Annotated in this window: 97 protein-coding genes and 4 pseudogenes (2 of these 101 only partly in view); 60 read left to right on the forward strand and 41 right to left on the reverse strand. The window is 73.4% G+C overall.

Annotated features, from left to right (window positions below):
- Positions 1-1,247 carry the 5' portion of a nucleobase:cation symporter-2 family protein gene (locus HCC30_RS13690; protein ID WP_206323792.1) on the reverse strand. Its footprint begins 142 nt before the window's first position, so only the first 1,247 of its 1,389 coding nucleotides appear in the window; the start codon lies at positions 1,245-1,247; its stop codon lies off the left edge, out of view.
- A 116-nt stretch (positions 1,248-1,363) separates the two neighbouring features.
- A pseudogene (locus HCC30_RS28600) lies at positions 1,364-1,564 on the reverse strand (hypothetical protein); the annotation flags it as partial.
- 244 nt (positions 1,565-1,808) lie between these two features.
- Here HCC30_RS28600 and HCC30_RS13700 point away from each other — a divergent pair.
- Positions 1,809-2,489, forward strand: a complete 681-nt coding sequence (locus tag HCC30_RS13700; RefSeq protein WP_169442771.1) for a DUF899 family protein — start codon at positions 1,809-1,811, stop codon at positions 2,487-2,489.
- Here HCC30_RS13700 and HCC30_RS29000 read toward each other — a convergent pair.
- Positions 2,483-3,352, reverse strand: a complete 870-nt coding sequence (locus HCC30_RS29000) for a hypothetical protein (protein ID WP_169442772.1) — start codon at positions 3,350-3,352, stop codon at positions 2,483-2,485. The two genes, HCC30_RS13700 and HCC30_RS29000, sit on opposite strands and share 7 nt — an antisense overlap.
- 198 nt (positions 3,353-3,550) lie before the next feature.
- Between HCC30_RS29000 and HCC30_RS13710 the strand changes: the two genes are divergently transcribed.
- The 3 genes from HCC30_RS13710 to HCC30_RS13720 all read left to right on the forward strand — a co-directional run bounded on the left by HCC30_RS13710 (position 3,551) and on the right by HCC30_RS13720 (position 6,079).
- A complete protein-coding gene (locus tag HCC30_RS13710; RefSeq protein ID WP_169442773.1) occupies positions 3,551-4,321 on the forward strand; it encodes an acyl-CoA thioesterase domain-containing protein in 771 nt (256 codons plus the stop codon).
- A gap of 80 nt (positions 4,322-4,401) precedes the next feature.
- Entirely contained in the window at positions 4,402-5,256 is an 855-nt protein-coding gene (gene aac(3) / locus HCC30_RS13715) for an aminoglycoside 3-N-acetyltransferase (protein WP_169442774.1), read from the forward strand.
- 154 nt (positions 5,257-5,410) lie between these two features.
- A complete protein-coding gene (locus HCC30_RS13720; RefSeq protein ID WP_169442775.1) occupies positions 5,411-6,079 on the forward strand; it encodes a GntR family transcriptional regulator in 669 nt (222 codons plus the stop codon).
- A 22-nt stretch (positions 6,080-6,101) separates the two neighbouring features.
- Here the strand turns inward: HCC30_RS13720 and HCC30_RS13725 are convergent, their stop codons facing one another.
- Positions 6,102-6,554, reverse strand: coding sequence for an NAD(P)H-dependent oxidoreductase (locus HCC30_RS13725; protein WP_169442776.1), 453 nt, complete (start codon positions 6,552-6,554; stop codon positions 6,102-6,104).
- A 140-nt stretch (positions 6,555-6,694) separates the two neighbouring features.
- On the opposite strand from HCC30_RS13725, the gene HCC30_RS13730 reads away from it, so the two are divergent.
- Complete coding sequence (locus HCC30_RS13730) at positions 6,695-7,822, forward strand: alpha/beta hydrolase (RefSeq protein ID WP_169442777.1); 1,128 nt, start codon at positions 6,695-6,697, stop codon at positions 7,820-7,822.
- Positions 7,823-7,920: 98 nt separating this feature from the next.
- On the opposite strand, the gene HCC30_RS13735 is transcribed toward HCC30_RS13730, so the two are convergent.
- From HCC30_RS13735 to aceA, 3 genes are all read right to left on the reverse strand, one after another.
- Positions 7,921-8,781, reverse strand: coding sequence for a 3-hydroxybutyryl-CoA dehydrogenase (locus HCC30_RS13735; RefSeq protein ID WP_346776620.1), 861 nt, complete (start codon positions 8,779-8,781; stop codon positions 7,921-7,923).
- A 38-nt stretch (positions 8,782-8,819) separates the two neighbouring features.
- A complete protein-coding gene (locus tag HCC30_RS13740) occupies positions 8,820-10,379 on the reverse strand; it encodes a malate synthase (RefSeq protein ID WP_169442779.1) in 1,560 nt (519 codons plus the stop codon).
- 89 nt (positions 10,380-10,468) lie between these two features.
- On the reverse strand, positions 10,469-11,749 hold the full coding sequence (aceA, locus tag HCC30_RS13745; protein ID WP_169442780.1) for an isocitrate lyase: 1,281 nt from the start codon (positions 11,747-11,749) through the stop codon (positions 10,469-10,471).
- Between the two features lie 441 nt (positions 11,750-12,190).
- Here aceA and HCC30_RS13750 point away from each other — a divergent pair, with 441 nt between their 5' ends.
- The 7 genes and pseudogenes from HCC30_RS13750 (at position 12,191) to kdpC (ending at position 19,613) form a co-directional block, all read left to right on the forward strand.
- Positions 12,191-13,669 (forward strand): helix-turn-helix domain-containing protein, encoded by a 1,479-nt coding sequence (locus tag HCC30_RS13750; RefSeq protein WP_169442781.1) that lies wholly within the window; start codon positions 12,191-12,193, stop codon positions 13,667-13,669.
- 78 nt (positions 13,670-13,747) lie between these two features.
- Positions 13,748-14,530, forward strand: coding sequence for a class I SAM-dependent methyltransferase (locus HCC30_RS13755; RefSeq protein ID WP_169442782.1), 783 nt, complete (start codon positions 13,748-13,750; stop codon positions 14,528-14,530).
- A gap of 180 nt (positions 14,531-14,710) precedes the next feature.
- Positions 14,711-14,800, forward strand: a complete 90-nt coding sequence (locus HCC30_RS13760; RefSeq protein ID WP_169442783.1) for a K(+)-transporting ATPase subunit F — start codon at positions 14,711-14,713, stop codon at positions 14,798-14,800.
- A gap of 267 nt (positions 14,801-15,067) precedes the next feature.
- On the forward strand, positions 15,068-15,175 hold the full coding sequence (gene kdpF, locus HCC30_RS13765) for a K(+)-transporting ATPase subunit F (RefSeq protein WP_169442784.1): 108 nt from the start codon (positions 15,068-15,070) through the stop codon (positions 15,173-15,175).
- 8 nt (positions 15,176-15,183) lie between these two features.
- On the forward strand, positions 15,184-16,848 hold the full coding sequence (gene kdpA / locus HCC30_RS13770; protein WP_169442785.1) for a potassium-transporting ATPase subunit KdpA: 1,665 nt from the start codon (positions 15,184-15,186) through the stop codon (positions 16,846-16,848).
- Positions 16,849-16,955: 107 nt separating this feature from the next.
- Positions 16,956-18,992, forward strand: a pseudogene (gene kdpB / locus HCC30_RS13775) (potassium-transporting ATPase subunit KdpB); the annotation flags it as partial.
- A 3-nt stretch (positions 18,993-18,995) separates the two neighbouring features.
- The gene (kdpC, locus tag HCC30_RS13780; RefSeq protein ID WP_169442787.1) at positions 18,996-19,613 is read left to right on the forward strand and encodes a potassium-transporting ATPase subunit KdpC; all 618 of its coding nucleotides are present in this window, start codon (positions 18,996-18,998) and stop codon (positions 19,611-19,613) included.
- 777 nt (positions 19,614-20,390) lie between these two features.
- Here the strand turns inward: kdpC and HCC30_RS13785 are convergent.
- Positions 20,391-21,041, reverse strand: a complete 651-nt coding sequence (locus HCC30_RS13785; protein ID WP_169442788.1) for a GntR family transcriptional regulator — start codon at positions 21,039-21,041, stop codon at positions 20,391-20,393.
- A 128-nt stretch (positions 21,042-21,169) separates the two neighbouring features.
- Here HCC30_RS13785 and lhgO point away from each other — a divergent pair, with 128 nt between their 5' ends.
- The 3 genes from lhgO (at position 21,170) to HCC30_RS13800 (ending at position 25,214) form a co-directional block, all read left to right on the forward strand.
- Positions 21,170-22,408 carry an L-2-hydroxyglutarate oxidase gene (gene lhgO / locus HCC30_RS13790; protein ID WP_169442789.1) on the forward strand — a complete coding sequence of 413 codons (1,239 nt, stop codon included), beginning with the start codon at positions 21,170-21,172 and terminating at the stop codon, positions 22,406-22,408.
- Between the two features lie 421 nt (positions 22,409-22,829).
- Positions 22,830-24,251 (forward strand): MFS transporter, encoded by a 1,422-nt coding sequence (locus tag HCC30_RS13795; protein WP_169442790.1) that lies wholly within the window; start codon positions 22,830-22,832, stop codon positions 24,249-24,251.
- Positions 24,252-24,689: 438 nt separating this feature from the next.
- Entirely contained in the window at positions 24,690-25,214 is a 525-nt protein-coding gene (locus tag HCC30_RS13800) for a hypothetical protein (protein WP_169442791.1), read from the forward strand.
- A gap of 128 nt (positions 25,215-25,342) precedes the next feature.
- On the opposite strand, the gene HCC30_RS13805 is transcribed toward HCC30_RS13800, so the two are convergent.
- The gene (locus HCC30_RS13805; RefSeq protein WP_169442792.1) at positions 25,343-26,287 is read right to left on the reverse strand and encodes an MBL fold metallo-hydrolase; all 945 of its coding nucleotides are present in this window, start codon (positions 26,285-26,287) and stop codon (positions 25,343-25,345) included.
- A gap of 305 nt (positions 26,288-26,592) precedes the next feature.
- Between HCC30_RS13805 and HCC30_RS13810 the strand changes: the two genes are divergently transcribed.
- The 3 genes from HCC30_RS13810 (at position 26,593) to HCC30_RS13820 (ending at position 28,937) form a co-directional block, all read left to right on the forward strand.
- On the forward strand, positions 26,593-26,829 hold the full coding sequence (locus tag HCC30_RS13810; protein WP_169442793.1) for a hypothetical protein: 237 nt from the start codon (positions 26,593-26,595) through the stop codon (positions 26,827-26,829).
- Positions 26,816-28,243, forward strand: coding sequence for an amidase (locus HCC30_RS13815; protein WP_169442794.1), 1,428 nt, complete (start codon positions 26,816-26,818; stop codon positions 28,241-28,243). Before HCC30_RS13810 ends, HCC30_RS13815 begins: the two co-directional genes overlap by 14 nt.
- Positions 28,244-28,370: 127 nt before the next feature.
- The gene (locus HCC30_RS13820; RefSeq protein ID WP_169442795.1) at positions 28,371-28,937 is read left to right on the forward strand and encodes a TetR/AcrR family transcriptional regulator; all 567 of its coding nucleotides are present in this window, start codon (positions 28,371-28,373) and stop codon (positions 28,935-28,937) included.
- A 542-nt stretch (positions 28,938-29,479) separates the two neighbouring features.
- Here HCC30_RS13820 and HCC30_RS29165 read toward each other — a convergent pair.
- Positions 29,480-29,821: a DUF4232 domain-containing protein gene (locus tag HCC30_RS29165; RefSeq protein WP_346776621.1), complete on the reverse strand. Its 342-nt coding sequence runs from the start codon at positions 29,819-29,821 to the stop codon at positions 29,480-29,482.
- 654 nt (positions 29,822-30,475) lie between these two features.
- Here HCC30_RS29165 and HCC30_RS13830 point away from each other — a divergent pair.
- The 6 genes from HCC30_RS13830 to HCC30_RS13855 all read left to right on the forward strand — a co-directional run bounded on the left by HCC30_RS13830 (position 30,476) and on the right by HCC30_RS13855 (position 39,374).
- Entirely contained in the window at positions 30,476-30,634 is a 159-nt protein-coding gene (locus tag HCC30_RS13830) for a hypothetical protein (RefSeq protein ID WP_169442797.1), read from the forward strand.
- A gap of 1,053 nt (positions 30,635-31,687) precedes the next feature.
- Positions 31,688-32,206, forward strand: a complete 519-nt coding sequence (locus tag HCC30_RS13835) for a GNAT family N-acetyltransferase (RefSeq protein ID WP_169442798.1) — start codon at positions 31,688-31,690, stop codon at positions 32,204-32,206.
- A gap of 771 nt (positions 32,207-32,977) precedes the next feature.
- Positions 32,978-34,192: a cytochrome P450 gene (locus HCC30_RS13840; protein WP_169442799.1), complete on the forward strand. Its 1,215-nt coding sequence runs from the start codon at positions 32,978-32,980 to the stop codon at positions 34,190-34,192.
- Positions 34,193-34,282: 90 nt separating this feature from the next.
- Positions 34,283-34,591 (forward strand): trypco2 family protein, encoded by a 309-nt coding sequence (locus tag HCC30_RS13845; protein ID WP_169442800.1) that lies wholly within the window; start codon positions 34,283-34,285, stop codon positions 34,589-34,591.
- A gap of 7 nt (positions 34,592-34,598) precedes the next feature.
- Positions 34,599-38,819 (forward strand): trypsin-like peptidase domain-containing protein, encoded by a 4,221-nt coding sequence (locus HCC30_RS13850; protein ID WP_169442801.1) that lies wholly within the window; start codon positions 34,599-34,601, stop codon positions 38,817-38,819.
- A gap of 108 nt (positions 38,820-38,927) precedes the next feature.
- Complete coding sequence (locus HCC30_RS13855; protein WP_206323795.1) at positions 38,928-39,374, forward strand: hypothetical protein; 447 nt, start codon at positions 38,928-38,930, stop codon at positions 39,372-39,374.
- A gap of 73 nt (positions 39,375-39,447) precedes the next feature.
- On the opposite strand, the gene HCC30_RS13860 is transcribed toward HCC30_RS13855, so the two are convergent.
- Entirely contained in the window at positions 39,448-40,785 is a 1,338-nt protein-coding gene (locus tag HCC30_RS13860) for an amidohydrolase (protein WP_169442802.1), read from the reverse strand.
- Positions 40,786-41,008: 223 nt separating this feature from the next.
- Between HCC30_RS13860 and HCC30_RS13865 the strand changes: the two are divergent.
- A pseudogene (locus HCC30_RS13865) lies at positions 41,009-42,490 on the forward strand (acyl-CoA synthetase); the annotation flags it as partial.
- 92 nt (positions 42,491-42,582) lie between these two features.
- Here HCC30_RS13865 and dhaM read toward each other — a convergent pair.
- From dhaM to dhaK, 3 genes are read right to left on the reverse strand one after another with little or no spacing between them, the layout of a single operon-like run.
- Positions 42,583-43,002 (reverse strand): dihydroxyacetone kinase phosphoryl donor subunit DhaM, encoded by a 420-nt coding sequence (dhaM, locus tag HCC30_RS13870; protein ID WP_169442888.1) that lies wholly within the window; start codon positions 43,000-43,002, stop codon positions 42,583-42,585.
- On the reverse strand, positions 42,999-43,661 hold the full coding sequence (gene dhaL / locus HCC30_RS13875) for a dihydroxyacetone kinase subunit DhaL (protein WP_346776622.1): 663 nt from the start codon (positions 43,659-43,661) through the stop codon (positions 42,999-43,001). Before dhaL ends, dhaM begins: the two co-directional genes overlap by 4 nt.
- A gap of 59 nt (positions 43,662-43,720) precedes the next feature.
- On the reverse strand, positions 43,721-44,713 hold the full coding sequence (gene dhaK / locus HCC30_RS13880; RefSeq protein WP_169442803.1) for a dihydroxyacetone kinase subunit DhaK: 993 nt from the start codon (positions 44,711-44,713) through the stop codon (positions 43,721-43,723).
- 466 nt (positions 44,714-45,179) lie between these two features.
- Here dhaK and HCC30_RS13885 point away from each other — a divergent pair, with 466 nt between their 5' ends.
- Positions 45,180-45,431 carry a hypothetical protein gene (locus HCC30_RS13885; RefSeq protein ID WP_169442804.1) on the forward strand — a complete coding sequence of 84 codons (252 nt, stop codon included), beginning with the start codon at positions 45,180-45,182 and terminating at the stop codon, positions 45,429-45,431.
- A gap of 3 nt (positions 45,432-45,434) precedes the next feature.
- Here HCC30_RS13885 and HCC30_RS13890 read toward each other — a convergent pair whose 3' ends face one another.
- On the reverse strand, positions 45,435-46,640 hold the full coding sequence (locus HCC30_RS13890; RefSeq protein WP_169442805.1) for an acyltransferase family protein: 1,206 nt from the start codon (positions 46,638-46,640) through the stop codon (positions 45,435-45,437).
- A gap of 116 nt (positions 46,641-46,756) precedes the next feature.
- On the reverse strand, positions 46,757-47,578 hold the full coding sequence (locus tag HCC30_RS13895) for an NmrA family NAD(P)-binding protein (RefSeq protein ID WP_169442806.1): 822 nt from the start codon (positions 47,576-47,578) through the stop codon (positions 46,757-46,759).
- A gap of 82 nt (positions 47,579-47,660) precedes the next feature.
- On the opposite strand from HCC30_RS13895, the gene HCC30_RS13900 reads away from it, so the two are divergent.
- From HCC30_RS13900 to HCC30_RS13915, 4 genes are all read left to right on the forward strand, one after another.
- Complete coding sequence (locus HCC30_RS13900; RefSeq protein ID WP_169442807.1) at positions 47,661-48,638, forward strand: WYL domain-containing protein; 978 nt, start codon at positions 47,661-47,663, stop codon at positions 48,636-48,638.
- A 193-nt stretch (positions 48,639-48,831) separates the two neighbouring features.
- Positions 48,832-50,055, forward strand: coding sequence for a Clp protease N-terminal domain-containing protein (locus HCC30_RS13905; protein WP_169442808.1), 1,224 nt, complete (start codon positions 48,832-48,834; stop codon positions 50,053-50,055).
- 93 nt (positions 50,056-50,148) lie between these two features.
- Positions 50,149-51,534, forward strand: coding sequence for a histidine kinase (locus HCC30_RS13910; protein ID WP_206323796.1), 1,386 nt, complete (start codon positions 50,149-50,151; stop codon positions 51,532-51,534).
- A gap of 4 nt (positions 51,535-51,538) precedes the next feature.
- Positions 51,539-52,183: a response regulator transcription factor gene (locus tag HCC30_RS13915; RefSeq protein ID WP_169442809.1), complete on the forward strand. Its 645-nt coding sequence runs from the start codon at positions 51,539-51,541 to the stop codon at positions 52,181-52,183.
- 21 nt (positions 52,184-52,204) lie between these two features.
- Here the strand turns inward: HCC30_RS13915 and HCC30_RS13920 are convergent, their stop codons facing one another.
- Both HCC30_RS13920 and HCC30_RS28610 read right to left on the reverse strand, forming a co-directional pair.
- The gene (locus HCC30_RS13920) at positions 52,205-52,762 is read right to left on the reverse strand and encodes a DUF3291 domain-containing protein (protein ID WP_169442810.1); all 558 of its coding nucleotides are present in this window, start codon (positions 52,760-52,762) and stop codon (positions 52,205-52,207) included.
- 193 nt (positions 52,763-52,955) lie between these two features.
- Positions 52,956-53,471, reverse strand: coding sequence for a hypothetical protein (locus HCC30_RS28610; RefSeq protein WP_346776623.1), 516 nt, complete (start codon positions 53,469-53,471; stop codon positions 52,956-52,958).
- Between the two features lie 106 nt (positions 53,472-53,577).
- On the opposite strand from HCC30_RS28610, the pseudogene HCC30_RS28615 reads away from it, so the two are divergent.
- The 3 genes and pseudogenes from HCC30_RS28615 to HCC30_RS13940 form a co-directional block, all read left to right on the forward strand.
- Positions 53,578-53,751, forward strand: a pseudogene (locus HCC30_RS28615) (CGNR zinc finger domain-containing protein); the annotation flags it as partial.
- A gap of 145 nt (positions 53,752-53,896) precedes the next feature.
- Positions 53,897-54,694: a class I SAM-dependent methyltransferase gene (locus HCC30_RS13935; RefSeq protein WP_169442813.1), complete on the forward strand. Its 798-nt coding sequence runs from the start codon at positions 53,897-53,899 to the stop codon at positions 54,692-54,694.
- Between the two features lie 589 nt (positions 54,695-55,283).
- Positions 55,284-55,706: a hypothetical protein gene (locus HCC30_RS13940; RefSeq protein WP_169442814.1), complete on the forward strand. Its 423-nt coding sequence runs from the start codon at positions 55,284-55,286 to the stop codon at positions 55,704-55,706.
- Between the two features lie 7 nt (positions 55,707-55,713).
- Here the strand turns inward: HCC30_RS13940 and HCC30_RS13945 are convergent, their stop codons facing one another.
- Both HCC30_RS13945 and HCC30_RS13950 read right to left on the reverse strand, forming a co-directional pair.
- Entirely contained in the window at positions 55,714-56,709 is a 996-nt protein-coding gene (locus tag HCC30_RS13945) for an acyl-CoA dehydrogenase (RefSeq protein WP_169442815.1), read from the reverse strand.
- Positions 56,709-57,878: an acyl-CoA dehydrogenase family protein gene (locus tag HCC30_RS13950; RefSeq protein ID WP_169442816.1), complete on the reverse strand. Its 1,170-nt coding sequence runs from the start codon at positions 57,876-57,878 to the stop codon at positions 56,709-56,711. The genes HCC30_RS13945 and HCC30_RS13950 overlap by 1 nt, the downstream gene beginning before the upstream one ends.
- 133 nt (positions 57,879-58,011) lie before the next feature.
- On the opposite strand from HCC30_RS13950, the gene HCC30_RS13955 reads away from it, so the two are divergent.
- On the forward strand, positions 58,012-59,169 hold the full coding sequence (locus HCC30_RS13955) for an acetyl-CoA C-acetyltransferase (RefSeq protein WP_169442817.1): 1,158 nt from the start codon (positions 58,012-58,014) through the stop codon (positions 59,167-59,169).
- Positions 59,170-59,190: 21 nt separating this feature from the next.
- On the opposite strand, the gene HCC30_RS13960 is transcribed toward HCC30_RS13955, so the two are convergent.
- From HCC30_RS13960 to HCC30_RS13980, 5 genes are read right to left on the reverse strand one after another with little or no spacing between them, the layout of a single operon-like run.
- On the reverse strand, positions 59,191-60,108 hold the full coding sequence (locus HCC30_RS13960) for a tyrosine-protein phosphatase (protein WP_169442818.1): 918 nt from the start codon (positions 60,106-60,108) through the stop codon (positions 59,191-59,193).
- A 4-nt stretch (positions 60,109-60,112) separates the two neighbouring features.
- On the reverse strand, positions 60,113-61,216 hold the full coding sequence (locus HCC30_RS13965; RefSeq protein WP_169442819.1) for a nitronate monooxygenase: 1,104 nt from the start codon (positions 61,214-61,216) through the stop codon (positions 60,113-60,115).
- Entirely contained in the window at positions 61,213-61,980 is a 768-nt protein-coding gene (locus HCC30_RS13970; RefSeq protein WP_169442820.1) for a CoA-transferase, read from the reverse strand. The genes HCC30_RS13965 and HCC30_RS13970 overlap by 4 nt, the downstream gene beginning before the upstream one ends.
- Positions 61,977-62,873 carry a CoA transferase subunit A gene (locus tag HCC30_RS13975; RefSeq protein WP_169442821.1) on the reverse strand — a complete coding sequence of 299 codons (897 nt, stop codon included), beginning with the start codon at positions 62,871-62,873 and terminating at the stop codon, positions 61,977-61,979. Before HCC30_RS13975 ends, HCC30_RS13970 begins: the two co-directional genes overlap by 4 nt.
- On the reverse strand, positions 62,870-63,640 hold the full coding sequence (locus HCC30_RS13980; RefSeq protein WP_169442822.1) for an enoyl-CoA hydratase family protein: 771 nt from the start codon (positions 63,638-63,640) through the stop codon (positions 62,870-62,872). Before HCC30_RS13980 ends, HCC30_RS13975 begins: the two co-directional genes overlap by 4 nt.
- A 147-nt stretch (positions 63,641-63,787) precedes the next feature.
- Between HCC30_RS13980 and HCC30_RS13985 the strand changes: the two genes are divergently transcribed.
- The gene (locus tag HCC30_RS13985) at positions 63,788-64,699 is read left to right on the forward strand and encodes an SDR family oxidoreductase (RefSeq protein WP_169442823.1); all 912 of its coding nucleotides are present in this window, start codon (positions 63,788-63,790) and stop codon (positions 64,697-64,699) included.
- A 9-nt stretch (positions 64,700-64,708) separates the two neighbouring features.
- Here HCC30_RS13985 and HCC30_RS13990 read toward each other — a convergent pair whose 3' ends face one another.
- The 3 genes from HCC30_RS13990 to HCC30_RS14000 all read right to left on the reverse strand — a co-directional run bounded on the left by HCC30_RS13990 (position 64,709) and on the right by HCC30_RS14000 (position 69,072).
- The gene (locus HCC30_RS13990; protein ID WP_169442824.1) at positions 64,709-65,413 is read right to left on the reverse strand and encodes an aspartate/glutamate racemase family protein; all 705 of its coding nucleotides are present in this window, start codon (positions 65,411-65,413) and stop codon (positions 64,709-64,711) included.
- Between the two features lie 122 nt (positions 65,414-65,535).
- On the reverse strand, positions 65,536-67,854 hold the full coding sequence (locus tag HCC30_RS13995) for an FdhF/YdeP family oxidoreductase (protein ID WP_169442825.1): 2,319 nt from the start codon (positions 67,852-67,854) through the stop codon (positions 65,536-65,538).
- A gap of 81 nt (positions 67,855-67,935) precedes the next feature.
- Positions 67,936-69,072, reverse strand: coding sequence for an aromatic ring-hydroxylating dioxygenase subunit alpha (locus tag HCC30_RS14000; RefSeq protein ID WP_169442826.1), 1,137 nt, complete (start codon positions 69,070-69,072; stop codon positions 67,936-67,938).
- Between the two features lie 630 nt (positions 69,073-69,702).
- On the opposite strand from HCC30_RS14000, the gene HCC30_RS14005 reads away from it, so the two are divergent.
- Genes HCC30_RS14005 through HCC30_RS14010 form a run of 3 tightly spaced genes read left to right on the forward strand, consistent with a single transcriptional unit; the run spans position 69,703 to position 70,919 of the window.
- Positions 69,703-70,023 (forward strand): bifunctional 3-phenylpropionate/cinnamic acid dioxygenase ferredoxin subunit, encoded by a 321-nt coding sequence (locus HCC30_RS14005; RefSeq protein WP_169442827.1) that lies wholly within the window; start codon positions 69,703-69,705, stop codon positions 70,021-70,023.
- Positions 70,020-70,166: a hypothetical protein gene (locus tag HCC30_RS28620; RefSeq protein WP_240979554.1), complete on the forward strand. Its 147-nt coding sequence runs from the start codon at positions 70,020-70,022 to the stop codon at positions 70,164-70,166. The genes HCC30_RS14005 and HCC30_RS28620 overlap by 4 nt, the downstream gene beginning before the upstream one ends.
- 3 nt (positions 70,167-70,169) lie before the next feature.
- Complete coding sequence (locus HCC30_RS14010) at positions 70,170-70,919, forward strand: NAD(P)/FAD-dependent oxidoreductase (protein ID WP_240979555.1); 750 nt, start codon at positions 70,170-70,172, stop codon at positions 70,917-70,919.
- Between the two features lie 216 nt (positions 70,920-71,135).
- Here HCC30_RS14010 and purU read toward each other — a convergent pair whose 3' ends face one another.
- Both purU and HCC30_RS14020 read right to left on the reverse strand, forming a co-directional pair.
- Positions 71,136-71,984 carry a formyltetrahydrofolate deformylase gene (gene purU, locus HCC30_RS14015; protein ID WP_169442828.1) on the reverse strand — a complete coding sequence of 283 codons (849 nt, stop codon included), beginning with the start codon at positions 71,982-71,984 and terminating at the stop codon, positions 71,136-71,138.
- A gap of 22 nt (positions 71,985-72,006) precedes the next feature.
- Complete coding sequence (locus HCC30_RS14020) at positions 72,007-73,377, reverse strand: L-serine ammonia-lyase (protein ID WP_169442829.1); 1,371 nt, start codon at positions 73,375-73,377, stop codon at positions 72,007-72,009.
- Between the two features lie 155 nt (positions 73,378-73,532).
- Between HCC30_RS14020 and HCC30_RS14025 the strand changes: the two genes are divergently transcribed.
- Positions 73,533-74,216, forward strand: a complete 684-nt coding sequence (locus HCC30_RS14025; RefSeq protein ID WP_346776624.1) for a GntR family transcriptional regulator — start codon at positions 73,533-73,535, stop codon at positions 74,214-74,216.
- A 57-nt stretch (positions 74,217-74,273) separates the two neighbouring features.
- Here HCC30_RS14025 and HCC30_RS14030 read toward each other — a convergent pair whose 3' ends face one another.
- The 5 genes from HCC30_RS14030 to HCC30_RS14050 all read right to left on the reverse strand — a co-directional run bounded on the left by HCC30_RS14030 (position 74,274) and on the right by HCC30_RS14050 (position 80,114).
- Positions 74,274-75,188: a bifunctional 5,10-methylenetetrahydrofolate dehydrogenase/5,10-methenyltetrahydrofolate cyclohydrolase gene (locus HCC30_RS14030; RefSeq protein WP_169442831.1), complete on the reverse strand. Its 915-nt coding sequence runs from the start codon at positions 75,186-75,188 to the stop codon at positions 74,274-74,276.
- The gene (locus HCC30_RS14035) at positions 75,185-75,805 is read right to left on the reverse strand and encodes a cyclodeaminase/cyclohydrolase family protein (RefSeq protein ID WP_169442832.1); all 621 of its coding nucleotides are present in this window, start codon (positions 75,803-75,805) and stop codon (positions 75,185-75,187) included. The genes HCC30_RS14030 and HCC30_RS14035 overlap by 4 nt, the downstream gene beginning before the upstream one ends.
- Positions 75,806-75,872: 67 nt before the next feature.
- Complete coding sequence (locus HCC30_RS14040; RefSeq protein ID WP_169442833.1) at positions 75,873-78,341, reverse strand: FAD-dependent oxidoreductase; 2,469 nt, start codon at positions 78,339-78,341, stop codon at positions 75,873-75,875.
- A gap of 70 nt (positions 78,342-78,411) precedes the next feature.
- A complete protein-coding gene (locus tag HCC30_RS14045) occupies positions 78,412-79,032 on the reverse strand; it encodes an MBL fold metallo-hydrolase (protein WP_169442834.1) in 621 nt (206 codons plus the stop codon).
- Entirely contained in the window at positions 79,029-80,114 is a 1,086-nt protein-coding gene (locus HCC30_RS14050; protein WP_169442835.1) for an S-(hydroxymethyl)mycothiol dehydrogenase, read from the reverse strand. Before HCC30_RS14050 ends, HCC30_RS14045 begins: the two co-directional genes overlap by 4 nt.
- Positions 80,115-80,589: 475 nt before the next feature.
- Between HCC30_RS14050 and glyA the strand changes: the two genes are divergently transcribed.
- From glyA to HCC30_RS14100, 10 genes are all read left to right on the forward strand, one after another.
- Entirely contained in the window at positions 80,590-81,939 is a 1,350-nt protein-coding gene (gene glyA / locus HCC30_RS14055; protein WP_169442836.1) for a serine hydroxymethyltransferase, read from the forward strand.
- Positions 81,936-83,156 (forward strand): sarcosine oxidase subunit beta family protein, encoded by a 1,221-nt coding sequence (locus tag HCC30_RS14060; protein WP_169442837.1) that lies wholly within the window; start codon positions 81,936-81,938, stop codon positions 83,154-83,156. Before glyA ends, HCC30_RS14060 begins: the two co-directional genes overlap by 4 nt.
- Before the next feature lie 19 nt (positions 83,157-83,175).
- Entirely contained in the window at positions 83,176-83,484 is a 309-nt protein-coding gene (locus HCC30_RS14065) for a sarcosine oxidase subunit delta (protein ID WP_169442838.1), read from the forward strand.
- The gene (locus HCC30_RS14070) at positions 83,481-86,426 is read left to right on the forward strand and encodes a sarcosine oxidase subunit alpha family protein (RefSeq protein ID WP_169442839.1); all 2,946 of its coding nucleotides are present in this window, start codon (positions 83,481-83,483) and stop codon (positions 86,424-86,426) included. The genes HCC30_RS14065 and HCC30_RS14070 overlap by 4 nt, the downstream gene beginning before the upstream one ends.
- Positions 86,419-87,072: a sarcosine oxidase subunit gamma family protein gene (locus tag HCC30_RS14075; protein ID WP_169442840.1), complete on the forward strand. Its 654-nt coding sequence runs from the start codon at positions 86,419-86,421 to the stop codon at positions 87,070-87,072. The genes HCC30_RS14070 and HCC30_RS14075 overlap by 8 nt, the downstream gene beginning before the upstream one ends.
- Positions 87,073-88,173: 1,101 nt before the next feature.
- Positions 88,174-88,461: a hypothetical protein gene (locus tag HCC30_RS14080; RefSeq protein WP_169442841.1), complete on the forward strand. Its 288-nt coding sequence runs from the start codon at positions 88,174-88,176 to the stop codon at positions 88,459-88,461.
- Between the two features lie 560 nt (positions 88,462-89,021).
- Positions 89,022-90,059, forward strand: coding sequence for a methyltransferase domain-containing protein (locus tag HCC30_RS14085; protein ID WP_169442842.1), 1,038 nt, complete (start codon positions 89,022-89,024; stop codon positions 90,057-90,059).
- A gap of 21 nt (positions 90,060-90,080) precedes the next feature.
- Positions 90,081-90,836, forward strand: coding sequence for a hypothetical protein (locus HCC30_RS14090; RefSeq protein WP_169442843.1), 756 nt, complete (start codon positions 90,081-90,083; stop codon positions 90,834-90,836).
- A gap of 34 nt (positions 90,837-90,870) precedes the next feature.
- Positions 90,871-91,824, forward strand: coding sequence for a DMT family transporter (locus tag HCC30_RS14095; RefSeq protein ID WP_169442844.1), 954 nt, complete (start codon positions 90,871-90,873; stop codon positions 91,822-91,824).
- Between the two features lie 4 nt (positions 91,825-91,828).
- Positions 91,829-92,518 carry an HAD family phosphatase gene (locus tag HCC30_RS14100; protein WP_169442845.1) on the forward strand — a complete coding sequence of 230 codons (690 nt, stop codon included), beginning with the start codon at positions 91,829-91,831 and terminating at the stop codon, positions 92,516-92,518.
- Between the two features lie 78 nt (positions 92,519-92,596).
- On the opposite strand, the gene HCC30_RS14105 is transcribed toward HCC30_RS14100, so the two are convergent.
- The gene (locus HCC30_RS14105; protein WP_169442846.1) at positions 92,597-93,241 is read right to left on the reverse strand and encodes an adenylate cyclase; all 645 of its coding nucleotides are present in this window, start codon (positions 93,239-93,241) and stop codon (positions 92,597-92,599) included.
- A gap of 124 nt (positions 93,242-93,365) precedes the next feature.
- On the reverse strand, positions 93,366-93,932 hold the full coding sequence (locus HCC30_RS14110; protein WP_169442847.1) for a TetR/AcrR family transcriptional regulator: 567 nt from the start codon (positions 93,930-93,932) through the stop codon (positions 93,366-93,368).
- A 76-nt stretch (positions 93,933-94,008) separates the two neighbouring features.
- On the opposite strand from HCC30_RS14110, the gene HCC30_RS14115 reads away from it, so the two are divergent.
- Both HCC30_RS14115 and HCC30_RS14120 read left to right on the forward strand, forming a co-directional pair.
- A complete protein-coding gene (locus HCC30_RS14115) occupies positions 94,009-94,212 on the forward strand; it encodes a hypothetical protein (RefSeq protein WP_169442848.1) in 204 nt (67 codons plus the stop codon).
- 125 nt (positions 94,213-94,337) lie between these two features.
- A complete protein-coding gene (locus HCC30_RS14120; protein ID WP_346776625.1) occupies positions 94,338-96,173 on the forward strand; it encodes a BCCT family transporter in 1,836 nt (611 codons plus the stop codon).
- A gap of 66 nt (positions 96,174-96,239) precedes the next feature.
- Here HCC30_RS14120 and HCC30_RS14125 read toward each other — a convergent pair whose 3' ends face one another.
- From HCC30_RS14125 to HCC30_RS14140, 4 genes are all read right to left on the reverse strand, one after another.
- A complete protein-coding gene (locus HCC30_RS14125) occupies positions 96,240-97,133 on the reverse strand; it encodes a geranyl diphosphate 2-C-methyltransferase (protein WP_169442849.1) in 894 nt (297 codons plus the stop codon).
- Between the two features lie 15 nt (positions 97,134-97,148).
- On the reverse strand, positions 97,149-98,348 hold the full coding sequence (locus HCC30_RS14130) for a family 2 encapsulin nanocompartment cargo protein terpene cyclase (protein WP_169442850.1): 1,200 nt from the start codon (positions 98,346-98,348) through the stop codon (positions 97,149-97,151).
- Positions 98,349-98,544: 196 nt separating this feature from the next.
- On the reverse strand, positions 98,545-99,957 hold the full coding sequence (locus tag HCC30_RS14135) for a family 2B encapsulin nanocompartment shell protein (protein ID WP_169442851.1): 1,413 nt from the start codon (positions 99,955-99,957) through the stop codon (positions 98,545-98,547).
- A gap of 474 nt (positions 99,958-100,431) precedes the next feature.
- Positions 100,432-101,961 (reverse strand): fatty acyl-CoA synthetase, encoded by a 1,530-nt coding sequence (locus HCC30_RS14140; protein ID WP_169442852.1) that lies wholly within the window; start codon positions 101,959-101,961, stop codon positions 100,432-100,434.
- A gap of 184 nt (positions 101,962-102,145) precedes the next feature.
- On the opposite strand from HCC30_RS14140, the gene HCC30_RS14145 reads away from it, so the two are divergent.
- From HCC30_RS14145 to HCC30_RS14185, 9 genes are all read left to right on the forward strand, one after another.
- Positions 102,146-102,952 (forward strand): class II aldolase/adducin family protein, encoded by an 807-nt coding sequence (locus tag HCC30_RS14145; RefSeq protein WP_169442853.1) that lies wholly within the window; start codon positions 102,146-102,148, stop codon positions 102,950-102,952.
- Positions 102,953-103,047: 95 nt separating this feature from the next.
- On the forward strand, positions 103,048-103,446 hold the full coding sequence (locus tag HCC30_RS14150; protein ID WP_169442854.1) for a CU044_2847 family protein: 399 nt from the start codon (positions 103,048-103,050) through the stop codon (positions 103,444-103,446).
- A 17-nt stretch (positions 103,447-103,463) separates the two neighbouring features.
- A complete protein-coding gene (locus HCC30_RS14155; protein ID WP_169442855.1) occupies positions 103,464-105,650 on the forward strand; it encodes a trypsin-like peptidase domain-containing protein in 2,187 nt (728 codons plus the stop codon).
- A gap of 131 nt (positions 105,651-105,781) precedes the next feature.
- Positions 105,782-106,678, forward strand: a complete 897-nt coding sequence (locus tag HCC30_RS14160; protein WP_169442891.1) for a MoxR family ATPase — start codon at positions 105,782-105,784, stop codon at positions 106,676-106,678.
- Between the two features lie 3 nt (positions 106,679-106,681).
- Complete coding sequence (locus tag HCC30_RS28265; protein ID WP_206323797.1) at positions 106,682-110,692, forward strand: SAV_2336 N-terminal domain-related protein; 4,011 nt, start codon at positions 106,682-106,684, stop codon at positions 110,690-110,692.
- 147 nt (positions 110,693-110,839) lie between these two features.
- Positions 110,840-111,364: a hypothetical protein gene (locus HCC30_RS14170; protein WP_169442856.1), complete on the forward strand. Its 525-nt coding sequence runs from the start codon at positions 110,840-110,842 to the stop codon at positions 111,362-111,364.
- 273 nt (positions 111,365-111,637) lie between these two features.
- On the forward strand, positions 111,638-112,117 hold the full coding sequence (locus HCC30_RS14175) for a hypothetical protein (RefSeq protein ID WP_169442857.1): 480 nt from the start codon (positions 111,638-111,640) through the stop codon (positions 112,115-112,117).
- Positions 112,118-112,291: 174 nt separating this feature from the next.
- The gene (locus tag HCC30_RS14180; protein WP_169442858.1) at positions 112,292-113,404 is read left to right on the forward strand and encodes a PLP-dependent cysteine synthase family protein; all 1,113 of its coding nucleotides are present in this window, start codon (positions 112,292-112,294) and stop codon (positions 113,402-113,404) included.
- Positions 113,401-114,505, forward strand: partial view of an MFS transporter gene (locus tag HCC30_RS14185; RefSeq protein WP_169442859.1) — the 5' portion only. 203 nt of this gene lie beyond the right edge of the window; only the first 1,105 of its 1,308 coding nucleotides appear in the window; its start codon is at positions 113,401-113,403; the stop codon falls past the right edge of the window. The genes HCC30_RS14180 and HCC30_RS14185 overlap by 4 nt, the downstream gene beginning before the upstream one ends.

Genomic DNA, 114,505 nt, shown 5'->3' on the forward strand with positions numbered 1-114,505 from the left:
AACCACCGGGGGAACGGGTCCCAGAAGTGCGGGGCGGCGACGGGGACGAGGCCGATGCCCAGCACGGTGGCCACCAGCACCAGGTTGGCGTTGCGGTGGAAGCTCACCGTGGACAGCGTGCGGATGCCGCTGGCGGCGACCGAGCCGAACAGGACGAGTCCGGCGCCGCCGAGCACCGGGAGCGGCACCGCCGCGATCACCCTCCCCATGACCGGCAGCAGGCCGAGCACGACCATGAGGACGCCGCCGGCCGCTACCGCGTAGCGGCTCTTGATCCTGGTGAGGGCAACCACGCCGACGTTCTGCGCGAACGCGCTGGAGGCGAAGCCGCCGAACAGGGGCGAGAGGGTGGTGGCGAGCATGTCGGCGCGGAGGCCGTCGCCGATCCGGCGCGCGTCCACGCGGGAGTCGACGATCTCGCCCACGGCGAGGATGTCCGCGGTCGTCTCGGTGAGCACCACGAAGATCACCACCGTCATGGAGACGATCGCCGAGATCTCGAACACCGGCGGCCCGAAGGGCAGCAGCTGGGGCACGGCGAAGAACGAACCCTGGCCCACCGTGGAGAAGTCGGTCATGCCGAAGGCGGCGGCGCAGGCCGTGCCGAGGGCGATGCCCAGCAGGATCGACAGCCGGGAGACGGCGCCCGTGCCCAGGGCCGAGAGCGCCAGGATGATCAGCACCGTCAGCCCGGCCAGTCCGATGTCGGCCATGGAGCCGCCCCGCGCGGTGACGTTCCCCGTGCCGGAGGCCCAGCCGAAGGCCACGGGCAGCAGCGTCAGGCCGATGACGGTGATGACGGAACCCGTCACCACCGGCGGGAAGCAGCGGACGACCTTCCCGAAGAAGAAGCTGGCGACGAGCCCCGCCAGGCCCGCCACCACGGTGGCGCCGAAGACGGCGGGGAGCCCCTGGCCCTGCGCGGCGATGGCCGTCATCGTCGAGACGGCCGCGAAGGTGGTGCCCTGCACGAGGGGCAGCCGGGCTCCGAACTTCGGGAGCCCCAGCGTCTGCAGGAGCGTCGCCAGCCCGCTGACGAAGAGGGTGGCGGTCACCAGCAGCCCCACCTCGGGGCCCGACAGTCCGGCGGCGGGTCCGACGATCAGTGGCGGGGCGACGATGCCGCCGTACATGGTCAGGACGTGCTGGAGCCCGTAGGCCCCCAACTGCCCTGCGGACAGTGGCTGGTCCTCCGGCCGGGCCGGAGGAGTCCGCTTGTCGCCCCCGCGCGACAGAGACCCGAACACGTCTACGCCCTTCCGTAATCCGGAATGGAAATTTCAATGAGCGAAGACGTTAGCCACGCACCACCGGCGCGTCAACGCATGCGGCACAACACAACTCCTGCCGGTACACGCTCCGTTCACCTGTACGACCGCGCCGCGCGGAGGCGCGCCGGCACGGGCCGGCGGTGCGGCTGGGAGACGCCCGGCGGCGCGGTCTCCGTGGTGGCCCAGGAAGCGAGGATGCGCAAGCCGTCGTGGGAGGGGGCGCCGGGCTCGGCGGTCCAGACCACGAACTGCCGGTCGGGGTCGTGCGCGCAGGTGAGCGCGGACCAGTTGACCGCCTTCTTCGGCACGCACCTCTGACCGGTCCGTGTGCCCCGCCGGATTCCGCACGGCGGGCCGTCACGGCAAGTCGCGCTTCCGGCCCGGCCGTTCGGCGGCCTCTCCGGCGAATTCCCGCTCCCGCCCGGCCACCTGCGCATTCCCCGGCCCCGTCGTTTCGTTGCCCGTCGCCTTCCGGGTCCGGGAATACCGTGGTGAGCCGAATCGAGGGGGCACGTACAGGAAAGGCTGGAATCAGGGATGCGGTACACGAATCTCACCGGCGAATCCGCCGAATACACCGAGGCGCGCGAGGAACTGGGCCAGGCCGAGACGGAACTGATGCGGCACCGCGAACGCGTCGCCGCGATGCGCCGCGCCCTGCCGCAGGGACCGGTCCTGGACGACTACGTCCTGGAGGAGGGCCCCGCCGACCTGGCCGACGGGGACGCGCCGGTACGGAACGTACGGCTGAGTGAACTGTTCACCGGGCCGGGGCGCGAACTGGTCGTCTACCAGTTCATGTACGGCAAGCGGCAGACCGAACCGTGCCCCATGTGCACGATGTGGCTCGACGGCTTCAACGGAGTGGCCCGCCACATCGGCCGGACCGTCGACCTCGCGGTCGTCGCCGCGGCCTCCCTGCCCGCCCTCCGCGCGCACGCCAGGAACCGGCAGTGGACCAACCTGCGCCTGCTGAGCGCCGGTTCGAGCACCTTCAAGTACGACCTGGGCGGCGAGGACGCCGAGGGCAACCAGGACTCCACCGTCACCGTCCTCACCCGCGACGCCGACGGCGCGGTACGGCACTTCTACTCCACGCACCCGCGCCTGTCCGACGACATCGACGAGCGCGGCATCGACCTGCTCACCCCCGTCTGGCACCTCCTCGACCTCACCCGGGCAGGCCGCGGCGACTGGTACGCGGGCCTCGACTACTGACCGCCCCGCCGGTGCAGGAGCGCGAGGCACGTCTGGGCGAAGGGGAGGGCCAGGGCACCGGTGAGGAGGGCGGCGAGGGCGACGGGGACGAGCCGGGCAGCGGCGTGGGCGGCGTACGGGTTGTCCGGGCCGAGGGCCGTGAACGCGGTGGCGACGGCGGGGCGGAGGGGCAGGGCGGCGGCCGGCGTCAGGAGGAACGTGCCCAGGGTGCACGCGCCCAGCGGCAGGGCGACCGCCGCCGTGCGCCGCCACCCGAGCCCGCTCCGGACCAGCAGCCATGAGCGCCACAGTGCCGCGACCGGCGCGAACCCCTCGGCGGCGGCCGCCGGCGCCAGCGCCAGCCCGAGCCGCACCCCTCCCGCCGCGAGCAGGGCGAGACAGCCGGGCACGGCCCGTACGGGGTCCGGGGCCGCCGGGGCGGCGAGGGCGATCGCCTCGTACGCCAGGAACCCGGCGGTCGGCGGAACTCCGGTGCACAGGGCGCGCAGTACGTAGACCGCCGCGACGGTGCGTGCCCGTGCGGCGGCCGTGCCGGTGGGCGCGGCCGCGCGGGAGTGCAGCAGCTGGAGCCGCGCGCTGCCGAGCAGCGCGAGCAGCAGCAGGAAGGGGAGCCCGCAGAGCGCCACGAGCCACGGAACGCCGAGGTCGGGGGCGTACGAGTCCTGGGCGCGCCGGGCCTCGGCGGCCCCGTTCTCCATCTCCGTGAACGCGGGCCAGGACACCAGGAAGCAGACGGCCGTGAGCGCCAGCCCGCCCAGCGCCGCCGCCCCGACGACGCGCAGCGTCCGCCCCCGCAGCGCCCGTCCGCCGTCCCGCAGGACACCGGACGCCTCCCGGAACACGCACGGTCGTCCGTCCGTCATGCGCTCTCTCTCCACGGTCCGCCGGCTCTCGGAGAGAGCGACGTGCGCGCGGGGCCCGGTGGTTCTCCCCGTGCGGCGTCCAACAGGGCATGCACACACAGGTGTTCGGCCGGGGCCGGAATGTCCACGCTCCGGAAGGGAAGGGTCCAGGGGCTGTCCGGAAAGCGGAACGGCAGGCAGCGGGAGAACGGAGTGAGCGTGGCGTACTTCGAGCGGGTGGGCGCGTCGGTGTTCCGGCCGACCCGTCACGTCGGCGGGGCCTGGGACCCCGAGGAGCAGCACATCGGCCCGGCCCTGGGACTGCTGGCCCACCTGGTCGAGCAGGACCGGGACGCCCGCCGCGACGACGGGCTGCACATCGGGCGGCTCTCCTACGACATCCACGGCCGGGTGCCGCTGGAGGACGTCGAGTCCGGGGTACGGGTGGCCCGCGCGGGGCGCACCGTCGAACTCGTCGAGGCCGAACTCGCGCACGCCGGACGCACCGTGGTCGCCGTCCGCGCCTGGCTGATGCGGCCGGGCGACAGCGGCGCCGTCGAGGGCACCGGCCTGCCCGGCATCCCGGGACCGGAGAGTATGAAGCCGTGGGACCCGTCCACGGTCTGGCCCGGCGGCTTCGTCGCCTCCGCCGAGGTGCGCCGGGACCGTACCGGGCCCGGCCGCGCGGCCTTCTGGATCCGCACCGAGCACCAGCTCGTCGCGGGCGAGCCCGTCGGCCCGCTCGCCGGTGCCGCGACGCTCTTCGACCTCGCCAACGGCATGGCGGTGCGCGCCGATCCGCAGGACCTGGCCTTCCCGAACCTCGACCTCACGGCCCACCTGTTCCGGCAGCCGCGGGGCGCGTGGACGGGCTTCGACACCACGGTCTCCTTCGGACCGACGGGCCTCGGCCTGACCAGCAGCACCCTGCACGACCAGCACGGCCCTCTCGGCACCCTGGCCCAGAGCCTGACCCTGCGCACCCACTAGAGCCCCGCCCCGAACCCGCCGCGCACCACCGGCAGTTATTCGCTTGCCGCAGGCGCCCGTCCGCCCGCTACCGTCCGTTCATGGACGAAACGGCCCTGCTGAAGCGCTCCGACGGCCCGGTCACCCGCTCCCGGCTCGCCCGCGATCTGTCCGCGCTCGGCCTGACCACGGGCGACACGGTCATGTTCCACACCGAGATGTCCGCCCTCGGCTACGTGGCGGGCGGCTCCCGGACGGTGATCGACGCGCTCCTCGACGTCGTCGGCGCACCGGGCACCCTGATGGTGACCTGCGGCTGGAACGACGCCCCGCCCTACGGGTTCACCGACTGGCCGCGCGCCTGGCAGGAGGCGCTGCGCGCCGAACACCCCGCGTACGACCCGGACCTGAGCGAGGCCGACCACCACAACGGGCGGCTCCCCGAAGCCCTGCGCCGCCGCCCGGGCGCCGTACGCAGCAGGCACCCCGACGTCAGCTTCGCCGCGCTCGGCGCGGCGGCCCACGCCCTGATGGCCGACCACCCCTGGGACGACCCGCACGGCCCCGGCAGCCCGCTGGCCCGGCTGGCCGCCCTGGGCGGCCGCGTACTGCTGCTGGGCGCACCGCTGGACGCGCTCACGCTCCTGCACCACGCCGAGGCCCTGGCCGACGTGCCCGGCAAGCGGTTCGTGGAGTACGAGCAGCCGATCCTCGTCGACGGGCGGCGGGTGTGGCGGCGCTTCCACGACATCGACTCGGAGGACGGCGCCTTCGACTACTCCGCCGTGGTCCCCGACGGCACCTGGCCCTTCGAGACCATCGCCCGGGCCATGCTCACCGCCGGATTCGGCCGCAGGGGACGGGTGGGCGCCGCGGAATGCCATCTCTTCGAGGCGGCGGAGACCGTGGACTTCGGCGTCGCCTGGCTGGAGGAAAACCTGCGCACGGCCCCCTAGCGCGGCTTCTTAACCCCTTCCTCGCAGCGGACGACAATCCCTCAACGGCCTTTCCCACCACCGGTTTTCCGGATGTGGAAAAGCTGTGCGTGGACTGGTATATCAGCTTGTGCGGTAAGGTATGAGAGACCGTTCGACGAGTCAAGGGGGCTCCATGCAGAACGTGTTGACGATCTCGGGCGCCGAGGAACTGTCGTACGCCGAGCGCGCGTACCGCGCCATACGCGACAGCCTGGTGATGCTGGAGATCCGTCCCGGTGCGCCGGTCAACGAGGATCAGCTCTCCCAGGAACTGGGCGTCGGGCGGACGCCGGTCCGGGAGGCGCTCAAGCGGCTGCAGTACGAGCGGCTCATCGTCACCTACCCCCGGCGCGGCACCTTCGCCACCGAGGTCAACATCACCGACCTCGCCCACATCTCCGAGGTGCGCCAGCAGTTGGAGCCGATGGCCGCGGCCCAGGCCGCGCGGCGCGCGACCGAGCAGGACCGCACGGAGCTGGAGGAACTGCTGCACGAACTGGAGCACACGGACACCAGCAGACGGGATTCCGGCGAGCTGATGCGCATGGATCTCCGGGTGCACCGGGCGATCTACGGCGCCACCCACAACCCGTACCTGGAGGACACCCTCGTCCGGCACGACAACCTGGCCACCCGCATCTGGTGCCTCTTCCTGGACCGGTTGCCCGGCGGGGTCAGCGGCCACGTCGAGGAGCACCGCCCGCTGCTGGTGGCGATCGCCGAGGGCGACGCGGACAAGGCGGCCGAACTCGCCCGCAGCCACGTCGAAGGCTTCGAGGCGGCCGTACGCGCGGCCATCTGAGCCGCCCGGCCGGCGGCCCCGGTCAGGGCATGAGCCCCGCCGCCACCGTCGCGCCCAGGTTCCAGCAGGCCTCCACGTCCGCCTTCGAGGGCTCGCCGGTGACGAGGACGTTCTCCGCCGCCTTGGGCCAGCCGAGGCCGGTGGTGACGGACTCGATGCCGCGCACCGCGCCGGTCGTGTCGTTGTTCCCGTGCACGTACAGCCCGTACGGGCGGCCCCGGGCCGTGTCCAGCACCGGGTAGTAGACGGTGTCGAAGAAGACCTTCAGGGCGCCGCTCATCATGCCCAGATTGGCGGGCGTCCCGAGGATGTAGCCGTCGGCGTCCAGCGCGTCCTGCACGGTGGCGGACAGCGCGGGCCTGCGGACGACCTCGACGTCCTCGATGCCGTCCGTCGTCGCCCCGGCGACGACGGCCTCGAACATGGCCTGCAGGTTGGGCGACGGGGTGTGGTGAACGATCAGCAGTTTCGGCACGTCACGAGGGTGCCGCCCGGACGCCGGCGGATCAAGCCCGGACCCGTGTGACGTGCGGCGGCACCTGCTCGTCGCTTTCCGATCATTTCCGTCCTCTATGCTTCGCCGCCCTGCCGGTGCGTGAATCAAGGAGTCGGGCCGTGCGCCTCCCTCGCAACAACCGGGTGTCCTCGGGCGGTTCCGCCCGCCCGAGGCGCCTCCTCGCCGTCACCCTGCTCGCGGGCCTGCCCCTGATCGGGGCCACCGCCTGCGGCGGGCTGCCCGGCGCCGACACGACCCAGGACGTGAGCCGCCCCGCGCACGGCCGGCCCGCCGAACGCCCCGCCACCTGCGTCGACGAGCGGAAGGACGAGCGGAAGAAGGACGGGAAGGGGGAGGGGAAGCGGATCAGCGCCCCCTCCCCGAACGGGAAGCCGGCACTCCCCGTGCCCACGCACGAGGACGTCCCGTACGCCGGTACCTCGGACGCGCAGAAACTCGACCTCTACCTCCCCGAGAACGCGGGCAAGGACGCCCCGCTGATCATCAACGTGCACGGCGGCTCCTTCCGGCAGGGCGACAAGGACATGGAGAAGCCGAACATCGCCCACCAGCTCCGCCGGGGCTACGCCGCCGCGAGCGTCAACTACCGCCTCACCGGAGAGGCGTTGTTCCCCGCCGGGGTGCAGGACGTGAAGGCCGCCGTGCGCTGGCTGCGCGCACACGCCGGCGCCTGCGGCTTCGACCCGGGACGCCTGGTCATCTGGGGCGAGTCCGCCGGCGGCTACATGGCACAGATGGTCGCCGTCACCGGTGGCCGGAAAACGATGTTCGACGATCCGGCGCTCGGCCACGCGGACGTCTCCTCCGCCGTCCAGGCCGCCGTCGTCTGGTACGCGCCGAACAACTTCGGCGCCATGGACGACCAGTTCAGGGAGGACACCCCGAAGGTCTGCGAAGGACGCCTGCACCCCCGGGACTCCGCCGCCTCCTCCGAGTCGCAGTGGCTGGGCGCCGCACTGCCCACGATCCCCGGGAAGGTGCGGCGGGCCGACCCGCTCACCTACCTGGACACGGCACGCGACCTGCCGCCGTTCAGCATCGCCACCGGCGACGCCGACTGCCTCGTCCCGCACCAGCAGTCCCGCGAACTCCACAAGGCCGTCCGCAGGACCGGCACCCGCGCCGAACTCAGCATCGTGCCGGGCGTGGGCCACGGCCCCGTCGTCGACCGCGCCGAGGTCGGCAACGCCCTCCACTTCCTCGACCGCACCTTCGACCGGGGGTGAGCGGTGCACGCGCCGCGGCGCCCGGCACGGGCCTCTGAACCGTGCCGGGCGCCGTCCCGCGCCCGCCCCTCAACGGGCGCGGGAGGTACCAGGACCCCTCATCGGCCCTGGTCGTACACGTGGAACCCGTGACCGGACTTGCGGCCCAGCAGCCCGGCCTCGACCATGCGCCGCAGGAGCGGCGGCGCGGCGTACAGCGGTTCCTTGAACTCCTCGTACAGCGAGTCCGCGATGGAGGCGACGGTGTCGAGGCCGATCAGGTCCGCGAGCCTGAGCGGCCCCATGGGGTGGGCGCAGCCCAGCTCCATTCCGGCGTCGACGTCCTCGGCCGTGGCGAAGCCGGACTCGGCCATGCGGACCGCCGAGAGCAGGTAGGGGACGAGCAGCGCGTTGACGACGAAGCCGGCCCGGTCCCGGGAGCGCACCACCGTCTTGCCGAGGACGTGCGCGGCGAACTCCTCGGCGTCCCGGGCCGTTTCGGCCGAGGTGTGCAGCGAGGTGACGAGTTCGACGAGGGGCAGTACGGGGACCGGGTTGAAGAAGTGCAGGCCCACCACCCGGTCCGCGCGCCCGGTCGCCATGCCGAGCCGCATCACCGGAACCGAGGAGGTGTTGGTGGCCAGCACGGCCCCGGGATCCTCGACGATCTTGTCGAGCGCCGCGAAGACCTCTGCCTTGGCCTCCGCGTTCTCCACGACGGCCTCGACGACGAGCTGCCGGTCGGCCAGGTCCTCCAGCTCTCCGGTGAACACGAGCCGGGAGAGGGCGTCTTCAGCCTCGGGCCGTGCCAGCTTGCCGCGCCCGACGGCGCGTTCCAGCGAGCCCGCCACCCGCTCCCGGGCCGCCCTGGCGGCCGTCCCGTCCGCCTCGCGGACGACGGTGTCGAGCCCGGCGCGTGCGCACACCTCCGCGATTCCGGCGCCCATCTGCCCGCCGCCGACGACACCGACCCGCCGCACGGCACGGACCGGAGCGGGAGGCGACGCCTCCACGGGGCTCACGCCCGGACCTCACGGGTACGGACGAGGTGCGCGGCGTAGGCCTCCGTGGTGAAGAAGGCGGGCAACTCCCGTGCCAGCGCCGTGCGTTCGAGGACGGAACGGGCCTGGACGACCAGCGCGTCCGGGTCCTCGCGGGCCAGCGCGGCGCACTCCTCGTCGAGCAGCGCGAGCACGGTGGCGCGGTCGTCCGCGCCGTGCCGCAGCCACTGCCAGAGGTGACAGCGGGCGATCTCGGCGGTGGAGGCGTCCTCCACCAGACCGTCCAGCGTGACCGCGCCCCGGCCCCGCAGCCAGGAGTCGATGTACCGCAGCGCGACGGCGACGTCCGCCCGGATGCCCTCCGACGTCGGGGGTCCCGCGGTCCGGCGGACCGCCAGCAGGTCGCGCGCGGTGACGTGCACGTCCTCCCTGGTGTGCTCGATCTGGTGCGGACGCCCCGCGAGGCGGCCGTCGAACACCCGGCGGCAGACCGGCACCAGCGCCGGGTCGACCACGGCGGAGCCGTCGAAGCCCTCCTCGGCCTCCCGCTCCTTGTCCAGCCGCACCGCCGCCGGCTCCTCGGCCGCCGGTCCCGTGCCGGTCAGCTGCTGGGCCAGGCCGCCGATGGCGTGGGCGCCGCGCCGGTGGCAGGTGCGCACGAGCAGGTCGGTGTACGCGCGCAGGAACGGTGCGGTCATGGTGAGCTTGCCGCGGTCGGGCAGCAGGTAGTCGGGACGGTGCGCGAAGTTCCGCACGAGGCTGAAGAGGTAGTCCCAGCGTCCCGCGTTCAACCCGGCGCTGTGCTCGCGCAGTTCGTGGAGGATCTCCTCCATCTCGAAGGCGGCGGTGACGGTCTCGACGAGGACGGCGGCCCGGACGGTGCCGCGTGGAATGCCGAGCAGCTCCTGGGCGAGGACGAACACGTCGTTCCACAGCCGGGCCTCGTAGTGGTTCTCCAGCTTGGGCAGGTAGAAGTACGGGCCGCGGCCGGCGTCGAGCTGCCGCCTGGCGCAGTGGAAGAAGTACAGCCCGAAGTCCACGAGGGAGGCGGACACCGGCTCCCCGCCGACGCGCAGGTGCTCCTCCGTGAGGTGCCAGCCGCGCGGCCGGACGACGACGGTGGCGAGGCGTCCGGGAGCGGCGCGGACGAGGCGGCCCTCGGACGCGTCCCGCAGCACGAGCTGGCCGTCGACGATGTTCTGCCAGGTGGGGGAGGTGGCGTCCTCGAGGTCCGCCATCCACACCTGGGCGCCGGAGGTGAGGGCGCGGGCGGCCGCGTCACGGGCGGGCGGGCCGGTGATCTCCACCCGCCGGTCGGTGAGGCCGGGAGCGGGCGCGGCAACCCGCCAGCCGGGGTCGTCCCGGACGGGGGCCGTGGCCACCGAGAAGTCCAGGGGCTCGCCGGACGCGAGCCGGAGGGCGCGGCGCCGGCGCTCGGTGAGCAACGCCAGGCGCCGCTCGCCGAAGGCGGTGTGGAGCCGGCCGACGAAGTCGAGCGCCTCCGGCGTGAGGATCTCGTCGTGCCGGTGCCCGGGCGGGCCGGTCACCTCGACACGGTGGGCGAGAGCGGGGGACATGCGGGACTCCCTGAGGGAAGAGACCGTCGTGGAGCGTCGGACGGGGGAGAGGCACCCGCCGGTGGCCGGCCACCGGCGGGTGCGGCTCTCTAGTGGAACTGCTCCTCCTCGGTGGAGCCGGTGAGCGCTGTGGTGGCCGAGGCGGGGTTGAGGGCGGTGGAGACCTGGTCGAAGTAGCCGGTGCCCACCTCCCGTTGGTGCTTGACGGCGGTGAACCCGTCCTGCTGCGCGGCGAACTCCTTCTCCTGGAGGTCGACGTAGGCCGTCATGCCGCTCTCCGCGTAGCCCTTGGCGAGGTCGAACATGCCGTGGTTGAGGGAGTGGAAACCGGCCAGGGTGATGAACTGGAACCGGTAGCCCATGGCGGCCAGTTCGCGCTGGAACTTGGCGATCTGGTCGTCGTCCAGCGCGGCCCGCCAGTTGAACGAGGGCGAGCAGTTGTACGCCAGCATCTGGTCCGGGTACCGGGCGTGGATCGCCTCGGCGAACTCGCGGGCCTGCGCCAGGTCCGGGGTGCCGGTCTCCATCCACAGCAGGTCGGCGTGCGGGGCGTAGGCCAGGCCACGGGCGATGACCGGCTCCATCCCGTTCCGCACCCGGTGGAAGCCCTCTCCGGTGCGCTCGCCGGTGCAGAACCGCGCGTCGCGCTCGTCGACGTCGCTGGTCAGCAGGTTCGCGGCGAGAGCGTCGGTGCGGGCCACGATGACGGTGGGCACGTCGGCGATGTCGGCCGCCAATCGGGCCGCGTTCAGGGTCCGGATGTGCTGGGAGGTGGGCACGAGGACCTTGCCGCCCAGGTGGCCGCACTTCTTCTCGGAGGCGAGCTGGTCCTCGTAGTGGATTCCCGCGGCGCCCGCCTCGATCATCGCCTTCGTCAGCTCGAAGGCGTTGAGCGGGCCGCCGAAGCCCGCCTCGGCGTCCGCGACGACCGGTGCGAGCCAGTCGGTGTCGTCGCCCGCGTCTTCGGCGGTGGCGATCTGGTCGGCGCGCAGCAGCGCGTTGTTGATCCGGCGCACCGTCTGCGGAACGGAGTTGGCGGGGTAGAGGCTCTGGTCGGGGTAGGTCTGCCCGGCCAGGTTGGCGTCGGCGGCGACCTGCCAGCCCGACAGGTAGATCGCCTGGAGCCCGGCCCTGACCTGCTGCACGGCCTGGCCGCCGGTGAGCGCCCCGAGCGCGTGGATGTAGTCGCGTTCGTGGAGCTGCCGCCACAGCCGCTCGGCGCCGCGCCGCGCGAGGGTGTGCTCCTCGTGGACGCTCCCGGACAGCCGGACGACGTCGCCCGCGCCGTAGCTGCGCTCGATGCCCTGCCAGCGGGGGTCGGTCGCCCAGCGCCGGGCGAGCTGTTCGGCTGTGGTCTGCGTGTCCGCCATGACTGTCTCCCGAGGGTGGCGGCCCGGGGGCCGCGGAGTGATGGGTGAGGTGTGCGAAGTTCTGCGAAGGTCCAGGCAGTTCGGCGCCGGAGGCCGCACCTGCATGGCATCGGGTGCCACATGGGTTGGTTGTCCTGACGTCTGCCGGGGCGGCCCGCCGGTGAACCGGTGGAGACGATGGACGCGTACCGCCGCACGAGGGCCGGGATCTCCGACGTCAGGGCGTGAATCGCGCCCCGGTTCGTGTGGTGGTCGCCGGTGTCCCGGCGGGCCGTGTCACTGAATCTGTCATCGGCACGGAGTGCCAACAAGGGGGGAATGCTGCTAAGTTCTGCTCATCTTGAACCCCGCCTTTGCCAAGTCTGCGAAGCGCACGGGACCTTGTGGGCGGGGCCCGCTTCCGCCGCGGCCCGCGGCGCAGCGCCAGGAAGGAGTGCCGCCGTGAGCAGGACCTACGCGGGAGCCCGGCTGCGCCGGCTGCGCGAGGACCGGGGCCTCAAACAGGCCGAACTCGCCCGCCTGCTCGGCATCTCGCCCAGCTACCTGAACCAGATGGAGCACGAATCCCGGCCGCTCACGGTGCCCGTACTGCTCCGCCTGACCGAGACGTTCGGCATCGACGCCGGCTTCTTCTCGGAACGGGACACCAGCCGCCTCGTGGCGGACCTGCGCGAGGCGCTGGCCGGCGCGGTGGACGCGGCCCGCGTCTCGCCCTCGGACCTGTCCGAACTGGCCGCGCGGATGCCGGACGTGGCGACGGCCCTGATCGACCTCGCACGGCGCAACCGGGGCCTGGCCGAGCAGGTGTCCGAGGTCGCCGAGGGGCGCGGCCCGGGCGCCGGCGCGGTGTCCGCACGGCCGCCGCGCTCCGCGCACGAGGAGATCCGCGAGTTCTTCTACCGCCGCCGGAACTACCTGCACGAGACGGACCTCGCCGCCGAGTCCCTCGCCGCACGCATCGGCATCCGCCCCGGCGAGGTGCGGCGCGCGCTCACCACGCGCCTCGCCGAGCACGGCGTACGGCTCGCCGACGACCCCTCCGGGCAGCGCCACGGGCACCGGGACGACCAGCACCACCAGCACCACTACGACCCCGAAACCCGCGTCCTGCACCTCTCCGCCCGACTGCGGCCCGGTCAGCGGGCGTTCCGGATGGCCACCCAGCTCGCGCTGCTGGAGCACGGCGACGCGATATCGGCGCTCGCCGCCGAGGACTTCCCCACCGGCTCGCAGGCGTGGACGCTGGCCCGGATCGGCATCGCCAACTACTACGCCGCCGCGCTGATCCTGCCCTACCGCGCCTTCCACGCCGCCGCCGAGGAGGTCCGTTACGACATCGAGCGGCTGACCGACCGCTTCGGCCTCGGCCACGAGACGGTCTGCCACCGGCTCAGCACCCTCCAGCGGCCGAAACTGCGCGGTGTCCCCTTCTCCTTCGTCCGGGTCGACCGCGCGGGCAACCTCTCCAAACGCCAGTCCGCGACCGACTTCCACTTCTCCAGAACCGGCGGTACGTGCCCGCTGTGGGGCGTGTACGACGCGTTCGCCGCGCCGGGACGCATCCACGTACAGGTCGCCGCGATGCCCGACGGGCAGCGCCACCTGTGGACCTCGCGGACCGTCACCCGGAACCGGGGCGGCTGGGGCGAGCCGGGCAAGACCTTCGTCATCGCGCTGGGCTGCGAGATCCGGCACGCCTCCCGGGTCGTCTACTCCGACGGCCTCGACCTCGACAACGCCGCGGCCGCCACACCCATCGGCATGGGCTGCCGCGTCTGCGAGCGCACCGACTGCCCGCAGCGCGCGGTACCGCCGCTGGACCGCGCACTGTCCGTCGACGAACACAGCAGCACCTTCGTCCCGTACCCGGTGCGGGAGGGCGGGCCGCCGTCCGGGAACCGAACACCGCACGGCGGCTGAACGCTCCGGCGCGGAACGGGGCGTGGCCGACCGGAATCCGATGTCCCGGGGCAGCCCGTCCCGCTACAGTGCGGCCCCATGGACGACGCCGCCGCCACCGCACCCCCGCGCCTGACCCGGCTCACCTTCCACGGGCCCCTGTCCGAGCACCGGGCGGCCCGGATGATCCACCGGCTCACCCGCCAGGTCCCGTCCCCGCCGGCGACCGTGCTCGACATCGGCTGCGGCTGGGGCGAGTTCACCCTCCGCGTCCTGGAGGCCGTACCCACGGCCACCGGACTCGGCCTCGACCTGGACGAGGACGACCTGGCACGCGGACGGGCCGAGGCGCGGACGCGCGGGCTGGCCGAACGCGTCCGCTTCGTACGGGAGTCGGCCGTCGGCACCCGGCGCGGGCCCGCCGACCTCGTGCTGTGCCTCGGCGCCGGCCAGGCGCTCAGCGACGCGACGCCGCCCGGGCACACCGCACCGGCGCTGCGCGCGCTGCGCCGGCTGGTCGCCCCGGGCGGCCGCGTGCTGCTCGGCGAGGGCATCTGGCAACGCCCGCCGGAGCAGGCCGAGTTGGCGCAGATGTGGCCCGGCGCCCGCGCGGCCGAGCACCACGGGCTCGCGGAACTCGTCGACCTGGCCGTCGCCGCGGGCTTCCGCCCCGCGTGGATCGAGACCGCGAGCCGTGACGAATGGGAGGAGTTCGAGTCGGGCTACCGCGCCGACGTCGAGGCATGGCTCGCCGCCCACCCCGGCCACCCGCAGGCCGAGGAGACCCGCGCCCGCGCCGACCGGCACCGCGCCGCCTGGCTCCGCGGCTACCGCGACGTCCTGGGCCTCGCCTACCTGACCCTCGTCCCCGTCGAGGCGTGAAGCCCCGGGCGAACGGCCGGCGTCAAGGATCTCCCCACGGGCGTCAGAGCGCTGTCAACGGGCGCCGGCCCGGCCCTCCGACGGCCGCAGACTGGCCCCGTCCGGCCCGGTGACGAGGGCCGCCGCGGCCGGACGTCCGAACCCGTGACGGCCCTCCGCGGTGAGCGAAGGAGCGCAGTCGTGAGCGTGGAGAACATCGTGGGGCTGGTCATCGCGGGCAGCCTCGTCGGATACCTGATCCTCGCCCGCAAGTACCCCGACCGGTTCTGACCCGAAGACGGGGGCCGGTTCCGGCCCGAGGGGCGGGTTCCGGCCGCCGGTGGTGACGGCCGACGTCAGAGCGGTGTCAAGACCGGGCCGGGCGGCGTATGAGGGGCGTCAGAGGGCGTCGTGGCCGCCCGGTCCGGGGCTTGTAATCGGACCGTCCGATCACGTCGTACCTCATCAGGAGTGCTCGATGGCCGATGCGGCCTTCGTCGTCACCACGGTCGCGCTGTTCGCGCTGGTGGCGCTCATCGCCAAGGGGGTGGCGAAGCTGTGACCGCCCTTCTCGACGGACGTGCCGAGATCCTCGTCGGCCTCGTCGTCGCCGTCCCCTTGCTGGGCTATCTCGTTCTCGCCCTCGTACGCCCGGAGAGGTTCTGACCCCGCACATGAGCCCCGTACTCGCTGACGTGCTCCAGGTGTCCGCGCTCGTGGCGGCGCTGGCCCTCGTGCACCGTCCACTCGGCGACTGGATGGCCGCCGTCTACTCGTCCACCCGGCACCTGCGCGCCGAGCGGTGGATCTACCGCTGCATCGGCGCCGACCCGGACGCCGGCATGCGCTGGCCCGCCTACCTGCGCGGCGTCCTGGCGTTCTCGCTGGCCGGAGTCGTGTTCCTGTACCTGCTCCAGCGCGTCCAGGACAGGCTGCCGCTGTCCCTCGGCTTCGCGCCGATCTCACCGGACCAGGCGTTCAACACCGCCGTCTCGTTCGTGTCGAACACCAACTGGCAGTCCTACGCGGGGGAGACGGCGATGAGCCACGTCACCCAGACCGCCGGACTCGCCGTGCAGAACTTCGTCTCGGCCGCCGTCGGCATGGCCGTCGCGGTGGCACTCGTACGGGGCTTCGCCCGCTCCCGCACCGGCGAACTCGGCAACTTCTGGGCCGACCTGGTACGCGGCGTCGTCCGCGTACTGCTGCCGCTGTCCCTGGTCGCGGCCGTGCTGCTGGTCGCCTGCGGCGCGGTGCAGAACTTCGGCGACGTGCACACCGTCACGACGCTGACCGGGGAGCAGCAGTCGATCAGCCCAGGGGCCGTCGCCTCCCAGGAGGTCATCAAGGATCTGGGCACCAACGGCGGCGGCTACTACAACGCCAACTCGGCGCACCCCTTCGCCAATCCCGGCGGGCTGTCGAACCTGCTGGAGATCTTCCTGCTCCTGGTGATCCCCTTCTCGCTGCCGCGCACCTTCGGCCGGATGACCGGCTCGCCCCGGCAGGGCTACGCGATCGTCTCCGCGATGGCCGTCATCTGGGGAGCGGGCGTACTGGCCGTCACCTGGCTGGAGTTCGCCCACCCCGGCGCCGCGGCGCAGCTCGCGGGCGGCGCCATGGAGGGCAAGGAGCAGCGGTTCGGCGAGGGCGCCTCGTCCCTGTTCGCGGTGTCGACGACGATGACGTCCACCGGCTCCGTCAACTCCTTCCACGACTCCTTCGGCGGCCTCTCCGGCGGGGTGCTGATGCTGGGCATGATGCTCGGCGAGATCGCACCCGGAGGCGTCGGCTCCGGTCTGTACGGGATGCTCGTCATGTCGGTGATCGCGGTGTTCATCGCGGGACTGATGGTCGGCCGCACCCCCGAGTTCCTGGGCAAGCGGATCGGCCCCCGGGAGATCAAGGCCGCCGCGCTGTACATCCTCGTCACCCCGGCGCTCGTCCTCGTCGGCACCGCCGTCGCGATGGCCCTGCCGGACGGCGAGAAGGCCATGACGAACCTCGGCGCCCACGGCTTCTCCGAGGTGCTGTACGCGTACGCGTCCGCGTCCAACAACAACGGCTCGGCCTTCGCCGGGCTCGGCGCCGACACCCCGTTCTTCAACACGACGCTCGGCGTGTGCATGCTCCTCGGCCGGTTCCTGCCGATGGTCTTCGTGCTGGCACTCGCGGGCTCGCTCGCCGAACAACGGCCCACACCCGTCACCGCGGGCACGCTGCGCACCGAAAAACCCCTGTTCACCGGGTTGTTGGTGGGAGTGATCCTGATCATCACCGGTCTCACGTTCTTCCCGGCCCTCGCACTCGGGCCCCTCGCCGAAGGGCTGGCGGCATGACATCGACATCCACAACGACCCGGAAGACGGAATCCCCGGCGGCCGCACCCGCGACGGAGCCCCGGCGGGACACACCGCCCGGCACCACCGGCGGCGGCGCCCGACGGCGCGTCGGCGGAGGCATGTTCACGCCAGGACAGCTGCTGACCTCGCTGCCCGAGGCGCTCCGCAAGACCGACCCGCGGGTGATGGTCCGCACCCCGGTCATGTTCGTGGTCCTCGTCGGCTCGGTGCTCACCACCCTGCTCGCCGCCGCGGACCCGGGGGACTGGTTCGGCTGGGTCATCGCCGCCTGGCTGTGGCTCACCGTCCTCTTCGCCAACCTCGCCGAGGCCGTGGCCGAGGGCCGCGGCAAGGCCCAGGCCGACACCCTGCGCCAGGCCAAGACCGACGCGGTGGCCCGCCGCCTGACCGGCGACGGCTCCGCCGAAGAGCAGGTCCCCGGCGCCGAGTTGCGGGTCGGTGACCTCGTGGTCTGCGAGGCGGGCGACGTCATCCCCGGCGACGGCGACGTCGTCGAGGGCGTCGCCTCCGTCGACGAGTCGGCCATCACCGGCGAGTCGGCACCCGTCATCCGCGAGTCGGGCGGCGACCGGTCCGCGGTGACGGGCGGGACACGGGTGCTCTCCGACCGCGTCGTCGTCCGGATCACCACCAGGCCCGGCGAGTCCTTCATCGACCGCATGATCGGGCTCGTCGAGGGCGCCGCCCGGCAGAAGACGCCGAACGAGATCGCGCTGAACATCCTCCTCGCCTCGCTCACCATCGTCTTCCTACTGGTCGTCGTCACCCTCAGGCCGTTCGCCGGCTACGCGGGCGCCGGCGCGCAGACCACCCTCGTCGTCCTCACGGCCCTGCTGGTCTGCCTCATCCCCACGACCATCGGGGCACTGCTCTCCGCGATCGGCATCGCCGGCATGGACCGCCTCGTGCAGCGCAACGTCCTCGCCACCTCGGGCCGCGCCGTCGAGGCCGCCGGCGACGTGTCGACACTGCTGCTCGACAAGACCGGCACCATCACCCTCGGCGACCGCCGGGCCGCCGAGTTCGTCCCCGTCCACGGCGTCACCGAGGCCGAACTCGCGGACGCCGCCCTGCGCTCCTCGCTCGCCGACGAGACCCCCGAGGGCCGCTCCGTCGTCACCCTCGCGCGGGAGAGGTACGGGCTGTCCGAGGACACCGGCTCCGCGGACGCCGAGTGGGTGCCCTTCACCGCGCAGACCCGCATGTCGGGCGTGGACGCCGACGGCGTCAAGGTCCGCAAGGGCGCGGCCGGTTCGGTCCTCACCTGGGTCGCAGAACGCGGCGGGACGGTGGCCCCCGACGCGCGGCGGCTCGCCGACACCGTCTCCGAGGCCGGCGGCACCCCGCTGCTCGTCGCCGTCGAGGACACCGAAGGACCCCGGGTCCTGGGCGTCATCCACCTCAAGGACGTCGTCAAGGACGGCATGCGCGAACGCTTCGACGAACTGCGCGCCATGGGCATCACCACGATCATGATCACCGGGGACAACCCGCTGACCGCACGTGCCATCGCGGACGAGGCGGGCGTCGACGACTTCCTCGCCGAGGCCACCCCCGAGGACAAGCTGGCCCTCATCAAGCGCGAACAGGCCGGCGGCAAACTCGTCGCCATGACCGGCGACGGCACCAACGACGCCCCCGCGCTCGCGCAGGCCGACGTCGGAGTCGCCATGAACACCGGCACCTCGGCCGCCAAGGAGGCCGGGAACATGGTCGACCTCGACTCCGACCCGACGAAACTCATCGAAATCGTCGAGATCGGCAAGCAACTCCTCATCACCCGCGGCGCGTTGACCACCTTCTCCATCGCCAACGACCTCGCCAAGTACTTCGCCGTCATCCCCGCGATGTTCGCCGTCGCCCACCCGGCCCTGGACAAGCTCAACATCATGGGCCTGGCCTCGCCCGAGTCCGCGATCCTCTCGGCCGTCGTCTTCAACGCGCTGATCATCGTCGCCCTGGTGCCGCTCGCCCTGCGCGGCGTCCGCTACCGGCCGATGAGCGCCGACCGGCTGCTCCGCCGGAACCTGTGCGTCTACGGCCTCGGCGGCCTCGTCGCCCCCTTCCTCGGCATCAAACTCATCGACCTGCTGCTCTCCCTCGTCCCCGGGATCGCGTGACCCATGAACACCTCCCTGACCCGGACGCTCCGCCTGACCGGAGCCGCCTTCCGCGCCCTCCTCGCCCTCACCGTGCTGACCGGGGTGCTCTACCCGCTGGCCGTCACCGGCCTCGCCCAGGGCCTCTTCCCCGACAAGGCCAACGGCTCGATGGTCACATCCGGCGGCCGCGAGGTCGGCTCCGAACTCATCGGCCAGAGCTACACCTTGAAGGGCTCCGGCAAGCCCGACCCGAAATGGTTCCAGGGCCGCCCCTCCCACAGCGGCTACGACCCGCTCGCCACCGGCTCCTCCCAGCTCGGCGCCGACGACCCGAGGCTGGTGACATCCGTGCGGCAGGCCAGGAAGCAGGTCGCCGAGTTCAACGGAGTCCCCGAGGCCGACGTCCCCAAGGACGCCGTCACCGGCTCCGCCTCGGCCATCGACCCCCACATCTCCGTCCCCTACGCCCGCCTCCAGGCCGCCCGCGTCGCCGAAGCCAACAACCTCCCGACCGAACAGGTCCGCTCCCTGATCAGGACCCACACCGAGGACCGCGAACTGGGCATCCTGGGAAACCCGCGGGTGAACGTACTGAAGCTGAACGTGGCCTTGAAGAAGGTTGCTGCGGACGCGAGCTGACGTGACGCCGGGGCCTGGCCGGGGCTGCTTCCGGTTCCGGCTGTGGCCCCGGCCCCGGCTCTCGCGCGGGCGGGCTTCTTCGGGGGGGCGACGTCGTGGGGGGGGATCGCTTCGGGGCATGCCGCTACGCCGCCGGGTTGACGTGCTGTGGGAGGCCTGTTGGACGTGCACGCATGTCCCGGGCGCCGGGGCTCGGACTGGTCGGCTGCTCTCGGCCTCCTCGCGGCCGGCACTCCGTACGCTGTCCCGCCGGGGGGACGCCTGACACCTGCACTTCCACGCCTGCGACGAGATCAACTTCGATATCCACTTGCGGGAGTTGGGGGGCCGGAACCGGCTCGACGTGTTCTGCGACTACCTCCGGGCGACCGGCCGACGGCTGGCCGGGCTGGTGCTGGTGGCCCGTACGAAGCCTGTGGTCGGAGGGTGCTCGGCTTCGCCTTCGACACCGCCCGAGTTGTCCCCCTCGGGGTCCTGATAGCCGAGTGACCGAGGCTGAGAACCAGGGGCTGTCGGCATGCGGAAGGACCCGTCACCGTACGTCCCGAACTTGGGCTCCGCGCATCGGAAACCGCAGGTCGGAGCCTTGTGGGCCGAGCCTCGCAAATCGGCGCAGCGTGCTGCGGTGCCTCCCGGACAGGGCGTCCGTCGGCCTTGTGCCAGGTCTGGCAGCGCCGTCGGCTCGGACGGCCTCGAAAGCCGCAGGGCTCCTAGCGGGAGCGCACGAGTATGGTGGCGGGGGGGCTTTGGGTCGTGCTCAGTGCCCTGTGCCGCGCTCTACGCCGGATCGTGCGCCGCCAGTACATGATCACGGGCGCCCTCGACGTGGGTGATGATCACGCGGCGCAGGGCGTCCGCGTCACGGTCGCGCAGTGCGTCGACCATCGCCTGGTGCTCGTTGTCGATGCGTTCGAGGTCGTGGCCGGAGTGCACCCAGCGGCGGCTGTACGGCTCGACGAGATGGAGCAGCTGGTCGACGAAGCGGAGGGTGAGGCGCCGCTCGGAGAGGTCGTAGATGCGCCGGTGGAAGCGGTAGTTGAGGTCCGCACGGGCGGCGGCGTCGGCACCCTGTCCGCGCATCCGGTCGGCGAGCTCCTGGAGCCCGTCGATGTCCCGGTCGCGGCAGCCGCGCACGATCTCCTCGGCGAGGTGGGGTTCCAACTGGAGTCGCAGTTCGAAGAGTTCGCCGAGCTCGGCGCGGCCCAGCTCGGCGACCAGCATGCCGCGCTGCGGCTGCACCTCGATGAGCCCCTCGGCGGCCAGCGTGTGCAGCGCCTCGCGCAGGGGGATGCGGCTGACCTCCATCTGCGCCGCGAGCTTCTCCTGCACCAGGCGGGTGCCCGGGGGGAGTTCGCCGTCGCGGATGGAGGTGCGGAGCCGTTCGGCGATCAGGCTCGCGCTGTTGCTGGTCCGGACTGCTGGGGTCACCGCCGCAGTCTACCTCTCGTGTCCTCCCTCTTGTGTACCTACGCAGCGGCTGTATACATTCTCGCTCGCTTTCATTCGCAGCGACTGTATACAGAAGCTGCGGGCCACTTCTCGGGAAGGTTTGCCGGATGTCACGTGCCATCGACGTCGCCGTCATCGGAGGCGGACTGCTGGGGCTCGCCACGGCACGGTCGCTGCTGCGCGCACAGCCCCAACTCTCCGTCGCCGTCCTGGAGAAGGAGGCCCGCTGGGGTGCCCACCAGTCCGGACACAACAGCAACGTCATCCACAGCGGCCTCTACTACCCGCCGGGCAGCCTCAAGGCGCGCCTCGCCCGGGCCGGCGGCGAGGCGATGATCCGCTACTGCGAGGAGCACGAGGTCCCCGTCAAGCGCACCGGCAAGCTCGTCGTCGCCACCTCCACCTCCCAACTCCCCGGACTGGAGACGCTCGCCGACCGCGGCCGCGCGAACGGCGTCACGGTACGGAGACTGAACCGGGCCGAGATCGCCGAGACCGAACCGCACGTCGCCGGCGTGGCCGCGCTGGCCGTCGCCGACACCGCGATGACCGACTTCGGCCGCGTGTGCCAGGCCCTCGCCGCCGAGACCGGCGGCCTCGGAGCGGACCTCCTGACCGGCGCCCCCGCCCTGTCCTTCACGACCGCGGGCGACCGGACGGTCATCCGCACCCCGGTCGGCGAATTCCGGGCGCGGATCATCATCAACTGCGCCGGGCTGCACAGCGACCGGATCGCGGCAGCCGCCGGCGACCGTCCCACGGTGCGGATCATGCCCTTCCGCGGCGAGTACGCCGAGGTACGCCCCGCCCGCCGGGGACTGGTCAACAACCCCGTCTACCCCGTACCCGACCCCGAACTCCCCTTCCTCGGCGTGCACATCACGCCCATGCTCGACGGCTCCGTCCACGTCGGCCCCAACGCCGTCCCCGCACTGGCCCGCCAGGGATACCGCTGGCGCGACATCGACCCCCGCATGGTGGGCGAACTGCTCCGGGACCCGGCGCTGCGCGGCCTCGCCCGCCGCTTCTGGCGGTACGGCGCCGCCGAGATCAGCCGCTCACTGATCCGGCCGCTGTTCGTACGCGACGTCCGGCGCCTGGTCCCCGAGATCGAGAGCCGCGACCTGCGCCCGCACGGCAGCGGCGTCCGCGCCCAAGCCGTCACCGCCGACGGGCAGTTGGTCGACGACTTCGTCATCAGCCGCACCCCGCGCGCCGTCCACGTGCTCAACGCCCCCTCGCCCGCAGCCACCTCCAGCCTCCACATCGGCGCTCGCATCGCCTCCGACGCCCTCGAAACACTCGACCTCCCCGGCCCCGCGCGCTCCGTACGCGAAGCCTGCTGAGTCCAGGCAGGGCGGCCCCCGAGCCCGGGCCTCCGGGCCTGACCTTGCGGGCCCGCAGCGGCTCCCGAGTCCGCGAACTCGAGGGGATCGCTGAGCCCGCCGGGTTGCTGAACTCCCTGGCCCCGGGTTTTCCGGGCCCGCCAGCCCGTCGGGGTTGCTTGTCCCGATGGGCGGGTCGGATTCGCTGGGCCTCCTGAGCCCCCGCGAGTCCTGCCTACCTGCTGTACCCGCCGATCCCTCGAGCCCGGCCGAACGGCCGTGGCTGTCGGAAGGATTGCGACTGCTAGGCCCGCCAGGGGACTTCGGGGCCCGGGCTGGGGCGACGACCCGGCCCCACCTTGCCCCGAACACCCCTCCCTCTCGTCCCCCCCCCACAGCCCCACCGCACCTTCTCTCCTTCAACGGTGATCGAGGAATGCTCATGGCGAACACCCCGCACCCCCACTCGCCGGACCCGGCGCAGAACCCGGATCCCCGGGCCGCACGCCGCCGCGTGGCCACGGCCACCATCGTGGGATCGGCCCTGGAGTGGTACGACTTCTACCTCTACGCGGCCATGGCCGCGCTGGTCTTCGGCAAGATCTTCTTCCCGCAGACCGACGCCACCGCCGGCACCCTGGCCGCGTTTGCCACCTTCGCGGCAGGCTTCCTGGCCAGGCCGTTCGGCGGCATCCTGTTCGGCCACCTCGCCGACCGCATCGGACGCCGCAACGTACTGATCATCACCTTCATCCTGATGGGCGTCTCCACCGGTTTGATCGGCCTGCTGCCGACCTACGGAAGCGTCGGCGTCCTCGCCCCCGTCGCCCTGGTGGTCCTGCGCATCCTGCAGGGCCTGGGCTCCGGTGCCGAGTACAGCAGCGCCGCCGTGGTCGCCTACGAGCACGCGGACGACGGACGGCGCGGCAGGCAGGGCGCCTGGCCCGCGCTGGGGCTCAACCTCGGTCTCCTGCTCTCCTCTCTGACGGTCACGGCCCTGACCGGCCTGAGCCAGGAAGCCCTGCTGACCTGGGGCTGGCGCATCCCGTTCGTCGCGAGCTTCGCCCTCGCCGGAGTGGGGCTGTGGGTACGACGCCGCGTCCCCGAGTCGCCTGGCTTCCAGGGCAGTAAGCGGCAGGGCGCGGGAGACGGCGACGGAGCGGCGGCCCGTCAGATCCCGTTCGTCTCGCTGATCCGCCGGAACCGGCGCGGCCTGCTGGCAGTGCTCGCCGTCGCTCTCGGGTACAACGCGCTGAGCTACATCTTCAAGACCTTCTCGATGGCCTACCTCTCCGACTTCCAGGACGTCCCCGCCGGTGTCGGCGCGTTCGGCATCACCCTGGCCAGCGCCGCGGCGATCTTCACCGTGCCGCTCTTCGGGTGGGCCAGCGACCGCTTCGGAAGCCGCCGGGTGCTGGTGGCCGGCGGCATTGCCTCGGCGCTGTTCGCGTTCCCCTTCTTCATGCTGCTCGACACCCGGAACACCACCGCGATCTGGGTGTGCCTCGTCATCGCCACCGGCGTCCTGGCGCCGGCCATGTTCGCGCCGCAGGGCTCCTTCCTCTCCCGCCAGTTCCCGTCGGACGTCAGGGTCAGCGGCGTCGGCACCGGGCGGGAGTTCGGTGGCGCCGTCTCGGGCGGCCTGGCTCCGCTCGCGGCTTTGGCCATCGTCGGCGCGAGCACGACCCACGCGACCTGGGGCGTGTCCCTGCTCCTCGTCGCAGGCGCCGTCGTAGTCGTCCTCGGCGCCGCCCTCGATCAGGGCGCCCGACGGCCCACCCCGGCTGATGGGCAGCCCACGCCTGTCCCCGCCCAGGCGCAGGAAAGTACCGAGGCCGAGCTCCAGGCCGACCGGGCCCGCTGAGCCCCGACCCCCGGACGGCACCGGCGACGCCCTCCCCGCGGCCCGCCGGTGCCGTTGCTTTGACCCAACAGGGCTTGCGCGGCAGTCAGTTGGGCGGACGGAGGTGTTCGGGGTGTCAGCCGGCCGGATGGCGTGGACGGGTGACGAGCTGGGCGTGCGAGGGGCTGGAGGTGTGGCGCCGGTGGCCGGTTGTCAGGGTGGACGGTCTCGCGGGCCGGCTCGAGACTGCGTCCGCCGTATGGCTCTCGCGACCCGATGGCCCGCCCCGCCGCAGCGGAACCGTCTTGCTGTCACCGTGCCGCCGATAGGGGAGTGCCCGCTGTACGCCAGCGGGGCGAGAGTCTCCCGTGGTGCCGCGCGGCGGCCCGGCCCCACCCATGTCGGTTTTTCATACTCGCGGGACCAGCAGCGAGCCCGCGAGCAGAACAGGAACCCCACGTGAGACGCACCCTTCTCCGCCCCGTCGCGACCAGCATCCTTGCCCTGAGCGTGCTCGGCTCCGTCGCGGCGTCGGCCGCGGCGGACGACACCCCGACCGCCGAGCAGCTCCGCCCCGTCGCGGTCGGCGCACCCGAACCGCCCGCGCCGGACGCCCAGTCGGGCCCTGCCGAGCAGAACCAGCAGCGTCCCGTACAGCAGCCGCAGCACGGACCCGCCGAGCCTTCCGCCGGGACCGGGGCGGAGTCGGCGCGCGCGACGAACCATGCGCACGCGGACCGGAAGGTGGTGCGGCTGTGGCAGCCCTTCCGGGTGCTCGGCAAGGCGACCGGTATCAAGCACGGCAGCACGGCCGTGCTCCAGCAGAAGCAGCACGGCAAGTGGGTCACGCTGCCGATCCGCGTTCCGGTCGGCCATGACGGTACGTACGGGATGCACGTCCAGCTCGGCCTCAAGGGCAAGAACGAACTGCGCACCGTCGCCGGAGGCGTGGCCTCCCCGGCGTTCACCGTAACCGTTCGCTGACGCCTCGCCGTCGCGGCCGCACACCGGCCCGCCTCGCCGGCCTTCCGGCGCGGCGGGCCGGTGTGTGTACGGGAGTGGGGGCGTCCAGGAGGGGACGGCGGTCCTTCCGAGGTGTGGGGTGCGTCGTTTCACAGGCGCTCCGTGCGGAGTTCGGGCGGTACGGGGGCGAGACGGTGGGTGGTGCCATGGGTGCGCAGACGTCCGGCAGTGGGCGGGGGGAAGTGAGTACCGAGGACGAGCGTTTCGGTGTCCGCGAGGGACCTGATCAGGGAACGGCGAGTGGCTTCGGCCTGCACCGGGTCGATGTCGACGCAGCTGCCGATGCCGGGGTGCGGCAGCTGGACGGGATGATGCACGCAGTCGCCCGTGATCAGCGCCGTCGCATCGTCGTCCCGTAGCCCGACCGCGAGGTGTCCCGGCGTGTGGCCGGGGGTGGGCAGCAAGCGCAGGCCGGGCGCGACGTCGGTCCCGTTCTCGGCAACGTCGACGAGGTCCAGTAGTCCCGCCGCGCGGACGGGGTCCACGGAGTCGCGGAACATCTGGCGCCGTGGCTCGTCCATCGCGTAGCCGGCCCAGAAGTCCCACTCCGTGCGGCTCGTCAGATAGCGGGCACGGGGGAAGGTCGGTTCCCATGTGCCTCCGGATTTCCGGGTGTTCCAGCCGACGTGGTCCGTGTGCAGGTGGGTGAGGATCACCAGGTCCACCGACTCCGGCGGGAAGCCGGCTTGCGTGAGCCGGTCCAGGTAGTCGGTGTTCAGGTCGTTCCAGGCGGGGTTGGCCCGGGGCTTGCCGTTGCCGATGCCGGTGTCGACGAGGACCCGCAGGCCGCCCGTGGTGAGGGCGAAGCTGTGGCTGGCCAGTCGCGGGACACCTTGCTCGTCGGCGAAGTCAGGGCTCAGCCAGGGGTGTTGCGTCACGACTTCACCGGTGGCCTCGGGGAGCAGCCAGGGGCCGGTGGCGGGCGGGAGCGAGGTCTCGTCGATGCGGTGGACGGCGATGTTCCCCACTTCCCAGGTTGGGATGCCGGGGGTGTGTGCGGGGGTGTGGTTGGTGGCGCGGGCGGTGGCGGACATGTCGGCCTCGTTGTCTGGTGGGGCGTCACGTGGGTGCTCGTGCGGGGGCGGAGGGGGGCGTTGGAGAGGTTCGAAAGCTGCGACAGGACACGGGGGGTGGGGTTCGCGACGTGGTCGTCGGGCGGGTGCTGTGCGGCTGGGGCTCTGTGCGGGCGGTTCACATCGACGCTTAAAGCGAATTATTTGCGTGAAGCCACTGTAGGGCCTAGAGTGCGGCTAACGCAATCGATTAGCTTTTGGGTTCTTCGGGGGTCGCGCCGGGCGCGACTCGGAACCGGGGGCTGAACGCAAGGGGAGGGGATGTCATGAGCAGCGTTGAACTCACGCCGCCGGAAGTCGCCCGCTGGGCACGGAGGGCGGGAGTCCCGCTCGCGTCGGGGCGAGAGGCGGATGTCGCGGCGACGGCCGCCCACATCGCCGATGTCATCGGAGTCCTAAGGGAGTTGGACCTCGACAGCACGTCGCCGGTGGCCGAGTCCTTGGCGACGGCGTCCCCGGCGGTCGTTTCCCCGGCAGAGGAGCTTGCCGATGCGCGCGTATGAACTCGACGTGGCCACCGCGTCCGCTGCGGTGCGGGCCGGCGAACTGTCACCCCTGGAGCTGGCCGAGTCCGTGCTGGCCCGGATCGAGCAGATGGACCCGCTGCTGGGCGCGTATGTCACCGTGTCGGCCGCCCGTGCGCGCGAGTCGGCCCGGCGGGCCGGGGAGGAGCATGCCGCCGGACGGCTCCGCGGGCCGCTGCACGGAGTGCCGATGGCGCTGAAGGATCTGATCGACGTCGCCGGTCTGCCCACCACGGCCAGTTCCCGAGTCCGGGAGGGACACGTGGCGAAGGCCGACAGCACGGTGGCCGCCCGGCTGGCCGAGGCCGGCACCGCCCTGCTCGGCAAGACCCACACCCACGAGTTCGCCTACGGGCTGACCACACCTCAGACCCGAAACGCCCGGGACTGCGAGCGGGTCGCGGGCGGATCCAGCGGCGGTTCGGCAGTGGCGGTGGCCGCCGGTGCCGCACCGTTCGCGCTGGGCACGGACACCGGCGGATCGATCCGCGTCCCCGCCGCGCTGAACGGCGTCGTCGGGCTCAAGCCGACGTACGGCCGCGTGCCGCGCGAAGGTGTGACGCCGCTGTCTTGGTCCCTCGACCACGTCGGGCCCATCACCCGCACGGTGCGGGACGCCGAGCTCGTCCTGGCTGCCCTGGACGCGCCCAACAGGCGGAATCACGCGTCCGTTTCAGGGCCCGGGGACGGCGGGCCCGTGTCTGAAGAAGGCGCCGTGTCCGGGTTGCGCGGCGTGCGCGTGGGTGTTCCGCGCAACTACTACTTCGAGCACGTCGACCTCGAGGTGGAGACGGCAGTACGTCGTGCCGTCGCCGGACTGGAGGCAATGGGTGCGGAACTCGTCGATGTCGAGATCCCGATGGCGCGGTACGTCCAGGCCGTCCAATGGGGTCTGATGGTCCCCGAGGCGACCGCTGTGCACGAACGGACGCTGCGGGAGACGCCCGAGCTGTACACCCCGGAGGTCCGGGTGCTGCTGGAAGCCGGTGTCACAGTCCCGGCTGTGGATCACCTGCGCGCCCGGCGTGCGCGCGCCCTGATGCGAGAGGAGTGGACGCGGCTGTTCGAGAGCGTCGACGTCATCGCGGCCCCCACCGTCCCGGCGGCGGCAGCACGGGTCGGCCAGTCCGCCTTCACCTGGGCCGACGGCAGTACGGAGAGCGTCTCCGATGCCTACGTCCGACTGTCCGCGCCGGCGAACATCACCGGCGTGCCCGCGCTGACCGTGCCCGCCGGGCACGACCGGGACGGGCTGCCGATCGGCCTCCAGCTCATGGCGCGTCCGTGGGGCGAGACGGAGCTGCTGCGCGTCGGCCGCGCCCACGAGGTGGCCAACTCGGAGGCAGGAGAAAGAGGTTCGGTCATCGCGGAGCCGGTCGCCGGTGTCGCGTGAGGAGGTGGAGTAGGGCCGGGGTGGGGGACAGGAGGCCAGCAGGGCAAGCGGGAGCCGGGCGGACGGGCGGGTGAGGCGGTACGGGAGGGAGGCGCTAAACGCAAGTGCGTGGCTTTAGAATGGAGGTATGAGCCCTCGACCCATGGCGCGTCCCGGCGGACGCAGCGCCCGTGTGCAGCAGTCGGTGCACGACGCCGTGCGTGAACTCGAGGCAGAGAAGGGCCGCGAGGGGCTGACCGTCCCGATGGTCGCCGCCAGGGCCGGAGTCACTCCGTCGACCGTCTACCGGCGCTGGGGCACGCTCCAGGAGCTGCTCTCCGACGTCGCGGTGGAGCGGCTGCGCCCCGAGGCGCCGCCGGAGGATCACGGCTCGCTGGTCGCCGACCTGGAGGCCTGGGCCGAACAGTTCCTGGAGGAGATGTCGTCCGAGGCGGGGCGGGCCTACATCCGGGACGCCCTGCTCGGGGACCCGGACGGCAGCAACGCTGGGCAGTGCTCGTCGTACGCGGAGGAGCAGGTCGCTGCCGTCCTCGACCGGGCGTCCGAGCGCGGGGAGGACGTCCCGGCCAGCGAGACGGTGCTCGACTTGGTCGTGGCGCCGATGATGTACCGCATCCTCTTCCGCCCCGGCCACCTCGACGCTCCGTACGCACGCCAACTCGTCGCCAACGCCCTGTCTGAACAGGACGGTTGACCGACGGGGCCGAGGTCGGTCGGTGGACGGTGGCTGGTTCGGTGCCGAGTGCCTCGGCGGCTCGTGATCGACGGTTGGAGACCAGGCACCGGTAACGGGTGTTCTGGTGGTTCGTGGTCAGAGGCTGGCGGTCCGGTGTCCCATCATCGTTGGTCGGTGACTTCCGGATGTCTTCGACGATGAGCATCTTCTCGCCGCTGAAGTCGCCGGCGGGGCCCGGCTCCACCAGGTCCTGGCCGTTGTGCAGCCACGAGTCGTCCTCCTGCCGGGCCTCGGGCGCCTGCTGCGGCTGGCCGCCCGCCTGCCCGTTCTCCGGCAGTTGTGGCGACCGGTAACCGATGACCGGTAACCGGCGATCCGGTGACGTGTGACCGGTGGTCGGCTACCGGCGGCGGGCGACCGGTAGCCGGTGCTCAGTGGCTCACAACCGGCAGCCGGTAGTTCACAATCCTCACCCGTGAGGCCTGACTGGCGGCAGTGACTCTTGATTGGCATCCCGTGGGCCGGCTTGATGTCCTGCGGTGTCCTGCGGGGCCTGCATGTCACTTGCCGGTGCCGATGGGGTCGACCTCGATGGGGGCGGGGGTGTCGGAGACGGGGACGTTGATGTCGGTGGGGAGGGTGTGTGAGCGGGTCTCGTCGGGCGGGGTGATGGTGAGGCTGGTGTAGGTCAGGCCGCTGCCGCCGGTGTGGTTCGGCGGGTAGTGCAGGGTGAAGCGGGTCTCCTCGCCGGGGCGCACGTTGATCCTGCGGGCGTCGAGTGTGCTGCGCTCGGCGCTGGCGGTGCCCTCCTTGCTCTTGAGGTCGACGCCGGGGAAGCCCTGGAGGGTGCAGGTCACGGAGCCGGTGTTCTTGAGGCTGACCAGGATGTCGCCCTCGCCCATGCCGTGGGAGCTGCGGAAGCCGAGCTGTGAAGTTCGGCAAGAACCGGCGGGGGTGGAGCCGGAGTCGGGCCCCGGCGGGGAAATGGAGGCCGGGGCGCCCTTGCTCTCGGGCTCGGCGCTCTCGGAACCGCTCCCACCGGAGGCGTCGGAGTTGCCGTTTCCGCCGGAGCCTTGGGGTGAGTTCGAAGAAGGTGCAGAGGAGGAGGGAGTGGAGGCCTTGTCGGGTGCTGCCGGGGCGTTGGTGCCCTGGCAGGCGCTGAGTGCGAGACCCGCCGCGAGGGTCAGGGCGGCTGCCGAAAGTTTCTGAATGCGCATCGTGTCTCCTTCGGGGCGCTGCTGCTCACTCCCCGTGAGTGAGCCCTGCTGCCCCTTGGGACCACGGACCTGCCGCCGCCGTTCCGCGCAGGGACCCGGCCACGCGCGCCTGTGACAAAGGAAGAACCGGAACCGGACAATGTGACGTGAGCGCGACATCATCGGCGATGTTCGGCCCGGAACTCGGCCGTTGGGGTTGAACCGTCGCGGGGCCGCGCGTGGTGCGGCGGCGGGGAGGGCGACCGGTCGATGATGCCCCGGTGCTCGGCGGGGACGCGTTCGCGCGTATTCGGTGGGCACGGCCATCGGAGAAGCGACGCACTGTGGGAGCTGAGTGATATGTCCGACCCCCTCGCCCGGTGGGTGGAGCGCCTGCTAGCACTGTCCGACGGGATCGACCGCGCCGAAGCCGAGAAGTTCGTCCGCGAGCTCTACGCGGCAGCGCAGTCGGACCTGGACGCGGACAAGGCCGAGAGTGAGTTCCAGCGCGAAGAGTAGTGCCGGTACGCCGGTACGGCCGTGGGCAGGGCCATGGTCACGGGTACGGTCCTGGCGCAGCTGCGCGGCGGCGCCGGGACCGTGCCTCTATCCCGCGCTCGCTCCCAACCTGCTTGCTGCGCTCGCCCGCCCAGGTGGCTCAGGCTCTCGGCAGGCGGCATCTTCAGTGGGGGATTGGCGCGGAGGTCTGACCCGAAGTCGGTGTCGGATGCGCGGAGTCCAGACTCGGACACTTCTGGGGCCCAGCCGATGTCGCGGATTCCGGGGGCTCGCAGGCGCGGTCTCGTACGCCGTGCGACGCAGCGGGGGAGCGAGGAAGGAGGCAGGTGGAGCAAACAGGGGTGTGATGCGTATGCGGGGGGGGGGGATAGTTCTGTCTTCTGGCCGGTGAGTTTGCGGTGGGGCCGTAGCCTTCCAGGGCTGGGGTGTTGAAGTGGGGGCTGAGGGCGAACAGTTCGTCGTCGGGATCCGGGCTCCGGCGTGCGAGCGTCGTGCGTTGCGTGGCGCCGGTGTCCGTAGCTGGGCATCTGGGCGAGAGCCAGGTCGAACGGTCGGCCGAGTGGGCGTAGTTGGGGCGCGACCCACCTCGTGGTCTGCGTTCAGCGGCTCGCGTGCCCTCCAACTGCTGGGCCACAGCTGCCATTTCACGGGAGATGTCAACGCCGAGCACGTCGGTGAGGAAGGTGTTGCAGGCCAGGTCGGGTACCGATGGGCCGCGTATGTCACCGACCAGGGTCCAGTGAGTCGGGGGTCACCGCGTATCGCTGCCAGTGGCAGGGGCCTGAAGCGCTCGGAAGCCTCGCGCCCCTGCGCGTCAAGCACTCCGATCCTCGGGGCGGGCGCACGCGCAGCCTCCGGCGAATAGTCGTCTCGTGCTCCGGCGCCCGGGCTCGCAGGATGATTGCGAACCGGGACGCGGGGCGGAGGCAGGGGGCCCGTAACGGAAAGCAGAGTGATGGTGCGACAGACAGCGATGGTGCCCGGCCGCGTTCGCGTCCCGCGGCCGGCAAATCAAGTGCGTCCCCGTCACCCCGCGTGATAGCCCTCGGCCTCATGGATGACCTTCTGACAGAGCGGCTGGTGCTTCATCCGATGAGTGTCAGGGAGGCGGAGGGAGTGGTAGCGGGGGAGCCGGGGAGTGGTGTTCGGTGGGCGTGGGGGTATCCCACCGGTGGGGACGTGGTTGCTGCGAGGCGGTTTCTGGAGGTCTGTGCCCGGGTCGGGGATCCGCGGCCGTTCGGTACCTATGCGATCCGGCGGCGTGAGGACGGTCGGGTGATCGGGGGTCTGGGGTTTCACGGGCCGGTCGGTGAGGACGGCAGCGTCACGATCGGTTACGGGCTGGTCCCGTCGGTGCGGGGCAGGGGGTATGCCTCCGAAGCTCTGCGCGGGTTGCTGCTGTTCGCGCGGTCGCGTGGTGTCACCCGGGTGAAGGGGGACGCCGATCACGGCAACCTCGCGTCGCAGTACGTCATGACGGCGGCGGGGATGTGGCCGGCCGGAGAGGACGCAGGTGTCAGGTACTTCGAGATCACCTGGGACGGTGCGTCGGCGGATGCCCCGCGCTCCTAGTCCGCCCATTTCCCCGCGTGCCCGTCCCCAAGTGGCCCGGGCCCGGGTGCGCGAGGGCTCGGGGGGGGCGAGGCGGAGAGCGATCAGTGCGGGGCGCGTGGGTTGTCGGCGAGCCGGAGCAGTGAACGCGGGGGTACGAACGTCGAGTTGAGCGGGCGGGTGCGTCGGAGGTCGTGGCCGACGGGTCAGGTGGTGGGAGGCTGTGGAACGTGGGGATGGTGGCGGAACCGGTGATGGCGTCGAAGAGCGTCTCGATACCGGAGCCCGGGCCGAATGCGTTGCAGGGCCCGTTCCTTGCCGGTCCTTGTGCCGCGCCTCGGTGGGAAGGGCCGCACGTCTTGGACGGTCCGGATCTCGCCACCCACGTCTGACCATCCCAGAGCTGAGCCTGGCGGGACGGGGCGCACTCGCTGCGGGACGCGCCGCTCCGGCTGCCTGCAACTGACCACTCTCGCCGGACTCGACACAGCGCTTCGCCGACTCGGGACTGGACACCCCCGGCTTCACGGCAGCCACGCGGACATGTAGACGAACCACGAACCACGAACCACGCGCCGCCCCTACCCCGCGCGTACACCGCACGCCCGGCCACCCGTGCGCCGTTCTCCCGCGCCGCCCCCCCCGCAGACCGCACGCCGCGCGCCCGCGTCGCACGCGCCCACCCGTACACACCGCGTACCCGCCCGCACCGTGCCCCCACCCAGCACACCCCCATAGCCCCCCAGCCCCCACCCCACTACCGTGTACCCCCCCGCCGGAGGAGGAGCCCCCATGCCCCAGAGCGCACCCCCCGACATCCTGTCCGAGGCGTTTGCGGCGGATCCGTATCCGGCGTATCGGGTGCTGCGTGAGGAGTATCCGCTGCTGTGGCACGAGGCGACGGGGAGTTATCTCGTCTCCCGGTACGAGGATGTCCAACGCGCCTTCCGGGAGCCGGTGTTCACCACCGAGAATTACGTGTGGCAGCTGGAGCCTGTGCACGGGCGGACCATTGTTCAGTTGAGCGGGCGTGAGCATGCTGTGCGTCGGGCGTTGCTGGCTCCGGCGTTCAGGGGGCGGACGCTGGAGGAGAAGTTCCTTCCCGTGATCGAGCGCAATGCGGGCGAGTTGATCGAGGGCATTCTGCGTACGGGGAGTGGCACGGCCGATCTGGTGGACGCCTTCGCCACCCGTTTCCCGATCAATGTCATTGTCGACATGCTGGGGCTGGACAAGGCCGATCACCCCCGGTTCCACGCCTGGTACACGGCGATCGTCGGTTTCTTCTCCAACCTTTCGCAGGATCCCGAGGTCGCCGCGGCCGGGCTGCGGACGCGGGACGAGCTGGCGGCGTACATGATCCCCGTCATCCGGGAGCGCCGCGCCGCCCCGGGGGACGATCTGCTGTCGGTGCTGTGCGAGGCGGAGATCGACGGGACCCGGATGAGTGACGAGGAGATCAAGGCGTTCGTCTCGCTGCTCTTCGCCGCGGGCGGCGAGACCACGGACAAGGCCGTCTCCGGTGTGCTGCGTCATCTCCTCGAACACCCGGCGCAGTTGGCCGCCGTACGCGAGGACCGCACGCTGATCGGCCCGGCGCTGGCCGAGACGCTGCGTCGTACCCCGCCGGTCCAGATGATCATGCGGGAGGCCGCGGCGGACGTGACGCTCTCCGGCGGCACGGTCCCCGCCGGGTCCACCGTCAACTGCCTGATCGGCGCGGCCAACCGGGACCCGGAGCGCTTCACCGACCCGGACGTCTTCGACCTCCACCGCCCCGACCTCACCGCCTCCTCCGCCTTCAGCGCCGCCGCCGACCACCTGGCCTTCGCGCTCGGACGGCACTTCTGCGTCGGCGCCCTGCTGGCCAAGGCCGAGGTGGAGACCGCCGTTTCGATGCTCCTGGACGCCCTCCCCGGCCTGGCGCTCCAGGACGGCCGCACCCCGAGGGAGGAGGGCGTCTTCGTCCGAGGCCTGAACACCCTCCCCGTCCGCTTCACCCCCTGACCGGCGCCCGGGTTCGCCGGGCGTGGCCTTGTACGATGCAGACCGGCGCAGGTCGACGCAGTCCGGTGAGCAGCCGAGGGGGGCCACGACGTGATCGAACTATCCGACATGATCCGCGAGTTGAGGCGCGAACTGAACGCCGCCATGGCGGACGGGGAGGGGGACGCCGTGCGGTTCGCGCTCGGCACGGCCGAGATCGAGGCGACCGTCGCCGTGGACCGCGAGGCCGGAGCCGACGGAAGGGTCCGCTTCTGGGTGCTCGAAGCGGGCGGCAGCGGCAAGGAGACCGCCTCCCGGACGCAGCGGATCACCCTCACCCTGGAACCGAGAACGGTGGCCGCGGACGGCACCACGGCCACCGCGCTGATCGCGGGTGACGAGGTCGACGGGGAGCGCTGATCCGGGCATGGAGCTCGACGACGGGCTGCGTGCCGAGCACGTCGCGGAGATCATCGTCGGGCTGCCGGACGGCGCCGGACGCCGCGGCTCGGGCTGCCTCACCGCACCGGCGCGGGTACTGACCGCGGCGCACGTGGTCGCCGGCGCCTCCGCGCTCCGGGTGCGCTTCGACGCCGACCGCCCGGGCGAGCGGACGGTGGAGGCCGCCGTCGCCTGGCGGCACGAGGGGATCGACGTCGCCGTCCTCGCCCTGCCGGAGGCGGACGGGCAGCCCGCCGCGAAGCCGCTCGGCTTCGGCCGGATTCCCGAGCAGGACGCCGTGCTGCGGTGCAGCGCCGTCGGCTTCCCCCGGTTCAAGCTGCGCGCGGGGGAGGACGCGTCGCGGTTCCGCGACTCGGAACACGTCCTGGCCACCTGCGCGTTGCTGTCCAACCGCCGCGAGGGCACCCTCGATCTGACCGTCACGCCGCCCGGCGAAGCGCGGGCCGCCGACGTCTCGCCGTGGGAGGGCATGTCGGGCGCCGCCGTGCTCAGCGGCGGCCGGATCGTCGGCGTCGTCGCCCGCCACCACCGCTCCGACGGCCCGGGGCGGATCGCCGCGAGCCGGGTGGACCGCTGGGCCGAGCGTCTGACCGCGCGGGAGCTGGCGGAGCTGGAGGCCGCGCTCGGCCACGGGCTCGGCACCGCTGACCTGCCGAACGTGCTGCCGCCGGACCGGCTCGGCCTCGTCGAGGCCGCCTACACGGCCCAGCTGCGGGACATCGCCCCCGAGGAACTGCTGGGCCGCGAGCGGGACCTGCGGCGGCTGGTCGCCTTCTGCGCGGGGGCCGAACCGTACCTGTGGTTGCAGGGTCCGCCGTGGGCGGGCAAGACGGCGCTGGCCGCCTCGTTCGCGCTGCACCCGCCGCGCGGCGTCGTCCCCGTGTGGTTCTTCGTCACCTCCCGCTTCGCCGGTCAGGCGGACAGCGAGGCGTACACCGACGCGGTGGTCCACCAGCTCGCCGCCGTCGCGGGCCGCGAACCCTCGGGGCACGCCTCGCCCGTCGCCCGCGACGGCGAACGGCGGCAGCTGCTGCACGAGGCCGCGGAGCGGGTGGCCCGGGACGCGGGCACCCTGCTGCTCGTCGTCGACGGCCTGGACGAGGACCAGTCGGCGGCCGCCGGCGGCCGGACCCCCAGCATCGCCTCGCTGCTGCCGCAGCGGCTCCCGCCGAACGTCCGCGTCCTCGTCACCAGCAGGCCGCGCCCCGGGGTGCCGCCGGACGTCGGCGGCGGCCATCCGCTGCGGCACTGCACCGTGCGGCAGCTGGCGACGGTGGAGGCCGCCCGGCACACCGAGCACGAGGCCAGGTACGAGCTCTCGGACCTGCTGCTGGAGGACGAACTCGGCCGCGAGATGGTCGGGTTGCTGGCCGCCGCGCGCGGCAGCCTGACCTCCTTCGACCTGCGGGAACTCACCCTGCGCACCAAGCACGAGGTGGAACGGCACCTGGGCGGCACCTTCGGCCGCATCCTGCGCACCCGGGGCACGTTCGCCGAGTACGACAGCTACACCGGCACCCGCGGCTTCCTGTTCGCGCACGAGACGCTGCTCGTCGCGGCACTGGAGGCGCTCGGCCCCGACATCGGCCCGTACCGGACGCGGCTGCACGCCTGGGCGGACGGCTACGCGGCCCGCGGCTGGCCCGAGGAGACCCCCGCGTACCTGCTCCAGCCCTACACCCGGATGCTGCTCTCCCTCGGCGACGTCCGCAGGGCGACGGCCCTGGCCACCGACGCCGGGCGGCACGAGCGGATGCGCGAGGTCACCGGCGGCGACGCCGCCGCGCTGGCCGAGACCGAGGCGGTACGGGCCGCGGTGCGCGACGCGGACCCGGACGACGTCGGCAGCCAGGCCGTCCTCGTCGCCGCCGCCGACCTGCTGGCCCGCCGCAACCAGGCGCTGCCCCCGGAACTTCCCCTCGCCGCGGCCCGGTTGGGCCAGTTCCAGCGGGCCGTGTCGCTGGCGCGCAGCAGCTTCCGGGCCGTCGACCGGGCCCGTGCTTTGGCCGGGGTGGCGCGGGTCCTGGCGGAGACGGGCGGACAGCGGGACGGGGACGACGGGCAGCAGGCGGAGGGGGACCGGCGGCGGGCGGTGTCCCTCGCCCGGGAGGCAGTCGCGCTCGCGACAGAGGAGCGGCTGCGGGACCGCCGCCGGAGGTTCCGTCAGGACACCGACGACGCGCTGCACACCGCGGCCGTGGCCCTGACGCGGGCGGGCCGGGAGGACGAGGCCCTGCGGCTGCTGCCGCGGGGCAGTGGCGGCGGCAGCCGGCCCCTGGTGCCCGCCGAGCTGGCTCTCGCCGCGCGCCGCGCCGGGTCCGTGCGTGCGGACGAGCTGTGGAGCCGGGCCGAGGAGGCGGCCGAGGGCCTGCCGACCGCCTCGCAGCGCATCGGCGCCCTGGCCGCGATGGCGGAAGCCTGCGCCGAGGACGAACCGGGCCGCGCCGGGCGGCTGTTCGACCGGGTGCGGCACACCGCCGACGCGGAACCGGCGACGTCGACGGCGGTGACCTCGGCGGCCGCGGCGGCACTCGCCCGGGCCCGCCCACGCGAGGCCGCACGGTACGCCGAGCGGACGGACGGGTGGGCAGCGTTCCTGACGCGGCACGCCGGGGCCGGGGAGAACGTGCGGCTCGCACCGACGCACGACGCGGTGTGCGCGCTGGCGGTCACCGGGGAGCCGGTCAAGGCCCAGGAGCTCATCGAGCTCACCCGCGGCCGCTTCGACATGGTCCGGGATTTCCCGCCGCACGTCTGGGCCTCGGTGGCGCTCGCGTGGGCGCACCACGGGCACGCCGGAGCGACGGCCCAGGCGCTGCGTGAGCTCAGGGAGGCCGCGGGTTCCCCGCCGTCCCTCGTGCCGTACCGACTGCCCTGCGCGATCGGGCGGGCGCTCGCCCGGGAGGGCCAGGTCCGGGACTTGGAAGGCGCGGTGGCGGAGGTGTTTCCCGACCCCAGGGAGGCCGCCGAGGCGTTGGCCGCGGCCGCCGGAGCCCTCGTCGGGAGCGAACCCGGGCGTGCGGTGGAGGTGCTGGGGGCGGCCGAGCACGCCGCGTCACGGGCCGGGAGCGACGCGGTCGACCGGAAACAGGACGAGGCGTCGGCAGCGCTGGCCACCGGCTGCGCCGCGATCGGTGAACTCGCGGACGCGGAGCGGCTGATCGGCACGATCGGCAGCCCCGACATCCGCGCGGGCGCTCTGGCCGCGGTCTCCCTCGCGGACACCGGCGCGCGCCTTCCCGACGCGCCCTCGCTCGCCGAGGCCGCAGCCCAGGAGGCGGGAGGCGTCGGGGGCATCGGTCTCCGGTCGCATGCCATCGCCGCTGCGGCGCAGGCGTTGGCCGACGCGGGGGAGGGGGAGCGGGCCATGGCGCTGGCCGACTGCCTGGAGCCGAACCGGCCCTGGGAGTACGGACATCTGCCCCAGGCGCATGCCCTCCGGGACGCGTGCCGGACCTCGGTCGCGGCACGGCTGTGGCGGCACGACCCCGCGGCGGCGGCCGCACTGGCGGACCGGATCGAGGGCCGGGCCCGCACCGAGGCAGGCAGCTATGGGGCCGTCCTGCCCCTTGCCGGGCTCCTGGCCGCCACCGGAAGGCGGGACCCGGAGCGGGCGCGGCGGCTGGCGGAGGCGCTGGTGCTCCTGCCGCTGGACGAACCGCGGGGCGCCCGGGCCGACAACCGGGTGCTGCGGGCCCTGCTCTGTGCCGGCACCGAACCGGAGGCGTCCCGGCGTCTGCTGGAGGAGGCGGAGCCGGGGGCCGGCTCGTTCGACACCACCGGCGCCCTGGCCCTCGCGCGTGTGGTCTCCGGCGACGACAAGGCGGCCGAGGACCTGGTCGACGGGGTCGACGACGCCTCGGAGCGGGCCGAGCTGTACGCGGCCCTGGCCTCGTACCTCACCGGAGGGGACGAAGTCCCGCCGCTCGTCCTCCCGTTCGGGACGCACCGGCCCGTCCTGCGCACGGCCCTCGCGCTCGCCGCGTACCGCACGCCCCCTCCGGCGGGTCCCGCCACCGAGGGCCGCGCCCGCCGCTTCCTGGACCGCGCGCTCGCGGGCGAGGGCTGGTACCACGCGGTCCCCGTGCTCGCGGCGGTCGACCCCGCGACGGTGGAGCGGGTCCGGGACGTGGCCTTCGCGCACCTCGGGCTGCGGACCGGACGGCGTCGCCGTACGCGGGGCTGACGCGGCGGGCCGCGGATTTCCCATCCGTGTTGCGGCCGCCGGGCGGTGCGGTGTTGGCTTTGGGCGACGGCGGTGTGTGGCCGCGCGGAGTGAAGATGGGGTGGGGCGATGGACCCGGTGTCGGTGGGGTTGTTGACGGCGGTGGCCGGTGGGGCCGGCGGCGAGCTGGGCCGTCAGGTGTGGACGGGGCTGAGCGCGCTGGTGCGCCGTCCCTTCGGCCGTGGCGGCAACGGGCAGGCGGTGGAGGTCAGTTCGGGGGAGCCCGAGCTGGTCGCGCTGGAGCGGGCCCCGGACGAGGTGGAGCACGCGCAGGCACTGAGCACGGCGCTGGCGGTACGGGCGGCGGTGGACCCGGAGTTCGCGCCCGCGCTGCGGGAGTGGGTGCGCGAGGCGGAGCAGGCGCGGGAGGCGCGCGGCGGCGACGTGCACAACGAGATCCGCGGCGGCACCTTCAACGGCATCACCATCCAGGGCCGCGACATCCACCACATGAACGTCCACCAGCCGCCGGCCGCCCCGCGTGAGGACCCCGAATCCCCGGACGGCGTCCGGTAGTTCCCGCCGCGGGGGGAGACCCGGGGCCCGGCCCGCGCCCGCCGACTCGGGCGCGCGGGCCGGTCCCGGCGGGTCAGCCGACCGGTTCGCCGTCGCGGCCCACGACGCGGCCGCCGTGCACGACCATGGCGCGGTCCGGGAGGTCGATGACGATCTGCGGCACGCACTCGCCGCGTACGAGGTAGAAGTCGGCCGGGTCGCCCGGCTTGAAGTCGACCTTGGGGAGGTGCATGACGTCGGAGCCGCCGTCCGCGCCCACCCGGTGGCAGTCGTCCAGTTCCTCGTCGAGGCGGACGTCGGTGATCAGGCCGAGCTGGTGCGTGCGGTGCAGCATGTCGCCGTTGCCGAACGGGCTCCACGCGTCCCGCACGCCGTCGGTGCCGAGGCCCACGGCGACGCCGTGCTCGCGCAGCCGGGCGACGGGCAGCACCGTCGACTCCGAGGGCGCCACCGTGGTCAGGGAGATGTCGAGCTCGCCCATGTCCTCGGCGAGGGCGCCGAGTTCGCGGTCGTCCAGGCCCGGCAGGCAGAAGACGTGACTGACGGTCACCTTGCCGCGCAGGGACAGCGCCCGGGTGCGGTCGATGATGTCCCGCAGCGGCTTCAGCCCGTCCTGGCCCCGGTCGTGCAGGTGGATGTCGAGGCCGACGCCGTGCCGGTCCGCGAGGCCGAAGACGAGGTCGAGCTGCTCGTCGGACGCCTGGTCGAAGCTGATCGGGTCGATGCCGCCGATCATGTCGACGAGTCCGGTGCGCGCGGCCTCCTCCAGCAGTTCGGCGGTGCCGGGCTTGCGGATGACGCCGTGCTGCGGGAAGGCCACGATCTGCAGGTCGAGCGCGTGCCGCAGCCGCTTGCCCGCCTCGGCCACGCCCTCGGCGCAGGCCAGGTCGTACTCGGGCGCGACGTCCGCGTGCGCCCGCATCGCGCGGGTGCCGGTGGCCACGGCGTGCGCCATCAGGCCGTGGGCGCGCTCGCCGACCGAGCGGTCCTGGCTGCGGTACAGCTCGACGTCCTGCTCGGCGTAGTCGGCGATGCCGTCCGCCGGCCTGCGGGTCACCCACTTCCCGCCCCAGGTCGTCTTGTCGGGGTGGACGTGCGCGTTCACCAGCGTCGGCAGCGCGATGAGCCCGCCGCCGTCCACGACCTCGGCCCCCTCGGGCGCGGGCCGGTCGCTGAACTTGCCGTCGACGACGGTGAGATCGACGGCCTCGGCGGCGCCGTACGGCCGCACGTTGCGGAAGACGACGGGGCCGCCGGAGGTGCCGCTCCCGTCCGCCGCGGCCGTCGCGGACCCCGTCGCCGGGGCGGCCTGCGCGGTCCGCGCGGTGGCTGCGGTGCCTGCCAGGGCGGCGGCTCCGGCGATCATCGAGCGCCGGGACACCCCGTCGGGGAGCGGGTGGGAGGAGGGCATGAGGGCTCCTTGGGCGGTGGGGGACGAGGGGCGGGCGCGCGGGACGCGGACCCTGCGCGACATGGCTAGCGAGGTTGTATACCAACTGGGCGAGCACTCACAAGGGGTCGCCCCGCGAACGGCCGGAACCACCGCTGTCCATCCCGGTGTCGGCGATGGAAGGTGGGGGAGACGCAGCCCGGCGGTATACAAACCCGCACCGCCGTCAGCTCAGGGAGGACGCATGTACCCAGGTGCCCATGCCGCGACCCACCCCGCCCGCACCGCCGTCGTCATGGCCGGCTCCGGCGCCCGGCTGACGTACGTGGAGCTCGACGCGCGCTCCGCCCGCCTCGCCCACGTCCTGCGTGCGGCGGGTCTGCGCAGGGGCGACGTCCTCGCGCTCCTCACCGACAACTCGGTGCACGCGTACGAGGTCTACTGGGCGGCCGTACGCTCCGGCCTCTACATCACCGTCGTCAACAGCCACCTCTCCGCGCCCGAAGTCGCCTACATCGTGGACGACTCCGGAGCCCGCGCCCTCGTCGTCTCGGCCGCCCTCGACGGCCTCGCCCGCGAGCTGCGCGGCCGCGTCCCCCGCGTCCGCACCCGCCTCGCCTACGGCGGTCACGTCGACGGCCACGAGCCGTACGAGGCCGCGCTCGCCGCCGCCTCCCCGCTCCCGCCCGCCGACCAGCCCAGGGGCGCCGACCTGCTGTACTCCTCCGGAACCACCGGCAGGCCCAAGGGAATTCGCCCCGGACTCCCGGACCGTCAGGTCCACGAGCCGGGGGACGGCCTGACCGAGATCGCCCGCACCGTCTTCGGCTTCGGCCCCGGCACCGTCTACCTCTCCCCGGCGCCCGTCTACCACGCGGCCCCGCTCCGCTACGGCGCCGCGGTCCACGCGCTCGGCGGCACCCTGGTGATGATGGAGCGCTTCGACGCCGAGGAGGCGCTGCGCGCCCTCGCGCACCACCGGGTCACCCACAGCCAGTGGGTCCCCACCATGTTTATCCGGCTGCTGCGCCTCCCCGAACACACCCGCGAGCGCTACGACCTGACGGCCCACCGCCTGGCGATCCACGCGGCCGCGCCCTGCCCGGTGGACGTCAAACGCGCGATGATCGACTGGTGGGGCCCGATCCTGCACGAGTACTACGCCGCGACCGAGGGCGTCGGCATGACCCTCATCGACTCCGCGGAATGGCTCACCAAACCCGGCTCCGTGGGCCGCCCCGTCCTCGGCGAGCTGCGGATCTGCGACGACGAGGGGAACCTGCTGCCCGCCGGACGCACCGGCACCGTCTACTTCGCCCGCGAGGAACTGCCCTTCGTGTACCTAGGCGACGAGGAGAAGACCCGCGCGGCCCGGCACCCCGAGCACCCCGGCTGGGGCACCACGGGCGACATCGGCCATGTCGACGAGGACGGCTGCCTGTTCCTCACCGACCGCCGCGCCTTCATGATCATCTCGGGCGGGGTGAACATCTACCCGCAGGAGGTGGAGGACGTCCTCGCGCTGCATCCGGCCGTCGCGGACGTGGCCGTGATCGGCGTCCCCGACCCGGAGATGGGCGAGGCCGTCAAGGCCGTCGTCCAGCCGTCCCCCGACGCCGTCCCGGGCCCGGCCCTGGAGGCGCGCATCCAGGAGTACGTCCGCTCCCGCATCGCGCACTACAAGGCGCCCCGCAGCGTCGACTTCGTCGACGAGCTGCCCCGCACCCCCACCGGCAAGCTCGTCAAGGCGTCCTCAAGTCCCGCTACGCGAACGGCGGGTGAGGGGCGTCCGGCGCCGGACGCCCCTCACCCCGCACCTCACAGCTTGCGGAACTCGTACGCCTCGCGCGCCGCCGCCACCACCGCGTCCAGGCCGGCCCCGGCCGAGGCGGCGACCGCCGCGGCGACGGCGCCCTCCACCAGCGGCGCGTCCACCAGCTCGGCCCGCTCCGGGAGTTCGTCGCCCTCGGCCAGCAGGGCCTTCACCGTCAGCACGGCGCTGCCCAGGTCGACCAGGACGGCCACCCCGGCGCCGCTGTCCGCCGCGTGCGCGGCCTCGGTGATGAGCTCGGCGCTCGTCCCGAGGCCGCCGTCCGGGGTGCCGCCGGCACCGAGGACCGTCGCGCTGTCCCGGCCCGCCAGCCCCCTGGCCAGGTCCGCCACCGACTCGGCCACCTGCTTGCTGTGCGAGACCAGGACGATCCCGACCCGGGCGCCCGCTCCGTCCGCCGCGCTCATCCGGCAGCCCCCTCGGCGGCGCTCGCCAGCGCCGCGATCAGCAGCGCCGAGGACGCCGCACCCGGGTCCTCGTGCCCCACGCTGCGCTCCCCGAGGTAGCTCGCGCGGCCCTTGCGCGCCTGCATCGGCACCGTGGCCAGCGCGCCCTCCTCGGCCGCGGCCCGCGCCGCGCCGAACGGGTCGGCCTCCGCCGAGGCCAGCGCCTGCGTCGCGGGCAGCAGCGCGTCCAGCATCGTCGCGTCCCCGGCGGCGGCGCCGCCCAGCCGCGCGACCGCGTCGACACCCGCCGCCAGCGCCTCCGCCAGCTGCTGCCGCGTGACGCGCTCCGCGTCCCCGAGCGACTTGCCCGTACGCCGCAGCAGCGTCCCGAACAGCGGGCCCGAGGCGCCGCCGACCGTCGACACCAACTGCCGCCCGGCCAGCGCCAGTACCGCGCCGGGGGTCGACAGCGTCTCCTGCTCCAGCGTCTCCCGCACGGCGGTGAAACCGCGCCGCATGTTGCTGCCGTGGTCCGCGTCGCCGATGGCCGAGTCCAGCTCCGTCAGCCAGTCGGCGTGGCCCTCGACGGCCCTGGTGGCCTCCTCGATCCAGCGGACCGCGAACGCGGCGTCCAGCTCGCCGCCCCCGCCCGCTCCCGGAGCCTGCTCCGTGTCACTCACGCGTGCTTCCCTTCCGCTTCGTGTTCCTGATTCCCGGTCGCCGCCCGTCCCGCGGCCGGTCAGAGGCCCCAGCGCAGGCCCGGGGTGCGCACCGGCGCGTCCCACAGGCGCAGGATCTCCTCGTCGGCGCGGCACAGCGTCACCGACGCCCCGGCCATGTCGAGCGAGGTGACGTAGTTGCCGACCAGGGTGCGGGCCACCGGCACCCCGCGCTCGTCCAGCACCCGGCGCACCTCCGCGCAGTACCCGTACAGCTCCAGCAGCGGCGTCCCGCCCATGCCGTTGACGAGCAGCAGCACCGGGTCGGCCGTGCCCAGGTCCTCCAGCACGGCGTCCACCGAGAAGTCGGCGATCTCCCGGGAGGTCATCATCCTGCGCCGCTCCCGGCCCGGCTCGCCGTGGATGCCGATGCCCAGCTCCAGCTCGCCCGCGGGCAGGTCGAACGTCGGCCCGCCCTTCGCCGGAGTCGTCACCGCACTCAGCGCCACCCCGAAACTCCGCGCCGAGCCCGCCACCTGACGGGCCAGCGCCTCCACCTGCTCCAGCGGCGCCCCCTCCTCGGCGAGCGCCCCGGTCAGCTTCTCCACGAACAGGGTGGCGCCGGTGCCGCGCCGGCCCGCGGTGAAGGAACTGTCCGTCACCGCGACGTCGTCCTCCACCAGCACCTTCGCCACCTGGATGCCCTCGTCCTCGGCCAGCTCGGCGGCCATCTCGAAGTTGAGCACGTCACCGGTGTAGTTCTTCACGACGAACAGCACGCCCTGCCCGCTGTCCACGGCGGCAGCGGCCCGCAGCATCTGGTCCGGCACGGGCGAGGTGAAGACCTCGCCGGGGCAGGCCGCGTCCAGCATCCCCGTACCCACGAACCCGCCGTGCAGCGGCTCGTGCCCCGACCCGCCGCCCGAGACCAGCCCCACCTTCCCCGCCACCGGGGTGTCCCGCCGCAGCACCACCCGGTTCTCCACGTCCACGGTCAGCTCGGGATGCGCCGCGGCCATCCCCCGCAACCCGTCCTCGACGACCTTCTCCGGAACGTTGATGAGCATCTTCACGGGTACCTCCGAGGGGCTTGGCAGGGTGCCTGCTGCCCTGCGTCCTTGCATGTCGTAGGTGGTGCACGGGCCGACGAGTCACCGGTCCGGCCCGGTCACAGTAACCGGCGGAAGATCGCCGGAGCAGGTGTTCCGCGTGGGTCGCTCGGGCGCCGTTCACGGACGGTGCCCGAGCCGGTGACGTCTCTCGCCGTACGCATCGCGGAGTGCGGCTCGAGCCGCGGGCCGTTCACCTGAGGAACATGGACGGACACTTCCGGGGCCTTCAGCGGCAGGGATACGCGAATCGCAGCACAAGCGATCATGCTCTGCGGGCGACGGAAGCCGGGGAGCAGTATCTGCGTTCGTTCTCGCAGAATGACGGCGGTGATTCTGGTGAGGGTCTGCGCGTGGAATCGTTGCGGGCTTGATGGCCCACGACCATCCCTCCAGTCAACCCCCTGTCACCGGAGCCCCGAAAGATCACATGCCACGACCCGAGGACGGACCCGAGCCGCGCAACCGGCCGGGGGACACCTCCCTGACGACGGGCGTCGTGGCGCTGCCGGCCTCGTTCGTCCCCGTCCTCGGCGACTTCCTCGCGCTCGTGCTGGGCGGGTGGGGCATCCGGCACAACGAGCGGGGCCTGGCCACGGACTTCGGGCCGTCCGTCGTCGGCGCCACCCTCGGAAGCCTGGCGCTGCTCCGCGTCCTGCTCATGCTCGCCGTCACCGCCTGAACGCTAGCGGGACGCCGTCGTCGCGTTCTCCCGCGGCTTCCCGGCGGGCGGCGGGCTGCCGTCCTCGCCCGGGGGAGGTGCCGCGCCCGGGCGAGGACGCCGGTGACGGGCGGGGGTCTGCCGGGCGAACAGCCAGTCCATGCGCGGTTCGACGAGGAAACGGAACGCCTTCCGGACCGGGGCGGTGCACAGCACCGTCATCATGACGGCCGCCAGGACGGTGATCGCGACGCGGCTGAGGGGGTGGTCGACCCACTGCATGTCGTACCAGCCGAGGACGCGCGCGAGCTTGATCGGGTAGACGTGCAGCAGGTACGCGTACAGCGTGCCGGCGCCGAGCGCGGTGCACCACAGACGGCGGCCCGGCACCCAGGCCAGGAAGCAGGCCGTGAGGACCAGCGCGCAGCCGAACAGCGCCAGGTACATCACCGCGCCCACCCAGGCGGGGACGCCCATCGCCTGCGCGGCGCGGTCGTGCAGGAACCAGGACGAGGACATCCGCGGCACCGCCCAGTACGCGAGCACTACGGCGCAGCCGGCGACCGGAACGGCGGCCAGCCGGGCCGTACGCGTCCGGACCAGCCGGAAGTGCTCCGGGCGCAGTTGGAGCCCGAGCACGAAGAACGGCAGGAACTGGGCCACCCGCATCAGGTTCAGGTCGTTGTCGATGCTCGGCGTGACGGAGGCCGCGACCGCGACGGCCAGGGAGACCGGAACCGGCCACCGCAGGTTCTTCCACAGCGGTGTCGTGATCCGCCAGAGGAACAGTGCGACCAGGAACCACAGCGCGAACCCCGGCTCCTGGTAGCGGAATTCGCGCTCCGGGTTGTCAACGGCCCGCATGAAGAAGGTGTACACCGTCTGGAAGACCAGATAGGGCGCGACGACACCGGTGAGCAGGCGTCTCACCTGGCGTGGGGTGCCTTCGAAACTGCGCGACAGATAGCCGGAGATCATGATGAACGCCGGCATGTGGAACGTGTAGACCACCATGTACAGCGCGCTCGCCGTACGGCTGTCGTCCACCAGCGGGGACCAGGCGTGCCCGATCGCGACCAGCACGATCGTCAGGTACTTGGCGTTGTCCAGGAACGGGTCACGCCGCCCGCCGGACTTCTGCTCACCCCGGGCGGCGGCGTGGGCCACCGGCGGAACGGACTTCTCACGCGACAGCGGGAGCGGAGCCCGCTCGGAACCGGCACTCGACATTGCCCGGCATCCTAGTGCCCTTCGCCGACAGCGGACACAGCGGCCGGTTCCGGCGGGAATGGTGCGCGGACGGGGCGAATCGGCGCCGCCGGGGCGGGTCCGTCTCCCGCCCCGCGTCAGCCCCCGAACGCCCGGGCGTTCTCCCGTACCCACTGGGCGAAGGTGCGGCCCGGGCGGCCGGTGACCTCCGGCACGGTGGGGAGGACGGTGCGGCCCGCCTCGGGCGGATCGGTGCGCATGGTGAGGAAGAAGGCGAGATCGTCCTCGCCGTGGCCCTCGGCGCGCCAGCGGCTGAGCATCTCCTCGCGGCTCAGTTCGACGAACCGCACGTCGCGGCCGAGGACTTGGGAGAGGACGGCCACCTTCTGCGGCGCGGTGAGCGCCTCGGGGCCGGTCAGCCAGTACTCCTTGCCCGCGTGGCCGCCGGTGGTCAGCGCGGTGGCGGCGACGGCGGCGATGTCGGCCTCGTGCACCATCGAGCTGGGGACGTCCGGGAAGCCCTCGCGGACGACGCCCTCCTTCCGCACCGAGTCCGCCCACTCCAGCGCGTTGGACATGAACTCCACCGGGGCCAGCCAGGTGCACTCCAGGCCGTGGGCCTCCAGCGCCCGGTCCAGCGCGGTCTTCTCCACGTCCCCCTTGAGGACGGTGACCCGGCGCACTCCGGCCTCCGCGGCGGCCCGCGCGATCCCGGGGCCGTTGGTCAGCGGCGCGTAGTCGTCGCCGAAGCTGATCAGGTGCGCGGCCGTGACGCCCGCGAAGACCTCGGGGAGGCAGCCGGTGGCGGCCAGGTTGCCGGCCGCCACCTCCACGCCGTCCGGCAGGCCGGCGCGGCTGGGGTCACGGGTCAGGGCGCGGACCCGGTGCCCCGCCGCCAGCAGCTGCTCCACCAGGGGGCGGCCCACGGTGCCGGTCGCGCCGGTGACGAGAATGGTCATGAGGGTTCTCCTTCCGTTCGGGCCGCCAAGGTAGGACCGATCGCGGACAGCTCGCGTCCGCGATCGGCGGAATACTGCTCACATGCTGGATACTTCGACACGCCTGCTACGGCTGCTGTCCCTGATGCAGACCCGCCCCGACCGGACGGGCCCCGAACTCGCGGAGTGCCTGGAGGTGACCCCGCGCACCGTCCGCCGCGACATCGAGCGGCTGCGCGAGCTGGGTTACCCGATCACCTCCGTCGGCGGGGTCGGCGGCGGTTACCGGCTCGGCCCCGGCGGCTCGCTGCCGCCGCTGCTCCTGGACGACGAGGAGGCCGTCGCGGTCGCCGTGGGCCTGGAGACCGCGGCGGCCGGCACGGTGACCGGGATCGGCGAGTCCTCCGCGCGGGCGCTCGCCAAGCTGCACCAGGTGCTGCCGGTGCGGCTGCGGTCCCGGGTCCGGTCCCTCAGCTCCGCGCTGGTGTCGCTGCCCGTGCTCGGCCCCACCGTCGACCCCGGCACCCTGACCGCGATCGCCTCGGCCGTCCGCGGCCACGAGCGGCTGCGCTTCGACTACCGGGGCATGCGGGACGCGCCCTCCCGGCGCGAGGCCGAGCCCTACCGGCTCGTCCACAACGAACGCCGCTGGTACCTCTTCGCCTGGGACACCGGCCGCGAGGACTGGCGCTCCTTCCGCGTCGACCGGATGGCGCTGCGCGAGCCCAACGGGCCCCGGTTCCGGCCCCGTCCACTGCCCGCCGAGGGCGTCGCCGAGCACGTCACCCTCGGCGTCACCACCAAGCGGCGCCACTACCAGGCGGTGCTCACCATGTACGCCGGTGCCCGCGAGGTCGCCGACGAGGTGCCCGCCTACCTGGGGCTGATCGAGCCGGTCGACGCGGACACCTGCGTCCTGCGCATCGGCTCCGACAGCCTGGACCAGCTCGCCGTGTGGGTGGCCGCGTTCGGCTTCGACTTCGAGGTGCGGGAGCCGCCCGAACTCATCGACCATCTGCACACCCTGACCGCCCGCCTGCGACGCGCCGCCGACGCGAGCAGCGCGCGCCGGGGGTCCTGAGCCTCGGCGCCGTGAACTGCGGGTACCCGCCGTCCGGTTGCCGCTCTCGTCCGTCCGGCCGGCGAGGCCCGTCCGGTCGGACACCGGGGCCGGCCGATCGGACCTCAAGGGTGGACGGTCGGCCGAGGCGGGGGCCGTGCAGCGCGGGCTAGCGTCCTTCGTGTCAGGTCGCAGGACGGAGAGGGAGGGCCCGATGGACGAGCGGGACACCGGCGTGAGCACCGAGTTCGAGAAGGACGTCGTCGCGCTGCTGTTGGAGGCGCTGCGCGCGGTGCGGCGCCAGGAGCGCGGGGACCTGGGGACGGAGAGCGTGCTGTACGCGCTGGTGTCGGGGGAGTCGGACGCCGGTTCCGCGATCGCACCCGGCATGCGGGCCTCCGGCACGCTCGGCGGGTCGATCGGCTGCCGGGGCACCGAGGTGTGGGTCAGCGCGGACGCGGGGGACGGCGCGGCCGAAGACCCGGACGACGCACGGGAGATCGACGCCTGCTGGCGCGAGATACGGCACGAGGAGGCCAAGCGCCTGCGCCGGAAGAACCGCAAGGAGGAGAAGAAACGGGAGGGCGAGCAGGAACCGCCGCGGGTGGAACTCCCGCCGATGACCGGCGCGTTGCGGTCCTGCCTGCGTCTGGCGCTGGAGGCGGCCCGGGAGGAGGGCTCCGTCTCGGTACGCGTCCGGCACCTGGCGCGGGCGCTGGTCGGGCTGCCCGACACCCGGGCCCGCGAGGCGCTGGTGCTGGAGAAGCTGGACGTGCCGGCCGCCACGGCGGCGCTCGACGCGCTGCGGGGGCGCGACGAACTGCCCGAGCCAGGCTCGGTGCTGGTGCTGCGTAAGGCGGGGACCTTCGGCAAGAGCGGCAATCCGCTGACCCGGAAGCTCACCCACTGGATATTCGGCGGCGGCGCCGGCTTCGGCTCCGCCGTCGTGGGCGGGGTGCGCGCCGAGGCGCCGCGGAGCGCGGTGCGGCGCGGCTCCCCGCAGCTGGAACCCGTCGATCTGCTGCTGGGCATCCTGGCGCTGGACCGGTCGCTGACGGTCGCGGACCGCGCGCTGCCCGAGAACCTGGCGGGCGCCAACCAGGGGGCCGCGCTCCTGCGCCGGCACGGCGTACGGCAGGATGCTGTGGCCCGGGTGCTGCTGCCCGTCACCGGGGTCGCCGAGGAGGAGCCCCGGGAGGTCGTCGGCCACGCCGACTTCGAACGGCGGCTGCTGCACGTCACCCAGCTCACCGCCGCCGCCCGGGAATCGCCCACGGTCGGCACCACCCACCTGCTGGCCGCGCTGCTGGACGAGGGGACGGACGGGGAGGCCGCGGCGGAGCTCGCGCGCGTGCTCACCGAGAGCGGCGCCGACCTCGCCGGGCTCCGCGCCGAACCGGAACTCCGCGTCCCGCAGGGAGCGGCCCCGTCGTCCTGACGGGGCGGCGGGATACGGAGGCGCGGACGGTCAACGGGCGTGGCGGGCCCCGTCGTCGGGGACGGTGCCCGCGGGGAGCTGAGGAGAGGAACCATGGGTCCGGCAGTGCGAGCGTGGGGACGGGTGCGCCGGGAGGCGGCCGCGATCCGGGAGGCGGTGCGGGCCGCGCCCCGGCGGACGGTCGTGACCGAGACGGTGCTCGCCGGTCTGGGGCTGCTGTGCTCGCTGGCGCCGCTGCCGCTGGAGCTGCCGGACCAGCCGGTGGTGGCGGTCCTCGTGGGGCTGTGGGCGGCGCTGCTGGTGCCCGCGCGGCTGAGGTACCCGGTGCTGACGGTGCTGGGCTGTATGCCGCTGATCGCCGGGAACAACGTGTGGGCGATGGTGGTGGTGCCCTGCGTCGTGTGGTCCGCCGTACGCCGGGTCACCCCCGTCCGGCGGGTCTGGGGCGCGGTCGCGGTGAGCACGGCCGGCTCGGTGCTCCTGTCGCTCGGTGCCGCGTTCAGTGAACTCCCCACGACGCCGTACCTCGTCACCGGCCTGGTCGTGGCCGCGCTGTTCATCCTGCTGCCCGCGCTGTCCGCCACGGTGATGGGGCGCCGCCGGCCGCTGAAGGGGCTGCTGCGGGAGCGCAACGCCTATCTCGAACAGACCCGCTTCCTCACCGACGAGGCGGCCCGCATGGAGGAACGGGCCCGCATCGCCGCCGAGATGCACGACCTGCTCGGCCACCGCATAGGCCTGATGTCGGTGCACGCCGGAGCCCTCCAGCTCGCCGCCGAACGGCAGGCACCCCCGCTGGCTCCCCAGGCCGAACTGCTGCACACCACCGCACGCACCGCCATGGACGAGCTGCGCGGCATCCTCGGCGTCCTCCGGCACGAGTACGGCGAGGACACCGGCGAGCGCGGCACCCGCGAGGACCTCGCGGCCCTGGTCGAGGACTCGCGGAACGCGGGGGCCGAGGCCGAACTCGACTGGAACGCACCCGAGTCGGACGACATCGACGCCCGCACCCGGCAGGCCGTCCACCGCGTCACCCGCGAGGGGCTCACCAACGCGCTCAAGCACGCGCCCGGCGCTCCGGTCCGGGTGAGCTTCCTCCAGGTGGAGGGGGGCCTGGTACTGATCAGCGTCGTCAACGAGGCGCCGCCCGCGCCCGGTTCGGCGGGGGAGGGCAGCCGCAGCGGACTGGTCGGCCTCCAGGAGCGGATCGGACTGCTCGGTGGTGTGCTGCACGCCGGACCGCGCCCGGGGGGCGGCTTCGTCCTCGCCGCGCGGATACCCGTCCGGCCCGAGTCGCCGCCGGCGTACGCCACTTCGCCCGGTACGGCGTCCGACGGCGCGGGCTCCCGGCCCCCGCTGTCCACGGAGGTCCTCACCTGGCCCCGGCTGCTGGGCGGCGGCTGCGCGGGGCTGCTGGTGCTGCTGCCCACGATCGGCGGGGCCGTCGTCCTGTTGATCATGACGCTTCTAGACTGAACCGATGATCCGAGTTCTGATCGCGGACGACGAGGCACTGATGCGCACCGGGGTCCGGCTGATACTGGAGAACGACGAAGAGATCCGCATCGTGGCCGAGGCGCAGGACGCCCGCGAGGCGGTCGAGGCGTGCCGCGCCCACACCGTCGACGTCGCCCTGCTCGACATCCGGATGCCCGGGGACGGCATCACCGCCGTCGCCGAGATCGCCCGGCACTCCGCCCGCACCCGCGCGGTGATGCTGACCGCCTTCGGCGAGGAGCCGACCGTCACCAGCGCGCTGCGCGCCGGGGCCCACGGCTACCTCCTCAAGGACACCGGCCCCCGCGAGCTGATCGACGCCGTACGCCGCGCCGCCGCCGGAGAGCCCGTCCTCGCCCCGCAGGTCACCCGCCAACTCGTCGAGTTCCGCACCCGGTCGGGCCACGGCGGCGAGACTGCCGGTCGCCGCCTCGCCGAGCTGACCCCGGCCGAACGGGACGTCCTCCGGCTGCTCGGCACCGGCCTCTCCAACGCCGAGATCGCCGCCCGGCTCCACCTGAGCTCCGGCACGGTCAAGGCCCACATCAGCAGCATCCTCACCCGCACCGGCTGCACCAACCGTGTCCAGGCGGCCGTCCTGGCCCACGAGGCGGGGCTGCTGGACTGACGCCCGCACGGGCCGTCCTCGTCAGCGCAGTTGGCCGTCGTCCGGCCCGACTCCCCTGGGTTCGGCCGGAGTTCCGTCCGGGGTGAAGGCGTGGGCAAAGGTGAAGGCGTGCGGTACGGGGCCGTGGCCGTGCAGGTGCTCCAGCCGGTCGACCCCGTCCGGCCAGGTGGGTATCGCGCCGTCGGGGACCCACCAGCACACGTGACTCGGGTGCCGGGTCCGCTCGAACCAGTCCTCACGCCTGGTCAGCGCCTCCCGGTGCAGGCCGGTGTAGACGGCGTCGAAGGCGGGGCGCGGGCCGGTCCAGAGGGAGAGGGTCGCGGCCAGCGCGGTGGTCTCCGCCGTACGGCCCTTCGCGTACCAGAACGGTACGGCGAACTCGCCCCAGGCGCCCCAGTCCGCCCCGAAGAGCACACCCCTGTCACCGTCCGCCGTCTCGGCGTGCGCGAGGTATCCGGGCCGGCGGCCGACCTCCTGGTAGACGGAGGCGCCGGTGGCGTAGAACTCGCGCGTGAGCGCTGAGGGGTCGGCGAGCGGGGACTTCAGGACGCCGAAGGTGTACAGAGCAAGATGGGGCATGCGTCTCTCCCTGGTGTGGGGGACCCGCTTCGGTGGCCCGGCGGGCGCCCGTAGGGCATGGCCAGCCCGTGCGGCCGGGGGCGATCCCCGAGGACCAGGTGAAGGTAGCGGCCTCCGCGGACCCTGTCGAAGTTGCGTTTTCCCTGCCCGAGTGGCTTCCCGTCACGGGCAGCCGCCCTTCCGCACCGGCCGCTCACGTCCCGGCGCCGTTGGCCGGACTGAGCGTCAAAAAGACCACGCAGGCCGCTAGTTGGCATCCTGCGGCGACGACCAGCGCACCGGACAGCGACCGGGCGGCGAGGGGCCCCGCGAGGCCGGCGCCCAGGGCGAAGCCGGTGATCTTCAGGCCGGCCCCGGTGGTGAAGATCTGGCCCCGCAGACACTCCGGCGCCTCCCGGTGCCGCACCGCGAACAGCGCGGTCAGCTGGGGCCCTTCGCCGAGCCCCGCCACCACCATGGCGACGACGAGCAGGACCGGCCCGGCGGTGGCGGCCAGCAGCAGCGCGGCGGCGAGCGGCAGGGTACTCACCCACAGCTGTGTGTCGGGGCGCAGCAGGCCGGGACGGCGGGAGAGGAACGCGTTGGCGGCGAGCGAGGACGCCGCCGACGTGGCGAGCAGGAAGGCGCCGTGGTGCGCCGAGCCCAGCACCTCCTCGCCGAGCAGCGGGCCGCACGTCACGAGCATGCCGACGCCGACGAAGGAGAGCACCGACGTGAACGTGGCGCGCGCCAGGGGGCGGGCGCGCGCGAGGGAACGGAGTTCCCGGGCAGGAACCACGCGGCGGGCACGGCCAGTCCGATCAGGGCGAAGGCCACTCCTCGGCGAGCACCAGCGCCCGCCCGGCGGCGTCTGCGCCTCACCCCGCTGCGACCACGTCTTCGTCGCCCTCGGCAGTGCCCTCTCCCGCCGCTTCTGCTCCCGCCGCTGCGCCACCCGGGAACGCGTCGCCGCCCACCGCCGCAGCCGCGCGAACGACCCGGCGGACTGACTCCCCGAACTCACCGCGCTCACCGCCCACTTCGTCCCCCGGCCGCAACCTTGTGACCATGTGCGTCGTTCCCCGGAAGGGCGCCGGGAGCAGCGGGCCGACGGGGTGCCCCGGGAGAGCGGGCCCGCGTACGGAGGGACGAAGGATGACCGCACCCGAGCAGGACTACTCCGATGTCATCGCCCTGCGCGAGGAGTTGCTGGGCCCCTCCCGGACGAGGGAGCTCACCGCCGAGGAGATGCGCGAGGTCGGCAGGGTCTTCTACGGCAGCGCCGCGAAGATGTCCCTCTACGGGCTGTCGGCCGCCGGGATGGCCGCCAAGGGGCTGCGGCTGCTGGGGCGTACCGCCGTCGAGTGCACCGTCGACCCGTACGCGGTCCCCGTCGCCGAGGCCGTGGCGCGGCTGACCGAGGGGCCGTCCCGGCAAGGCGCGTTCGTGGCCGACCTGTTCTGCGGCTCGGGCAACGTCGGCCACCACCTCGGCCGCCGGCTCGGCCTGCCCGTGCACGCCGCCGAACTCGACCCGGACGTCCACGCGGTGACGCACGGCAACCTGGCCGCCGCCGGTTCCCCCGTCGAGCTGGAGCACGGCGACTACCGCGACATGCTCACCCGGCTCGGCGCACGCGGCGACGACGACGTGTACGTGGTCGAGCCGCCCTGGGGCGAGGCCATCGACGAGGCCGGACTCGACCTGTTCCGCACCACGCCACCGGTGCCGGAGATCCTCGACGGCATCCTCGCCTCCCGGGGCGGCCGCACCTGCCTGTGCGTCATCAAGACCACCACCGACATCGCCCGCGACTCCCTCGCCCGCTCCTTCGCCGGGTCCGCCCACCTGGACACCGTCGTCCCCGACCTGTCCAGGCCGCCGGAGGCCCGCCTGGTCTTCCACCTCCACCGGCTCGGTTCCGCGGACGCGGCCCCGGCCGCCCGACGGTGACACCGCCGGGCTGCTCGGCGAGGAGAAGGACCCGGTCCGGGTGGGGCACCACGCGGAGCGGTGCCGCGCCGACGGGACGCGCACGTACAGCAGGTTCGCCGACGACGCCGACGTCTCCGCCGTCCGCCACCCCCGCACGGCGCGGACAGCTTCACATGCCACCTTCCTGGTGCCTGCCGGACACGGCGCACTGCTCACCCGGGGCGCCTCCTCGAGCTCGCGGACCGGTACCGCGCCGGGGCTCCCTCGTGCTGCCCGTGCACCCGGACCACTTGGCCGCGAAGACCTCGCCGGGCGCGCCGAGTTGGCCGGGTACGGGGCGGGGCCACGGCTGGAGGCGGTGCCGCCGCGAACACGCGCACCGTGTACGTCCTCGCCGCCGACGGTGAGCCCGCACCGCCGTACCTGCTCAAGCTGCACTACCCGCACCGGCTGTCCCGATTCACCCGGGCGCCGGGCAGGGCGGAGATCGCCGACCGGCTCTGGGTGGCCGAGCAGCTCCTCGCGGCGGACGTGCCGCTCCGGGAGTTGTCGGCGGGGCCGGACCGTCCCGGACGGTTCGCGGTGCTTCGCCCTGTACGGGCAGGACGTGCGGGCCCCGAAGGACCCGTCCCTGCTGGAGCAGTTGGCGGCCGCGGCGGGGGAGCCGGCCGCTGCCTTCCCGGCCGGGCGGATCGTGCGTCCCGACTGCGACGTCCACATCGACGCGGACATCCGGCGCCGTAAGGGACTCCCGGTGATCGCGCGCGACGTCCCGTTCCCCGCGAGCCACGTGGTCAGCTTGGCGTACGACGGCTTCATGGGCGGCCACGCGCTGGACCACCCGGCCGCGCGGCGCGCGAATGGCTCGGCGTCCGGCCCGAGTTGCTGCACGAGGCCGCGCGGGAGGCCTTCCACGCCTCGGGAGCCGGTGCAGGTGCTGCCGCCCACGACGCGCTACTGCGGCGACAGCACCTGCACCGGCGGCCACGTCGTCCTGGCCGGCACCGGCCGCCCACCGAGACAGTGGTGAGCCGGCCTCAGCCGTCCCCCGCCAGAACGCGGGCGCGGCAGGCGGCGGGGGTGCCCCAGGCGTCGCGGAGGGGGCGGGCCTTGCGTATCCAGAGGGAGAGGTCGAGTTCCTCGGTGTAGCCGACGGCGCCGTGCAGCTGGAGCGCCGTGCGGGCGGCCCGGCAGGCGGCCTCGCCCGCGGTGACCTTCGCCGCCGCCACGTCCCGCCCGGCCGAGGGTGCGCCGTCGGCCAGCCCCAGCGCCGCCGCGTGCAGCAGCGGTTCGGCGAACTCCAGCGCGACGAGGGTGTCGGCCAGCCGGTGCTTGACGGCCTGGAACGAGCCGACGGGCACCCCGAACTGGGTGCGCTGCCGCACGTACGCGACCGTCCGCTCCAGCAACGCCCGGCCCAGGCCCAGGGACTGGGCCGCGGTGAGCAGCGAGGCCAGCTCGGCGGCGCGCGCCGCGGCGGCCGCCACCCCGGGCCCCTGCGCGAGCACGGTGCCGCCCCGGGGCCGGGCCAGCCGGCGCGCCGGGTCGGCCGAGCGCTGGACCGGGCCCGCCGACGCGGCGAGGCGCACGGTGTCGCCCTCGACGACGAGGACCGCGTCCGCGGCGTCCGCGTCCAGCGCGTACGGCGTGGCGGGGGAGAGCGGGCACAGCGAGACGGCGGTCTTGCCCGCGGCGACGGCGGGCAGCCGCTCGGCGGCCGCGGGCCGGTCGTCGAGCGCGGTCAGCAGCGCGGCGGCGGCAGCGGTCTCCACCAGCGGGCCCGGCACGGCGTGCCGCCCCAACTCGGTGAAGGCGACGGCCAGTTCGACGGGCAGCGGTCCGAGCCCGTCGTGCCGCTCGGGCACGGCGAGGGCGAGGACGCCCGCGTCGGCGATCCTGGCCCACAGGGCGCGCCCGGGCCCCTGGTCGCCCGCCGCCCAGGCGCGGATCGCGGACGGGGTGTCCTGCGCGCCGAGCATGGCGTCCAGGGAGCGGGCGAAGTCCCGCTGCGCGTCGTCGGGGAGGAAGCGCATCACCGGCGTCCCTTCGGCAGGCCGAGCAGCCGCTCGGCGATGATGTCCCGCTGGATCTCGTTGGTGCCCGCGTAGATCGGACCGGCGAGCGAGAAGGTGTGGCCCTCGGCCCAACTGCCGTGCGCGGGCGCCTCCCCGGCCTCGTCGGCGAGTTCGCCGTACGGGCCCAGCAGGTCGAGCGCCGTCTCGTGCAGGGCGATGTCCAGCTCGGACCAGAAGACCTTGTTCAGGCTGGACTCCGCGCCGATGGCGCCGCCGTCCGCGATCCGGGACGCGCCCGCGAAGGTGAACAGCTGGTGGGCGCGGGCGCCGATGACGGCGTCGGCGACCCGGTCGCGCAGGGCCGTGTCCGAGGGGTCGGCGCCGGTGCGCCACAGCGCGGTGAGCCGGGCGGCGGCGGCGAGGAAGCGGCCGGGGCTGCGCAGCGTCAGCCCGCGCTCGTTGCCCGCGGTGCTCATGGCGACCTTCCAGCCCTGCCCGGGCTCGCCGATCACGTCCTCGTCGGGCACGAAGACGCGGTCGAGGAAGAGTTCGGCGAAGGCGGGCTTGCCGTCGAGCCGTCCGACGGGCCGGACGGTCACGCCGTCGGCGTCCAGCGGGAACATCAGGTAGGTCAGTCCGCGGTGCGGGCGGTCCGCCTCCGGGTGGCTGCGGAAGAGGCCGAAGGCGCGGTCGGCGAAGGCGGCCCGCGAGGACCAGGTCTTCTGCCCGCTCAACAGCCAGCCGCCGTCGGTGCGTTCGGCGGTGGAGCGGAGCGCGGCGAGGTCGGAGCCCGCCTCCGGCTCGGACCAGGCCTGGGCCCAGATCACCTCGCCGCGGGCCATCGGCGGCAGGACGCGGGAGCACTGTTCGCGGCTGCCGTGCTCGAAGAGGGTGGGTGCGAGGAGGCTGATGCCGTTCTGGCTGACGCGTCCCGGCGCACCGGCGGCGTAGTACTCCTCCTCGAAGATCAGCCACTCCAGGAGCGAGGCGTCCCGCCCGCCGTACTCCTCGGCCCAGGAGACCACCGACCAGCGGTCGGCGGAGAGGGTGCGCTCCCACTCGCGGTGGGCGGCGAAGCCCTCCGCGGTCTCCAGCGAGGGCAGCGGAACGGCCGGGACGTGCGCGTCGAGCCAGGCGCGCGCCTCGGCGCGGAAGGCGTTCTCGGCGGCGGTGAAGTCCAGGTCCATCGGGCTCGGGCCTCCTTCTTCCCTAACAAGTGTTTGGTAGATTAGCGTGCGAGCCGACACCCGTCGAGCCGTGCGGAATACCGGGACACATCCGGGAAACCCGAGGGGCAGGGCGACAGAAGGAGGAGCGGCTGTGGCCGAGGCATACATCGTGGAAGCAGTGCGGACACCGGTCGGCCGGCGCAACGGCGGGCTCGCCGCCGTCCATCCGGCGGACCTCGGCGCGCACGTCCTGACGGCGCTGATGGAACGCTCCGGAGCGGACCCGGCCGCCGTCGAGGACGTCGTCCTCGGCTGCCTCGACACCGTCGGCCCGCAGGCCGGGGACATCGCCCGCACCTGCTGGCTGGCGGCCGGGCTGCCCGAGGAGGTGCCGGGCGTGACGGTGGACCGGCAGTGCGGATCGTCCCAGCAGGCCCTGCACTTCGCGGCCCAGGGCGTCCTCTCCGGCACCCAGGACCTGGTGGTCGCGGGCGGCACGCAGAACATGTCCCAGGTCCCGATCGCCTACGCGAGCCGCCAGGCCGCCGAACCCCTCGGCCTCACCGAGGGCCCGTACGCCGGCTCCGAGGGCTGGCGGGCCCGGTACGGCGACCAGCCCGTCAACCAGTTCCACGGCGCCGAACTGATCGCCACGAAGTGGGGGATCACCCGCCGCGAGATGGAGGAGTTCGCGCTGCGCTCGCACCAGCGCGCCCTCCGCGCCATCGACGAGGGCCGCTTCGACCGCGAACTCGTCCCCTACGGCGAGGTGACCCGGGACGAGGGCCCGCGCCGGGACACCGGACTGGCGAAGATGGCCGAGCTGAAGCCGCTGGTCGAGGGCGGACGGCTGACGGCGGCCGTCTCCTCGCAGGTCTCCGACGGCGCCTCCGCGCTGCTCGTCGCCGGCGAACGCGCCGTACGGGAGCACGGGTTGACGCCGCGCGCCCGCGTCCACCACCTCTCGGTGCGCGGCGAGGACCCGATCCGGATGCTGTCGGCGCCGATCCCGGCGACCGCGCACGCGCTGAAGAAGTCGGGCCTGAGCCTCGACGACATCGACCTGGTGGAGATCAACGAGGCGTTCGCGCCCGTCGTCCTGGCCTGGCTGAAGGAGACCGGAGCCGACCCGGCGAAGGTCAACGTCAACGGCGGCGCCATCGCGCTCGGCCACCCGCTCGGCGCCACGGGCACCAAGCTGACCACCACCCTGCTGCACGAACTGGAGCGCACCGGCGGCCGGTTCGGCCTCCAGACCATGTGCGAGGGCGGCGGCCAGGCCAACGTCACCGTCATCGAACGGCTCTGACCCCCGCGCCCGACGCCCGGCCTACCGGAGCAGTCGGCCGCGGAGCCGTTCCAGGGTGCGGGCGTCCAGGCCGAGGCCCTCCGTGAGGTAGCCGCGGAAGCCGCCGTAGTCCTCCTCGGCCTGGGCGAGGGCGGCGTCCAGGTACGCGCGGCGGACCTCCAGCAGCCCGTCCAGCAGCTCCGGCTGCTTCATCATGCCGGACTTCCGCAGCCCCTCACGGGTCCTGCGGTCGGCCCCGGCGCGGTACGTGTTCGACGCCAGGTAGTCCTTCTCCGCCGTCGCGGCCGGCACCCCGACGGCGCGGAGCAGGACGTAACCGAGCCAGCCCGTACGGTCCTTGCCCGAGGTGCAGTGGAACAGCAGCGGCGACGTCCCGCCCTCCGCGACGTCCCGCACCACCCGCGCGAACTGGCGGCGGCCCGCCGCGTCGGTCACGAAGTTCCGGTAGACGGCGCGCATCAGCTTCCGCGCCTTGCCGTCCCCGAGCAGCTGCCGCTGCCGCTCCGGGTCCTTGGCGCCGATCGCCTCCCGCGTCCTGGCGTACAGCCCGAGGTCGTCCACCGGGCGCGCGGTCACGGTGAGGCCGTCCGGGAGCCGGTCGCGGCCGTCGTGCCGGACCTCGGAGGGGGTGCGCAGGTCCACGACCGTCCGCAGGTCCAGCCGGGACAGCTTGCGGGTGTCGGCCTCCGTCAGCCGGTTCAGCGAGTCGGCGCGGAAGACGCGGCCGGTGCGCACCCGCTCTCCCTCGCCGGTGCGGTAGCCGCCCAGGTCGCGGACGTTCACCGCGCCGTGCAGCGCGAGATGGCGGCCGCCGGCACGGTCGCCGGAGGGGGACGGGGCCTCGCGGGGCGGGCCGTCCCCGGAGCAGGCGGGGAGGAGGCCGAGGGCGAGGGCGGAGGCCGTCGCCGCCAGGAGGCGGCGGGAGCGGGGAGCGCGCATGGGGTCAACTCCTGGGGTCGCGGGGGCTTTCCGGGAGGCGTGCGTCCGTGGGCAGCGTGCCGAGCGTGGCCCGGGCCTCGGCCATCACGCGGTCGACGAGTTCGGCGCAGGACGGCAGGTCCCCGATCAGCCCGGCGACCTGGCCGGAGGCCATCACGCCCAGGTCCGGCCGCCCGTCGACCATCGAGGCCCGCAGCATCATCGGCGTGTTCGCCGCCAGCAGGACCTGGCTCCAGCTCAGCTGCTTGCCGTGCCGCATCGCGAGCCCGTCCCGCAGCATCGCGCCCCAGCTCATCCCGGACTCGCGCCGGAACGCCGCCGCGTGCCGGACGGCGCGCAGCAGCGCGGCCGCCCGGCCCGAGCGTTCCAGCCCGTCGACCAGCTCGGTGCGCAGCATCCGGTGCGGCAGGCCGTCGACCTTGGTGGTGACGGTGACGTCCTGGACGCGCGCGGCCAGGTAGCGCGCCTTCACCGCCTCGGGGACGGTGCTGTCCGAGGTGAGCAGGAAGCGGGTGCCCATGGCGATCCCGGCGGCGCCGTAGGCGAGCGCCGCGACCAGCCCGCGCCCGTCGTGGAAACCGCCCGCCGCGACCACCGGGATGTCCACGGCGTCCACCACCTGCGGCAGCAGCACGGACGTGGCGACGCTCCCCGTGTGGCCGCCGCCCTCGCCGCCCTGCACCACCACCGCGTCGGCGCCCCAGGCGGCGACCTTCTCGGCGTGCCGCCGCGCGCCGATGGACGGGATCACCACGACCCCGGCGTCCTTGAGCCGCGCGATCAGCTCCCGCGAGGGCGCGAGCGCGAACGAGGCGACCCGCACGCCCTCCTCGACCAGGATGCGCACCCGCTCCTCCGCGTCCCCCGCGTCCGCCCGGATGTTGACGCCGAACGGCGCGTCGGTACGGGAGGCGACCTCGCGGACGGCGGACCGCAGCTGCCCGGTCGTCATGGTCGCCCCGGCCAGGATGCCGAGCGCGCCCGCCTCGGCGGTGGCCGAGACCAGCCGGGGCCCGGCCACCCAGCCCATGCCCGTCTGCACCAACGGGTGGCGGACGCCGGTGAGTTCGGTCAGCGGCGTGGCGAAGGAGTGCGGGCCGCCGCTCATGCCGGGACCTCGCGCTCGCGCAGCCCCTCCGGGTCGAGCACCTCGCGGATCAGCCGGAGCTCGTCGGGGGTGGGCTCGCGGGTGCACGGCACCTCGTCCGGCACCGTCAGCGCGAACCCGGTGGCCTCGGTGACCTGTCCGACGGTGACGCCCGGGTGCACGGAGCGCAGCCGCATCGTGCGGTCCGGCGTCGCGAAGTCGAACACGCCCAGGTCGCTGACCACTTCGGGGATGCGGTGGTAGCGCGTCGCGGCGGGGCCCGCCGCGGCCGCGCGGTCGTACCCGACGCCCGAGACCATGTCGACCCGCTCCACGAAGACCCGCCGCGAGTGCCGGGGCACCCAGTAACTCGTGGGATGGTTCAGGGTGTTGACCGGCGCGCCCCGCACCCCGAGCAGCTGCCGGGAGGGTCGGGACCAGTCGCCGATGCAGGAGATGTTCTGGTTGCCGTGCCGGTCGATCTGGGAGGCACCCATCATGATGTGCCGCCGCCCGGTGGCGGCCAGGGCCAGGTGCTGCCGGTAGGGCAGCCAGCCCTCCACCACGGCCCCGGAGCCGCTCGCCGGGACGTCGCCGAGGAGCAGCGCCTCGCCGTCGGTGAGCAGCAGTTCGGGGGAGAAGGTGAGCCGCGCCAGCCGCGCCCCGATCGCCGGGACGGTGCCCATCGGGCTGGCCAGCACCTCGCCCGCGTCCCGCCACACCTCGGCGCAGGCCACCACGCAGTACTCGGCCCGGGTCGCCGCCGTCGTCACGCCGTCACTCATGCCCCGGCCTCCTTCGTGAACGCCGCCACCGCGGCTTCCTTCGTCCATGCCGCTACCGCGGCCTGGTAGTTGTCCTCGTCCCCCGAGAGGAACCGCTCCGTGAAGGCCCGCCACTCCTCCGGATCGCGGGCGGCCTTGGCGTAGGCGCGCTGGAAGGGCTCGTCTCGCCCGTAGTCGGGGGCGCAGGAGGTGAAGTGCGCCCCGTTCGGGGTCTCCACGACGCCGTTCACGAAGGGGCGCTTGACCAGCAGCGTCTGCGGCCCGTCCGCCTTCAGCAGGTCGGCGCTGTCGACGATCCGCTCGCAGGAGACGTACGCGGCGTCGGCGGCCTCGCAGAACAGGTCGTCGAAGTACGGGTCGGGGCCCAGGTACTGGCCGTTGCCACGCACGTCGGCCCGGTTGAGGTGGACGAGCGCCGCGTCCAGGCGCAGCGCGGGCGCGGCGACCAGCTCCTCGCCGTCCCCGTACGGCGAAGTGACCGTGCGCAGCGCGGGGTTGACCCTCATCACGTCCGAGCCGAGCCCGGCCCGCACGGGCATGAAGGGGAGCCGCTGCGCCGCCGCGGTCAGCCCCCACAGGAACATCGCCTCGTCCAGCTCGGTCAGCTCCAGGCGGCCGTTCTCGCGGGCCGCGCGGAAGTGCGGCTCCAGCGGCACGGAGTCGAGCGTGACGAACGCGGCGACCAGCTTGCGGATCTTCCCGGCGGCGGCCAGCAGGCCCACGTCCGGTCCGCCGTAGGAGACCACGGTCAGGTCGGTGACGTCCGAGCGGAGCAGGGCCCGCACCAGGGCCATCGGCTTGCGCCGGGAACCCCAGCCGCCGATGCCGAGGGTCATGCCGCTCTCCAGGCGGCCGACGACCTCCTCGGCGGTCATGCTCTTGTCGGTGGTCATGCCTGTGCCTCCTTCTCGTCGGTGCCCGGGCGGGTGCCGAAGGTGCCGCGCACCCGGTCGGCGACGCCGCTGAGGTTGGCCTCGAAGGTGAAGCCCTGCTCGAAGCGGTAGCTGCGGTGGACGTCCACCGGGTCGATCCCGTTGATCGCGGCCTTGGCGAGGCGGATCAGGGAGCCGTCCTTGGCGGCGATCTCCCGCGCCAGCTCCCGTGCCGCGGCGGCGAGTTCACCCGGCGGCACGACGCGCCACACCGAGCCGTACCCGTGCAGCTCCCGCGCGGTGACGGTGCGCGAGGTGTAGTACAGCGCCCGCATCAGGTGCTGCGGCACCAGGCGGGCGAGGTGGGTGGCGGCGCCGAGCGCGCCCCGGTCGAGCTCGGGCAGGCCGAAGGTGGCGTCCTCGGTGGCGACGACCGCGTCGGCGTTGCCCGCCAGTCCGACGCCGCCGCCCAGGCAGAAGCCGTGCACGGCGGCGACGACCGGGACCTCGCAGTCGTAGACCGCCGAGAACGCCGCCCGGCAGCCGTGGTTGGCGCCGAGCAGGGCCTCGTGCCCCGGGGTGCGCTGCATCTCCTTGATGTCGACACCGGCGTTGAAGCCGCGGCCCTCGGCCGCGAGCACGACGCAGCGCACCTCCGGGTCGGCCCCGGCGGCGCGCACGGCGGCGGCCAGGTCGTACCAGCCGCGCACGGGAAGGGCGTTGACCGGCGGGTAGTCGACGGTGACGACGGCGATGCCCGCTTCCGGGACGGAGGTGGAGACACCCATGAGCAGATCAGCTACCTTTCCACCAAACGTTTGTTAGGCGGAAGATAGCAGCGGAGCGCCCGCTGCGGGAGATGCCGGTGGGAGGGCAACTCCCGTGGACGCGGGACGCCTTGGGAAACGGAACACCTCGGGAAGGGGACACCCGCCATGACCGGACTGTGCACCGGACGCGTCGTCATCGTCACCGGCGCGGGCCGCGGACTCGGTCGCGCGCACGCGCTCGCCTTCGCCGCCGAGGGCGCCCGCGTCGTCGTCAACGACCTCGGCGTGGGCCTCGACGGCTCGGGCGAGGTCGCCGGACCGGCCCGGCAGGTCGCCGACGAGATCCGGGCGCTCGGCGGCGAGGCCGTCGCGCACGGCGGGGACATCGCCACCGGCGAGGGCGCGGCCTCCCTCGTCGCCACCGCCCTGGAGAGCTACGGACGGCTCGACACCCTCGTCAGCAACGCCGGATTCCTCCGCGACCGGATGCTCGTCAACCTGGACGAGGACGACTGGGACGCCGTCCTCCGCGTCCACCTCAAGGGCCACTTCCTGCCGCTGAAGCACGCCGCCGCGCACTGGCGGGCCGAGGCGAAGGCGGGCCGTACGCCCGAGGCGCGGGTGATCCACACCAGTTCGGGCGCGGGCCTGCTCGGCAGCGTCGGCCAGGGCAACTACGCGGCGGCGAAGGCCGGGATCCTCGGGCTCACCCTGGTCGCCGCGGCCGAGATGGGCCGGTACGGCATCCTCGTCAACGCCGTCGCCCCCGCCGCCCGGACCCGCATGACCGAGCAGACCTTCGCCGAGACCATGGCGGCCCCGGGCGAGGGCGGCTTCGACGCCATGGCCCCCGGGAACGTCTCCCCGCTGGTGGTCTGGCTCGGCTCCGCCGCCTCGGCCGGGGTGACCGGCCGGGTCTTCGAGGCCGAGGCCGGACGGATCACCGTCATGGACGGCTGGCGCCCCGGCCCCACCGCCGACAAGGGCGCCCGGTGGACCCCGGCCGAGGCGGGCGACACCACCCGCAAACTCCTCACCGAGGCCCCCGAACCACTGCCGGTCTACGGGGCCCGGTAGCCCCCCGAGTCACTCCGCGCCGAGTGCCGCGAGGGTCAGGGCGGCGGCGCTGGGGACGGGCTCGACGGTTTCGACGGTGCCCAGGGCGGCGAGCCGTCGGGCGGCGCCGCTCAGGGGGCCGCCCGCGACGATCACCGCCTCGGCGCCGTCCTGCTCGACGCAGGACCGGGCCGCGGCGGCCAGCTCGCGGTACTGGCGCTCGGCCGAGGCGGCGAGGGCGAGCGGGTCCGAGGCGGTGAGCCGCACGCCGGTGAAGGTGTCCAGGGCGCCGTGCCGCGCGACGAGCCCGGTGAGTGAACCGACCAGCGCCGGGGTGCTGGTGGCCATGCCGAAGCGGCGGCCCCCGGCGGCGGCGGTGAGGACGGCCGCCTGGCCGATGCCGACGACCGGGATGTCCAGCCGGGCGGCGAGCTGTTCGCGGGCCGGGTCGCCGACGGCGGCGACGATCAGCGCGGCGGGCGGTGCGGCCTCGGGGCCGGCGAGCCGCCGTCGCACCACGTCGAGGACGTGCCGCGCGGACTCCCGGAGCGCGGCCGGGTCGGTGATCATCGAGGGGCCCCGCTCCGCGGTGAGGCCCTCGACCGTCAGCCCGGCGGGCGCCAGCCGCTGCCGCGCCAGCCCGGCCATCAGCGCGGTCGTGTCCCGGTTGGTGTTCGGGTTGACGAGCAGCACGGTCCGGCCTGCGGCGCGCGGCGGGGGAGGGGACTGCGGCAACGGGTGGGCCCTTTCGTCGTGCGCCCGAGCACCTCGGACGTCTCCTGGCGCACGGCGCGTGCGGGCCGCCGCGCGCCTCCCCATGATGCCGACCGGCGCTCCCGGAGGCGGCGCCGGGCTCCTCAGGCCCCGTGCCCGCTGCGTCGGTTCCCGCCGCCGGCCGCCTCCAGCCGGACGACGACGCCCTTCGAGGTGGGGGTGTTGCTGATGTCGGCGACGCTGTCCAGCGGGACGAGGACGTTCGTCTCCGGGTAGTACGCGGCCGCCGACCCCGGCGGGGTCGGGTAGGCGACGGCGCGGAACGCCGGGGCCCGCCGCTCCACCCCGCCGTACCGGAGGCCGACCAGATCGACGAGGGCGCCGTCCGCGAGGCCGGACGCCGCCAGGTCGGCCGGATTGACGAGAACCACGCGCCGGCCGCCCCTGATCCCCCGGTAGCGGTCGTCCGGGGCGTAGGGCACGGTGTTCCACTGGTCGTGCGAGCGGAGGGTCTGCAACAGCAGGTGCCCCGGCGGCACTTCGGGCACGACGAGCTCGTTCACGGTGAGGACGGCGGTGCCGCCCGGGGTGCGGAACTCCCCGCGGTTGACGGGCTGGGGCAGCCGGAAGCCGCCGGGGGCGCGGACGCGGGTGTTGAAGTCCTCGAAGCCCTCGACGACCCGCGCGATCCGGTCCCGGACGGTGTCGTAGTCCGCCTCGAAGTCCGCCCAGGGAATCCCCGGCGACGGCGCCAGCACCTTGCGGGCCAGCCGGCTGACGATGCTCACCTCGCTCAGCAGCCGTCCGGACGCGGGCGCCAGCCGGCCCCGGGTGGCGTGCACCTCGCTCATGGAGTCCTCGACGGTCATGAACTGCTCGCCGCCCGCCTGGACGTCCCGGTCGCTGCGGCCGAGCGTCGGCAGGATCAGCGCTGTACGGCCGCACACGGTGTGCGAGCGGTTGAGTTTCGTCGAGACGTGGGCCGTCAGCCGGCAGGTGCGCAGGGCGCGTTCGGTGGCCTCGCTGTCCGGCGAGGCCCGGACGAAGTTGCCCGCGAAGCCGAGGAAGACGCGGGCCCGGCCGTCCCGCATGGCGCGGATGGCGTCCACCGAGTCCAGGCCGTGCGCCCGGGGCGGGGTGAACCCGAACTCGCGCCCGAGCGCGTCCAGGAACGCCCCGGGCATCCGCTCCCAGATGCCCATCGTGCGGTCGCCCTGGACGTTGCTGTGCCCGCGCACCGGGCACACCCCGGCGCCCGGGCGGCCGATGTTGCCGCGCAGCAGCAGGAAGTTGACGACCTCCCGGATGGTGGGCACGCCGTGCTTGTGCTGCGTCAGTCCCATCGCCCAGCACACCACGACGCTCCGGCTGCGCAGCACCCGCGCGTGCACGTCCTCGATCTCCTCGCGGGTCAGGCCGGTGGCCGCCAGCACCGCGTCCCAGGAGGTCGTCCTGATGTGCGCGGCGAAGGCGTCGAAGCCGGAGGTGTGCGCGTCGAGGAAGGCCCGGTCCAGCACCGTGCCGGGGTGCCGGTCCTCGGCCTCCAGGAGGAGCAGGTTCAGCGCCTGGAAGAGGGCGAGGTCGCCGCCGGGACGGATCTGCAGGAACCGGTCGGCGATCTCCGTGCCCCGGCCGAGCAGCCCGCGCGCCTTCTGCGGGTGCTTGAACCGCAGCAGCCCCGCCTCGGGCAGCGGGTTGACGGCCACGACCTGCCCGCCCCGCCGCTTGGTCTCCTCCAGCGCGGACAGCATGCGCGGATGGTTGGTGCCCGGGTTCTGGCCGACGACGAACACCAGGTCGGACGCGTGGAGGTCGTCGAGGCTCACGCTGCCCTTGCCGGTGCCCAGGGTCTCCTGGAGCGCGGCGCCGCTGGACTCGTGGCACATGTTGGAGCAGTCGGGCAGGTTGTTGGTGCCGAAGGCCCGCGCGAACAGCTGGAGCAGGAAGGCCGGTTCGTTGGCCAGCCTCCCCGAGGTGTAGAAGAGCGCCTCGTCCGGCGAGTCCAGCCCGCGCAGTTCACCGGCGACGAGCTCCAGGGCCTCGTCCCAGCCGATCGGCTCGTAGTGCTCGCCGCCCTCGCGCAGCACCATCGGCTCGGTGAGGCGCCCCTGCTGGTTCAGCCAGCGGTCGGACCTCCGGGCCAGCTCCCGGACGGGGTGCCGCCGGAAGAATTCCGCGCTGACCCGGCGCGAGGTGGCCTCGTCGGCGACGTGCTTGGCGCCGTTCTCGCAGTACTCGTTCCGGTGCCGCTCGCCCGGGCGGGGGTCGGGCCAGGCGCAGCCGGGGCAGTCGAAGCCCCGCGGCTGGTTGACGCCGAGCAGCGTCAGCGCGGTGCGCCGCGGCGAGGTCTGCCCGAGGGCGTAGCCGAGCGCGTGCGCGACGGCGGGCGCCCCGGTCGCCCAGGTCTTCGGCGGGGACACCTCCGGGGCGTCCTCCTCGTCCCGTTCGTCGGCCTCGCGCATGCGGTCACACCTCGTCGGCTCGTGCGGGCGGTCGGGTCCGCCGGCCGGTCGGGTGTCTCCCGGCGGCCGGCGGTGCGGGGGTCAGCCCGCGGCCTCCTCCTTCGCCAGCCGGGTCTGCAGCCAGGTGTGGAACTCGCCGATGTGGTGCTCGCTGGGGACGAGGACGCCGCCGGCCGCGTAGCCGCGGGAGCCCATGCCGAGCTGGGTGCGCTCGCAGGCGTCGAAGTCCTGCTGGTTGACGCGGTGGAAGAGCTCGACGGAGCGCTCCACGTCCTTGCCGCCCGCCACCACGTCCGGGAGGTAGAGCCAGTCGCACTCCACCATCGTGCGGTCGGCCGCCATCGGGTACATCCGGTGGAAGATCACATGGTCGGGCACCAGGTTGACGAAGACCTGCGGCCGGACGGTGATCGCGTAGTAGCGGCGGTCCTGTTCCTCGGTGACGCCGGGAATCCGGTCCAGCCCCTCGGAGCCGTCCACGGTGAAGCCCTTGGCCTCCTCGGAGAACTCGGCGCCGTGGCCCACGTAGTACTGCGCCGCCAGCCCGTCCGCGAACTCGGGGAGCACCTCGGTGAGTTCGGGGTGGATGGTGGCGCAGTGGTAGCACTCCATGAAGTTCTCGATGATGAGCTTCCAGTTGGCCCGCACGTCGTAGGTGACCCGCCGGCCCACCTGGAGCCCGTCGATGCCGTAGTGGTCGATCGCCTCCCGGTCGCCGAGCCGTTCGGCCACCGCGCCGGCCACCTCCTCCTCGAAGGAGGGCGGTTCCTCGGCCAGACACACCCACACGTGGCCGAGCCACTCGCGGACGTGCACGGAGATCAGGCCGTAGGTGCCGCGGTCGATGTCCGGCATGGAGGTCAGGTTCGGGGCGGCGACGAGCTTGCCGTCCAGGCCGTAGGTCCAGGCGTGGTACGGGCACTGGAAGTTGCGCTTGACCTCGCCGGACTCCTGGGTGCACAGCCGGGCGCCGCGGTGCCGGCAGATGTTGAGGAAGGCGCGCACCGAGCCGTCCCGTGAGCGGGTGACGAGCACGCTCTCCCGGCCGACCTGCACGGTGCGGAACCGCCCGGGTTTGTCCAGCTCGTCGGCGCGGACGGCGCAGAACCACATCCGCTCGAACAGGTGTTGCTGCTCCCGGGCGAAGAAGGCCGCGTCCGTGTAGGTGTCGCCGGGAAGCGTGGCGATGAGGCTGGGAGGAAGGCTGGTGAGGGACATCGTGCAACCTTTCGGCAAGCGGTCGGACACGCACTCGGCGGCAGGGGAAAGGGCGAAGGGGAGCCCGCTGCGGGGGAGTTGGCGCTCGTCGCGGGCAGGGCGCAAGGGTGCCGCCCCGTGGCGGCCGGGCTACGGGGCGGACGGCGGGGCGGTGGGAGCGGAGGGAACGGCAGCTGTGCGGGCCGGACCGGTCGTCCGGCTGTTTCGTACTGCGCATCACGTTGCGTTGTGAGAAACGGTGCGGCAGGGGTCGGCCGACTGTCAAGAGAGTCGCGGGAGTTGCCGGTCAGTAGGTGTGAAGCCCCTGGTCAGGAGCGGGATTCGGGAGCTTCGGCGGGCCGCTTTCCGGGGGCCCGGGCGGCGGTCCCCCATGTCGCCGCGCCGGCACGGGAGTTGCCCTCGGGCCGTTCCCGGCACCCTCTTGACAACGCCGGGGGCGCGCGGAAATTCTGTTCCGCGATGCGATGACCGTTGCGCATGACGGAACGCGTGGCGGGTCTTCCGGCACGCGCCGACGCTCCGCGCTTCCCCGGTGTCCCGCCGGCGGCCGGCCCCGGCCCTCCGGGCCCGGCTCCCCGGGCGGCCGCCTCTCCCTTTTCTCCCGTCGGGCAACCGAACCCGGAGGTTTCCATGATCACGGTGTGTCCCCTGGAGGACCTGCCACCCGGCGAATCCGTGCGCGTCACGGAGGGGGTGCCGGTCCCCGTAGCGGTCTTCAACGCGGACGGCACGCTGTACGCGATCGACGACACCTGCACCCACCAGGACGCCTCGCTCTCCGACGGCTTCCTGGAGGGCTGCTTCGTCGAATGCCCGCTGCACGAAGCCTTCTTCGACCTGCGCACCGGGCGCCCCACCTGCCCGCCGGCCCGGAAGCCGGTGCGCACCCACGAGGTCTCCGTGGCCGACGGCCACGTGATGCTGCACGTCACCGTGAGGGAGCCCGCATGAGGACAATCACCGTCGTCGGCGCCGAGCGGCACCGCCCGTACGACCGTCCGCCGCTGTCGAAGGGCTTCCTCGAAGGTGCCTTCGACGCCGCCGCGCTGGAGCCCGGGGACGCGGACGACCACGAAGTCCTCGGCGCCGACTGACTGTTGGGCGAGCGCGCGGTACGCCTCGACCCCGCGGCCCGGACGGTCGAGCCGGCGGGCCACCGGCGACGTCGTCGCCCCGGGCCTCTGCCCGGCGCCGAGGGGCTCGCCGGCGTCCACACGCTCCGGACCCTCGACGACGCCCTCGCGCTCCGCGCCGGCCTGCTGCGCGGCCCGCAGCGCGTGGTCGTCCTCGGCGCCGGGTTCATCGGCGCCGAGGTGGCCTCGACGGCCCGCGGCCCCGGGCTGGACGTGACCGTCGTCGACCCGGTCGAGGTGCCGCAGGAGCGCGCCCTCGGCCGCGAGACGGGCACCGTCTGCGCGGCCCTGCACGCGGACCACGGCGTCCGGCTCGTGCACGACCGGACGGCCGGCTTCACCGGCGTACGCCTCGCCGGGGGCGAAGTGCTGCCCGCCGACACCGTCCTGGTGGGCGTCGGCGTCCGGCCCGCGGCCGGCCGGCTCGCGGGCCCGGGCGTCCGCGTGGACGACGGGGTGGTCTGCGACGCGGGCTGTGCCGCGAGCGTCCCGCGGGTGGTCGCCGTCGGCGACGTCGCCCGCCGCCCCGACCCGTTCACCGGCCGGCCCGCGCGCGTCGAGCATTGGAGCACCGCCATGGAGCAGGCGGGCCGCGCGGCCAGGAGGCTGCTGACGGGGTCTCCTCGCCCGAGGTCGTCGAGGGGGACGTCGGGAGCCGGTCCTTCGCCGCCGTCCACCGCCGGGAGGACGCACCCGTCGCGGTGCTGTCGATGAACCGGCCCAAGCCGTTCAACCGGCTCCGGCGCACGCTCGTCTCACCGGCAGCGGCGGTCGCCGCCGCCTGACCGGCCGGGGACGTACCCCGGAGAAGCGGAGAGGGCCGGCCCCGTCCCGGGGCCGGCCCTCCTGCGTGCCGGAGTCCGCGCCGGGGCAGCCCTGTCGGGCGTTCCCCGCACGCCGGACGTGCGGGGAACGCCCCGGGGCCGGGAGTCAGCGGAAGACCACCGTGCTGTCCCCGTTGAGCAGCACCCGGCGCTCGCAGTGCCAGCGCACCGCGCGGGCCAGCGCGAGCGCCTCGGCGTCGCGCCCCACGGCCTGCAGCGTGTGCGGCTCGTAGGTGTGGTCGATGCGGGTGACCTCCTGCTCGATGATCGGGCCCTCGTCCAGGTCGGGCGTGACGTAGTGCGCCGTCGCGCCGACGAGCTTGACGCCCCGCTCGTACGCCTGGTGGTAGGGCCTGGCGCCCTTGAAGCCGGGCAGGAACGAGTGGTGGATGTTGATCGCCCGGCCGTGCAGCGCCTTGCAGGTCCGGTCGGACAGCACCTGCATGTACCGGGCGAGGACGACGAGTTCGGCCTCGTACGCGTCGACCAGCTCCAGCAGCCGGGCCTCGGCCTCCGGCTTGGTGTCCTTGGTGACCGGGACGTGGACGAAGGGCAGCCCGGCGGCCTCGGCCATCGGGCGCAGGTCCTGGTGGTTGGAGACGACGGCGACGATGTCGCCGCCGAGGATGCCGGCCCGCCACCGGTAGATCAGGTCGTTCAGGCAGTGCCCCAGCTTGGACACCATGACCACCATGCGGGCGTTGCGGTGCGGCGAGAAGCGGTAGTCCATCCCGAAGTCCGCGGCCACGGGCTCGAATCCGCGCGCCGTCTGAGCCAGGTCGACCTCGTGGTCGGCGGTGACCCGGGTACGCAGGAACAGCCGCCCGCGCACCGGGTCGTCGAACTGCTGGTGCTCGCCGATGTCGCAGCCGTTCTCGAACAGGTAGGCACTCACCGCGCGGACGATGCCGGTGCGGTTCGGGCAGCTCAGGGTGAGGGTGAAGGAACGGGTCACGGGGGTCTCCTCAGCGGTCCACTCAGCATTCGACGATGTTCAGAGCCAGCCCGCCGCGGGCGGTCTCCTTGTACTTGTCCTTCATGTCGGCGCCCGTCTCGCGCATCGTCAGAATCGCCTTGTCCAGCGAGACGTGGTGGGCGCCGTCGCCGCGCAGCGCCATGTGCGCGGCGGTGATGGCCTTCACCGAGGCCACCGCGTTCCGTTCGATGCAGGGGATCTGCACCAGGCCGCCGACCGGGTCGCAGGTCAGGCCGAGGTTGTGTTCGATGCCGATCTCCGCGGCGTTCTCCACCTGTTCGGGGGTGCAGCCGATGATCTCGGCGAGCCCCGCCGCGGCCATCGAGCAGGCGGAGCCGACCTCGCCCTGGCAGCCGACCTCGGCCCCGGAGATGGAGGCGTTCTCCTTGAACAGCAGCCCGACGGCGCCCGCGGTGAGCAGGAAGCGCACCGCGTCCTCCTCGGAGAACGGCAGGAAGCGCAGCGCGTAGTGCAGCACCGCGGGCACGATCCCGGCGGCGCCGTTGGTCGGTGCCGTCACCACCCGGCCGCCCGCGGCGTTCTCCTCGTTCACCGCGAGCGCGTAGAGCGTCACCCAGTCCAGCGCGTCCAGTCCTCCGGCCGGGCCCGTCCCGGACTCCAGGCCGGCGCGGAGCTGGGCCGCGCGGCGGCGGACCCGCAGCCCGCCGGGCAGCACGCCCGTGGTCCGGGTGCCGCGCTCGACGCACTCCCGCATCACCGACCAGATGTGCAGCAGCCCGGAGCGGATCTCCTCCTCGCCGCGCCAGGACCGTTCGTTGGCCAGCATGATGTCGCTGATCCGCAGGCCGGTGCGGCGGGTCAGCGCGAGCAGCTCGTCGCCGGTGGTGAACGGGTACCGGACCGGGGTGGCGTCCTCCACCGGCACCGGGCGCCCTGCCTCGTCCTCGTCCAGGACGAAGCCGCCGCCGACCGAGTAGTACGCGCGGCGGGCGAGTTCGGCGCCGCCGGCGTCGGCGGCGGTGAACAGCATCCCGTTGGTGTGGAAGTCCAGCCGTCCCCGGCGGTGCAGGACGACGTCCTCCTCGACCGAGAAATCGATCTTGTGCTCGCCGCCGAGGCTGATCCGCCCCTCCTCGCGGACGGCCGCGACCGCGGGCCCGGCGGCCACCGGGTCGACCAGATGCGGCTGTTCACCGGTGAGGCCCAGCACGACGGCCGGCACGCTGCCGTGGCCGTGCCCGGTGGCGCCGAGCGAGCCGAACAGTTCGCAGCGCAGCGACGCCGTCCGGGCCAGCGCGCCCGTCTCGCGCAGCCGGGAGACGAAGCGGAAGGCCGCGCGCATCGGTCCGACCGTGTGCGAACTGGAGGGCCCGATACCGACCTTGAACAGGTCGAACACGGAAATCGTCATGTGCGCTCCTCTGCGCGCCTGCGCGGCCGGCCGCCGCGGCGGGTGGGAAGGGTGCGGGTGTGCGTGCCGGGAACGTCAGGGAAGCCGTCAACGCCCCGTCCGGGCCGGTGAGATGGCCATGTCACCGGCCGGGGGCAGGGCCTAGGATGAGGTCCGTGACTGCCGCACCCCAGGAACGCCAGGGCCGCCCGGAAGCCCCCTCGGCCCCCGTCTCGCAGGCCGACCGGGCGTACGCCGCCATACAGGACCGGCTGATCATGCTCGACCTGCCGCCCCTCGAACCCATCGACGAGGTACGGCTGATGGAGGCGCTGGAGATGGGCCGGACGCCGGTGCGCGAGGCACTCAAGCGCCTGGAGGGGGACCGGCTGGTGGTCTCGTACCCCCGGCGGGGCACGTTCGCCACCGGCGTGGACATCACCGATCTCGCGTACATCTCCGAGATCCGCTGCGAGCTCGAACCGCTGGCCGCCTTCCGGGCCGCCGAGACCGCCGGCGCGCACGCCCGCGCCGAACTCGGCGAACTGGCCGACGAGACCGACGGGCTGGACGTCCGCTCGATGGAGCGCGGCGAGCTCATGCGCTGGGACCTGCGGGTGCACCGGGCCATCTACCGGGCGTCGGGCAACCACTACCTGGAGGACTCGCTGGTCCGCTACAACAACCTCGCCACGCGGATCTTCTGCCTGTTCCTGGACCGCATGGAGCACTTCGACCGGCACGTGGGCGAGCACACGGCCTTGCTGCGGGCGATCGCCCTCCGCAGGCCCGACGAGGCCGAACACCTCGCCCACGAGCACGTCGTCGGCTTCGAGAAGGCTGTCCGGGCGGTCATCTGACGCGCCCCGCCTCCCCGCACTCCGTACCGCCCCCGTTCCGTCCACCGGTCCGCGGCCTCACACGTCGTGACCGCGCGCGGCGGACCGGACCGTGTGCCGGAGCAGCAGCGCCGTGGTGACCGGGCCCACCCCGCCGGGGACGGGCGTCAGTCCGCCGGCCCGGCCCTCGACCCCGGCCGCGTCCACGTCCCCGGCGAGCCCGCCGTCCACGGTGGGGTTGGTGCCGACGTCGACGACGACGGCGCCGGGCTTGACGTGGTCGGCGGTGATCAGCCCCATCCGGCCGGCCGCGACGACCAGGACGTCGGCGGGCCGGGTGAGTGCGGCGAGGTCCTTGGTGTGCCGGTGGCAGACCGTCACCGTCGCGTCCCGTTGCAGGAGCAGCTGGGCGACGGGCTTGCCGACGACGTTGGACCGTCCGACGACCACGGTGTCGTGCCCGGCGAGCGGCACGTCGTGGTGGTCGAGCAGGGCCAGCACGGCGGCCGCCGTGGCCGGTGCGAAGGCGGGCAGTCCGGCGGCGAGGCGGCCCAGCGAGAGCGGGTTGGCGCCGTCCACGTCCTTCTCCGGGGCGATCGCGGAGGCCAGCTCCTCGAAGTGCACGCCCGGGGGCAGCGGCGTCTGGAGCATGATCCCGTGCACCGCCGGGTCGGCGCTCAGCGCCGCGAGGCGGGCCCTGATCTGCCACGGTCCGGCCTCCGCGCCCAGGTCGACGACCTCGCACTGGATGCCCGTCCTGGCCGCGGCCCGGGCGATCGAGCGCACGTACCAGGCGCTGGACTCGTCCTCGGTGGCGACCACGACGGCCAGCCGCGGCTGCGTGCCCTGGGCGGTCAGCGCGGCGGCCGCCCCGGTCACCCGGGTACGGAGGTGCCGGGCGAGTTCGGTGCCGCCGAACACGGTGGTGCCGACGGCCCGCTGCGGGGAAGTGAGCCGGGGGTCGGTGGTGGCGGAGGTCTGCTGAGGGGTCATCGGAGAATCAGCTCCCGGACGGCGGCGGTGACCTTTTCGGCGCGGGCGGTGAGGTCGTCGACGGTGGCGATGCCCTCGGTCAGTTCCGCGCGGGCGGCGGCATCGGTGATGCCGCCGAGGTTGATCTCGACGTTGACGCGCGCGGAGGAGGCGGCCGCTCCGGCGGCGTCGGCCGCGGTGGCGATGTCGCTGACGACGTTGCGGTTCCCGACCGGCAGCAACTCCTCGGCCAGGCCGACGAGTTGCGCGCAGACCGCCACCAGGGCGGCCGGCACCCGGCCGGCGCCGACGAGCGCCGCACCGATCGCGCGGGACCTGGCGGCCCTCTCCTCCCCGGTGGCACGCGGCAGCCCGTACGCGGCGCCGACCTCGGCGAACGCCGCGGCGTCCTCCTCGGCCAGCGACAGGGCCAGCTCCCGGTGCCGCTCGGCGGCCTCGCGGACGGCGCCGACGGCGGCGGCGTGCTCCGCGTACCTCGGGCCGTCGCTGTACCGGGCGACCATCTCGATCAGCGCGGCCGCCTGGGCCGCCTGGAGCGCGGCGCTGGCACCACCGCCCGGAGCGGGGGTGCGCGCGGCGAGGGTGTGCAGGAACGTGTCGACGGTGTCCGTGCGCATGGGCGTGACCTTTCACGCTCGGGCCGGGGAGGAGCCCGACGGGCCCTCCCCGGGCGGTGGTTGGCGCTCAGCGGCGGATACGGGTCATCTCCGGGTCGAACAGCGGCTCGGCGGCGACGGTGGCCCGCACCCTGCGCCCGAAGTACTGGATCTCGACGGAGGTGCCGACCGGCACCGCGGGCAGCCAGGCGTACGCGATCGGCCTGCCGACGGTGTGGCCGAACGCGGCCGAGGTGACGTACCCGGCGGGCTCGCCGTCCAGGAACACCGGCTCGTGGCCCAGCACGACGCTGCGCCCGTCGTCCACCGTCAGACAGGTCAGACGGCGGGTGACGGTGTCCTCGCCGAGGCCCTCCAGCGCCTCCCGGCCGGTGAACGCGCCCTTGTTCTTCGGCCGCACCGCGAACCCGACACCGGCCTCGTACGGGTTGTGCTCGGTGGTCATGTCGGCGCCCCAGGAGCGGTAACCCTTCTCCAGCCGCAGGCTGTTGAAGGCGCCGCGCCCGGCGGCGATCACCCCGTGCTCCTGGCCGGCCCGCCACAGCACGTCCCACAGCTTCGGGCCGTACTCGGCGCCCGTGTAGATCTCCCAGCCGAGCTCGCCCACGTAGGACAGCCGCATCGCGGTGACCGGAATCCCCGCGATCCGCGCGGACTTGCAGCGGAAGAACTTCAGGCCCTCGTGCGAGAAGTCGTCCTCGCTGAGCGGCTGGACCAGATCCCGGGCCCGCGGGCCCCACACCCCGACGCAGCAGGTGCCGCCGGTGATGTCCCGCAGCCGGACGCTGCCGTCGGCCGGAGCCTCGCGGCGGAAGTGGTCCAGATCGATGTTGCTGTTGGCGCCGACCTGGAACAGGTCCCGCTCCAGCCGGGCGACGGTGAGGTCGCTGCGGACGCCGCCCGCCTCGTCCAGCGCCAGCGTGTACGTCACCGAGCCGACGGACTTGTCCATCTTCCCGCTGGTCAGCCGCTCCAGGAGGGCCACCGCACCCGGGCCGCCCACCTCGATCCGCTTGAGCGGCGTCATGTCGTACAGCGCGACCGCGGTACGCGTCCGCCACGCCTCGGCGGCCACGACCGGCGAGTGGAACATCGCCGACCAGGCGTCCCGCGAGGGCGGCTGCCAGGCCGGCGGAAGCTCTTTCACCAGCGCGGCGTTGGCCTCGTACCAGTGCGGGCGCTCCCAGCCGTGGGACGGCAGGAACACCGCGCCCAGCTCCTTCTGCCGGGCGTGGAACGGGCTCACCCGCAGCTCGCGCGGGGAGAGCTTGGGCTGGAGGGGGTGCAGCACGTCGTACACCTCGACGAAGTTCTGCTGCGCGGTCTCCCGGACGTACTCCTCGGTGGTCTCGATCTCGTCGAAGCGGTGCACGTTGCAGCCGTGCAGATCCAGCTCGCTGCGGCCGTCGACGAGCAACTGCGCGACGGAACGGGCCACTCCGGCGGAGTGCGTCACCCAGACCGCCTCCGCGATCCAGAAGCCGGACACCGAGGGCGACTCGCCGATCAGCGGCCCGCCGTCGGGCGTGAAGGACATGACGCCGTTGAACCCGGACTCGACCTTGGCCTCGCGCAGCCCCGGCAGCAGCGTCCGGCTGTGCTCCCAGGACGCGGCGAAGTCCTCCTCCGTGAACGGCAGCATCGAGGGCATCGCCGACTCGGTGGGGCCCGTCTCCGTCCCCGGCAGCTCGGACACCCGCACCGGCATCGGCCGGTGCGCGTAGCTGCCGATGCCCAGGCAGTCGTGGTGCTCGCGGTAGTACAGATCGCGGTCCTGGTGGCGGAGGATCGGCAGGCGCGCGTCCGTCCCCCCGTCGTTCCGGCCGGTCAGCTCGGGCACCTGGCCGGTGCGCACGTACTGGTGCGCCAGCGGCAGCAGCGGCACCCGCATGCCCACCATGTCGCCCACCACCTGGCCCCAGAAACCGGCACAGGAGACCACGATGTCGGCCGGGACCTCGCCGTCGTCGGTGCGGACGCCGGTGACCCGGCCGTCGGTGTGGCTGATCCCGGTGACCCGGGCCGAGCCGCGGAACTCGGCGCCGCGCGCCTCGGCCCGGCGGGCGAGCGCGACGACCGCGCGCGCGGCGCTCGCCAGCCCGTCCGTCGGCGTGTGCAGCCCGCCCAGCACCTGCTCCGGGTCGAGCAGCGGGTGCAGCCGGGCGCACTCCTCGGGCCCGACGACCTCGCCGGGCAGGCCCCAGGAGGCCGTCCAGCCCTGCTTGCGGTGCAGGTCGGCGAGGCGTTCCGGGGTGGTGGCGACCTCCAGGCCGCCGACCTGGTTGAAGCACGGCGCCCCCTCGCCCTCCAGGCCCAGCAGCTTCTCGACGGTGTATCCGGCGAACGCCGTCATCGTCTTCGAGGGGCTGGTCTGGTACACCAGCCCCGGCGCGTGCGAGGTCGAGCCGCCGGTGAGCGGCAGCGGCCCCTGGTCGAGGACGGTGACGCGGTTCCAGCCGCGTGCGGTGAGCTCGTCGGCCAGGTTCGCCCCGACGATGCCGGCTCCGATGATGACGACGCGTGGAGTGGTACGCATGCTGGTCTCTCCTAAGGAACGGGACGGAACGACCGCTGGGGGGAGGTCGGTTCGGCCGGCTGCGCGTGCGCTACGGGAGGTGGCCGCGTTCGGCGGCGATGGTGGTGTCGGGGCCGTGGCCGGTGTGCACCACGGTGTCGCCGGGCAGGCGGAACAGCTTCTGCCGGATCGACTCCACGATCACGCCGTGATCGCTGAAGGACCGTCCGGTGGCCCCGGGGCCGCCGCGGAAGAGGGTGTCCCCGGTGAACACCACGCCCAGCTCCGGCACGTGGAAGCAGACGGCGCCCGGCGCGTGGCCCGGGGTGTGCAGCACCTCCAGGGAGACCCCGGCGGCCTTCAGCGTCTCGCCGTCGGCCAGGTCCGAGTCCCAGGTGCGGCCGGGGTGGGTCAGCCGCCACACCGGCGCGTCGTCGGGGTGCAGCAGGACCGGGGCGCCGGTGCGGGCGGCCAGTTCGGGGGCCACGCGGACGTGGTCGTCGTGCGCGTGCGTGCACAGCACGGCCGTCACCCGGCGGCCGGCGACGACGTCGAGGATGCGGTCCACGTCGTGCGGCGCGTCGAGCACGACGCACTCCCGGTCGTCCCCGAGCACCCACAGGTTGTTGTCGACCTGGTGGGTCTCGCCGTCGAGCGAGAAGGTGCCGGAGACGACGGCGTGGTCGATGCGTACTGCTCCGGGGCGGTTCACAGCAGCACCACCGAGCGGAGCACGTCGCCGCGGTGCATCCGGCCGAACGCGGCCTCGACGTCGTCGAGTCCGATCTTCTCGGTGACGAAGGCGTCGAGGTCGAGCCGGCCCTGCTGGTACAGCTCGATCAGCGTCGGGAAGTCCCGCGAGGGCAGGCAGTCCCCGTACCAGCTGGACTTGAGGGAGCCGCCCCGGCCGAAGAGGTCGATCAGCGGGATGTCGGGCAGCTTCATGTCCGGCGTGGGCACGCCGACGAGGACCAGGGTGCCCGCCAAGTCCCTTGCGTAGAAGGCCTGTTCGTAGGTCTCGGGGCGGCCCACGGCGTCGATCACGACATCGGCGCCGTGCCCGCCGGTGAGTGCGCGGACGGCCTCGACCGGGTCCGTTTCCCCGCTGTTGACGGTGTCGGTGGCGCCCATCTCCCGCGCCCAGGTCAGCTTCCGGTCGTCGATGTCGACGGCGATGATCCGGGACGCGCCCGCGAGCCGGGAACCGGCGACCGCGGCGCTGCCGACCCCGCCGCAGCCGATCACGGCCACGCTCATGCCGCGCGAGACGCCGCCGGTGTTGAGCGCGGCACCGAGCCCGGCCATCATCCCGCACCCCAGCAGCCCGGCGGCGGTCGGCGAGGCGCTCGGGTCGACCTTGGTGCACTGCCCGGCGTGCACCAGCGTCTTCTCGGCGAAGGCGCCGATGCCCAGCGCGGGGGAGAGCTCGGTGCCGTCCCCGAGCGTCAGCCGCTGCGTCGCGTTGTGCGTGGCGAAGCAGTACCAGGGCTCACCGCGGGTACAGGCGCGGCACTGGCCGCACACGGCACGCCAGTTGAGGACGACGAAGTCCCCCGGGGCCACGGAATCCACGCCCTCCCCGACGGACTCCACGATGCCGGCGGCCTCGTGGCCCAGCAGGAAGGGGAACTCGTCGTTGATGCCGCCCTGCCGGTAGTGCAGGTCGGTGTGGCAGACGCCGCAGGCCTGCACGGACACGACCGCCTCGCCGGGGCCGGGGTCGGGGACGCGGATGGTCTCCACGGTCACGGGGGCGTCTTTCGCCAGGGCGACGACGGCGCGGACCTCTTGCATGGCTGAACTCCTGTGGTTCGTCGCGGGGCTGCGGGCGTACCTGCGTGCGGGACGGTGCCGGCGGCGGCCCGGCGATCCGGGGCCGGCCGGTGCGGAGTGGGGGTGGTGACGGTGCGCGAGAGGTGGATCGGGGGCCGAACGGCCGCCTGTGCGGGGCCTGTTGGACTGCGGGGAACAGCAGTGTTGCGCAACTGATATATCAACCTACGAGGAAGGTATGGCCGCCGGTTCCGACGCGTCAAGGGCTTCACCCCATCGGGTGGCACGGCGCCGATCTCCCGCTCCCCGGCGGCCTGTTGGGCACCCGCCCCGACCTGCCCGGATGCCCGCTCGAAGCGCTTCGACGGCGCCAACTCGCGCCCACCGGGCGGCATCCCGCGCACCCGGACCCTTGACCTTGTCCGTCAACTGGCCCTACGTTGCCGCCAGGTTGATATATCAGTGGTACGCCAAAGCCCCTGAGGTGATGACCGTCATGGCAGAGAACCCTTCGCCGAGCCGGACCGGCTCCCCCGATTCCCCCTCGCTCCTCGACCGGAGCCTGGCCGAACTCGACCCGCAGGTGCACGAAGCCGTCCGCGAGGAACTCCGGCGGCAGCGGTCGACGCTGGAGATGATCGCCTCGGAGAACTTCGCCCCCGCCGCCGTCATGGAGGCACAGGGCTCGGTCCTCACCAACAAGTACGCCGAGGGCTACCCGGGCCGCCGCTACTACGGCGGCTGCGCACACGTCGACGTCGTCGAACGGCTCGCCGTCGACCGCGTGAAGGCCCTGTTCGGAGCCGAGGCGGCGAACGTCCAGCCGCACTCCGGCGCCCAGGCCAACGCCGCCGCCATGGCCGCCCTGCTGGAGCCGGGCGACACCATCATGGGGCTCGACCTCGCGCACGGCGGCCACCTCACGCACGGCATGCGGCTCAACTTCTCCGGCAGGCTCTACGACGTCGTGCCGTACCACGTACGCGACTCCGACTTCCGGGTCGACATGGACGAGGTCGAGCAACTCGCCCTCGCACACCGGCCGAAGCTGATCGTCGCGGGCTGGTCGGCGTACCCGCAGCAGCTGGACTTCGCCGCCTTCCGGCGGATCGCGGACGAGGTCGGTGCGCTGCTCATGGTCGACATGGCGCACTTCGCCGGTCTCGTCGCCGCCGGCCTGCACCCCTCGCCGGTGCCGTACGCGGACGTCGTCACCACCACCACGCACAAGACCCTCGGCGGTCCGCGCGGCGGTGTGATCCTGTCCAGGAAGGAGTACGCGAAGAAGATCAACTCGGCGGTCTTCCCCGGCCAGCAGGGCGGCCCGCTGGAGCACGTCATCGCCGCCAAGGCCGTGGCCTTCAAGGTCGCCGCCTCCGAGGAGTTCCGCGAACGGCAGCGGCGCACCCTCGCCGGGGCACGGGCGCTCGCCGGCCGCCTGCTGGCCGACGACGTCGCCGAGTCCGGCGCCACGGTGCTCACCGGCGGCACGGACGTCCACCTCGTCCTCGTCGACCTGCGCAACAGCGAACTCGACGGCCGCCAGGCCGAGGACCGGCTCCACGAGATCGGCATCACCGTCAACCGCAACGCGGTGCCGAACGACCCGCGCCCGCCGATGGTCTCCTCGGGACTGCGGATCGGCACCCCGGCCTTGGCCGCGCGGGGGTTCGGCACCCAGGAGTTCCGCGAGGTCGCCGACATCGTCGCGGCCGTCCTCAAGGCGGAACACCTCACGGAGGAACAGGCCGCGCTGCTGCGCGGACGCGTCACCGCGCTGGCCGAGAAGTTCCCGCTGTACGCCGACCAGGGCGACGGCACCGCCCCGAACGGAGCGACCGGATGACCACCGAACCCCTGCCGGAGCACCCGGACTTCCTGTGGCGCAGCCCGGACCCGAAGCCCTCCTACGACGTGGTGATCATCGGGGCCGGCGGCCACGGCCTGACCACCGCCTACTACCTCGCCAAGGAACACGGCATCACCAACGTCGCCGTGCTGGAGAAGGGCTGGCTCGCGGGCGGCAACATGGCCCGCAACACCACCATCATCCGCTCCAACTACCTGTGGGACGAGAGCGCCGCCCTGTACGAGAAGGCGCTGAAGCTGTGGGAGACCTGGCCCGAGGAGCTGGAGTACGACTTCCTCTTCAGCCAGCGCGGTGTGCTCAACCTGGCGCACACCCTCCAGGACGTCCGCGAGGGCGTCCGCCGGGCAGGCGCCAACCGGCTCAACGGCGTCGACTCCGAATGGCTGGAGCCCGACGAGGTCGCCAAGGTCTGCCCGATCCTCAACGTCTCCCAGGACACCCGCTATCCCGTGCTGGGCGGCACCTTCCAGCCGCGGGCCGGCATCGCCAAGCACGACCACGTCGCCTGGGCACTGGCCCGCAAGGCCGACGAGATGGGCGTCGACCTCATCCAGAACTGCGAGGTCACCGGCTTCGTCAAGGACGGCGACCGGGTCGTCGGCGTCGAGACCAGCCGCGGACGCATCGCCGCAGGACGGGTCGGCATGGCCGCGGCGGGACACAGCAGCGTCCTGGCCGAGCTGGCCGGCTTCCGGCTGCCCATCCAGTCCCACCCCCTCCAGGCCCTGGTCTCCGAACTGCACGAACCGGTCCACCCGACGGTCGTGATGTCCAACCATGTGCACGTCTACGTCTCCCAGGCGCACAAGGGCGAGCTGGTGATGGGCGCGGGCGTGGACCAGTACACCGGGTACGGGCAGCGCGGCGCCTTCCACGTCATCGAGCAGCAGATGGCCGCCGCCGTCGAACTGTTCCCCGTCTTCGCCCGCGCGCACGTGCTGCGCACCTGGGGCGGCATCGTGGACGTCACGCCGGACGCCTCCCCGGTGATCGGCCCGACGCCGCTGGAGAACCTCTTCGTCACCTGCGGCTGGGGCACCGGCGGCTTCAAGGCCACCCCGGCCGCCGGATTCACCTTCGCGCACACCATCGCCACCGGCACCCCGCACCCGCTCAACGCCCCCTACGGGCTGGAGCGGTTCGCCACCGGCGCGCTGATCGACGAGCACGGTGCCGCAGCCGTCGCCCACTGAGACCGGAAGGAGGCACACCGTGCTGCAGATCCCCTGCCCGTGGTGCGGGCCGCGCGACGAGACCGAGTACCACTACGGCGGCCAGGCCCACGTCCCCTACCCGGAGGACCCCGGCGAGCTGAACGACCAGGAGTGGGCCGAGTACCTCTTCTTCCGCGACAACCCCAAGGGCCCCCGCGCCGAGCGCTGGATGCACGGCGCAGGATGCCGCCGCTGGTTCAACGCCCTCCGCGACACGGCCACTTACGAGGTGCTGGCCGTCTACCGGCCCGACGCGCCCCGCCCCGCCGTCCACCCGTCCCGCGAGCACGCCGGAGCGAGCCGATGACCGACCGGAGAGACCCCACCGAACAGCCGGGCCGGCTTCCCCGCGGTGGCCGCCTGAACCGCGACCGCCTCCTCCGCTTCACCCTCGACGGCCGCGAGCTGACGGGCCACCCCGGCGACACCCTCGCCTCCGCCATGCTGGCAGGCGGTCTGCTGGAGACGGCCCCTTCGCTCTACCGCGGCCGCCCCCGGGGCCTCGTCTCCGCCGGGGTCGAGGAGCCGAACGCGCTGGTCCGGGTCACCCTCGCGGGCTGCGCCGAGTCGATGCTGCCCGCCACCGCCGTCGAGCTGTTCGACGGACTGACCGCGCAGACCCTCTCCGGCATGGGCCGCCTCGACCCCACCCCGGACCCGGCCGTCTACGACAAGAAGTACGTCCACACCGACGTCCTCGTCGTCGGCGCCGGACCTGCCGGGCTGGCCGCCGCCGACAGCGCGGCCCGCGGCGGCGCCCGCGTCATGCTCCTCGACGACCAGCCCGAGCCCGGCGGCTCCCTGCTCTCCGCACCCGGCGAGACCGTCGACGGCCTCCCCGCTGCGGACTGGACGGCGCAGGTCACGGCCCGCCTGAAGGCCGCCCCCGAGGTGACGGTGCTGCCCCGCACCACCGCCTTCGGCGCGTACGACGACAACTACGTGCTGGCCGTGGAGAAGCGCACCGACCACCTCGGCGAGGCCGCGCCCGAGGGCGTCTCGCGGCAGCGCGTGTGGCACGTCCGGGCCCGCCGGGTCGTCCTCGCCACCGGCGCGCACGAACGCCCCCTGGTGTTCGCGGACAACGACCGGCCCGGCGTCATGCTCGCCTCGGCCGTGCGCACCTACGTCAACCGGTACGCGGTGGCACCCGGCTCCCGCGTCGTCGTGGCCACGACCGGTGACAGCGCCTACGACACCGTCGCCGACCTGCACGCGCACGGCATCGAGGTGCGCGCCGTCGTCGACTCCCGGCCCGAACTCAGCGACCGCGCCGGGGAGATCGCCGAGACGACGGGCCTGCGCGTGATCACCGGCAGCGCCGTCGTACGGGCCAAGGGCGAGGGCCGCGTCACCGGCGCCGCCGTCGTCGCGCTCGACACCGACGGGCTGCCCACCGGCGCCGAGGAGTGCCTCGGCTGCGACCTGCTGGCCGTCTCGGGCGGCTGGAGCCCGGTCGTCCACCTGCACAGCCAGCGCCAGGGCCGGCTGCGCTGGGACGAGCCGACGGCGGCCTTCGTGCCCGACGGCGCGGTGCGCGACCAGCACGTCGCCGGCGCGGCACGCGGCACCTTCGGCCTCGGCGGCTGCCTCGCCGAGGGCGCCGCCGCCGGAGCCGAGGCGGCGGCAGCGGCCGGCTTCCCCACCGCGGGGACCTCGGCCGAGGGCGCCGTCCCCCGCGCGGGCACGGACCGCGGCCCCGGCCCCGTCCGGCCCCTGTGGCTGGTCCCCGGCGGCGGGGACACGAAGGGCGACCGGCCCGGCGGCTGGGACACGCACTTCGTCGACCTCCAGCGGGACTCCACCGTCGCCGACATCCACCGCGCGACCGGCGCCGGGATGCGCGGCGTCGAGCACGTCAAGCGCTACACCTCCATCGGCACCGCCAACGACCAGGGCAAGACCTCGGGCGTCAACGCGATCGGCGTCATCGCCGCGGCCCTCGCCGGCGCCGAAGGGCCCGTCCAGCCGGGCGAGTTGGGCACCACCTCCTACCGCGCCCCCTACACCCCCGTGAGCTTCGCCGCCCTCGCCGGACGGGAGCGGGGCGAGCTGTTCGACCCGGAGCGCACCACCTCCATCCACCCCTGGCACGTCGCGCACGGCGCCCTGTTCGAGGACGTCGGGCAGTGGAAGCGGCCCTGGTACTACCCCGTCGGCGACGAGACGATGGACGAGGCCGTGGCTCGCGAGTGCCGCGCGGCCAGGGAGGGCGTCGCGTTCATGGACGCCTCCACCCTCGGCAAGATCGAGATCTGGGGCGCGGACGCGGGCGAGTTCCTCAACCGCCTCTACACCAACGGCTTCAAGAAGCTGAAGCCCGGCATGGCCCGGTACGGCGTCATGTGCAAGCCCGACGGCATGATCTTCGACGACGGGGTCACCCTCCGCCTCGAGGAGGGCCGGTACTTCATGACCACCACCACGGGCGGCGCCGCGAACGTCCTCGACTGGCTGGAGGAGTGGCTCCAGACCGAGTGGCCCGGGCTCGACGTGCACTGCACCTCGGTCACCGAGCAGTGGTCCACCATCGCCGTCGTCGGCCCCCGCTCCCGCGCCGTGCTGTCCTCCCTCGTCCCCGGACTCGACCTCTCCGCCGAGGCGTTCCCCTTCATGGCGATCCGCGAGACCACCCTGGCCTCCGGCATCCCGGCCCGCGTCTGCCGCATCTCCTTCTCCGGCGAGCTGGCGTACGAGATCAACGTCGCCTCCTGGTACGGCCACGCCGTGTGGGAGCAGGTCCACGCCGCGGGGGAGCCCTACGGCATCACCCCGTACGGCACCGAGACGATGCATGTGCTGCGCGCCGAGAAGGGGTTCATCATCGTCGGCCAGGACACCGACGGCACCGTCACCCCGCAGGACGCGGGCATGGGCTGGGTGGTCTCCAAGCTCAAGGACTTCGTCGGCAAACGCTCCTACTCCCGGCCCGACACCGTCCGCGAGGACCGCAAGCAGCTCGTCGGCCTGCTGCCCGCCGACCGCAGCACCCGGCTGCCCGAGGGCGCCCAGATCATCGCCCCCGGCGTGCCCGTCACACCCGAGGAGGGCCCCGTGCCAATGCTCGGCCACGTCACCTCCAGCTACCACAGCCCCGCCCTCGGCAGGCCCTTCGCCCTCGGGCTCGTCGAGGCGGGACGCGACCGGATCGGCGACACCCTCCTCGCCCCCGTCGGCGACGAGCTGGTGCCCGTCGAGGTGGCCGCACCGGTGCTCTACGACCCCGAAGGGACGAAGCGAGATGGCTGAGCACGAAACAGCAGAACCCGGCGCACCGGCGGCCCAACCGGCAGCGGGACCACCGGAGTTGCGCCGCAGCCCCCTGGCGCACCTGCACGCGCGCATGCGTGCCGCGTCCGTCCCCGGCCCGCACGGTGTCTCGCTGGCCGAGTGGCCGTACATCACCATGGTCGACGTACGGGCCGACCCCGGCGCGGAAGTGGCCCGGCGTCTCGAGCGGGTCCTGGGCACCGCGCTCCCACGGCGCTGCGGCGAGACCACCGGCCGCGGCCCGCACACCGTGACCTGGCTCGGGCCCGACGAATGGCTCGTCCTGTCCCAGGCGGACGGCCCCGGCCTGGCGGCCGGACTGCGGGCGGCGCTCGACGGCGGCCCCGGCTCGGTCGTCGACGTCTCCGCGAACCGCACCACGCTCGAACTGCGCGGCGCCCGCGCCCGGGAGGTGCTGGAGAAAGGCTGCCCGCTGGACCTGCACCCCCGCGCCTTCGGCCCGGGCCGGGCGGTGTCGACCACGGTCGGCCCCGTCCCCGTCCTGCTCTGGCAGACCGAGGACACCCCGTCCTACCGCCTCCTGCCCCGCGCCTCCTTCGCCGACTACCTCGCCCGATGGCTCATCGACGCGATGGGGGAGTACCGGACCGCACCCATAGCGTGACGCGGGCGCACAGCACCGGGCCCGGCGTCCGCGCGGGGGCCGGTGCTGAGGGTCGTCCCCCAGGGGGAACGTGCGGCGCCGGCATGGGAGTTGGGCCTGTGGCGTGGCAGGGTGCGGACGGTGGAATGACCGAAGCTGAACGGGGTTGAGCGGGTGCCGGGGTCGACCCAGCGGCACGGTCAGGCCGGCGACTGACCGGCTGTTTCCGGACGTCCACCGTGTCGGAACCACTCCGGCGCCAGGATCGACATCACCGGCGAGTCCGCCCGCTCTCCCGGAACAGCGAGTCACGCAGCACGCCCTTCTCGTAAGCGCGGCGGGCTCGCGGATTGAACGCGTAGCCGTCCAATCGGACGGGTCGCCTCCGTCCGCAGACCGGATCCATGGGTCGTCCTGCTCCCGACGGCTGTCGTACCAGGCACGTATACGCGCGTCATCGGGCACGCCGTCGCCGTGGCTGCCGGTCACCCGTGACACCTCCGCGTCCAGCACGTCCTCCGCCGTGCCCCCTCAGCGACGGCTTGCTGAGGAATCCGGGCGTGACGCATCTCGAACGTGATCACCCATGGCCGGAGTGTGTCCGGCCGATCCGCCCGCCGCTCGCCACCGTCCGGCCACAGCAGCGAAGTCGCCACCGCCGCCGCCCTGTTGACGGCGTGGATCTGCCCGTAGCCCGCGCGGCCGGCATTGAGCGCCCCCTCCCAGGGCAGGCCCCGGCGACCGAGGCGGCCACCAGCGCTAGTCGTACGGGGCCCGGACCCGAGCGCGGTCTCCGAGCACCTGCTGGAAGCAGCGCCTGGACGCAGTGTCCGGCCTTCTGGACGAGGACGAGGCATGACCGAGGACAACGCGGTCACCTGCGAGAAGTTCCTGCCTCACCCGCCGCCGGCGGTGTGGAGGGCCCTGACCGACCCGGCCTGCACGCCCGCTGGCGGGCCGCCGGTGACTCAGGCCCGTCGTAGGCCACCGCTTCACCCTCGACATGCAAGGGCCGGCCCCACGTCCTGAACCGCCTCGGCTCGCTCCTGGGCGAGGCCGCCCAGGGTCCGCGCAAGGACCGGCGAACTCCGCCGCCCGGCCCCGTGGTTAAGCTCTGCGCCCATGTCCTTCCTGTACGGCGGCAGTGCCGAGAGCCTGGAGATGTTCCTGACCAGGGTGAAGTTCTTCGCGCTCGGCTGGGTTCCCGCGTCCCTGGCGCTGGTGTGGTTCCTGAGCCGGGAAGAGGGCTGGCGGATGAGCTTCCTGCTGCTCTGTGCTGGCCCGCCCGTCGCCGCCTGGCTGGGAGTCCGCGCCCAGCGCGAGATCCGTCCCGGCCTCGCCTGGGCCGCGCTGGCCACGGCCCTCGTCCCGTTCGCGCTGATGCTCGCCGTCGAGGCGCTCGCCGCGTAGCCGCCCCCGGCGCGTCCCGCTGACCGGACGCCGCCACCTGGCTCCAACAGGCCCGTACGCACGCCCGGTTGGCGGTTTTCGGCCCCGGTGGTCAGCGCCACCAGGCAGAACACGAGCGATCATGGCTGGTTACAGAGAGCCACTTGAAAGAAATAGAGTGTTCGCTATGGTGTTGGAGGAACACGACAGAGCCGGAACCACCTCACTGCGAGGAGAGGCATGTCTTCTGCCGTAGCCACACCCGTCATCGGCGTCTGCCGCACGCCGTGGCGGTGTCGCACCTTCGGCACCTTCCCGTAACGCCACGATGCACCGGCCGGAGACCGTTCCCGCCGGTCGCAGATTCGGCACCACCCCCCACCGTTTCCTTTCCGGGCCGCCCTGCAAGGGCACCGGCCACCGGCGCCGAGAACCGGCGCCCGACGCATCGGACGTACGCCGCGCCACGGCGGAAGAATGCCGTGAGAACGCCGCACCCCGATGTGTCCCGCAATGCGACGTGTCCCGCACCACGCGATACGTGCTGCCCGGAAGTGCGACCACACATCGAGGAGTTCGGCATGACCCAGTCCATGGATCAGGAAGTCGACGCCTATTCTGCCGGGGTGAGTCACTACTCCTCCCCGGGGCGCAGGGACGCCGTGAAGCGGAAATGGGAGGAGCCGGTCTCTCTCCGCATCATCGAAAAGGCCCTCGCGTTCACCGGGAAGGACGGCCGGCTGCGCGTCGTGGACGTCGGCTGCGGCGCCGGGGACGGACTGCGCCTCATCGACTCCGTCGTCGGGCCGGACGCCGAAATCGCCTATCACGGACTGGACTTGGACGACCGGCTGCTCGCCCTGGCCAAGTCCGAGAACGAGGGACGCGGCGGCGCCCATTTCCACCCGGGCGACATGCGGTACGACATCCCGGACGAGCCAACCGACCTGTACTTCTCGTGCGGCGTCCCGTATTCGCACCTCACCGGCGACGAACTCGAGGACACCCTCAGGTCCGTCATGGAACGCATACGCCGGAACCGGACGCGTTCGGCGATCGTGGTGGACGTGCTGGGCCGGTACTCGCTCGAATGGCAGGAGAAATGGCCCAGTTACCGCTGGGACTACCGGATGAACTTCTTCCAGGACGGCGGCGAGGTGGAACCCACCCCGATGTCCTTCTGGAGTTCGCACGACCTCCTGCAGGTCATCGCCAAGGCGGTCGAGGGCGCCGGAGTACGCGCTTCCTCCGTGGACTTCGTGGACCGTTCCGTCATGGTGGGCCGGCACACGACGACCGGTGAATTCAACCCGGACATCCGCCCCTACCGGAATCTCGTCAACCAGCTGGAAGAGGGCAGGGGCGGGGTGGAGGTGGCCGATCTGTACTTCCCGCGGAAGACGGGCCTCGCGCCCACCCCGGTCATGGCATTCCATCAGGACTTCCGCCGCACATGGAACTCCACCGTGGATGACATATGCGGCGGAGCGGTCACGGTCCCCGAACGGGCCGCGGCCACACTCGCAGGCAAGCTGCGGACGGTGGAGTGGCGCAATGCCCCCGGTCTCGGGGTCGGCCACTCCCTTTCCGCGATCGTAGGCATCGACGGTGCACACTGACCTGCAAGGGGAGGAACAGCCGTGAAGGTCGAGTTCGAGATGGACAGGAGCACGCTCCTGCGCAAGAACGAACACTGGAAGATAGGCAACCTGGGAATCATGCAGATCCAGCATGACTACCCGGGTGAACTCCTCGACACGATCAAGCGCAAGGCGCTCGTCATCAAGGAACAGCAGAGCGCCAACATGCACCTCAATCTGCGCTTCATCCGGAACGCGCAGAAGTACATCCCGGAAATCGCCGAAGTCGTCCACTACCCGGGCCGGTTGGAGGGCCTGAGCGAACTGGCCGGTGAGGAACTGGAGCCCTATCCCTTCACCGTGATCAGCACCGCCATCACCTTCATGGGGCCCGAGGACGGGACGGTGGACTGGCACGGCGACGGCCCGCCGATCACCGAACTCGTCGCGCTGGAGCACGAAGGCGTCACCGGCGGCCGGCTGGAGCTCTACCAGGACGACTTCGAGTCGACCATGGCGGCCGTCCAGGCCGGCGAGACCTTGGACCCCGACCGGGTCCTGCACATCCAGCACAAGGTCGGCAGCAGCATGTTCGGCCAGCTCATGCGGGTGCCGCACCGCACGGAGCCCATGACGAGCGGCACCCGAATCACGCTGACCATGAACCTTCGCTCCGTCGAGAAGCCCTTCATGGACAGCAACCCGATGCACTATCTGGCCGCCGACAACCCCGACTTCGAATGGGTCGACGAGTACGTCGACGACGTGCGCTACCGGCAGCTCCCGGCGTACCTGAAGTACCGGGAATCCCTGTAAGCAGACCGAACGACACGAGGACGACAGGCACAACGTGGAATCACTCGACGTATCCAGCGCACCGCAGGACACCGGGAGCCCGGGAAAGCAGCGCAACTCCCGGGCCAACGCGGGAATCCTGTTAGCCTTCGGCGGCATCGGATTCTGGTCCACCAACGCACTCGCCGGATCGACCGCGCTCCAGTCGCTGGACATCGGGATCGTGCTCGTGCTGCAGTTCTGTTCGGCAACGGCGGCGCTCGCGGTGATCCACCTGCTGCGAGCGCCCCGCGGCCGGACGGCGGCAGAACCGCTCACCCGGCGCGACTACTGGACGGGCGCCTTCGTCGGCATCATCGGCTTCGCCGGGACGCAGACGACCCAGTATCTCGGATTCGCGTACGCACCGATCGTCGAATCCAACATCATCGCCTACGGCTGGCCCATGTTCGCGGCCGTCTGGCTGGTACTCGTCACCCGCACACGGGGAACGCTCACGGGATTCGCGCTCTCCGTACTCGGATTCCTCGGCGTCGCCCTGATGACCGTAGGGCAGAACGAATCCTCCGGCACGGGCAGCGGTTGGGGCTATGCGGCCGCACTGGCCTCCGCTTTCTGCATGGCCTTCTACACGCTCGCGGCAGGACGCGTACGCGCCTCCGCCTCGTACGTGATGCTGTGCGGCGGCGGCGTGGGCATCGTCATCGCCTTCGCCATCGCCCTGCTGAGCGACACCGACTGGAACCCCTCCACGGCGTGGGCCGCCATGGCCTATGTCGGAATCGGCCCCTGCGCCGCCGGGTTTCTGCTGTGGAGCCTGGGAATGTCCCGCAGCCGGGGACGTCTCGCCCCGCTCGGCTACGCCACTCCCGTCCTCTCGACACTGGTACTTCTCGCCGCCGGCCGGTCGTTCGGCGGCCCCGCCGCATTCCTCGGCGCCGTCCTCGTCCTGCTGTGCACCGTCGGCGTCCTGATCAACGACCGCGTCAACGGCGAAGGCGGGCTGTAGATTCATGGGGACGCCCACCGGGAAACGCACCGTCATCTTCGATCTCGACGGCACGCTGCTCGACAGCTCGACCGCCTATTTCCGCGCGGAACGGAGCGCCTTGCGGGAGCACTGCGGCATCACGCTCACCCGTGAGGAACACGACGGCTGCATCGGTTACAGCCTTGCCGAGATGCTGGAGCGCATCGTCACCGAGCGCCGCCCCGGCGTACCGGTCGGGCCCGTACTGCATGCGGTGCAGCAGCATTATCTGGACGAACTCCGGCGCGAGTGCCGCCCGTTCCCCGGGATGCGGGAACTCGTCCGGTGTCTTCACGCCGCAGGGCACCCGCTGGCCGTCGCCTCGGGTTCGCCGCGCAAGGTCATCGGCACCGTACTCGAACTCCTGGAGCTCACCCGGGAGTTCACCTGCTTCGTCTCCTCCGAGGAGGTCGCGGCCGGTAAGCCGGAGCCGGATGTGTTCCGGGAGACGGCGCGCAGAATGAGCGCGCGGGAATGCGTCGTCGTCGAGGACTCATGGATCGGAGCCGAGGCCGCCCGGCGGGCCGGAATTCCCTGCTTTCTACTGCGGGACGTGCCGGATCCGGCGACCGGGCAGACGCCGGAGCGGCCCCCGCCGCAGGGCGTCACCGTGGTCCGGCGGCAGGGTGCCGAGATCACCGGCGTACTCCTCGATCTTGTGGAGAACCTCTAAACCGGGCACGGCCAAGGTGAACTTTCGGTAGCTCTACGTGACGGCGGGGCGAAGGGGTGTCGCCCTTGCGGCTCCCCGTCAGAAGCGGAGGTTGGTCAGCGCGCTCAGGGTGATCCCGTAACGGGCGTGCACGGCCGCGGTGTTGTCGCCGGTGAGCGCGGTGCGGGGGAGCTCCAGCCGGTCGGCGGCGCTGTGCACGTGCGCGGCGTTCCTGCCCTCCAGGCCCAGGAACGGCGGGATCAGCGGCCACGAGTCGATCTCCAGCCGCACGTCCTCCAGGAGCCAGGACGAGCGGTGGTTCTCGTGGTACGCGCGGGGCGTGAAGCCGAGCTGTTCCAGCAGGGCGTGCGCCTGGTCGAAGTCGGCCACGGCCAGTTCCGCGCTCCGGCGGCTCCGGCCGCCCCCGGCGGGCAGCTCGTTGGCGCAGACCGTGACCCGGCGTCCGGTGTCCCGCAGCAGGGCCCAGCGGTACGGGTTCTCGGAGACGCTGTACACGTGCCGCCGCAGATGCCGGTCGGCCAGGTGCCGCCCGCCGGCCCGCGCGATCCGCTCGGCCATCCGCTCCGGGTCGATGTCCAGCACCTTCGCGACGTGCCGGTGCGCCGCCGGTGCGGACGCGGAGCGGGTCTGCGTACCGGCCCCCACGGAGCCGGAGCCGGGGGACGCGGGGGAGTCGAGGGGTTCGAGGGAGTCGATGTACTCGGTAAGGGATGTATCCGTCATGTCCCCAGGCTGAAGGCGACCCCGGGGGCCTCGCATGTCGGCGGCCCCGAGCCCGTGACGCCCGAACGCGCGACGGCCGGAACGTACCCGCACTCGCGCCGGAGGTGCCGCGCCCGGCCCCCGGTCAGGTCAGCAGTTCCCTGGCGATCTCGCGTGCCTCGGTGAGGAGCTCCTTGCCGTGGATGCCGTGGTGCGCGAAGGCGCCCTCCAGCAGCAGGAAGAGGTGGCGCGCCAGGCGGGCCGGGTTCTCCGCGTCCGGCCGGTCCTCGGCGATGAGCTCGCCCAACCGCTCCTCGACGGACTGCTTGTGGTACCGGATGATCGCGTACGCCGGGTGTTCGACGGGGAGTTCGGCCGCCGCGTTGAGGAAGCCGCAGCCGCGGGTGATGGTGCGGGCGTCCTCCGCGTACACGTCGAAGACGGTGAGCGCGCGCGGTGCCTCGGCGGCGGCGAGCCGCTCCTCCAGCCCCTGCCACCACGTCGAGTGACGGTTCTTCAGGTACGTCGCGACGAGCGCGTCCTTGGAGCCGAAGTTGTTGTACAGGGTGCGCTTGGTCACGCCCGATTCGGCGGCGATGGTGTCCACGCCGACGGCGTGAATGCCGCCGTTGTAGAACAAACCGGACGCGACGTCGAGGATGCGCCGCGCCCTGGGTGTCAGATCGCGCGGGTCGACCGCCTCGTGTTCCATGCGTCCCCTTGACTTTCACAGGTCTGTATAACGTACTCTCGGCCCCCGAATTACACAGATCAGTATAGGGGGTGTCATGCCGAGGTGGCTTGGACGCGCGTTCGGGGTGCTCGGTGAGGTCGCGCTGGCGGTCGACGCGGGAAGCGCCATCCGCCACGGACAGCCGGTGACCGAGCGTGCCTACCGCAGGTGCACGCGTCCGGAGGTCCTGACCGTGCCGCGCGCCTGGCTCGCGGACGGTCCCCGCGCCACGGCCCACGCGCCGGTACGCGGGCGCTGAGGCGCCGGGCGGCGGACCGCGCCCCGGCCCGCCGCCCCACGGCACCCCCGCGCTCCCGCCGCGCCCGGCCCCCGCGCCGGTGACCGGGGCCGGAGCGTCACCATGCACGCAGAGTAAGGAATACCGTGTCCTCTCCCTCAGGAGCAGAACCGACAGCAGCCCGCGAGGCAGCGCGGGACAAGGCCCCGGAGACAGCACCGGGGGACGCCCGTGAGACGGCGACGGGCGGCGGCCCGGCGGCGGCCTGGCGGAGCCTCCGCAAGCCGGTGTTCGTCCCGGCCCTGCTGATCATCGTCGCCGCGCTGGCGTTCGCCACCTGGTACGGGGCCGCCTACGGCGACGACGCCGAGGCCGCCTTCACCGCCCTTCGGGACCGGATCGGCGAGACCGTCGGCTGGTGGTACGTCCTCCTCGTCACGGGCTTCCTGGTGTTCGCCTTCTGGGTCGCGCTGTCCAGGGCGGGCGACATCCGGCTCGGACGGGACGACGAGCGGCCGGAGTTCTCGCGGTTCTCCTGGTTCGCGATGCTCTTCTCGGCCGGGATGGGCATCGGCCTCGTCTTCTGGGGCGTCGCCGAACCGCTGAACCACATGATGTCCCCGCCGGACATCGCGGGCGTCGAGCCCGGTTCGGCCGAGGCCGGACGCGCCGCCATCGGGCAGGCCCTCTTCCACTGGGGGCTGCACGCCTGGGGCATCTACGTCGTCGTCGGGCTCGGACTGGCCTACATGTCCTTCCGGCGCGGCCGCCCGCTCTCCGTCCGCTGGCTGCTCGAACCGCTGCTCGGCCGCCGGCTCGTCGAGTCCTGGGCCGGCCACGCCATCGACGTCTTCGCCGTCGTCGGCACCGTCTTCGGCGTCGCCACCTCGCTCGGCCAGGGCGCCCTGCAGATCCAGGCCGGACTGGCCCACCTCGGCTGGTTCGAACCCTCCGGCACGCTGCTCCTCGCCGTCGTCGTCCTGATCACGGCGGCGGGCACGGTCTCCGTGGTCAGCGGGCTCGACAAGGGCGTGCGGTGGCTGTCCAACGCCAACATGACGCTCGCCGCCGTGCTGGCCCTGCTCGTCCTGCTGATCGGGCCGACGGTGTTCCTGCTCCGGTCCGTGGTGCAGAACACCGGTGAATACGTCCAGGCGATACCGCAGTTCATGTTCGTCACCGGAGCGGGCGCCACCGACGGCTGGACGCTCGGCTGGACCCTGTTCAACCAGGCCTGGTTCCTCAGCTGGGCCCCGTTCGTGGGCATGTTCATCGCCCGCATCTCCCGCGGCCGCACCATCCGCGAGTTCGTCCTCGGCGTCCTGCTGGCGCCCACGCTCATCGCGATCGTGTGGTTCACGGTCTTCGGCAGCACCGGGCTGCTCTACCAGCTCCGGAACGGCTCCATGGTCGGGAAGGGCGGCGTCATCGACACCGACACCTCGCTGTTCCTGCTGTTCGAGCAACTTCCGGTGGGCGCGGGCGTGACCGTCGTGCTGGCCGTCGTCGCGATGCTGGTGATCACCCTGTTCTTCGTCACCTCGTCCGACTCCTGCTCCCTCGTCGTCGACGTCCTCTCGCACGGCGGACGGGCCGAGACCCCGCGGGTGACCCGGCTGTTCTGGTCCGTCGTCATCGGCGTGGCGGGCGCCCTGCTGCTCCTCGCCGGCGGCTCGGCCGCGCTCACCGTGCTCCAGGTCAGCTCGATCGCCAGCGCGGCACCGCTCTCCGTGATCTACGCGCTCGCCGTGGTCGCCCTGATCCGGATGTTCCGCTACGAGACGGCGGTCATGCCCCGCTACGTACGCGTCGGCGGCTCCCGACGACCCCCGGAACAGGGCGAGTCGGCGACCACCCTCGCCGTGCACGACCTCCCCCGGCACGCCGTCACCCGGGACGCCCCGACCGGCGCCCTCACCTGCGACACGGCCGCCCGCGACCCCCTTGGGGACGCGCCCGAGCACCCGGCGTCCGCACGCTGACCGGGCACGCGCGGGGGCCGGGCCCGTCGGACGACGACGGACCCGGCCCCCGGCGCGCACCGGCGGTCAGACGCGGTCGGCCGCGATCAGCAGGTACTGGAAGGAGCCGTCCTTGTAGGAGTTGATGAACGCCTCCTCGATGCCCGTCACCAGGGACGAGGTGGCGCGCAGCTCCCAGTACGGCAGCGTCGCGGCCGTCAGGTCGACGACGGCGTGCGGGACGAGCCGGTTGTCCGCCATGGCGCGCAGGTACTCGCGGCGGGAGTGGATGTTGCACTCGAAGTGCGCGTTGATCTGCGAGACCCACTTCGAGGGCTGGCCGTACCGCGGGTTCCAGCAGCCGGTGACGGTCACGTACCGGCCGCCGGTCCGCAGCACCCGGGAGTGCTCGGCGAACAGGTCGTGCAGGTCGACGTACATGGTCGACTCGTTGTTCCAGGAGGCCGCGGCCTGCCCGGTGGCGAAGGGCGTGTCGAGCATGTTGCACACCCGCGCCCGCACGCTGTCCTCGATGCCCAGCTCGGCGGCCCGCCGGTTGGCGAAGTCGGCCTGCTTCGCGGACAGGGTGACGCCCTCGACGTCGCAGCCGAACCGCTGGTGCGCCATCACCATCGAACCGCCCCGGCCGCAGCCGGCGTCCACGAGGGTGTCCCCGCGGCCGACGGAGCCGAGGTTGTCCAGCAGGTACTCGGCCTGCGCCGACTCCAGCCGGTGGAGTTCGGCGATCAGCTTCTTCTCGTACTCGCTGTCGGCGGGGTCGCCGAGCGCGGTGCGGTCGATGTCGCCGATGCCGTAGTGGTGGTGGTAGAGCCCGTCCACGTCGCCGAGGCGCAGGTTCACGGGCCTGGCCTCCTGGTCCCAGTAGCGGGCGATGTCCCCCTGGTACGGCGAGGCGGGGGAGGGGACGAACGCGCTCGCGGCGGGGGCGTCCTGGAGGGTGGTGTACTCGGTGCTGGTCACAGGAGAATCCGTTTCTTACCAGAAGTCGGGCAGGCTGTAGCGGTACGTGTTGGTCTGGTGCCAGTAGTGGTTGCCGTCGACCCAGGCGGCCACTCCCCGCAGGAATCGCTGCACGTGCGGCACGGGGCAGGCGGCGGCCAACTCGGCGGCTGCGGCCTCGAAGTCGTGCATCAGGTCGTTGTGGACCTCGACCGTCTTCAGGTACGCCTCCCGGTCGGAGACGCCCTCACGCTCTTCGATCACCACGGGCAGATTCAGGTGCTTGCCCGGGCTCTTGAGTTCCTTGGTGTACGAGTACAGGTCGTTGACGAGGGTGGTCGCGTTGCCCGCGAGCGCGATGACCCGCTGCATGGCGGACTGCGCGTGCAGATCGGCCGGCAGCTCGTAGCCGCCGACGGTGTCGGTGATGGTCGGGCACGGCCGGAAGTTGTTGAACTGGCGCATCGCCAGGTACTCCCACACCTCGGGCGTGTGCCCCTCCTGCGCCCAGGCCGCCTCCGCGAGATAGCCCAGGTGCAGCCGGGACATGTCGTGCCGGTACCGGTCGGCCTGCGAGGCGCTGGCCTCCCGCAGGAAATAGTCCATCGCCGAGCGGTACGCGCGCCGGGGCGCGTCCGAGCCGAGCGACTCCCGCCACGCGGGCTCGTACTCCGCCGTGGTGTACAGCGGGTCCAGCGCCGTGTGCGCCAGCAGCAGGCGGCTGCCGAGGCCGACGGGGGAGCCGCCGTGGTCCTCGCAGTAGCAGTCGTCGACCGCGTTCTCGGCGACCATCAGCCGGGTCGCGATCATCAGGTGGTCGACACTGGGCGCGTCCGGGTGGCAGGCGACCATGTAGCGGCCGACGGAGAACCCGTCGAACTGGTCCTCCCACTCCGGCGGGAACGCCCGCACCTCGTCCACCGCCCACGCCTTGATCCGGCGGCTGACCTCCGCCACCCGCACCGGGTCGGGCTCCGGGACGGGGTGGTGATACAGCCCCGGCACGGCGTCGCCCACCGCGGGCGGGCCGGGCTCGGCGCGGGGGGCGGGCGCCGGCGGGGGACCGGCCGGGCGCAGGCCCGCCGTGCCCAGGCCGCTGGGCCCGCGCAGAATCCGCTCCAGCGCCGGACTCACCGGCGGGGCCTCGCTGTTGACGGCCTCGGGGCGGCCCCCGAAGCGGGCCGCAGCGTCGGACAGGCTGCCCGGCCGCGGCGGGGAAAACCCGGATTCGGGCATCCGTGGCTCCTTGCTGACTGGGTGGACTGCGCCCCGACAGGGGCGCGGGGAAACGGTGCGACGGTCTCCGGAGCGCCGGTGGCGTGCGAGGTGCGGCCCACCGGTGGGCCGCACCGGAAGGGGCGCGGGGAACTGCGCGACGCACCCACTCAGGCACCCGCTCCCGGCCGTCCCCGCGTCCCCGGCGCCTCCGCGCCTAGTCGCGCCGGCGCGCGATCTGCACGTTCTCCAGCACGCCGAGCGCGTCGGGCACCAGGACGGCGGCGGAGTAGTAGGTGCTGACCAGGTACGAGATGATCGCCTGCTCGTCGATGCCCATGAACCGCACCGACAGGCCCGGTTCGTACTCCTCCGGCAGCCCCGTCTGGTGCAGGCCCACGACGCCCTGGTCGTCCTCGCCGGTACGCATGGCCAGGACGGAGCTGGTGCCGTCCGGGTTGATGGGGATCTTGTTGCAGGGCAGGATCGGCACCCCGCGCCAGGCCGGGACCTGCTGGCCGCCGAGGTCCACGTGGCTCGGGTAGAGACCGCGGGCGTTGAACTCGCGGCCGATCGCCGCGATCGTCTTCGGGTGGGCGAGGAAGACCTTGGTGCCGCGCCGGCGGCAGAGCAGCTCGTCCAGGTCGTCCGGGGTGGGCGGCCCGGAGTGGGTCTGGATGCGCTGTTTGAAGGCCGCGTTGTGCAGCAGCCCGAACTCGCGGTTGTTGACGAGCTCGTGCTCCTGGCGCTCGCGCAGCGCCTCGACGGTGAGCCGCAGCTGCTCCTCGGTCTGGTTCATCGGCCCGTTGTAGAGGTCGGCGACCCTGCTGTGGACCCGCAGCACCGTCTGGGCGACGGAGAGTTCGTACTCGCGCGGCTTCAGCTCGTAGTCGACGAAGGTGCCGGGCAGCCCGACCTCGCCCTCGTGCCCCGCCGACAGCGCGATCTCCGCCTCGCCGTGACGATTCTGCCGCTGCCGGGGCAGTGCGCTGAACGCCTCGATGTGCGCGCGGAGTTGCGGCGAGTTGGCCAGGACGGCGGCGAAGTCGGCGCGGGAGAGGGTGAGCAGGGTGCCGGAGGTCTCGGCCGTCGCGGTGCTCTCCCAGCCGGCCTCGCCGTCCAGCAGCGCGTGCTCGCCGAACCGGTCGCCGTCGGCGAGGACGGCGACGCGGACCTCCTCGTCGTACTTGCCCGCCGAGGTCTGGTTGACCCGGCCGTGCGCGATCAGGTGGATGTGCTCGGCGGGGGTGCCGCGTTCGACCAGGACCTCGCCCGCGACGAAGTCGCGCTGGACGCACCGGTCGGCGAGGGCGCCGAGCACCTGCTCGTCCTCGAAGCCGCGCAGCAGGGCCAGTTCGCCCAGCTCACGGGGGATCACCCGGACGTCGGCGCCGTCCTGCACGAACTCGACGCGCCCGTCGCCGACGGTGTGCGTCAGCCGCCGGTTCACCCGGTAGGCGCCGCCCTTGACCTCGACCCAGGGGAGCGCCCGCAGCAGCCACCGGGAGCTGATCCCCTGCATCTGCGGGGCGGTCTTGGTCGTGGTGGTGAGGTTGCGGGCTGCCGCGGTGCTCAGGCTGGACGGTGGCGGGGTGTCCAGCTGCGGTTCCGGGCCGGTCTCGGTGGTCATCGGGCGAGCTCTCCTTCGCGAGGGTGGTGCGGGGGTGCACACGGCGCCGCCCCGCCCCGGACCGGCTGCCGGAAGCAGGACGGACCGGGACGAACAGGGCGGGCGAACGGCATGGGTGAGACGTAACGGGCAGGGTGGTGCGGGGAGGGGAAAAGCGGTACGGGGGAGGGGAGTTGGGGGTGAAGAGGAGAAGGGGCGGGGAATCCGTCCAGATCTCGGGGAACACTAACGGCCGTCGTGGCCGGAACGCCCCGTCGGACCGGGGGAGTTAGCTCGATGCGGTGTTCTTGATCCACATCATGTTTATCCGACCGGTCGACAGGATCAGGCCGTGCGGATCCGGACGCCTCCGGCGGGCACGGCGGCGCTCCCCGCTGCCCCAACTGGGCTTCCGCTGTACGCGGTTGAGCCGTGCCGGACGGGCCGGGACCGACCGGAAGGAAACATTCCGGCCAGTCCGGCGCCGCGACGGGCTCAGGTCAGGGTGTCGCGCAGCCGGCGCTTGAGGATCTTCCCGCTGGCGTTCCGGGGCAGCGTCTCGGCGAGGACGACGCGCTTGGGTGCCTTGAATCCGGCCAGCCGCTCGCGCGCGTACGCGGCGAGTTCCTCCGCCGTGACCGCGCCGCGCGGCACCACCACGGCGGTGACCGCCTCGATCCACCGCTCGTCCGGCAGCCCGACCACCGCCGCCTCGGCCACCGCGGGGTGGCTGTAGAGCACGTCCTCCACCTGCCGCGAAGCGACCAGCACGCCACCGGAGTTGATGACGTCCTTCACCCGGTCGACGACCGTGAGATAGCCCTCCGCGTCCCGCACCACCAGATCCCCGGACCTGAACCACCCGTCCCGGAAGGCCGCCCCGGTCTCCTCCGGCTTGTCCCAGTAGCCCTCGCAGAGCTGCGGCGAGCGGTACACGACCTCGCCCGGCGTCCCGTCCGGCACGTCCTCGCCCGCCTCGTCCACCACCCGCGCCTCGACGAACAGCACGGGACGCCCGCAGGAGTCCATCCGGCCCGCGTGTTCCTCGGGGCGCAGCACCGTGGCCAGCGGGCCGATCTCGCTCTGCCCGAAACAGTTGAAGAACCGCAGCCCGGGCAGCAGTTCACGGATGCGCTCCAGCACCGGCACCGGCATCACCGAGGCGCCGTAGTACGCCTTGCGCAGCGCGCCCAGCTCGCGGGTGGCGAAGTCCTCGCGCCCGGCGAGCGCGATCCACACCGTCGGTGGGGCGAAGAGACTGTCGGCCTCGCCGGCCTCGACCAGGCCGAGAATCCGGTCCCCGTCCGGCGCGTCGAGGATCGTGCTGGTCGCCCCGACGGCGAGGTACGGCAGCAGGAAGACGTGCAGCTGGGCCGAGTGGTAGAGCGGCAGCGCGTGCACCGGCCGGTCGTCCTCGTGCAGTTCGAGCGCGGTGATCGCGCTGACGTACGCGTGCACCAGCGCCCGGTGCGTCATCATCGCGCCCTTCGGGAGCGCGGTGGTGCCGGAGGTGTAGAGCAGCTGGACGAGATCCTCGCTGCCGGGACCGGGGCCGTCCTCCGGCGGCGGACCGGCCCCGTCGAGCCGGGCCAGCAGCGAACGGTCGTCGTCCCGCAGCGGCAGCACCCGTACGCCGTCGGGCAGTTGCCCCGCCAGATCCGGGTCGGCGAGGACCAGGGAAGCCCCGGACTGGGTGAGCGGATAGGCCAGGTCCTCGCCCGTCAGGTTCTGGTTCACCGGTACGTGCACCAGCCCGGCGCGGGCGCAGGCCAGGAAGCCGATCAGGTACGCGTCCGAGTTGTGCCCGTAGCTCGCCACCCGGTCACCGGGCGCCAGCCCCTCGGCGCGCAGCACCGCGGCGGCCGCCGAGACCGCCGCGTCCAGCCCCGCGTACGTCCACGCGCGCGCCCCGTACCGCACGGCCGTGCGCCCCGGAACGCGCCGCGCGCTGCGCAGCAGCACCCCGTCGACGGTGCTGCTGCGCACGCCGTCCGCGCGGGAGCCGGTGCCGGGTGCGGTGTTCATGCGGTACCCCATTCAGCGGTCGTCCAGCCGTCCTGCCGCCGGACCTCGCGCGCCCGGCCGGGCCATTCTGCTGCCCCCGGCAACCCGGCGGGGGTTCCGGCCGTTCCGGGGCCCGTCGGCATCCCGCCGGGCGGGCGCGGGTAGGCAGGGACGGTATCCGTCCCGAGCCAGGGGAGGAACCCCCATGTCACGGACCGGCGAAACCCTCCACGAGACCGGCCCCGCGGGCGACGAGGAGACGCGGGAGGCCGAAGAGCTGCGGCTGCGGCGGGAGTTGGCCGCCGTCTACCGCCTCGTCGCGCACTTCCGGATGACCGACCTCATCTTCACCCACATCTCGCTGCGCCTGCCCGGGCCGGAACACCACTTCCTGATCAACCCCTACGGCCTGCTCTTCGAGGAGATCACGGCCTCCTCCCTGGTCAAGATCGACATGACAGGGCGCCCGGTGGAGCCCACCCCGTACCGGGTCAACCCGGCCGGCTTCGTCATCCACAGCGCCGTGCACGCCGCGCGCGAGGACGCGCTGTGCGTCCTGCACACCCACACCAGGGCCGGCTGCGCCGTGGCCGCGCAGCCGGACGGGCTGCTGCCCGTCAACCAGATCAACCTGCAGTTCCACGGGCGCGTCGGCTACCACGACTACGAGGGCGTCGCCCTCGACCTGGACGAACAGCACCGCCTCGTCCGCGACCTGGGCCACCACGACGCGCTGATCCTGCGCCACCACGGCCTGCTGACCGTCGGCCCCACGGCGGGCAGCGCCTTCCTGCGGATGTACTACCTGGACAAGGCGTGCGAGATCCAGCTCGCGGCACAGTCCGGCGGAACGGTCCCGGACGTGCCGCCGCCCGACGTCTGCGACCACGCCTCCCGCCAGCTGAACGGCGAGGCCACCGGCGACGGCCTGCGGATGGACGACTCCGGCGAACTCGCCTGGGCCGCCATGCTCCGCCTCGCCCGCCGCATCGCCCCCGACCACGAGGACTGACGCCCGCCGGCGGCCCCGCGCGCAACACCCCACGTCCCGCCCCCGGTTGGGAAAGAGGCGAGACAACGGGCCGCCCGCGTCGACATGATGGACCCATGACCCGGTACGCGGAACTCACCCTGAGCGACGACACGGCCGTACGCGTGGAACTGGCCCCCGCCGGGCCCCCGCCACCCGGAACACCCGCGCACACCCCCGATCCGGAGCCGGCCGACCTGCCCGGGGGAGCGGGGCCCGCGGTGCCGGTGAGCCGGGGCACGGACGCGGCGGCGGCGACCGCGCGGCAGGCGCTGCGTACCACCCTGAAGCCGCTGGGCGCCCTGCTGGACGAGGTGAACGCCTCGCTGTCCACGGCCCAGACCCCGCCGGAGGAGGTCACCGTCGAGTTCGGCGTCCAGGTGGGGCAGGACCTCAAGCTCGGCCTCGTCGGCGCCACCGGACAGGCGAACCTGCGGGTCACCGCCACCTGGCGGCCCGCGGCCCCGCACCGGTGACCGGGGAGCCGGAGAAGGTGACGGGCGCGCGGGACTGGCGGGAGCGGCCCGCGGCCGTCGCGGTGCTCAGCCCGGCGGACGGCCGGGCCGTCGGCGCGGGCGTGCTGCTGCCCGGACAGCGGCTGCTGACCTGCGCCCACGTCGTCAACAGCGCTCTGGGCAACGAGCAGTTGGCCACCGCGCACCCGGGCGAGGTGACGTTACCGGCCACCGTGCGGGGCCCGGACGGCGCCTTCTCCCGCACGGCCCGGCTGGAGCTGTGGATCGCGCCGGAGCCGCCCGCCCCGCACGGCGCCTGGGAATGGGGCGGCGACCTGGCCGTGCTCGCCCTGACCGAGGACCTGCCCCCGGCCCTGTCCCCGGCGTACTGGCAGCCCATGGAGAAGGGCCAGGAGGTCCGGGCCTGGCACGGCGGCGGCGCCCACGGCTCGTACGCGGACGCCCGCGTCACCGAGTGCGGCGACCGCTTCGGATACGTGGACGGACGCCTGTCCGGCCTCGCCATCGACCACGGCTACAGCGGCGGCCCCCTCTGGTCGGCCGAACTCGGCGCCGCCGTCGGCCTGGTGGCCGCCACCCTGACCCCGCCCCGGGACCCCGCCACGGGGGAGCCGCTGCCCTTCACTCCGCAGCGGGTGGTGCGCCGCAGCTGGGGCATCCCGTGGCAGCGCGTCCGGGCCGAGCTGGCCTCCCGGGGCGCGGCGGCGCTGGTCGAGCAGGCGGCACCCGCCGTCGGGGACCATCCGGCGCTGCGGCCGCTCGCCGAGGCGGTCGCCCGCGCCCTGCCCGGCCCGGCCCAACGTGCCGAACTGGCCCGCATGGTGGCCGACCGGTGCGGCATGGGAACCCCGGCCGGGACGGCCGGACGCACCGTCGACACCTTCGTCCGCTTCCTCCTCGCCCGCGACCGCGCCCTGCCCGCGTTCACCGAGGCGCTGCGGCTGCACAGCCCCGAGCACGTGCCGCGGGTCCTCGCCGCCGCCCGGCTGACCGGGCAGGGGGCGCTGCTGTCACCCGGCGAACACCGGGTGCTCAGCGGCCTGCTCACCACCCTCGCCCCCGCCACCGCGGCCCTGCTCCCCACCGTCGTGCGCACCGCGCTCCCCGTCACCCACGTCCCCGCCCCCCTGCAACGCGCCCTCGGCCGGACCACCCGCCCCGCGGCGACGCCCGGGGACACCGAGGAGCACGCACGCCAACTCGAAGCGCTCGTCCGCTACCTGGAGGGACTCCCGGGCGACAGCAGGACCGTGCCGGAGGGGACCTCGCAGGTGCCGGGGCTGCTCCGGGTCGTCGAGTACCTGGCCGCACGCTGCCCCGGCACGCAGGAGCGCGCGGCCCTCCGCGGCTGGAGCGAGCAGGTCGCCGCGCGCCTGGGCGTGCACGACTCCGCGCTGCACGAGCGCCGGGCCGACGCGCGGGAGTGGGCCCGCCGCTCGGCGCCGGCCCCGCGCGTCCTCGCCGAGATCGGCCGCCACCACGCGGGCGGCGACCGGTACCGGATGCGGATCTGGCTGGACGAGGGCAGCCGCCCGCTGCCCGTCTCCGAGGACGCGGACCGGCCCCGGGAGCCCGCCGAGGTGGTCACCGAGATCTTCGACGTGCTCGGCCCGCTGCACGCCGCGGCGCCCGGCAACACCCGCCCCGTGGTGGAACTCCTGCTCAGCCGCGACGCGTTGGACCTCGCCGTCGACCAGTGGGAGTCCCCGGACAGCCTGGTGCCCGGCATGCTCGGCGCCGAGTACCCGGTGGTCGTCCGCTGCCCCGAGTTCGCCGAGGGCGGCCGCTTCGCCGCCGACTGGCGGCACCGCTGGCAGGGCCTGGAGACCTGCGAGCCCCTCCGCATCGGCGGCCCGGACGAACCCGCCGGCCGCCGCGAGGTCTACGGGCTGCTGATGGGCAGCCCGGACACGGCCTGCGTCGTGGTGCACGCGCCAGGGAAGGCGAGCGCCGAACTCGTCCGGCTCTGCCTGGCGGTACGCGTCCCCGTCGTCCTCTGGGACCGCGGACAGCCCGCGTCCGTACCGGACCTGGAGCGGATCGTGCGGGGCGCGCCGTGCCAGACCCCCGAGCGGGTCCGCGTCCACCGGGCGCAGAGCCTGCACAGCCCCGGCGAGTTCGCCGGACGCCCGGCCCTGGCCTGGGAGGACCCCGACCGCGCCCTGCCCCGCGCTGTCCTCGCCGACCCCTCGGAACCCGCATGACACCCCGCACCCCGCACGGCAGCGACCACAGCGGCACTGGAGGCCGGATGCACCCCGAGCACGCCCCGAACACGGCCGAGCCGGCGGACTGGAGGCTGTTCCGCGGCGACGGCGAACGGCGCACCGTCACCATGCCGCCCCCGCCCCCGTGGCGCAGCTTCACCGCCCCCCGCACCCGGGCGGCCCCGGACGACGAGGGCTCCCGCTACCTCATCACCCCCGCGCACGCCGACGTCGTGAACGCGGCCCTGCACCTGCGGCGCCCGCTGCTGGTGACCGGGACCCCCGGCACCGGCAAGTCCTCCCTCGCCCGCGCCGTCGCCCACGAACTCGGCCTCGGCGAGGTCCTGCACTGGCCCGTCAACAGCCGCTCCACCGTGGAGGAGGCGCTCTACCGGTACGACGCCATCGGCCGGCTCCGCGAGTCCTCCCTCAGCCGGGACCGCAGCGAGGAGGAGCCCGCCATCGGCACCTTCGTCCGCCTCGGCCCCCTCGGCACCGCGCTCACCCCGCGCGCCCGGCCGCACGTCCTCCTCGTCGACGAACTCGACAAGGGCGACGTCGACCTGCCCAACGACCTGCTGACGGTCTTCGAGGAGGGCGAGTTCGAGATCCCCGAACTGGCCCGGCTGCCCGAGGAACAGTCCGAGGTGGAGGTGCGCACCGCGCACCGGGGCGAGCACACCACCGTGGAACGCGGGCGGGTGCGGTGCACCGAGTTCCCCGTCGTCGTCATCACCAGCAACGGCGAACGCGACTTCCCGCCCGCCTTCCTCCGCCGCTGCGTACCCCTCGAACTGCCCACCCCCGACGAGGGCATGCTGCGCGCCATCGTCACCGCGCACCTCGGCGAGGAGGCGCTCACCGAGATCGACGACATCGTCGACGCCTTCCTCCGGCGCCGCGCCCCCGGCGAACTCGCCACCGACCAGCTGCTCAACGCCGTCTTCCTGCGCACCGGCGGCGTCGACCTGTCGGCGGACGGCCTGCTCGACGCGGTACTGCACCAACTCGGCGGAACGGTCTGACGGATGGCGCCCCAGGACGCGGGATGCGGCGGCTCCGGCCCGTTCGGGCACCTGCTGGCCACGCTCTCCGCCGCCGGCGCCGGCCTGGACGTACAGCAGCTCCTCGACGCGCTCTGGCTCGCCCGCCGCATGCCCCCGGCCGACGCCCGGGCCCCGCTGGCCCCGCGGCCGTCCGACGGCGTCCCGTACCAGCCGCACCGCGGCAGCCCTCTCCCGTCCGCACCCCCGCCGCCCGGACACCGCACGCGCGAGCCCGAGGAGGACACGCCCGCCGGAGCGCTGCACCCCTTCCGCCCGCCGGAGCGGCACCCCGCAACCGAAGCCCCCGGTGAGGGCACCGCCGCCACCCCGCTGCGGGCCCCCGAGGCCCGGGCACTCCGCTCCGAACTGCGCCTCGGCCGCGCCCTGCGCCCGCTCAAGCAGCACCGGGCCAGCCCCGTGCGCCGCGAGTTCGACGAGCGGGCCACGGCCTTCGCCTTCGCCGAGACCGGCCTGCCCGACGTGCACCTGCGCCCCGCCAGGGACCGCTGGCTCGACCTCGCCCTGCTCGTCGACGACGGCGTCTCCATGCTGCTGTGGCAGCGCCTGGCCACCGAACTCCGCGCCCTCACCCAGCGGTTGGGAGCCTTCCGCACCGTGCGCGCCTTCGGCCTGCACACCCGCGGCGAGAGCGCCCCCGCCCTCCGCCGCCGCCCCTTCGCCCCGGACGAGGCCACCCTCCCGGCCCGCCTCGCCGCCGACCCCTCCGGCGGCACCCTCGTCCTGGTGCTCAGCGACGGCATGGGCGCGGCCTGGGGCGACGGGCGGATGCACCGGGCCCTCGCCGAGTGGGCCCGTCGCGGGCCCACCGCCGTGGTGCACGCGCTGCCCCCGCGGATGTGGGACGGCTCCGGCGTCCGCGCCGCCGACTGGCAGGTCTCGACGGGCCGGCGCGGCGCCCCCAACACCGAGTGGACGGTCGGCGACCCCGTCCTCCCCGTACCCGTCCCCGACCCGCTCGCCGCCTGGGGCCACGCCCCCGTCCCCGTCCTCGAACCCCGGCCGGGCCCCATGGGCACCTGGGCCCGGCTCCTCGCCTCACCCGGCAGCACCGCTCTGCTCCCGCTGCTCCGCCCCGCCGAGGCCCGACGCCCCGGCGCGGAAAGCCCGTTGCCGCCGGAGACCTCCCGCGTCCCGGACCCGCTGGACGGCCTGCTGCGCTTCCGCGCCGCCGCCACCCCCGAGGCGTACCGCCTTGCCGCACACCTGGCCGCCGTGGGCCCGCTGTCCGTCCCGGTGATGCGCCTCGTACGGGAAGGGGCACCGTGGCGGGCCGAGACCTCGCACCTCGCCGAGGTCTTCCTCGGCGGCCTCCTGCACCCCGCCGACGGCACGCCCGAACCCCCGCCCCGGCAGCGCCTGTTCGACTTCGAGCCCCGGACACGCGAGGCCCTCCTCGACGCCGTACCCGCCACCGAACTGCTGGAGACGGAACGCCGGATCACCGAGGTGCTGGCCCGGCACGCCCCCGGCCTCGCGGGCTTCCCCACCTGGCTCGCCCACCCCGGCGGCGGCCCCGGCACCCTCCCGGCGGACTCCCGCCCCTTCACCACCATCGGGACCCGACTCGCGGGGCATCTGGGGGCGGGGCAAGTGGCGGGGCGGGAGCGGGAGACGAGGCCGGGCCTGGAGTCGGAGACGAGGCCGGAGCTGGAGCGGGAGACGAGGCCGGACCTGGAACTGGAGACGGGGACGGAGCTGGAGCGGGAGACGAGGCCGGGCCTGGAGTCGGAGGTCAGGCCGGAGCTGGAGCGGGAGACGAGGCCGGGCCTGGAGTCGGAGGTCAGGCCGGAGCTGGAGCGGGAGACGAGGCCGGGCCTGGAGTCGGAGGTCAGGCCGGAGCTGGAGCGGGAGACGAGGCCGGGCCTGGAACTGGAGACGGGGACGGAACTGGGGCCGGAGACGAGGCCGGACCTGGAGTCGGAGACGAGGCCGGAGCTGGAGCGGGCGACGGAGCGCGCGGGGGAAAGGGAGGCCGACCAGGCGCCGGAAGCGGAGCGTCCCCGGCCGCCCGGGCACCCGCCGCCGTCGGAACGTCCGCAGCCGCCCCGGTCCGCCGGAGAAGGGCCCACGTCCGGCCCCGAGTCCGTTGCCGGTGAAGGCGGAAGGCTGCCGCGGTACCAGGACTGGGAGCTGCTGCTCCCGGGCCGTGACCCCGACCGCGTGGGGCCGTACGTGCTCAGCCACCGTGCGCAGCGGCGTGCGCGGATGTCCGCCTATCTCGGCCGGGCCCCGGACGGTGCCGTGGCCGTCGTCCGGATGCCGGAGGGGTACCACCACCCCGAGCAGTGGGCGCTGCTGCACACGGAGGCGGAGGCGCTGCGCCGCATGGCGGGCCAGGGCGCCCCGCGGCTGCTGGACGCCGACCTGGAGGCCGACATCCCCTGGGTCGCCGAGGAGTTGCTGCTCGGCCCGGACGACGGCCCGGCCCCCTCGCTCCGGCGGCACCTGGAGACCCACGAGCCGCTGTCCGCCCTGCACGCCGCCGCACCCGCCTGGCACCTGATCGAGGCGGTACGCCGCTGCCACGAGCACGGCATGGTCCACGGCGACCTGTCCGTCGACACCGTGTTCTGGCCGACGGGCGGCCGCCTCGCCCTCACCGCCTGGACGTCCGCCGTCATCGACGGCCGGATGATCTGGGAGGGCCGCCACGGCCCGCCCACCGCCCCGGACAACGTCCACGCGCTGGGCCGCCTCCTCGGCGCCCTGTCCGACTGGCGGGGCCCCGAGTGGGCCCCGTTCCGCGACACGGTCAGACAGTCGGTCAGCGACGACCCCAGCACCCGCCCCACCCCGACCCGCATCCTCCAGTCACTCGCCACCTGCGCGGGCTGGAACCTACCGTCTGCCCCGCGCGACGCCCTTCCCCCACTGCGCCCACGGTTCGACCCCCCTGGCCTCTCCTCGCCCGCGCCCGGGGGCGCGCCGCCTCCGATGCCTCCGCAGTTCCCATCTCCCGGATCCCCGGCGCCCGGAGACGAGTCCGGGCGCGGGACCCTCCCCCCGGAGCCCCCGGCGTACGAGCCTCCCGACCTCACCTTGGCCTTGGCCGGAGAGGAGCCCGAGACGACGGGCGGGGCCGGGCCTTCGTCCGAGGACGTCCCGCTCACCGGCGAGGGCACACCCACCCGAGGCGGCTACTCCGTCGACCTGGGACGCGACCATCCCGTCAACCTCCCCCGCGTCCCCGTCAGTTACCGCATCGTCGTGCTGAGCTTCGAGGAAGGTGCCGGGCGGACGACGACGACCGCGGCGCTGGGCTCCCTGCTGGCCTCGGCACACCGGCAGCCGGTCATCGCGATCGACACCGTTCGGGGCGCGAACACGCTGGACGGCCGCGTGCGCCGCGAGTCGGCCGGGAACGGATCGGCCCGCGACCTCCTCGCGTCGGCCCCGTACCTCAACCGGCCGCCGGACGCACGCTGGTTCACCTCGCGGACGCCCTCGGGGCTGGAGATCCTGGCCGGTGACGCCCGCCCGGACGGCTCGACGGCCCTCAGCGACGACCACTACCGTCGGCTGATCGACATCCTGCGCGAGCAGTACCTGGTCATCCTCACCGACGGGGACGGCGGGCAGCCCGGCTCCGTGCCGCACACCGCCCTGGACCTCGCCGACCAACTGGTCGTCGTCACGGGCCCGTCGACGGAGAGCGCGAGAAGTGCGAGCGCCGGCCTCGACCGGCTCTCCGGCCTGGGCTTCCGCTCCCTCGTGCAGCGCGCCGTCGCCGTCGTCTCGGGCGTCCGCGCGACGGGCGGCACGATCGGAGCCCAGGGGGCCGTACGCCCCTTCCTGACCCGCTGCCGCGCCGTCGTCAGCTTCCCCTTCGACGAGCACCTCGCGGCCGGCACCGAACTGGACCTGGACCGCATGCAGTCGGACACCCGCGCGGCCCTCCGCGAACTCGCGGACCTCGTGTGGAGGGCGTCCCCCGGCTCGGGCGGAGAGACCCGCGGCGGAGAGAACACCTGAGCGGACTCCCACCCTGCCGGGGGCCGCGGTGACCACCCGGAGAGGTCAAGTCCCGTAGGTGGCAGAGAGGTTCGCGCACGGTCGGCCGTTGGCGTGATCCTGCCGACGCCGGCCCGCGTCCCGGCGAGGGCACGTTAGGATCACGGCATGATCACAGCCTGGTCGCCCTCCGGCTCGCTGTGGTTCCGCCGTACGGCGGGGCCGCGGCGCCTGTTGCTGGTGGCCATGCTGCTTTTCGGGTTCGTGTACGCGCACGGTGTGAGCACCGAGGCGGTGGCCCACCACGTGGCCCCCACGGTGCACACGGGAAGCACCCCGGACCCCGACGTTTCAGCCACAACCGCCTCGCCCGCCTCCGGGCAGGTCTCCGCCGAGCCCGACAGGTCCGGCGCACCCCAACAGCCCCGGGCCCCCCGCGCGTTCGCCACCGACCCGACGGGCCACGGCGAGGACGCCGGCCACGAAGGCGGCCACAGCTCGACCCACGCACCCCAGGAGTGTGTGCCCGGGCAGCCGTCGCAGGGGCCCGCGCTGGAGGCGCCCTGTCTGTCGCTCCTGCCCGGAGGGGCCGCTCCTGCCGCCCCGTCGCAGGGCAGTTTCCCGCGCGGTGAAGTCGTGGTCCCGGCCGCCGGGTTGAAGGATTCCACCGGATCGGGCGTCCTGCGCATCTAGAAGCGCCGCCCCTCCTGTCTGCCGAGAGCGCCCCGACCGCTCGCGACCCCGTACGCGCCCGACGCCTGCGCGAGCACGACGCGACGGCCGTAACGCACCGTCCCGGCCGAAGGCCGCAGGTGCCGCCACCGGCCTGCCCGCCCGCGCGCAACGCGACTGCGCGCGCCCTCGGTTCAGACAGCCCCGGACGCCCTCCACCCGCGCCCCGAGAGCGCCCCCCACCCGTCGACTTCCGGCCCGTGGCCGTGAGGCGGCCCGCTCCGCGGAGGAACCGTGCTGTTCCGTCACCGACCCCGTCCCGACACCCGTACGCCCGCCCGGCACCGCACCCCGGGCACGCCCCGGACCCGCCCCGCCCGGCGCGGGCACCGCATGCTGTCCCTGCTGCTGGGCGGGCTGCTGCTGGCCGCGCTCGACTGCGGCGCGCTGCTGCACGGTTCGCTGCACGGCGACGGCCACCCGCACGGCGCCTCCCGCGCCGCCGCGTCCCCCGCCGTACGGGAAGCCCCCGAAGCCCCGGAGGGCCGCGGCAGCGGGGTGGGGGAGGAGCCCGCCGACCCGTGCTCGCTGACGGGGCACGAGGGGGACGGGCGCGGCTCCTCGCAGCCAAGTCCCCCGGTTCCGGCGGCCGTTCCGGTGCCGGTGACGGGCGGGCCGGTGCGGGTGGCGCCGGAGGAGTCCCGTCCGGGCCGTGCGGAGTGGGCCAGGCCGGTGCGGTCGAGACTCGCGCTCGTGTGCAGATGGCGGATCTAGACGGTGCTCGCGCGCCGTCCCCGGCCCACCGGCCGGGAGACCGGCGCGCGAGAGGAGCACGTCGTGATGCCCATCCCGAAGCCCGGACCCCCGAAACCCGTACGCGCACCGCGTCCCGGGACGTCCGGCACCTCGGGTTCTCCGGATCCCCGGATCCTCGAACGAGAGCGGAACATGCACACTCCGACTGACCTCACGCCCCCTGCCCGCTCCGCCCTCTCCGGGCTGGTCGGCAACACCCCCCTGCTGGAGATCTCCGAGCCGCTGGCACCCGCCGGCCGCGGCTTCTGGGCGAAGCTGGAGGGTTTCAACCCCGGCGGGATCAAGGACCGTCCCGCGCTGCACATGGTCGAACGCGCCCGCGCCCGGGGCGAGTTGCGGCCGGGAGCCCGGATCATCGAGTCCACCAGCGGCACCCTCGGCCTGGGCCTCGCCCTCGCGGGCATGGTGTACGGGCACCCCGTCACCCTCGTCACCGACCCGGGCCTGGAGCCGTCCATGACGCGGCTGCTGACCGCGTACGGCGCCCGCGTCGACATCGTCGACGAGCCGCACCCCACGGGCGGCTGGCAGCAGGCCCGCCGCGACCGCGTGGTCCGGCTGCAACGGGACGACCCCGGGGCTTGGTGCCCGGACCAGTACAACAACCCGGACAACATCACCGCCTACACGCCCCTCGCGCTGGAACTGGCCGCGGAGATGGGCCACATCGACGTGCTGGTGTGCAGCGTGGGGACGGGGGGGCACTCCGCCGGGATCTCGCGGGTGCTGCGGCAGCTCTACCCCGGCATGCGGCTCGTCGGGGTGGACACCATCGGCTCGACGATCTTCGGCCAGGAGGCGCGCCCCCGCCTGATGCGCGGGCTCGGCTCCAGCATCTACCCCCGCAACGTGGCGTACGAGAACTTCGGCGAGGTGCACTGGGTCGCCCCGGCCGAGGCCGTGTGGACCTCCAGGCAGCTCGCCAACTCGCACTACGCGAGCGGCGGCTGGAGCGTCGGCGCGGTCTCCCTCGTCGCCGGCTGGCTGGCCCGTACGCAGCCGGCGGGGACGCGGATCGCCGCGGTGTTCCCGGACGGGCCGCAGCGCTACCTCGGTACGGTCTTCGACGACGACTGGTGCGCCGAGCGCGGCCTGCTCGGCACACCGCCCGCACCCGAACCCGAGGTGATCGGCCGCCAGGACGAGAAGGAGGTGAGCAGCTGGACCCGCTGCCCCGTCGTGTCCGACCCGCTCACCCTCGCCGCGGCGGACCGGGGCGTGGAGCTGAAGGAGGGGAACCGGTGAAGTCGGTTGTCGCACAGACCCGTTCGTACGAGCGGAGCACCCAGCTGCTGATGGTGAACCAGTTCACCATCAACCTGGGCTTCTACATGCTGATGCCGTACCTGGCCGCGCATCTGTCCGGCACGCTCGGCCTCGCGGGCTGGATCGTCGGACTCGTGCTCGGGGTGCGGAACTTCAGCCAGCAGGGCATGTTCCTCGTCGGCGGGACGCTGGCCGACCGGTTCGGCTACAAGCCCCTCATCGTCGCCGGCTGTGTGCTGCGCACCCTCGGCTTCGCCACGCTCGGCCTGGTCGACTCCGTCCCCGCGCTGCTGGCCGCCTCCGCCGCGACGGGCCTCGCGGGCGCCCTGTTCAACCCGTCCGTGCGGGCCTACCTGGCGGCGGACGCGGGGGAGCGGAGGGTCGAGGCGTTCGCCCTGTTCAACGTCTACTACCAGGGCGGAATCCTGCTCGGCCCGCTGGTGGGCATGCTGCTGACCGGCGTCGACTTCCGCGTCACCTGCATGGTCTCGGCCGCGATCTTCACGCTGCTCAGCATCGTGCAGATCCGCGCCCTGCCGGCCCGCCGCGGCAACGACTCCGGCGCGGACAAGGGGACCGGGCAGCGGGAAGGCGTGCTGCGGCAGTGGCGGGGCATCGTGCGGAACCCGTCGTTCCTGCTCTTCGCCGCGGCCATGACCGGCTTCTACGTGCTCCAGTTCCAGGTCTATCTGGCGCTGCCGCTGGAGGTGCGGCGGCTCGGGGGCGACGGGACGTTCGGCACCGTCGCGGTCGCGGTGCTCTTCGCGGTGTCCGGGCTGAGCACGCTGCTCGGCCAGACCCGGCTCACCGCCTGGTGCAAGGCCCGCATGACGGCGGGTCAGGCGCTCACCCTGGGCCTGGTGGTCATGGGGCTCGGCTTCGTGCCCCTGCTGCTGGCCACCGCCGTCCCGGTGCCGGAGGGCGGGCCCGGGCTGTGGCTGCTCGCCGCCGTCCCGCCGTCGCTGTCCGCGCTGCTGCTGGCCCTGGGCACGATGATCGCCTACCCCTTCGAGATGGACACCATCGTCCGGCTCTCCGGCGACCGGCTCGTCGCGACCCACTACGGGCTGTACAACACCA

It is taken from the genome of Streptomyces sp. HNM0574 (assembly GCF_012726235.1).
Lineage (GTDB): Bacteria > Actinomycetota > Actinomycetes > Streptomycetales > Streptomycetaceae > Streptomyces.

Excerpts from the sequence above, each read along its gene's own strand:
- HCC30_RS13700 (WP_169442771.1), top strand. The coding sequence starts at position 1,809 with ATGCGGTACACGAATCTCACCGGCGAATCCGCCGAATACACCGAGGCG.
- HCC30_RS29000 (WP_169442772.1), bottom strand. The coding sequence starts at position 3,352 with ATGACGGACGGACGACCGTGCGTGTTCCGGGAGGCGTCCGGTGTCCTG.
- HCC30_RS13720 (WP_169442775.1), top strand. The coding sequence starts at position 5,411 with ATGCAGAACGTGTTGACGATCTCGGGCGCCGAGGAACTGTCGTACGCC.
- HCC30_RS13740 (WP_169442779.1), bottom strand. The coding sequence starts at position 10,379 with ATGTCCCCCGCTCTCGCCCACCGTGTCGAGGTGACCGGCCCGCCCGGG.
- aceA (WP_169442780.1), bottom strand. The coding sequence starts at position 11,749 with ATGGCGGACACGCAGACCACAGCCGAACAGCTCGCCCGGCGCTGGGCG.
- HCC30_RS13755 (WP_169442782.1), top strand. The coding sequence starts at position 13,748 with ATGGACGACGCCGCCGCCACCGCACCCCCGCGCCTGACCCGGCTCACC.
- kdpA (WP_169442785.1), top strand. The coding sequence starts at position 15,184 with ATGAGCCCCGTACTCGCTGACGTGCTCCAGGTGTCCGCGCTCGTGGCG.
- kdpC (WP_169442787.1), top strand. The coding sequence starts at position 18,996 with ATGAACACCTCCCTGACCCGGACGCTCCGCCTGACCGGAGCCGCCTTC.
- lhgO (WP_169442789.1), top strand. The coding sequence starts at position 21,170 with ATGTCACGTGCCATCGACGTCGCCGTCATCGGAGGCGGACTGCTGGGG.
- HCC30_RS13795 (WP_169442790.1), top strand. The coding sequence starts at position 22,830 with ATGGCGAACACCCCGCACCCCCACTCGCCGGACCCGGCGCAGAACCCG.
- HCC30_RS13805 (WP_169442792.1), bottom strand. The coding sequence starts at position 26,287 with ATGTCCGCCACCGCCCGCGCCACCAACCACACCCCCGCACACACCCCC.
- HCC30_RS13810 (WP_169442793.1), top strand. The coding sequence starts at position 26,593 with ATGAGCAGCGTTGAACTCACGCCGCCGGAAGTCGCCCGCTGGGCACGG.
- HCC30_RS13815 (WP_169442794.1), top strand. The coding sequence starts at position 26,816 with ATGCGCGCGTATGAACTCGACGTGGCCACCGCGTCCGCTGCGGTGCGG.
- HCC30_RS13820 (WP_169442795.1), top strand. The coding sequence starts at position 28,371 with ATGAGCCCTCGACCCATGGCGCGTCCCGGCGGACGCAGCGCCCGTGTG.
- HCC30_RS29165 (WP_346776621.1), bottom strand. The coding sequence starts at position 29,821 with ATGGGCGAGGGCGACATCCTGGTCAGCCTCAAGAACACCGGCTCCGTG.
- HCC30_RS13830 (WP_169442797.1), top strand. The coding sequence starts at position 30,476 with ATGTCCGACCCCCTCGCCCGGTGGGTGGAGCGCCTGCTAGCACTGTCC.
- HCC30_RS13835 (WP_169442798.1), top strand. The coding sequence starts at position 31,688 with ATGGATGACCTTCTGACAGAGCGGCTGGTGCTTCATCCGATGAGTGTC.
- HCC30_RS13840 (WP_169442799.1), top strand. The coding sequence starts at position 32,978 with ATGCCCCAGAGCGCACCCCCCGACATCCTGTCCGAGGCGTTTGCGGCG.
- HCC30_RS13850 (WP_169442801.1), top strand. The coding sequence starts at position 34,599 with ATGGAGCTCGACGACGGGCTGCGTGCCGAGCACGTCGCGGAGATCATC.
- HCC30_RS13855 (WP_206323795.1), top strand. The coding sequence starts at position 38,928 with ATGGACCCGGTGTCGGTGGGGTTGTTGACGGCGGTGGCCGGTGGGGCC.
- HCC30_RS13860 (WP_169442802.1), bottom strand. The coding sequence starts at position 40,785 with ATGCCCTCCTCCCACCCGCTCCCCGACGGGGTGTCCCGGCGCTCGATG.
- dhaM (WP_169442888.1), bottom strand. The coding sequence starts at position 43,002 with ATGAGCGCGGCGGACGGAGCGGGCGCCCGGGTCGGGATCGTCCTGGTC.
- HCC30_RS13885 (WP_169442804.1), top strand. The coding sequence starts at position 45,180 with ATGCCACGACCCGAGGACGGACCCGAGCCGCGCAACCGGCCGGGGGAC.
- HCC30_RS13890 (WP_169442805.1), bottom strand. The coding sequence starts at position 46,640 with ATGTCGAGTGCCGGTTCCGAGCGGGCTCCGCTCCCGCTGTCGCGTGAG.
- HCC30_RS13895 (WP_169442806.1), bottom strand. The coding sequence starts at position 47,578 with ATGACCATTCTCGTCACCGGCGCGACCGGCACCGTGGGCCGCCCCCTG.
- HCC30_RS13900 (WP_169442807.1), top strand. The coding sequence starts at position 47,661 with ATGCTGGATACTTCGACACGCCTGCTACGGCTGCTGTCCCTGATGCAG.
- HCC30_RS13905 (WP_169442808.1), top strand. The coding sequence starts at position 48,832 with ATGGACGAGCGGGACACCGGCGTGAGCACCGAGTTCGAGAAGGACGTC.
- HCC30_RS13910 (WP_206323796.1), top strand. The coding sequence starts at position 50,149 with ATGGGTCCGGCAGTGCGAGCGTGGGGACGGGTGCGCCGGGAGGCGGCC.
- HCC30_RS13915 (WP_169442809.1), top strand. The coding sequence starts at position 51,539 with ATGATCCGAGTTCTGATCGCGGACGACGAGGCACTGATGCGCACCGGG.
- HCC30_RS13920 (WP_169442810.1), bottom strand. The coding sequence starts at position 52,762 with ATGCCCCATCTTGCTCTGTACACCTTCGGCGTCCTGAAGTCCCCGCTC.
- HCC30_RS13935 (WP_169442813.1), top strand. The coding sequence starts at position 53,897 with ATGACCGCACCCGAGCAGGACTACTCCGATGTCATCGCCCTGCGCGAG.
- HCC30_RS13945 (WP_169442815.1), bottom strand. The coding sequence starts at position 56,709 with ATGCGCTTCCTCCCCGACGACGCGCAGCGGGACTTCGCCCGCTCCCTG.
- HCC30_RS13950 (WP_169442816.1), bottom strand. The coding sequence starts at position 57,878 with ATGGACCTGGACTTCACCGCCGCCGAGAACGCCTTCCGCGCCGAGGCG.
- HCC30_RS13960 (WP_169442818.1), bottom strand. The coding sequence starts at position 60,108 with ATGCGCGCTCCCCGCTCCCGCCGCCTCCTGGCGGCGACGGCCTCCGCC.
- HCC30_RS13965 (WP_169442819.1), bottom strand. The coding sequence starts at position 61,216 with ATGAGCGGCGGCCCGCACTCCTTCGCCACGCCGCTGACCGAACTCACC.
- HCC30_RS13970 (WP_169442820.1), bottom strand. The coding sequence starts at position 61,980 with ATGAGTGACGGCGTGACGACGGCGGCGACCCGGGCCGAGTACTGCGTG.
- HCC30_RS13975 (WP_169442821.1), bottom strand. The coding sequence starts at position 62,873 with ATGACCACCGACAAGAGCATGACCGCCGAGGAGGTCGTCGGCCGCCTG.
- HCC30_RS13980 (WP_169442822.1), bottom strand. The coding sequence starts at position 63,640 with ATGGGTGTCTCCACCTCCGTCCCGGAAGCGGGCATCGCCGTCGTCACC.
- HCC30_RS13985 (WP_169442823.1), top strand. The coding sequence starts at position 63,788 with ATGACCGGACTGTGCACCGGACGCGTCGTCATCGTCACCGGCGCGGGC.
- HCC30_RS13995 (WP_169442825.1), bottom strand. The coding sequence starts at position 67,854 with ATGCGCGAGGCCGACGAACGGGACGAGGAGGACGCCCCGGAGGTGTCC.
- HCC30_RS14000 (WP_169442826.1), bottom strand. The coding sequence starts at position 69,072 with ATGTCCCTCACCAGCCTTCCTCCCAGCCTCATCGCCACGCTTCCCGGC.
- HCC30_RS14005 (WP_169442827.1), top strand. The coding sequence starts at position 69,703 with ATGATCACGGTGTGTCCCCTGGAGGACCTGCCACCCGGCGAATCCGTG.
- HCC30_RS28620 (WP_240979554.1), top strand. The coding sequence starts at position 70,020 with ATGAGGACAATCACCGTCGTCGGCGCCGAGCGGCACCGCCCGTACGAC.
- HCC30_RS14020 (WP_169442829.1), bottom strand. The coding sequence starts at position 73,377 with ATGACGATTTCCGTGTTCGACCTGTTCAAGGTCGGTATCGGGCCCTCC.
- HCC30_RS14030 (WP_169442831.1), bottom strand. The coding sequence starts at position 75,188 with ATGACCCCTCAGCAGACCTCCGCCACCACCGACCCCCGGCTCACTTCC.
- HCC30_RS14035 (WP_169442832.1), bottom strand. The coding sequence starts at position 75,805 with ATGCGCACGGACACCGTCGACACGTTCCTGCACACCCTCGCCGCGCGC.
- HCC30_RS14040 (WP_169442833.1), bottom strand. The coding sequence starts at position 78,341 with ATGCGTACCACTCCACGCGTCGTCATCATCGGAGCCGGCATCGTCGGG.
- HCC30_RS14050 (WP_169442835.1), bottom strand. The coding sequence starts at position 80,114 with ATGCAAGAGGTCCGCGCCGTCGTCGCCCTGGCGAAAGACGCCCCCGTG.
- glyA (WP_169442836.1), top strand. The coding sequence starts at position 80,590 with ATGGCAGAGAACCCTTCGCCGAGCCGGACCGGCTCCCCCGATTCCCCC.
- HCC30_RS14060 (WP_169442837.1), top strand. The coding sequence starts at position 81,936 with ATGACCACCGAACCCCTGCCGGAGCACCCGGACTTCCTGTGGCGCAGC.
- HCC30_RS14070 (WP_169442839.1), top strand. The coding sequence starts at position 83,481 with ATGACCGACCGGAGAGACCCCACCGAACAGCCGGGCCGGCTTCCCCGC.
- HCC30_RS14075 (WP_169442840.1), top strand. The coding sequence starts at position 86,419 with ATGGCTGAGCACGAAACAGCAGAACCCGGCGCACCGGCGGCCCAACCG.
- HCC30_RS14080 (WP_169442841.1), top strand. The coding sequence starts at position 88,174 with ATGTCCTTCCTGTACGGCGGCAGTGCCGAGAGCCTGGAGATGTTCCTG.
- HCC30_RS14085 (WP_169442842.1), top strand. The coding sequence starts at position 89,022 with ATGACCCAGTCCATGGATCAGGAAGTCGACGCCTATTCTGCCGGGGTG.
- HCC30_RS14100 (WP_169442845.1), top strand. The coding sequence starts at position 91,829 with ATGGGGACGCCCACCGGGAAACGCACCGTCATCTTCGATCTCGACGGC.
- HCC30_RS14105 (WP_169442846.1), bottom strand. The coding sequence starts at position 93,241 with ATGACGGATACATCCCTTACCGAGTACATCGACTCCCTCGAACCCCTC.
- HCC30_RS14110 (WP_169442847.1), bottom strand. The coding sequence starts at position 93,932 with ATGGAACACGAGGCGGTCGACCCGCGCGATCTGACACCCAGGGCGCGG.
- HCC30_RS14115 (WP_169442848.1), top strand. The coding sequence starts at position 94,009 with ATGCCGAGGTGGCTTGGACGCGCGTTCGGGGTGCTCGGTGAGGTCGCG.
- HCC30_RS14130 (WP_169442850.1), bottom strand. The coding sequence starts at position 98,348 with ATGCCCGAATCCGGGTTTTCCCCGCCGCGGCCGGGCAGCCTGTCCGAC.
- HCC30_RS14135 (WP_169442851.1), bottom strand. The coding sequence starts at position 99,957 with ATGACCACCGAGACCGGCCCGGAACCGCAGCTGGACACCCCGCCACCG.
- HCC30_RS14140 (WP_169442852.1), bottom strand. The coding sequence starts at position 101,961 with ATGAACACCGCACCCGGCACCGGCTCCCGCGCGGACGGCGTGCGCAGC.
- HCC30_RS14145 (WP_169442853.1), top strand. The coding sequence starts at position 102,146 with ATGTCACGGACCGGCGAAACCCTCCACGAGACCGGCCCCGCGGGCGAC.
- HCC30_RS14150 (WP_169442854.1), top strand. The coding sequence starts at position 103,048 with ATGACCCGGTACGCGGAACTCACCCTGAGCGACGACACGGCCGTACGC.
- HCC30_RS14160 (WP_169442891.1), top strand. The coding sequence starts at position 105,782 with ATGCCGCCCCCGCCCCCGTGGCGCAGCTTCACCGCCCCCCGCACCCGG.
- HCC30_RS28265 (WP_206323797.1), top strand. The coding sequence starts at position 106,682 with ATGGCGCCCCAGGACGCGGGATGCGGCGGCTCCGGCCCGTTCGGGCAC.
- HCC30_RS14170 (WP_169442856.1), top strand. The coding sequence starts at position 110,840 with ATGATCACAGCCTGGTCGCCCTCCGGCTCGCTGTGGTTCCGCCGTACG.
- HCC30_RS14180 (WP_169442858.1), top strand. The coding sequence starts at position 112,292 with ATGCACACTCCGACTGACCTCACGCCCCCTGCCCGCTCCGCCCTCTCC.